Origin of the sequence: Paenibacillus thailandensis, assembly GCF_042685365.1 — a bacterium.
Classification (GTDB): Bacteria; Bacillota; Bacilli; order Paenibacillales; family Paenibacillaceae; genus Paenibacillus_AP; species Paenibacillus_AP thailandensis.
In genome coordinates, this window is sequence record NZ_JBHUMY010000009.1 from 1 (window position 1) to 91,698 (window position 91,698).

The following is a 91,698-nucleotide window of genomic DNA, read 5'->3' on the forward strand; positions in this document are numbered from 1 at the left end:
CGTTTTTCTCGCGACAACGAATGTTATCTTATCACATCCGTTTCGCTCGTGCAAGCTTTTTTTTTCAACCAATTTCGACCAACTTTCGTTTGCCGTTATTGATTATTTAAGCTTGTCCGTCGCGTTTCTCGCGACCGGAATTAGAATATAACACAGCTCTCCGACATAATGCAATACTTTTTTATAAAAAAATTAGTCTTACTTATAATAAACCGGTACGGACTAGGCCGCGCCGGTTTGTCTCTTCCTTATATGCTTGTCTCCAAGAAGCAATACGCCCGTTAGGAACTGCGGAACAGCTCCAACGATTCCAGCTTGTTGCCTTTGAAATCGAACATCGTCAGATTGGCCCAATTGTTCTCGTGCCCGACGGACCATTCTTTCTTGGCCGGAATCCAGCAGGGCTCCCAATAATAAAATCCCGCGCCAAGACCTCCGGGCGTTTCCTGTATGATCTTCACGAAGTCCGCCAAATATTGCGTCTGTCCGGACGGCGTGGCGGGATAACCGACATGGAGCTGCTCCTCCTGCTCAACGATAAACCGTCCTTCCGACGTATCCAGCGTCCATGGGTAAGCCGTCTCGACCACAATGATTTCTTTGCCGTATCTTTCGGCAAGGTCGTGCAAATTGTTCCTCAGATCGTCCAGCGTCCCGTGCCACCATGGATAAAAGGAAAGTCCGATCGTATCGAATTCGACGCCGTGCCGCTCGAACCGGTCATAGAACTTTCGGCTGGACGCGTTGTCCCCGCCCCGGTCGATGTGAATCATGACGTTGATCGAAGGATCCACATGCCGCACGGCGGCAATGCCTTGCTTCACCAACGCCGCAAAACGCTCCCATTGCGCGTCCGTATCGAGCTGTCCGTCCACTTTGCCGTCGTCCCACAGCATGCCCGGCGTAATTTCGTTGCCCACCTGCACCATGTCCGGCAGCGTTCCTTGGGCCTTCAGCTTCTCCAGCGATTCCTTCGTAAAATTGTACACCGCTTGGCTTAAACGGTCGAAAGTTAAACCTTCCCACGCTTTGGGCTTGGTCTGATGGGCGGGATCGGCCCATACGTCGGAATAATGGAAATCCAGCAAAAAATGAAGCCCTTTCTCCTTGATCCGTTTTGCCATGACCAGCGTACGCTCCAGATTGCACATCCCGCCCGGCGGCTCGTTCCATAACCGGAGCCGAATCGAATTGACGCCGTTATCTTTCATAATCTCAAGGCAGTCCTTCCGGACCCCCGCTTCGTAAAAAGCTCCTCCGGCCTGTTCGATCTCATCGAGAAACGATACGTCCATGCCGGCAATAAATGATTGTTTCACCGTGTAGTCCTCCTTGGATTAGCAGCCTTTCCAAACTGAAAGCCGCTTCGTTCAGTAGCGTCCGGAGCGCCGCAAGCCACTTCGTCACACGTTATTCCTTAACGGAGCCGACAACCAGACCTTTCACGAAATATTTTTGCAAGAAAGGGTAAATGAGCAGTACGGGCAAGGCGCCGATAAAGATTTGCGCCGCGTTGACCGTCTTTTGCGAGATGAGCTCCATCGTCTTCGGATCGAGGCTGATCGTGCTCATATCCCGTTGGATGATAACCGTCTGCAGAAAGGACGCAAGCGGATATTGGTCCGGCGAGGTCGTATAAAGCAACCCGTCGAACCACGAATTCCAATGGAAAACGATGCTGAACAAGCTAAGCGTCGCGATCGCCGGCTTCGATACCGGCAAGAAGATCGAAAACAACGTACGGAAATGCCCCGCCCCGTCAATCAGCGCCGCCTCCTCCAATTCCTTTGGAATGCCGCGGAAGAAGTTCATCATGAGAATGGTCAAATAAATGTTGACCGCCCCCGGGAGAACAAGCGCCCAGAAGGACCCCATCAGTCCAAGCTTCTGAATGACAATATAGAAAGGAACAAGTCCCCCGTTGAATACCATCGCGAACACGAAAATCCAGGAATACACGTTTCGGCCTTTAAACTGCGTATTTTCTCTGGAAAGCGGATAAGCCGCCAAAAAGGCAAGGAATAAAGTAATCGCCGTGCCGATAACGGTACGCATGACCGAAACGGCGATCGATTTGAGAAAAGCCGGATTGTCGATCGTTTTTTTGTAAGCCTCCGTCGTAAAATCAATCGGCCAAAACGCTACCAGATTGGCGTCAGCCGCCGATTTGGCGCTGAACGAAACCGCAAGCACATGGAGCAGCGGAAGAACGCAGAGCAGCGATATGACTAGCAGCCCCGCATGATTGAAGATGGAAAAAATCCGGTAGGGTATCGTTTTATGGTACATCTGCCGCCACTCCTTTGATTAGAAAATCCGATAGTTCGCCCATTTGTAGGCTAACCGGTACGAAATTACGATTAAAATCATGCTGATGACCGACTTGAACAGGCCGACCGCCGTTCCCAATCCCATATCCCCGCTCAAAATGCCCGTCCGATAAACGAAAGTATCGATAATATCGCCTTTGTCGTACACAAGCGGATTGTACAGGTTAAAAATTTGGTCAAAGCCGGCATTTAAAATGTTGCCGAGCGCCAGCGTGCCTACGACGATCGCCATCGGAACCATCGACGGAATCGTAATGTGCAGCGTCTGCTTCCAGCGGCTTGCTCCGTCCACCTCCGCCGCTTCATATAACGCTGGGTTGACATTGGCGAGAGCCGCAAGGAAAACGATTGTGCCATAGCCGAATTCCTTCCAAATATCCGTCACGACAACGGTAACCCTGAACCAGTCGCCGTCGCCCAAGAAAAAGACCGGCCCCAAGCCGAGAAGCGCCAGCCCGCGGTTCACAAGGCCTCCGTCCGCCGACAATATATCGATCAAAATGCCGCCCAATATAACCCATGAAAGAAAATGCGGCAAATAAACGAGCGTTTGCACGAAACGTTTGAACAGCTGCTTTCGGACTTCATTCAAAAATATCGCAAACGTAAATGGCGCCGCCAAATTGAAGATGATTTTAAGGACGGCAATGATTAGCGTATTCCATATAACCTGCAGGCTGTCTTCACGCTCGAACAACAACCGGAAGTTGTCCCACCCGACCCATTCCGAATCCAAAAAACCGAGGGCAGGCTTATAATCCTGAAACGCCATCACGATGCCGGCCATCGGCAGGTAGCTGAACAGCAGCAAAAAAACAAGAGACGGCAGCACCATTAAATGAAAGGGCCAATACCGTTTGAGATGACTCATAGCGTTACTCCTCCTGCATGCTTTATCATGAATATCCCAATTATAGCAACGGGCCGTTCGGGCTCGAAACATGACTAAACCAACATTGATGGCACTATTGCAACTACTTTTAAACCTCCCCCACCCCTCCAAAGGAGGGGCTCCAAGGGCATGCGCCCTCTGGACACCCCAATTAGCGTGCCTGCCGCGCGGCCGTCTTCGACAATCCATCGAGCGAGCCCCGCGTTGTCCTGACGGACAAAGCTCCCTTTCCCGCTGCTTAAGCGACGTTGTGCCTTAGGGAGCAAACTGCCACTCTCTCCGTGCTATTGTTACGTTCCGCAAACCCTCGCATTGTCCTAAAGGACAAAGCTTTACTTTTCCTTAAAGGACAAGCCCCGCTCTCCATGGAGGACAAAGCTTCACTTTCCGTCTCCTTGCTAGTCCTGCGGACAACGCCTAGCGTCTTAGCTCTAAACATAAAAAAGGCCCGCGCTAAGCGCGGACCTCTTGGCGTTATTGTTTGACCGAAGCGTACCATTCGTTGACTTCCTTGGTGATTTGATCGCCGCCGGATTTTTTCCACGTAGCGGCAAAGCTGTCGAACTCGTCAGGCGATTTTTGGCCGTAAATGATTTCGTTAAACGTTTGAAGCTCGATTTTGTTCAAGTAATCCATCTTCGTCTTCATCGTTTCGGTCGTCGGGCCCGTAAACATGTTCATGTAGGCGATATCCGCTTGCGCCATAACCACTTTCGCGGCCGCCGGCGTCTCCTTGCCCCAGTTGTTGACAAGGTCCTTCTCCATGCGGGTCTCCGGCGTCTTGCCGTCCGCCAGATCCATCAGCACCTTCATTTGCGCATCCGGAATGCGGGCCGCGTCGCGGACGAGGAAGTAACGCATGACGTTGACGTCGCCGCCCGGAATATCGTCGAGGTATACAGGGTTGCCGTTCGCGTCCAGGTCGTAGTCGTAGCCTTTGAATATGCCGATATCATATTGGCTGCCCGGCTGTGGATTCGCGATGTTGTCGAACATATAGTTCTGGTACGTAAACAACGCTTCCGGATGCTCCATGTCTTTGTTGATCAAAATATAACCGTTGCCGAAAGGCGTTCCGTGGCGTCCCGCTTTGCCGTCCGGACCCGTCGGCAGCGCGATCGGCTTCCAGACCGCGGACGGAACGTTCTTGACCGTATCTTGAAGCGGCCAGCCGCTCATCCAGTACGGGCCCGGGATAATGCCCGCCGTGCCCGCAACCGCCGGCTCGGCCGTTTTGTTCTCGTCCCAAAGCGCCGCTTCCTTCGGAATGTAGCCTTTGGTGTACCATTCGTTCAGCTTCGCCAGCCCTTGCTTCATGCCCGGATTAACCGAGCCGTATTCCAAAGTGCCGTCGGCGGCCACGTTCCACTGCTGCGGAATCGTGCCGTATGCGCCGAACACCCAGGAAGGATCGCCCATCCATGTGTTCATCGAGGATTTGAAGCCGATGCTGAGCGGAATGACTTTATCCGGCGACAGGCCGTCCGGATTGTTGTTTTTGAAGGCGTCCATCACTTGCTCCAGCTCTTCGATCGTCGTCGGGGCCTTCATGTTCAGCTTGTCGAGCCAGTCTTGGCGGATCCACAAAATATAATCGTTATTGTAGGCGTAATCCAGCACCGGGATGGCCATTTTTTCGCCGTCGTGGGTAACCGGATTCCACACCGTCGGATCGAGCTCCATCGCCTTCTTCCACGTCTCGTTGGCGTATTGGTCGAACAGCGTGCCTACTTCGCGGAAATAACCCGAGTCAAGCAAATCGGTTATCAGCTGCTTGTCGTTGTTGCCGACGACAAGCACGTCCGGCATTTTCTGGCCGGAGGACATCGCGAGGCGCAGCTTGGTCGCGAAGGCGTTATTCGTGTCGGTGACCGACCATAACGATTCGATCTTAATGCCGAACTGCTCCAGCGCCCATCTGGTCGCTACGTTGTTTTCGATCGTTTCGCCGTTTTTGAATGTGACTGCCGGGTCTACGCCCCAAGCCGTCGTAATCGTAACGGGCGGATCGTATTTGTCTTTAAGCACGTTTTGTTCCGGCGCGGCGCTTGCCTCGCTCCCGCCGTTCGTTTCGCCTGCGGATTTGTTATTGTTGCCGCTGCAAGCAGCGAGCACCGTTACGACAAGAATGAGACTAAGCGCCAGCAGCGTCTGTTTCTTGAAAGCGCTAAACATGGTGATGCTTCCCCCTTCATCCGGCTTATATAGGACTTGCAGATTCATTATAGGATGGATAGGGGAGCAGTCCTATGACAATAAGCGAATATTTCTGCACCTTTTACAACCTGTTCGGTCATTGATCCCGGAATTCCTGCGGCGTCATGCCGTAATGCTTCCGGAATATTTTGCTGAAATATTGCGGATTCTGATAACCGAGCTCCGCGGTAATTTCGTAAATTTTTTTGCCCGTAAACTTCAGCAGGTAATGGGCATGCTCCATCCGCATCCGGATGATGTAATCGCTCAAGCTTTCGCCGGTTTCCGCCTTGTATACCTTGGACAAATATACCGGATGCAAAAAAACTTTGTCCGCGATCGTCTTGACCGACATATCCTGACCGTGGTTCGCCGCAACCAGCTCCTGGACCCGGCCGACCAGATGGCTTCGCGAATACGTGTCGCTGGCCGACAGCTCGGCTCGCAGCCGGTTCAGCATGCTTAACGACCAATCCGCGAGCTTGTCGATGGATTGGATGGCGGAAGGATTCAGCAGCATATCGATGCCCGAATGATCGATTTCGTAGATGAATTGGCCTTGCTTGTGCGCGCTGTACATAAACGCGTTGGTGACGTACAGGAACACCTCGTACAGATGCTCCCTCGTATGCGGCGTCTGCCGCAAAGAGCGGAACAAGTCTTCGATTTTCCCTTCGGCCGCCTCCCACTGCTTGGACTCCAGCAGATGAATGAGCGTCGGCGGCTTGTACATCGCTTCCGTCATGTTCGGCTGCCTCTCCGCGCCCGTTCGCCGGTCCTCCAGGAAAACGATCGAGCCGTCGCCCGCGCCCGCTCCGGCGTACAAAGCGCTGACGCAGCGCCGGTAAGCGGAGCCGATCTCCTCCGGAAACGCGAACCAGCCCGACACGAACAAGGACAGCTTGGCCTTTAAATATTTGCCGGCCTGCTCGCGGAACTGTTCGGCCGCCTCCTCCAGCAGCCGCCGCAGATCCCGGTCGTAATGCGCGGAATGCTCAAGCTCCTTCCGCACGTCTTCCTTCAGCTCGGCCACGACGATCAGACAGTCGTGCGGCGCTTTGCCGTGCCATACTTGCATGGCCGGAGCGAAAACTTCTTCCGCGATGTTCAGCACGGCGTACTCCATAAGCGCCATGCTGCTCCGGTCGGACTGATCGTAAGGATTGCCGTATTGAATCAGCACCATGACGGCCGGCGTATCGAGCGACAGCGGAATTTCGTAATTCAACAGCTTCTCCCCGAGCGCACGATGCGACAGCTGCCGTCCGAGCAGCAGATCCTCCAGCAGGTTGTCCCGCAGGACGCCGATCTCCGATTTCAGGTTGTACTGCAGCCGGTGATGCCGCTCCGCCTGTTCCCATTCCAGCCTGAGCGACTCGATCGATCGGGCCAGGCTTTTGGTGAATTCATCGTCATCGACCGGCTTCAATATGTAATCCGCCGCCTGAAGCTGAATCGCTTTTCTCGCATATTCGAAATCCGAATATCCCGTCAGCAGCATGCAGCGGATATGAGGCCATCTCCCGGTCGTCTGCTCGATCAGCTCAAGTCCGGTCATCCCCGGCATACGGATATCGGTAACCATAATGTCGATATCGTGTTCTTCCAGCACCCGAAGCGCCCCGGCGCCGGAATCGGCGCGGTGAACGCCCGATACGCCGAGCTCCTCCCAAGGAATCGTAACCGCCAGGCTTTCCGTTACATAAGCTTCGTCGTCTACAAGCAATACGTTAATCACGCGGTCTCCCCTTCTCTTGCCCGTTCGTCCGCCGCAATGGACGGCCAGTTTCGTTTGTCCGCCGCGGCAGGCAGCCATTTGATCTGAATCTTCAAGCCCCCTAGCGGCGAATTCGCCAGCTCGATGCCGGAGCTTTCTCCGAAACGGAGCTGCATGCGCTGCTGCACGTTCCACAGCCCGTAGCCGAGCTCGTCCTCCTTCGGCCGCGACAGGCGGTATTGAAGCGCAAGCATTTTTTCCGACGTTAAGCCGATGCCGTCCTCCTCGACCGCAAGCACCGCCTCCGTGCCGTTATAGGTACCGGTAATGCGAATTCGCCCCGCTTCCGGATAAGGCTCGATACCGTGCAGCACCGCGTTTTCGACGAGCGGCTGCACGATGAGCGGCGGAATCGGGAGCGACTTCATCGGCTCCGGAATTTCGATGACATAAGACAGCCGGTTCATCCGCATCTGCTGGATATTCAAATAATTGCCGACGAAACCGAGCTCCTCCGCAAGCGGGACGAATTCCTTCTCCTGGCGGGTCGTATACCGGTAGTAATTCGACAAAGCCTGGCTCATCGCCACGACCGACTGATAATTTTTCAGCTTGGCCATGCTCGATATAAAGGAAAAGCAGTTGTAGAAAAAATGCGGGTTGATTTGCGACTGAAGCTGCTTTAGCTTTGCTTCCCGCACGTGGATTTGCTCCAAATAAACTTTTTCGAACAGCTCCTGGATTTGCTCGACCATTAGGTTGAAGCGCGTAAACAGGAAATGGAACTCGCTTTTCCGCGCGTTTTTCGGCGTCAGGCGGACGGAGTAATCGCCGTTCTTCAGCTTCTGGAAGCTGACGACAAGCTGCTTGATCGGCACCTGCACCTGGCCGTACAGCATATACGCCAGCAGGCAGCACATGAGCAGCAGAAGCCCGACGATCACATAAAACAAACGGTTGGTCTGGTACACGGGGCCCAATACGTCGGACAGCGGCATGTAATCGATCAAATACCAGCCCGTCGACTGGGATAACGCGATGTTGACCATGTACTTCTTGCCCCCGAGCTCGACAAGGCGGCTGTCCGCGTCTTGCGGCAAACCGTTGTCGCGCAAAATGGAAGCCAGCTCGAGCGCAAGCTCCCGGTCCGACGTTCCGTTGTAGATCGACCCCAGCTCCGGATGATAATAAAACGGATCGCGGCGTCCGTCCCGCTTGAAGCCGTCCAGCATTTCCGCAATATTGCTGCTGTCGAAGCCGACTTCGATAATAAGGCCCTTGTCGTATGCGTTGTACGGCAGCGAAGTCATGAGCGAGAAACGGTAGCTTCCGGACTCCCCGAGCGGCTCGACCTGCCAGCCCGGCTTCATCCTTCCTTCCAGCTCATCGAGATCGTAAGGCCTTGCATCGTTGCTCGTAATGACGCGGCTCAGCTGCGGCGAATAAATCGCCAGACTGCTTCGAAAGTCGGACGAGCTCTGCTGGATGCTTAGCTTCGTCTGAATTCTTTTAATGAGCGAAATCGTCTTCAGATCGAGTTGGGTTACCGGTTCGAAATAATCCCGCAGCTCCGAAATGTCGGGATCCTGAACGAGCAGGTTCGACCAAAGCCCCATCGTGTCGATCGTCGAATCGACCTGATCCTGAAAAAAGCTGAGCTGGTTCGTATTCGACCGGTTCAGCTCTTTGTCCAGCACCTGCGTGCTGATGTTGTTGGAATAATAATAAAGCCCGATAATCGGCAGCAGCATCATAAGCAGAAGACCGACGATTTTCGAAAATAGGGTTACTTTAGGCATAGGCTTCCCGCACCTTGTTTCTATAATTTAGCAGGCTCCGCGCAAGCGCAGCTGATTTCGCCCTATTATAACCCGCCCCCGTAAGCGTTCACAATTACTATTTTGATAGATTTATCCTTCCCCTTTAACGATAACGCCGTTTATTTGCGAAGAAATCCGTCCACCATTTCGTTCATGGATTTTACGGTCGTTTTTTTGTACTGCAAGCCGAGGCGTATAACTTTAAACTGCTGTCTGCGGGAAAGCTGCTTAAAGCGCGGCTGCTGATTGAGGAAAGCGCGGATAATCGACAAGCTTTTGGCCGGGGTCCGATCGCGGTTTAAGTGAGGAATATCCGGTTGCGACGAGTTTCCCCGAAGCCGGAAACGGTTCGCGAAGAAACCGAAGCTTGCCGCGGCCTTGCTCTCGTCCACTAGACATGGCACCGTTTTTTTCTTCGTATGCTGCTTGAAGTATTCATAGTGGTTTTGGCCGCCGACGACGACATAACCTCCGTGCTTCCTGCTTTTGCGGACGATAAGCAAATGCATGAAATCTTGCGCGGCAATGCGCAGCTCCTTGATGCGCCTGGTCGGTTGAGCGGAACCGCCCGCCTTGATTTTGCTCAGAGGGATATACTGGACCGTGTATCGCATATCCATCCTCTCCTCCGGATCTTGTCATGCTCAGCATATGACCGGGCGGCTTGGCCGGTGACAAGGGAGGGGGCGGTTTAATGCCGGATAAGCCTCCGGAGAGGCTAAGCATCGGCCGCGCGGTCCGCCCACTTCATCACTTCTTCGCTTTTCATCGGCTTTCCGTAGAAAAACCCTTGCATCACGTAGCAGCCGAGCTCCGTCAAAAAATCGATGTGCTCCTCGTTTTCAACGCCTTCGGCAATGACATCCAAATTTAACTGTTCGGCCATCAGAACGATCGCATGAATAATCGCCCGCTTGCTCGGCGTTTCCAAATCGTTCGTAAACAGCCGGTCCAATTTCAGGGCGTCGATCGGAATCCGGTCAAGCAATCCGATGGAAGAATACCCCGTACCGAAGTCGTCCATCGACACCCGCACTCCCAGTTTGCGAATATCCTCCAGCTGGCTGATAATATCGTTTAAATCGTATAACACCATCGACTCCGTAATTTCCAGTTCGAGCATTTGGGGATCCAGCTTCCATTTTTGAAGCACATGAGTGACCAGTTCAACCAAGCAGTTCGTTTGAAACAGCCTGACGGACAAATTGACCGATACCGGCTGGTGAATCCCTTGCGAATGCCATACGCTGCATTGACGGCAGGCTTCTTCCAAAGTCCATCTCGTCATGGGGATAATAAGGCCCGTCTCTTCCGCAATCGGAATAAATTCGCCCGGAGCGACCAGCCCCAGCCGGGGATGCTGCCAACGAAGCAGCGCTTCAAAGCCGTATAGCTGGTTCGTCTTTACGTTCCACTTGGGCTGATACTCGATAAAAAATTGCCGCTGCTCCAGCGCCAGCTGAAGATCCTTCTCCAATTCCATCTTCCGTACCTCTTGAACGCCCATCTCGTCCGTATACACGCAAAATTGGTTTTTGCCGAGCTTCTTCGCTTTGTACATGGCGGTATCCGCCGTTTTGAGAAGAATCGATGAATCCGATTTTAGAATCGTGCCGATACTGATCCCGATGCTCCCGGTAATATGCAAATCGTTTCCGTCGATGCGAAACACCTCTTTCAACGTTTGCAAAATATCTTTGGCAAGCTGCACGGCTCGTTCCTGATCGCATCTTTTTACAATAAAAAGAAATTCGTCGCCGCCAATGCGAAACGCTTGCTGATCGCTTCGGACAAATCGGCCCAGCCGTTTGCCGACTTCCTGTACGAGCAGATCGCCGACATTATGTCCGAGCGTGTCATTGATGGCCTTAAACTGGTCCAAATCCAGAAACAGGACCCCGACGCTTTCGTTTTCGGCGTAAGTATTGAAGAAACGATTCATCTCATTGCGGTTGGGCAATCCCGTAATCGTATCCTGGTAGGCCATTTTCTCCAGCACGTACCGGTCAAAAAACATGGCTCCCCACGAGATGAAAAGCATAATAAAGATCGTTACCGTAACCCCGTATAGAAGAAAAAGATCCACGGAATGGCCTGCCGTCGCCATGTCGGCATGCCCGTAAAATTTCGCCGCTTTCATTCCCGTGTAATGCATGCCGCATATCGCAAAGCCCATGACGACGGCGGACAGCCACTTCAACCCGCTTGTCGAAGCTTGATTGCGGAAACGTATAAACAAAAAAAGGGCGGCGTAAGAAGCCATTAACGCGATGATCGCCGATAAAGCCCATAACGATCTGTCATAAACCAATTCGAGAGGCATGACCATGGCCTCCATCCCGGTATAGTGCATAGCCACGATGCCGGTGCCCATAATAAACCCGCCGACCGCAATATGATACCGGTTAATTTGTTTCGGCATCGTAATATAAAAGGCGATGAAGGAGGCGATGACGCTGGCGGCCATCGAAAGAAGCGTAAGCCAAATATCGTATTTTACGGTCGAATGCAGGTGAAACGCAAGCATGCCGACAAAATGCATGGACCATACCCCGTTGCCCATCACCAGGGCGCCGGCCGCAAGCCAAAAATAACGAACCTTTCCGCTGGAATATGAAATCTTGGCCGTTATGCTTAACGCCGAATATGACGCCAATATTGCAATAACCATAGAAAGAGCAACAATATAGTAGTTATAGCTGCCTTCCATATACATGTTCGAATCACTCCATTCCATGTTCCTGTCGAATTCTATTATCTCATGAAGGTCTATATAATTTCTCGACAAACATCGACGAATGTTCGACATGTCCGCCGGAAGGACGTAAGCCGGCGGTTTCGGAGACCTATGTACGCAGGTAGGATCAAACAATGAAGAAAAAAATAACCAGTCGCCGGATCGTTTCCGGCGACTGGTACATGACTTTCAATTAGCTCGGCTGGCGGCTACGCCCGATTCAGATAAGCTTCCAGCTCGGCGCGAACTTCGCCCGGCGTCTCCAGATCGAGCAGCCGTTCGGTCAGCCGCAGGCAATCTTCCCGGTCAAGCGACGAGACCGTCTCCTTAACTCGGGCGATCTTTGGCGGCGACATGCTCCATTCCTGCAAGCCAAGACCGATCAGCAGCGGGGCGGCCAGCGGATCTCCGGCCATGCTGCCGCACATGCCGGTCCATTTGCCGTGACGGTTCGATGCGTCGATCACCAGCTTGATAAGCCGGATAACGGAAGGATGGAAATAATCGTACAAGTACGACACCTTTTCGTTCATGCGGTCGACCGCAACCGTATATTGCACAAGATCGTTTGTTCCGATGCTGAAGAAATCGACTTCCTTGGCGAAACGGTCCGCAAGCAGCGCCGCCGCCGGAATCTCGATCATGATGCCGACTTCGATGTCCTCGCCGATCTGCACCCCTTCCGCCGCAAGCCCGCCTTTCGCTTCCTCGAACAGAGCCTTGGCGGCGCGCCACTCCTCCAGCCCGGAAATCATCGGGAACATCACTTTGACCGGACCGTGCGCGCTTGCCCGGATAATCGCGCGAAGCTGCGTCAAGAACAGCTCCTTCCGGTCAAGGCAGAGCCGAATGGCGCGGTAACCGAGAAAAGGATTGAGCTCCGCCGGCAAATCCAGATACGGCAGCTCCTTGTCGCCGCCGATGTCCAGCGTCCGAATGACGACCGGCCGCCCTTCCATTGCCTCGATCGCTTTCCGGTACGCTTCGTATTGAACGTCCTCGGAAGGCAGCTTCGATTCGCCCATAAACAGAAATTCCGTCCGGTACAAGCCTACCGCTTCCGCGCCTTTGCCGGGAAGTCCCTCCGCTTCTTGCGGAGTGCCGATATTGGCGGCGATTTCGATCGCAAAGCCGTCCTTTGTCGCCGCCGGGCGGCTGCCGAACTCGGCAAGCCGCTCCTGCTCCGCCCGCTCCGCTTTCATCTTAGCTTCGTATTCAAGCCGGGTCGCCTCCCCGGGATCGACGATGCATTCGCCGGTCGTACCGTCAATGATCAGGTCGGCCCCATGCCGGATCGAATCGATGCCCGAACCTGCGCCGAGAACGGCGGCGATCCCGAGCGAGTTAGCCAAGATGGCGGTATGCGACGTGGTCCCGCCGACACGCGTAACGAAGCCAAGCACATAGCTTTTGTCCAATTGAACCGTATCGGACGGCGACAAGTCGTCGGCCACGACAATGACCTTCTCCCGGATGTCGGCGAGAGAAGCGCCTTGACGGCCAACCAGATGCGCCATGAGGCGTGTCCCGGCATCGCGGACGTCCGCCGCTCTTTCCTTCATGTAGTCGCTCGCCATGCTTTCGAACAAGGACGCCACCTGGTTCACCGTCCGAAGCACGGCGGTTTCGGCCGACAGGCCTTCCTCGCGGATGAGCTGCTGCATCGGCGGATAAAAAGCGGGATCGTTCAAAAAGCTGATCTGCCCTTTCAAAATCGCCGCCTTCTCTTCGCCGACCGTTTGTTTCGCGCGCTCGACCAATTCGGCAAGCTCGGCTTCGCAGCCGGCTTTGGCCCGTTCCAGCCGCCGCAGCTCCGATTCGGGGTTATCGGTGCGGGTCTCCCGAATCTGTTCAAGCTTGAGCGGCTGATAAACGAAGGCTTTGCCGATGCGGATCCCTTCGGATACGCCCAGCCCCCTTATGCGCCGCTCGGATGGATGTGCCGTCATAGAAGCCACTCCTTTCTCCCGCGGAAATCCGGCGTCATGCTTCGCCGAAGCCGCTTTGTACGAGCTCGGCGAGCTGATCGACCGCTTCCTTTTCGTCCGGCCCCTCCGCCTGGATCGTAATGACGGAGCCTTTCGCCAGCCCGAGGGTCATCAGGTTAAGAATGCTTTTGGCGTTCGCTTCCGTCGTCGTGCCTTCCGGCTTCACCAGTATCGTCGATTGAAATTGGACCGCCTTCTCGGTAAAAAGCTGGGCGGGACGGATATGAAACCCCGCTTCGTTCACAATCGTCGCTTGTCGCGTATGCATAATCGTCGGTTCCTCCTCCGGTTTAAATCGTTGCAAGCAAGCTTTCGAGCTGCTCCGGCCCTTCGACGGCCATCAGCTTCTCGCGGAAGCCGGAGTCGATCAGCTTCCGGGAGAGCGCGATCAAAATTTGCAAATGCTCGTTCCCCGCCGCAGCCTCCGGCACGGCGATCATAAAGACGGCCTTAACCGGCTCTCCGTCCAGCGACTGCCATTCCACCGGAGAAGCCAGCTTGGCGAAAGCCAGCCCCGGCCGGTCTACGCCGGCGGATTTGCCGTGCGGAATGGCCACGCCGAAGCCGATTCCGGTCGAACCGGTCGATTCTCGCGCCAGAACGGCTTCCATATATTGCTGTTTATCCGAGACGGACCCGGAAGCGACAAGCCCGTCGATCATGTCGGAGATGATTGCCTTTTTATCGGTTCCCGCGAGCGGAATGAGAATGGATTTCTCGTGAAGCAGGTCTTGAATATTCATCATAAGTTCCTCCCGATTCAAATTTAGGACTGCCGTTCAACCGGCTTCTTCAAAATGCTAAGCAGGATGGCGGTAACCGCCGTGCCGATCGCAATGGCCAGCGCGTAAAGCCCCAGGTGTCCGACGGCATTCGGAATCGGGAGCACGAAGATGCCTCCGTGCGGAGCGCGAAGCGTGGCGCCGAACGCCATCGACAACGCTCCGGTAACCGCCGAACCGGCTACGATCGAAGGGATGACGCGGAACGGATCGCCCGCCGCGAACGGTATGGCGCCTTCCGTTATGAAGGCGATGCCGAGAACGGATGCGGCTTTGCCGGCGTCCTTCTCCTCTTTGGTAAACTTGTTCCGGGCAATCAGCGTCGCAAGCCACAAGCCGAGCGGCGGCGTCATCCCGGCAGCCATAACGGCTGCCATCGGCGCATACACGTCGCTTCCCAGCAAGCCGACGGCAAACGTGTACGCCGCCTTGTTGAGCGGACCGCCCATGTCGACCGCCATCATGCCGCCGAGAAGCAAACCGAGCAGAACCGCATTCGTCGTGCCGAGACCCGTCAGCCAGTTCGTCAAAGCTTGCATGATGCTGCTTACAGGTTCGCCGATGACATAGATCATGAGCAAGCCCGTAATCCCCGACGCGAGCAGCGGAATGAGCAGAATCGGCTTTAAACCTTCGAGATTTCTCGGCAGCTTGATATATTTCTTTAACGCCAGAGCCGTATAGCCGGCCAGGAATCCGGAAAGAATACCGCCGAGGAAGCCGGCGCCGGTGCTCGATGCGAGCATCCCGCCGATCAGGCCGGGGGCAAGCCCGGGCTTCTCCGCTATCGAAAACGCGATAAATCCGGACAAGATCGGCACCATAAGAGCAAACGCCGAATTGCTGCCGATCTGCATAAGAGCGGCCGCCAGCGTTCCCTCTTCCTTGAACGCTTCGATGCCGAACACGAACGACAGGGCGATGAGCAGACCGCCGGCCACGACAAGCGGAAGCATATGGGAGACGCCCGTCATCAGATGCTTGTATGGGCCGGAGCGCGCCGCGCTGCGTTTTTCTTTCAGCTGTTCGACCTGCTTGCCATAATCTGCGGCTTGGGCCGGCTGTTTACTCAGCGCTTCCTCGAGCAGGCCGGCCGGGTTTTTGATCGCTTGCGCCACCGGCACCCGGACGACGGGCTTGCCGGCGAACCGGGATTCCATCACGTCCGTATCCGCCGCGACGATAATCGCGTGCGCTTCGGCGATTTCCTGTTCGGTCAATTCGTTTTCGACGCCGACGGCGCCGCGGGTTTCCACTTTAAGCGGGACGTCTTTTTCCTTGGCCGCTTTCGCCAGCGACTCCGCAGCCATGTAGGTGTGGGCGACACCCGTCGGACACGCGGTAACGGCGAGCAATTTTTTCATATCGATCACCCTCCTTGATATGCTTGCCCGGATTGTTCGCGGGCGAGATGAACCAAATGCAAGGATTGCCGAACCTCTTCCAGCGTACATACCTCGGTTCCCGGCTTCGATGCGGTTACGGTGCCCGCCGCGGAAGTCCATCTTGCAATCTCTTCCGCCGCTTGGCCTTGAAGAAAACCGTAGACCATCGCCGCGACCATCGAATCGCCGGCTCCCACCGTGCTGACCGGCGTAATCGGAAACGGCCGCGCCGCGACAACGTCTTCTTTCGTTACCAGCAGCGATCCTTCCGCCCCCATCGAAACAAGCACGTATTCGATGCCGCGGTCCGTAAGGGACCGGGCGCCGCGCACAATGCTCTCCCTGCTGTTCAGGCCGGTGCCGAGAAGCGCTTCCAATTCGTGAATATTAGGCTTGATGGCGTACGGCGCTGCCTCGATGCCGTATGCCAAAGCTTTGCCGTCCGCATCCAGTATCGTACGAACGCCCGATTGTCTCGCCGCCTCGATCAACGTCCGGTAGAACTGCGGCGGGGCGCCCGGGGGAAGACTGCCGGCCAGGACCACGAAGGAAGCGTTCGCCGCCTCCTCCCTGAATGCCGTCAGAAAATCGTCCAGAATACCGGCATCGACCTGAAAGCCCGGCTCGTTCAGCTCCGTCGTCCGCTTCGTCGACTCATCGACAATTTTCAAGTTGACGCGGGTTTCGCCTTCGGCCTGCTTGAACCGGGACGGGATGTCGAGCCTCTGCAGCCGGTCGCGGATCACCTGGCCCTGATAGCCTGCCGCAAGCCCCAAAGCGCGGGTGCTTACCGCAAATTGCCGGAGCACTTTCGCCACGTTGATGCCTTTGCCGCCCGGATCGGTTCTCATCTCCCGGATGCGGTTCAAGCCGCCGTATTCGAACGAGTCGAGCGTAACCGTTTTGTCGAGGGCCGGGTTTAACGTCACCGTAATGACCGGACCTTTCGCACTCATGCCGTATCCCCCCCGCTGTCCGCCAAAATGACCTCGACTCCTACTTTTTCGATCTCCTCCACGGCCGCCCGGGAGATGCGGGAATCGGTGATCAGCGTTGAAATATCCGAAAGCTCGCCGAAACGGGCGAACGTTACGTTGCCGTATTTGCTATGGTCCGCCAGCAAAATGACGCGGTGCGCCGAGCCGATCATGCGGCGCTTCGTCGCGGCTTCGATCAAATTCGGCGTCGTCAGCCCCGACTGGGCGTCGAAGCCGTTGGTCGCCAGGAACAGCTTATCGACCCGCACCGACTCGATCGACCGTTCCGCGAACGGCCCGACCATCGCCATCGTCTCCGGACGGAGCGTGCCGCCGGTCGTCAGCAGATCGATCTGCTTCTCTTCGGCGAGCTCCTGCACGACCTTAAGCGAATTCGTAACGACCGTTAGCCGTGCAAACCCTTTGAGCAGCTTGGCGAGCTGATACGTGGTCGTTCCCGCATCGAGAAAGACGGTATCTCCTTCGCCGATCATCGCCAGAGCTCTTCTCGCTATGTCGGCCTTCTGCTGCTGAAACCGGTCTTCCTTCTCGAGGAAGGTCGGCTCCGCATCGCTGCCCGGAAGCGGAGCGATGGCGCCGCCGTGCGTTCGCCGGAGCTGCTTCTGCGCTTCGAGCTCCCTCAGGTCCCGGCGCACCGTCGATTCCGAAACTTGAAACCGGCTTGCCAGCTCCTGCACGGAAGCCCGGCCCTGTCGGCCCACATAATCGGCGATCGCTTGCTTTCGTTCCTCTTCGTATAGCATGGGAATTCCTCCTTGCCGCTTCTGTTCCGCTTTCGTCACCACATGCTCAAATGAGCAAGGATTATCATACAACCGTTAATTATTTTGACCACTTGTGGATATTCATGATTATATGTGATTGTTTTTGATTTGTAAAGCGCTTTCTAATCATTTTCTTTCACATTCGGTCACAAGCGAGCGCAAATGAACACGCACGAGAGAAAGAACCGCCTTTACCCGAGATTGAGGCTGCGTTTATCCCGACGCAAAAAAAGGTTAAGCACCGGCGCGTTAAGCCGGGCTTAACCTTTCACCTAATTCCATCCTACGTCTTCGCCTCATATCGCGTTAACGCGGCAACCGCTGCGTTAGCGGGATTATCCCCGTTTTGAGCCCCGATCTATCGCTCCGGGCCATAGCGGCCCGCCGCTTCAAATCCTGCTCATGATTGAGGCGGCCATAACGATCTTCCAGCTGTCCCCACGATCATGGCAGCTTTGGCATTTGAACATAAAAAAACGGCCGTCCGGATTTGTCCCGGACGGCCGTCCTTATAGGTCTAGCGTATGGTTTTCGGTTAACCGCCGACAGTCTGCTTCCGGTACCGGTTCGGCGGCATGCCTACCGCTTTCCGGAAAGCCGTGCTGAAATAATGCTGCGACTCGTATCCGACCCGCTCCGCGATTTCGTGCATCGACAGGTCGGTCGAGCTAAGCAGGCGGATGGCTTCCGTCAGGCGGGTGTGCGTCAATAAGGCCACAAACGAAAAGGACGTTTCCTGCTTCAGAATACGGCTTAAATACACGGCCGACACGCACAGCTCCTGCGCGATTCCTTCCAGCGACAAGCCGGGGTCGGAGTAACGCTCCTCGATAATCCGCTTCGCTTGGCGGACATACGGCGACAGCCGCGATTCCTGGTTCACGTCCGCTTTCGCCTCGGCGTAAACGGCGGCGACGCTCTCCGGGTCCGGGAGACACGGCCGCACGCTCGTTAAGATATGGATGCGCAAATAATCGCGCGCCGCTTGCTCTACCGCTCCAAGCAGCGTCTGGTCGGCTTTTCCCCACACCAGCGCCACGATCAGCCCGGAACCGTCGCGGAACAGAACATGCTCGGCCTCCGCCAGCAGCTCGTGCGCGATATTTTCGACGGCGAACAGCAGCAATTGGCGGTCCCGCTCCGACAGCACGGACTTGCCCTGCGCTTTCTCCGGCCAGCGGATGACGGCCACGGCGGAAGGAGCTTCCTGCGGCAGCTTCAGAAAGGCTAGCTGCTCCCGAATTTCGCCGGCGCTGACATCCCCCTTCACCCAATCGATGCAAAACCGCTCCCGCAGCAATCCGATGTTCCGCTCGATCTGCTTGGAAGCGTTCCGCATCAGCTGCTCGCTTTCCGCGGCGGCATCCAGCTTGCGGACGACCTCGCCGAGCACTTCCGTCAATTGGGCCGGATTAACCGGCTTCAAAATATAATCGTCCACGCCGAGCTTGATCGCTTCCTGGGCGTACGCAAACTCGTCATGGCCGGTAATGATGACGATTTTGGTCTCCGGCTTCGCTTCCCGAATCCGGCCGATCAGCGTCAGTCCGTTCATGATCGGCATGCTGAGATCGACCAGCATAATATCGGCCGCCCGGCCGAGCGCGAGCTCCAGCGCCTCCTCGCCGTCTTCGGCTTCGGCCACGACTTCAAGCCTAAGCGATTCCCAATCGACCGCGGTCCGGATTCCTTCCCGGATAATCGGCTCGTCGTCGGCGATCAGCACGTTCCATACCCGTTTCATTCCGCATATGCCTCCTTACGAATAATCGGGTGCCTTATCGTCACTTTCGTTCCGCGCCCTATCTCGCTTTCCAGCGCGATGCCGTAATGCTCTCCGAAGCTGAGACGCAGCCGTTCCTGGACGTTCGCCAGCCCGTAGCTTCCGCCGGTGCTGCCCGGAGACGGGGCGTTCAAATCCGCGGCAAAGGCCGGCTCCTCCCGGTCTTGCCTTAAGGCGCCGTTGTCCAGCATGCGGCGCAGCGCGTCCAGCCGGTCCGCCGGCATTCCTTTGCCGTCGTCCTCCACGATGAGCAGAAGCGCCCTCCGCCCTTGCTCCAGCTCGGCCCGGATGCGGATGAAGCCGGGGCCTCTCCGTTCCTTGATCCCGTGATAAATCGCGTTTTCGACGATCGGCTGCAGCATGATTTTCAGCACCTGAAGCTCCGGCAGCTCCGCTTCGACGTCAATACTGTAGTTCAGCTTGTCTTTGTATCTCGTTTTCTGGATGCGCAAATAGCTTTCGATATGATCGATTTCGCTTTGCAGCGGGACGATCTCCTTCCCTTTGCTGAGGCCGATCCGGAACAAGCGCGACAGCGACTCCACCACCTCCGCCGCCTCGACGGCCCCGTCCTTGCGGGCGAGCCACTGAATCGTATCGAGCGTATTGTACAAAAAATGCGGCTGGATATGCGCCTGCAGGCTGCGAAGCTCCGCTTCCCGCTTCAGCCGCTGCTCTTCGCCGACCTGGCCGATCAGCCGGTTGATCTGCGCCAGCATCGTATTGAAGCTTCGCCCGAGCATGCCGACTTCGTCTTGCCGCTTGCTGATGTAGCGGATATTCATGTTCCCTTCCTCCACCTTCCGCATGAAGGAAGCAAGCTGCACGATCGGCCGCGAGATCGAATGGGACAAATAATAGGACGCGGCAATGCCGAGCAAGCAGAGCAGGAAGACAAAAGAAACAAGATATGCGTTAATGTGCCGGATTTCCCGGACCGACTCTTTCAACGGGAAGACGCCGACCGTCGTCCAGCCGGTAAAAGAAGATTTCTGGAAAATGAGCTGCATCCTCTTCCCTTGAACCTCTTCGGTAAACACGCCGGAATCCGCCCCCAGCAGAGGCTCCCGGCTGAAGCCGGCGGCATCGGCGTTGCCGCGCGGCGCATAAATCGTATCTCCGCTTGCATCGACGACGGTAAGGAAGCCGGATTTGCCGAGACGCACGTCCCGGACCGTCTCCGCGATTACCCGCAGCTTCAAATCGATCAGCACGACGCCGTCGGGCCGCTGCGTATCGGGATCCAATACGGCTCGAACCGCCGACACGACTTCGTCGTCTTTGTAATTGGCATGAGACGTGACATTCCGTCCGGCCGGGTGGCCCAGCATGCGGAATATCCCTTTGCCGTCCACCGCTTCCCGGTACCAGATCTCCTCCGTCAACGGGCGGTCCGTTCGGGCGTACATCTCGTTGCTGAGGTAATCGCCTTTTGCGCTGACGACGAGAATGCCCGCGATTTCGGGATAAAGCGTCGTAAAGCCTTGCAGGAACCGTTTCGTCTCGTACAGGCGCTGCTCGCTCTCGAATGCCGCCGAGCCTTCGTCCAGAAAACGCTGGATGTCCGGATTAAACGCGATGAAATACGTAATGTTCTGAACATTGCTGACATGGTTGTCGAGCGACTCGTTGACGTTGCCGATCAGCTGCGCCGTATGCTCGTTCACCTGCTTATCGACCGTCGCCCCGACCGCCCAGCCGATGAGAAGCCCCAAGCAAACGGCGGGCACGATGCCGATCATGGCGAACAGCAAAATATATTTGTACCGGATCGGCCAGTTGTTCAGCTCCAGCCATCGGATAAAAGCCGCCAGAACGCCGCCTGCCCGTTTCCCGAAACCGCCGCTATTTGGCATAAAAGCTGTCCACGTTCGTCGGCGTGACGAACGTAATTCCCGTATCGACGTAAGTGGGCAGCGGCGCTACCCGGGATTCGCGCCAGTCCGCCGTCGGCTGAAGCAAATCGTGATGAAGATGAAACAGATGCATGAGCGACCAATACCCCATGTTCCAAGTGCCTTGCGCAATCGTTGCCGCTATCGTGCCGTCCTTGACCATATCCAGCGTATCTTTGTCCGTATCGAAGCTGATTACCTTCACTTGCCCGGCCTTTCCGCTTTCTTTCACCGCGCGCCCGACGCCGACGCCGCCGTTCGCTTCCGTCACGAAGATGCCTCTTAAGTTCGGATAAGCTTCCATCATTTCGCGCGCTCTCCGTTCCGAAATCAGCTCGTCCCCTTTGCCGTCCGCGATGCTGACGATGCGCATGAGCGGATATTTGCTTTCCGCCGCTTCCTTGAAGCCGGTCATCCTTTCGTTGAGATTTAATTGCTTGGAGTGAACGATAATGCCCACTTCCCCGTCCGTGCCGATCAGCTCGGCCATCTTGGCCGCCGCCTGCGCTCCCGCTTTGTAGCTGTCCGTCCCGAGAAACGAATACGCCTTGCTGGCGGACGCTCCGGAATCGAACAAAACGACGGGAATGCCCGCTTCGACCGCCTTATTGATCGTCGGGACAAGCGATTCGGGATCGATCGCGGTCAAGGCGATTCCGGCAGGCTTCCGCGCGATCACCTGCTCGAGCACGGTCGCTTCCTCATGCGCGTCGTAATTGGGCGCACCCCGGTACTCGACGGATACGCCCAGCAGTCCGGCGGCGTCTTCGAAGCCTTTCAGTACGCTTTTCCAATAATCGATGCCGGAATCGAACGTCACCATGACATATTTCTCGTCCGTCTGCCCGTGAAGGCCGACGGTCTGCGCCAGCGCATCCTCCCGGTCGCGGATATAAACGCCGTACATATAGACTAGAAACGCTCCGATCAATACGACATAGACGAGCATCAATTTTTTCATACCGTTCGCCGCCCCCATAGCTCCGCATATCATGCCAAAGAGTTCATACTGTGTTTGATTGTAATTTGTATTATGGCAAAATAACAACGGCTTGAAAGCGCGCAAGGAATAATCCTCGCGCGCTTCAGTCGGACGGCGGCCTTATGCGGATTTGTTTTTGTTGTACAAGTCGAAGGCAACCGCCAGAAGCAGCACCAGCCCTTTAATGCCTTGCTGGTAATCGATGCCGAGGCCGATCAGCGACATGCCGTTGTTCATGACGCCCATGACGAGGCCTCCGATAATCGCGCCGATGACCGTGCCGACGCCGCCGGTCGCGGACGCTCCGCCGATGAAGCAGGCCGCGATCGCGTCGAGCTCGAAGTTGACGCCGGCCTTCGGCGTCGCCGCGTTCAGACGGGCGGCGAACACGAGGCCCGCAAGAGCCGACAGCACGCCCATGTTGACGAACACCCAGAACGTCATCTTTTTCGTCTTGACGCCCGACAGGCGAGCCGCCTTCTCGTTGCCGCCGAGGGCGTAAATATGGCGTCCCATGACCGTTTTGCGCATGACATACGTGTACAAGGCAATAAGCGCGAACAGGAGCACGAGAATATTCGGAATGCCGTTATACAGCGCCAGCACGTACGTCAGCAAATTGACAACGATGATTACGCCGACCAGCTTTGCGATAAAGATAGACGCAGGGGCCGTCTCGAAGCCGTACCGTTGCTGCGTCAGCCGTCCCCGCCACTCCATCATCATGTAAACGAGCGAAAGGACGAGCCCGACCGCTACGGTCAGCATATGAAGACTAACCGCCGATTGGAAGTCCGGCAGGAAGCCCGTGCTGATCTTGCGGAACGCATCCGGGAACGGCGCGATGGACTGGCCGTCCAGCACGAGCATCGTTAACCCGCGGAACAGCAGCATCCCCGCAAGAGTGACGATAAAGGACGGGATTCGCACGTACGCGACCCAGAACCCTTGCCATGCGCCGACCGCCGCGCCGATCAGAATGGAGATGAGCATGGCGAGCAGAAACGGCATGCCGTTCTCTACCATTAGAATAGCCGATATGGCGCCTACGAATGCGGCTATCGAGCCTACGGACAAGTCGATATGCCCCGTTATAATAACGAGCAGCATGCCGATGGCGAGAATGAGAATATAGCTGTTCTGCAAAATGAGATTCGTAATATTCAGCGGCTTGAGCAGAACGCCCCCGGACAGCAGCTGGAACAGCGCCATAATGAGGATGAGGGCGATAAACATGCCGTATTGCCGGATATTGCTTTTGAACGCCGTTGCGATAACGCCGGACCGCTTCGGTTCCCCGACCCGGTCGTCCGTCTTGGTTGTCACATTCATGCTCATGCGGCTTACCTCCTGCTTAACGTCATATATTTCATCAGTTTTTCTTGCGTCGCTTCTTCCTTCGGCACTTCGCCGGTTATACGCCCTTCGTTCATAACATAGATGCGGTCGCACATGCCGAGCAGCTCCGGAAGCTCGGACGAAATCATCAGAATGCCTTTGCCGTCGGAGGCAAGGCGGTTAATGATCGTATAAATCTCGTATTTCGCCCCTACGTCGATCCCCCGCGTCGGCTCGTCGAGAATAAGAAGATCCGGCTCGGCAAAAATCCACTTGCTCAGCACCACTTTCTGCTGGTTGCCGCCGCTCAGATTGCCCGTCTTCTGCAAAATGCTCGGCGTCTTAATATTCATTTGCTTCCGGAACCATTCGGCTTCCACGACTTCCCGATTCTCGTCCACGACGAACCACTTGGACAGCTTGCCCAGCGCGGCAAGCGTCGTATTCCGCTTGATGTCGTCCATGAGCACCAGCCCGTATTCCTTCCGGTCCTCCGTCACATACGCGATGCCGTTGTCGATCGCTTTGCGGACGTCGGTAAGCCGAAGCTCCTTGCCGTCCTTGATCATCGTCCCGCTGATCCGCTTGCCGTAAGAGCCGCCGAACATGCTCATCGCAAGCTCCGTTCTTCCCGCTCCCATAAGTCCCGCGATGCCGACGATTTCGCCGCGCCGCACATGCAGCTCCACGCCGTCGATCACTTTGCGGTCCTGCTGCGACGGATGATAAACGGTCCAGTTTTTCACTTCGAAGAAAGGCTCCCCGATCTTCGCTTCCCGGCCCGGATAACGGCTCGTCAAATCCCGGCCGACCATCCCTTTAATGATCCGGTCCTCCGTAATGTTGTCCTTCCTCGTATCCAGCGTTTCGATGGTTTGACCGTCGCGGATAATCGTAATCGAATCGGCCACCTTCGTAATTTCGTTCAGCTTGTGCGAAATGAGAATCGACGTAATGCCTTCGCGCTTGAACGTCAGCAGCAGATTCAGCAGATTGTTGCTGTCCTCTTCGTTCAAGGCGGCCGTCGGTTCGTCGAGAATTAAGAGCTTTACTTTTTTGGAGAGCGCTTTGGCGATTTCGACGAGCTGCTGCTTCCCGACGCCGATCGAAGAGATAAGCGTTTCCGGCGATTCGCGCAGGCCTACCGTTTGCAGCAGATCGCGCGTGCGGACGATCGTATCGTTCCAGTTAATAATGCCGCGCTTCGCCTGCTCGTTGCCGAGAAATATATTTTCCGCGATCGACAGCTGAGGGATGAGGGCTAGCTCCTGATGGATAATGACGATGCCGACCTCTTCGCTTTGCTTAATGTCTTTGAACTCGCACACTTTCCCTTTGAACAAAATATCTCCCTCATACGAGCCATGAGGATAGACGCCGCTAAGCACTTTCATGAGCGTCGATTTGCCCGCGCCGTTCTCGCCCATCAAGGCGTGAATTTCGCCTTCTTTCACTTTCAAGTTGACGTTCTGCAGCGCTTTGACGCCGGGAAACGTTTTCGTGATGTTCCGCATTTCCAATACCGTATCTGTCATCGATCGTCACCACGCCTTCGTTCGGGGTAATGGCGCCGCCGCGTTCCCGGCCCGGGAGCGCGGCGGCCGGACAAGCGTAAACGGCTTCGCCGTCTTTGAATGGCGGAATTCCGTTTCGCGGATGTAACATTAACTTAAGTCGAGGGCTGCGTTATTTCAACTGATCTTCCGTATAGTAGCCCGAATCGACCAGCACCTCTTTATAGTTCGTCGCATCGACGGATACCGGCTCCAGCAGGTAAGACGGCACGACCTTGACGCCGTTGTCGTACGTTTCCGTATCGTTGACTTCCGCTTCCTTGCCTTGCAGCACCGCTTCCGCCATCGCGACCGCCTTCTTCGCCAGCTCGCGCGTATCTTTGAAAATCGTGGACGTTTGCTCGCCGGCAATAATCGATTTGATCGAAGCCAGCTCCGCATCCTGACCGGTAATGACCGGCATCTTCTTGTCGCCGGAGCCGTAGCCTACGCCTTTCAGCGAAGAGATAATGCCGATGGAAATGCCGTCGTACGGGGACAGAACCGCGTCGACATTCGCGTCCGCGTAAAACGCGCTGAGCAGGTTATCCATCCGCGCCTGCGCCGTCGCGCCGTCCCAGCGAAGCGTAGCGACTTGCTCCATGGACGTCTGGCCGCTCTTCACGACCAGCTTGCCGCTGTCGATGTAAGGCTTCAGCACGGACATCGCGCCGTCGAAGAAGAAGTAGGCGTTGTTGTCGTCCGGCGAGCCGGCGAACAGCTCGATGTTGAACGGGCCTTTGCCTTCCTTCAGGCCAAGCTTCTGTTCGATATACGAAGCTTGGAGCACGCCGACCTTGAAGTTGTCGAAGGTAGCGTAGTAGCTGACATGCTCGGTTTTCTTAATGAGCCGGTCGTAAGCGATAACCGAAATGTTCTGCTGCGCCGCCTTGTCGAGAACGTCCGTCAGCGACTCGCCGTCGATCGAAGCGATCACGAGCACCTTGGCGCCTTTCGTAATCATGTTTTCGATCTGGGAAACCTGGTTTTCGACCACGTCTTCCGCATATTGCAGATCAACCGAATAGCCAAGCGCTTCGAATTCCTTCTTCATGTTGTCGCCGTCCGCGACCCAGCGCTCCGACGATTTCGTCGGCATCGCGATGCCGACCAGCCCTTTGTCCCCGCCGCCGCTTGCCGATTCGCCCGCGGCAGAGCTGTTGCCGCCGGTTTCGCCTGCGCCGCCGGCGCTGCCTCCTCCCGCGTTGCCGCCGCATGCGGCAAGGACGAAGACCAGCATGCCGATCATAAGTAGAGCCAATCCTTTTTTCATCGTTTGTACGCCCCTCTCTTAACGGTCATTTGAATTCGTTGTATCCGCTTACAATATTAAAGACCGGAGCGGCTCCGGTCTTTAGAATAATCCAACGGGTTTTTATAATAATTTAAACTAAACTTAATCCGTTATGCCTCCGACTGCTCCCATTCGCCTTTGCTTCGGAAAAACGGAAGCATAATTAGAATTCCCGCAATAAAACAACATCCGGCTAATACGTATACAACCGTAAGAGAAAGCGCAATTTTCAACGCGCCCGCAGCGCTCATTCCAAGGAGCATCGCTCCCGTCATCAGCGGAGTTCGGATTCCCATTACCCGACCGATATAATTTGGGCCGGTATGCTGCATGACCAAGGCGTTATTCCCGACAAAAATAGCCGGCTGCAGAAGGGCAATGACGAATTGCGCCGCCATCGTCAGCCAGACCGCGGTAGACAGCCCGGCGAGCATGATCCCGGCTCCGTTGACAAGCAAGCCGACCACGAGAAATCGCCGCGGGGCGATTCTAGCCGCGAGAGCGAAAGTTGCGATTCCTCCGGCAATCTCACCGATGCCATACGGTATGCTGATCCATTTCAAAGCCTCCGCAGGCAAGTCCAGCCGTTCCGTAACCAGGAAGATATGAAGCGGCGCAATGAGCCCGACTCCCAGTCCCGCCAACGCGAAGCATAGGCTGAGCTTCAAGAGTAACCGGTCGGCGAACATATAACGGATTCCCTCCGTCATCTCGCGAAATATCGAATGGCTCTCCCGACTTTTTGGCGGCTCTTGACCGGACGGGACGAAAACCAAGGCCAAAGCGGATAGAAGAAAGCAAGCGCCCGTCGCCAATAGGGAAGCTTCAATTCCAAATTGCTCATACACGAACGTCCCCAGCATCGGCCCCGCAACCATAAAGACGGAAGTTAACGTCTGCAGCAAGGACATACAGGACTGCGCATCTTCATCGCGTACATGGTTCTTAAAGAGCTTCATGCCGGAAGGCTGCGCAAACTGTGATAAAATGGACGAGCACAAGGTCGCGAAAAAAACGGCCTGCCATGTTCCGTTTTCCAACAGAGCAAAGACAATAAATACGGATAATGAACTTAAACACTCGCACCAAACCATCGTTTTTTTCGGCCGCCATCGATCAGCAAAGACGCCGCCGAGAAAAGAAAAAATAAAAATCGGCGCATATTCCGCAACCGAAATCATGGATACGGCAAACGAATCTCCGCCCGTAACCTCCATTACATACAAGAGGACAGAAAAATTACGAACCCAAATCCCCATTTGCGAAAACAATGTTGAAATCATAACGGCCCGAATAAAGCCGTTTCGAAGCAGTCGAACGGATTCTGACACTACGGATTCCTCCCTAAGTCGTTTAGTCGACTGCCATCATACGGCCTCCTGCAGGGGAAGGGTCAAGCGATTTCCCGAAAAAAGTTTCGTCTTGACTCTCCTCTTAGGGAAGACTTTAAGCTACGTAAGGAAAGGAGGCAGCGCAATGTTATACACGGTAAAAGAAGTGTCGGAGCTTTCCCATGTTACCGTCAAAACGCTTCATCATTATCACAGGATCGGTCTTCTCCTGCCGAGCAAGGTAAGCGAAGCCGGATACCGGCTGTACGGGGAGAAAGAGCTGGAACGTTTGCAGGAGATACTATTTTTCAAAGAATTGGATTTCCCCTTGGATCAAATCAAGGACATGATGGACCATCGATCGGACCGTCTGTCTATTCTTGCACGGCAGGAGGAGCTAATTCATAGTCGCCAACATAGACTGGATAGAATCGCTCAAACCTTGCGTAAATCCATTGCAAGCATGCAGGAGGGGAAAACTATGGATCCTAAAGAAATGTTCAGAGGCTTTGAGAACGCGGAGGAGTGGAACGAAGCGCTAGCCAGGCAAAACCAATATTTAAAGGAAACATATGGAGTAGAACCTGTTGTAGTTACCCCGGGGGATGTTCAGGAGTTAAACGAACAGGCGGTTGAAGCCATGACATTCATGAATGAGATGGCAAGAGCCTTAAGAGAAGGCCTAAAGCATATCGATGAGACGATAGTAGAGTTGATCCGATCCCATCTTGAATTTATGAATAAGCACGGGCATAAAGTATCGGCTGAGGATTTTGCGGCGCAGACCCGATTTTTTCTAACCGACGACTTTCATCTTAAGATGCTCGAAGATCAGCAAACCGGGCTGGCCTATTATCTAGCGGCGGCGGCGGAGGCGTTCGAGGCAACGAATCGGTAAAGCAAAAAGCTGGTGCCCTCACCAGCTTTTTTTCCGTAAAAGATGTATGCCGGCGGGTTCTGCAGTAACCCGGAAAACATCGATAGTACGGCGGACATCCGGACACTCGCTTAAAAGATCCCCCTTGCTTTCACGCTAAAAAATCTGCCCGCTTTTCCGCCGATCAATTCCAAGCCATTCAGCTGCCAGGCTACCATACTCCCATACTAAACAAATCTATAAAATTCTTTAGTTCCTCGCGGGTAAGACTCACACTCAGGTTCGGTTGTCCCTCTCCATTGCAGGCGGGGCGGGATATCCCCGAATAAACGGCCAAGCCCCATCTTCCCGTCAGAAGCTGCCGCCGCGCAGCTTATATGCGAGCAAAGCGAGCTCCAGGCTGCGCCGTTTGTGCGGCTCCAGGAAGTCGCCGAGCAGCTCGTTCAGCTTCTCCAGCCGTTTGTACAACGTCTGGCGGTGAATGTAGAGGCGGTCCGCCGTCTCCTGCTTGGAGCCCCGGCAGTCGAGGTAGACGTCCAGCGTATGAAGCAGCTGCAGCTGTCCGTCCGGATCGCTTGCCTGCAGCAGGCTGAGCTGCTCGTTCGCGTAGGAATCGAGCAACGAGCGGTCGGGCACGGCCATCAGCAGCTGGTATAACCCGAGCCGGTCATAGAACAGCTCGTCTTTCATCTGCGGAACCGCTCTAGTCACCTCCAGCGTCTGCTCCGCTTCCCGGAAGCTCCGGTACGTCTCGACCAGACGGCCTTGCGGTTTGCCGAAGCCGGCGTCGAGCGCGACGCCTTTCTCCCCTTCCTCCGGCGCTTTCTTCAGTTCTTCGACGATCCGGCGGAGCGACTGCTTCATGGCGGCCAAGGAATCGCTATGAATTTGTTCTTTTGCGCATAACAGATATATTCTGCCCTCGTTAACCGCAATAAGGCTGTACAGCCCGTGCTTCCGCAGAAGCGCCCGCAGCGACACGGCCATATCCTGGTAGTCCGCCTCCATCTGCTCCTGCCGCACTTCCTCGCTGCCGTAGCGGATCTCAAGCATCCCGCCGATGAAATAATAAGCGGACATGCGCGTCTTGCGCAGCCCCATGCGCGCGAGCGCCTGCTCTTCTTCGTCGATTCTCCGTTCGATCAGCTCGCGGATAAGCTGGCTTTGGCCGATCAGCCGCCTTTCCTCAATAAACATCGTTCGCATGAGCATCGTGGCGACCGCCTTGGCGGCGATATCGAGAATTAGCGCTTGCGTTTCCGTTTGGTCCTCGCGGCCGGTCTGCACGAGAGCAAGATGCCCCAGCGTTTGGTTGAAGCAGATAACCGGATGGATCTGCATGCCCGTCCCGCCGGAATCGGCATCGACGGCAAACGGCTCCTTGTCGTCCGCCATTCCCTCCAGCCGTTTGCGGAACAGCGACGTAAGCGAACCGGCTTGCTCCGCTTGCACGCGCGGGTAAAACTTGTGCGTTTCCGCCTGCGAGAAATACGCCGTTTGCTTGCCTGTAAATTCATGCAGCAGGCGCAGACACGCGTAAATGTCCGTCGTTTGCAGCGTCAGCTGCTGGAACTTGCGCGAGAATTGCTCCAAATATTGAAGCTGCCGGTGCTGCCGGTTAATGAGCAGCCCGTGGATGTCCTGCGTAATCTCGACGAAACGGACCGGCTGCTCGAACACGATCAGCGGAAAGCCGTGCCGTTCCGCTTCCGCGATGACGTCTTCGGGGATGGCGTCGATGCTGGTGCCGAGCTCCACGCACAACCCCGCCGCTTCCTGCCGGATCAGCTGCTCCAGATAGCCGAGCCGCTCACGGCGGTCCTGCTTCATCCACAGCCCCGTCGAAAGGATCAGGTCGTGTTTGCTGACAAACGGAGCGATGTTTGTAATTTCGAGAATGTGGACCCACTTGACGACGCGGTCGCCGCCGCTTATGCCCGCCGCCCATTTCGCCCGCCGGAAGACGGGACGCTGCAGCAGATCCTTAATATGCAAGTCCGTGTGACGGTTCATCCGTTACCACCTCTCTGCCCCTATCATATAGTCGGTCGGTACGCGTAGAATCCGCGTCTTCGTTCGGGCAAGGTATGAATCGTTGAATAAATCGACCGTTCGGAACAGTTAATTCTCGAGCTGATTTTATCATACCACCAATGCCGGTTATTGGTTTCTTGAAACTGTATGACCAAGTCAATTCTCCCTACAACGACACATAAAAAAGAGCCGCAGCGAAAGGCCGCAGCTCAAAAAAAGGGCTTTACTTGGCTTTTGAATTCCCCTCATGATAGTCGTCCCATAGAGGGCGGATATATTTTTCTAATGTTTGTACGACGTCAGCTCTTCGGCTCTCTTCGACATTTACAGTGTCATTGGAAATATCGTTTCTAATTCTTATGAGCACAAATAAAGGAGGTAATGCAGCCTCGCGAAGAGCCTTAATCATGCTTTCTTCTTGCGGAGTAATTTCCATAACGGTTCTTTCTCCTTTCCTGCTTGAAATAATCTCATTATAATCCCTGACATCAATGTAAGGGTCAAGAGATCCTCGGCTTGCATGATTTCTCCCCTTTATTAAATGAATATGTATGATAGATGCAATCTCCTTCAAATAATAAATAACAAAAAGCGGCGACAACACGGCTTGGATGCCTGCCTCTCCTTCACATTGGCCGCACTTTGCATCTGTAAAATACGCTTGAATCTCCGCTTGGATTGTATAGAAACGGCTCTTTTTTGCACTGCAAAACGGTTTGTCCCCGATCTTGAATAAAGAAGACGGAGGTGTCCGTTTCTTTGGAACAAAACGTCCTTTTTTTCGGAAAAAGGGTATACAAAACGTATGCTGTCACAAAACCTGACGCGAGCTACGATAGAGACAAGAGGTTTATGCCGATTTATTCGAACCGTTCGAAACGAGGTGGAAGGCATGATTATTGGAGTACCCGCCGAAGTGAAAAACAACGAAAACCGCGTCGCCCTTACGCCGGCCGGAGCCAAAACGCTGATTCTGCAAGGCCATACCGTCTATGTGGAGGCCGGAGCGGGAGGAGGCAGCGGCTTCTACGATACGGAGTATGCGGATGCCGGCGCGGTTATTGTTCCGAAAGCGGAGGAGGTATGGGCGCGCTCCGAGATGATTATGAAGGTCAAGGAGCCCGTCGCAGGCGAATACCGCTATTTCCGAAGCGATCTGACGCTTTTTGCGTATTTGCATCTGGCGGCGGAGCCGAAGCTCACGAAGGCGCTGATTGATTCGGGCATAACCGCCATCGCCTACGAAACTGTCGCGGAAGGCGGCGCGCTGCCGCTGCTGACGCCGATGAGCGAGGTTGCCGGACGGATGGCCGTGCAGGTCGGGGCGCAGCTGCTGGAGAAGCCGAACGGCGGCAAAGGCATATTGCTGTCCGGCATTCCGGGCGTGCCGCGTGCGCGGGTCACGATCATCGGCGGCGGCGTGGTCGGAACGAACGCCGCCAAAATCGCCGTCGGCATGGGCGCCGACGTGACGATTATCGATTCCAGCCTGCCCCGTCTGCGTCAGCTCGACGATCTGTTCGGCCGCCAGATCCATACGCTCGCTTCCTCTCCGGCAACGATCGCCGAAGCGGCGGCGGACACCGATTTGCTCATCGGAGCGGTCCTTATTCCGGGAGCCAAAGCGCCGAAGCTCGTGACGGAGGAGATGGTCCGCTCGATGCGGAAAGGCTCGGTCATCGTAGACGTCGCCGTCGACCAGGGCGGCATCGTGGAGACGATCGACCATACGACGACGCACGACGACCCGACGTACATGAAGCACGGCGTCGTCCATTACGCCGTCGCGAACATGCCCGGCGCCGTCCCCCGCACCTCGACGCTCGGGCTCACGAACGCGACGCTGCCTTACGCGCTGCAGCTCGCCAAGCTCGGCTCCCGCAAGGCGATCCTGGCAAGCCCCGCGCTTAAGAGCGGAGCCAACGCGATCGGCGGCCGTATTACGCACGAAGCCGTGGCGAAAGCGCTCGGGTATGACTATGTGCCGGCGGAGCAAGCGCTCGACGGGTTGAAAACCGTTTAAGCGTCGGCTGCAAAAACCGAAGCCTGAGGACGGTACCGCGAAGCGGTTCTGTTCCCGGGCTTTTTCTTTGGACAAAAACCGGCGTTTCCGATTGATCCGAATAATTGCGGACGCATTATCGGAAATTATATACAATACGAAGACTTGTCCGTAAACTTGTGATAAAATAAAGACTTTGGCAGTCCTATATTTCCGCTTAACGACAGCGGAAGATGAAATATGTTTAGCCTACCCTATAGACAAAACAAACGCTAAATTCTATAATACCAATTAACTTAGTTGGATTTGTTTGGCGGTCACGTTTTGAGTCGGGTAGGCTGGTGATGGTTCAGGAGGATGATAAAGGTTGATTGCATTGCAAAATATCACCAAAACCTATCGCAGCCGAGGCCAAACGGTGGACGCCGTGCGCGACATTACGCTCCATGTCGAGAAAGGCGAAATATTCGGCATTATCGGGCATTCCGGAGCGGGCAAAAGCACGCTGATCCGCTGCATCAATCTGCTTGAGAGGCCGACTTCCGGCAGCGTTACGGTCGGGGGCACCGAGCTGACCAAGCTCGGCGGGAAAGAGCTGCAGCGGCAAAGAAGAAAGATCGGGATGATCTTTCAGCATTTTAATCTGCTGTCCAGCGCCTCGGTCCGCGACAATATCGCATTCCCGCTTCGCTTGGCCGGGATGAAGAAAACCGCCATCAACGCCCGCGTCGACGAGCTGCTGTCGCTGGTCGGGCTGGAGGAGCACGGCAACAAATATCCGGCCCAGCTGTCGGGCGGGCAGAAGCAGCGCGTCGGCATCGCCCGGGCGCTGGCCGCCGATCCCGAGGTGCTGCTGTGCGACGAGGCGACGTCCGCGCTTGATCCGCAGACGACCAACGCCATCCTCAGCTTGCTGATGGATATTAACGAGAAGCTGGGGCTTACGATCGTGCTTATCACGCACGAGATGCAGGTCATCCGTTCGATCTGCGACCGGGTTGCGGTTATGGACGGCGGGCGCATCGTCGAGATGGACACGGTGCTGAACGTCTTTTTGCGGCCAAGCCATCCGGTTACGCGCCAATTCGTCAACGAGCTCGCCGATCCTTCCGGCGCCGTACCGGTCGCCCGCCGCGCGGGAGGCAAGCTGGTCCGGCTCCATTTTGTCGGGGAGCAAACGTACGAGCCCGTCCTTTTTGAAGCGCTGAAGGGCACCGGCGTTCAATGCGCCATTCTGGAAGGAACCGTCGCCCGGATGAAGCATACGCCTTACGGACAGCTTATCGTCGAGCTGAGCGGAAACGGTCCGGACATCGAATCCGTCATCGATTCGCTGCGCCGAAGCGGCTTGGATGCGGAGGTGATCGGCTAGATGGACTGGAATTTCGAAAACGTCGTATGGAGCGAAATTTGGCAGGCGACGCAGGACACGTTGTCCATGATGGTATTCTCGCTTATTTTTACCATTATCATCGGCCTTATTATCGGCGTGCTGCTGTTTCTTACGTCCAACCGCCAGCTGCTTTACATGCCGGCCGTTTATTCGGTCTTGTCGCTGATCGTCAACATCTTGCGGTCCGTGCCGTTCATCATTCTGATGATCGCCGTCATGCCGTTTACGAAAATCGTCGCGGGCACCACGATCGGCGTGGAAGGAACGATTCCGCCGCTCGTCATCGGCGCCGCTCCGTTCTTCGCCCGTCTGGTCGAGACGGCGCTGCGCGAAGTGGACCGCGGCATTATCGAAGCCGCTCAGGCGATGGGCGCGTCCAAGTGGGACATCGTGCGGCGCGTGCTGCTGCGGGAAGCCCGTCCGGGCCTCGTCGCGGCCATGACGGTTACCGCCGTCACGCTCGTCTCGTACACCGCCATGTCGGGCGTCATCGGAGGCGGCGGGCTTGGCGACCTCGCGATCCGTTACGGGTACAACCGTTTCCAGACCGACGTCATGATCGTCACGGTCATCCTGCTTATTATTTTGGTCCAGCTGCTGCAGCTGCTCGGCGATTGGATCGTCCGGCGAATCAGCCGGAAATAAATGCAAGTTTTGTTCTTGACGATGGAACAAGAAAGTCTTGCTGCATCAAACATTTAGCATTTTAGGAGGAATCACGCTCATGAAAAAATGGTTTTCGATCCTTACCCTTTCGCTGCTGGTCATTGCCCTTGCGGCATGCGGCAACAAAAACAACGCGGGCGCGGATGCGGGCAACGCCGGCGCAGGCGCTACCGCTGAAACCGTCACGCTGACGGTCGGCGCTTCGCCTACGCCGCACGCCGAAATTTTGAACCATATTAAAGACGCGCTTGCCGCCGAAGGCGTAAACCTGGTCGTAAAAGAGTTTACCGATTACGTGCAGCCGAACGTTCAATTGTACGAAAAGCAGCTTGACGCTAACTTTTTCCAGCATGAGCCTTATCTGAACGATTTCAACACGGAACGCAGCTACGATCTGGTGAAAGTGACGAACGTTCACGTCGAGCCGATGGGCGCTTATTCCAACAAAATCAAATCGGTTGACGAGCTGAAGGACGGAGCGACCGTCGCGATCCCGAACGACGTAACGAACGGCGGCCGCGCGCTTATTCTGCTCGCGAACAACGGACTGATCAAGCTGAAGGAAGGCGTCGGCGTCAGCGCCACCGTGCAAGACATCGTCGAAAATGCGAAAAACCTGAAATTCAAAGAGCTTGAAGCCGCTACGCTGCCGCGCGTGCTGGATGAAGTGGACCTTGCGGTCATCAACACCAACTATGCGCTGGAAGCGGACCTGAATCCGACGGAAGACGCTCTGTTCATCGAAAGCAAAGATTCCCCTTACGCGAACATTCTCGTCGCTCGTCCGGACAACAAAGATTCGGAAGCGATCCAGAAGCTGGCGAAGGCGCTCAACAGCGAGGAAGTCAAAACGTTTATCGAGGAACAATACAAAGGAGCCATCGTTCCGGCATTTTAATGGAGGGACGGGCTTAACGGAAGGGGCCGACCCGATCGCCGCTCATGCGGCGTGACGGGCCGGCCCCTTTTTTGCGGGCTTGCCTTGCAAAGCTTGCGTTATGGCTGATATAGCGCCGTAACGCTTTATTGCCACTGCTCCAGCAGCAGGCGTGCCATGGAGGACAAGTTTTTGTCCGCTTCCGGCGAGACGGAATCCTTGTCGGAGCGCTTCTCCAGCTGCGTCAGAAACTTCCCGATGAATTCGGCGGCCTTGTCCGCCGAGCCTTTCCCGATATGATGCCGCGCCTGCTCCAAAGCGTTGTCGAGCTGAGCCGCGACCGGCCCGCTTACGCTGCCGTCAGCCGTATATGCATCCAGCTTGCTTTGCAGCGCGCCCATGAGGCCCGGCAGCTCGGCCGCCGGAACCGGAACGTTCGCCCAATCCGTATCGGACGCGAAATAAAAGCTTGTATACGACGGCTGATTATAACCGGTATTTTGACGGGCGACCTCGGCCCGGTATTGCGGATCGTGCATGAGCGTATACAGCTTGCGGTCCGTCACTTCGGTGCTCAGGTAAATGCGGATTGCGCTGCTGTCCGCCGTCCGGACGAGCAGTTCCTCCCTCCAGTCGCCGAACACGTCGGCTACGAGCGAAGGATTGCCCTTCGTATAATTGTTGGTCCGGGTTCCTTCCGCGGTCAGCAGCGTCCCCCTCGTCCAATCCTCGATCGTCGGGGTAACGTCAATGGCGCCGTTCACAATCTGAGTCGTCATATCCGCCGCCCATTTAATACTCATATTCGTACCGGGGGCTGTCGTGCCGAGCTTTTCGCCTCCCGCCGTCCATAGGCCGACCGCCCATGTTTCGAGGCCGGGCTTCGTAGCGTCGACGTCGCCGATCATGCCGCGTCCCGTGTCTTTGCCGGTATAGCCGCCGTAGATGACTTCGCCGGTTTTCCCGTCGCGCAGCGAGTAGCCGTACGGCGCATACCGGCCGCCCTCATGCACCATAAAGATTTCGAGTCCCGGACGATTCGGGTCGATGTCCGTCACGTGCAGCGCGTCGCCGTGCCCGAGCCTTGCCGTTTCGCCCGGCGTCGCGGACTCCGGCGGCATCGTGTCCATCGAGCTGTACAGCAGGCTGCCGTCGTCGTCGATCGTTGCCGAGCCGTAGACGATTTCCTGCTTGCCGTCGCCGTCGACGTCCGCCGCGCTTAACGAATGCGCGCCTTGCGTCGTCAAGATGCCGAATTCCGGATCGGTGCCGTTGCGCCCATGCGGGCCGTCGTTGAACGGATTCGTCATCGGCGTCCAGCCGCTGTCGACGTACCAGTTCTCGCGCAGATGCTCTCCGTCCCATGCATAAGAAACAAGCGTCGAGCGCGTATAGTAACCTCGGGCGAATACGGCGTAAGGCTTGCTGCCATCCAAATAAGCGACACCGGCTAGGAAGCGGTCCACCCGGTTGCCCGGCTCGATGCGGGCCATCGCGTAGTCGCCCCACTTGAGGCCGTCGTCCTCGCGGCCCGGCTTGTAACGGATCGTTTCCAGCTCCTGGCCGGTCGCCCCTTCGAATACCGTCAAATATTCCGGTCCGTCCAATATAAAGCCTTCGAATTCGCGCAGCTTGTTATTGCCGCTCCGGCTTGGCGCATACACGTCCATAAAGTAGTCCGCCAAGCTTCTCGCGTCCTCCAGCGACAGCGGATATTCGTACTTCGGCTCGATGCCGAAGCATTCCTCCAGCGTTGCCGGCCAGATGCCGTCCTTCACTTCCTGGCGGTCATGCCAGCCCATAAACATGTCCACGACATGATCGTAGTAATCCGCGGCGCTTAACCGGTAATCGTCTTCGTTGCTGTAGCCCGCGGCAATGTCTTCCTTCGGCATCGTAATATAGCTTTCCGATTCGACTTTGCCGTCCATGCCGTACTTCAGCACCTTCGTTCCCGGCGCGGTCTTGAACATCAGCTCCGCCTTGCCGTCCCCGTCGAAGTCGTACACGAGAAACTGCGTGTAATGCGCGCCGGAGCGTATGTTGACGCCGAGGTCGATCCGGTACAGCAGCGTGCCGTCAAACGTGTAGCAATCGATGTAGGTGTTGCCGGTGTATCCTCGTTGCGAGACGTCCTTCGAGTTCGACGGATCCCATTTGACGAAAAACTCGTACCGCCCGTCGCCGTCTGCGTCGCCCACGCTCATGTCGTTGGCCGAATACGTATACGCTTCGCCTTTCGGCGTGACGCCGTCCGCCGGCTTGTTCAGCTTCAAATCGTAGTACGCATTCGCCCACGGCTTGACCGAAGCGCTATGGTCCGTCTCCGTTCCGCCCGTCACCGCGGCTACGTAGTAGCTGGAGCTTGAGAAGCCTTCCTTGTCCAAATAGTTCGTGCTGTCCGTCACGGTTGCGATTTTGGTCCCGTCGCGGTACACGTTAAAGGCCGGACCGGTCAACCCTTGACCGGAGCTGCCCGTAACCTCGTGGGACAGCAGCCGCCAGCTGAGAAACACGCCTTGGGACGTTGTCGCGGCGACCAGCCCCCGGTCCAAATATTCGAGCTGCACGCGCGCTCCGCTCTTTGCCGCTTGCTTGCTCCCCGTTCCGACAGCCGCCGCCTGCCCGCTTTGCTCCGCGCCGGCCGCCGCGGCCCCTGCGGCGCCTGACAACGTTACCGCGGCCGCCAGCGCTCCCGCCATCATCCTTTTCAAAGCTTTGCCTCCCGGCTTCCCGTTTTTCGTCATGTTATCGATTCCTCCTTGTGCGAATGAAATCCGATGCTGCTGCGATTGTTGCATGCCGTCCTTTGAATACGCTTACAAAAAAGCGTAAAAAACTTCTGCCGCCCCTCCCTTCGCCCCTTTTCGGAGCCAACTGGAATTTCACCCTTCTATTATAGAAAAGATCGTTACATTTGCTATTTGAAAATCAGTGGATTTTATTCAAAAAACCGACAATTTCCAGGCTGATCCCGACATCAAGACGCTTTAATAAAATGAAAAAATCATACGCTTCCCCCCTTTGCATCCAACGTCCGGGCCATGCCGGATACATGCCGCTTGCGCACCCCCGCCAGCTTAGTAAACCCCGCAAGGGAGCGGCGGCGCCAAGCGGAATGCCTGCCAGGCGGACCACAGAAAGGACGTGGAATTGATGAGGAAGCACAGAACAGGACTGATCAAGGCCGAGACCACGCCGCCTGCAATCGTGCTCAGCACGCTGACGAATCCGGACGTCGTCGAGCTGATGGCATTGGCATCCGCCAACTCCCCCTGCTTGACGATCAGCGGCAGGTAGGGCTGAGAGGTCTTTGCCAAGCAGCTCGACCGCGGACGACGAATTGCCGTCCTTGAGCAAAACTAAAACGGCCTCGGTCCGAAGGAAATTCAGGACCAAGGCCGCAGCCATGAAGGCGAAGACAGCCGGCATGTTACATCAAGTCTGTTCCGGTTGCGCTCCCTGTAAAAGTGCAGTTAAAAAATGCCGCTGAACCGTCCTGTCGATGGTTACATGCAAAAATACAGCTAAAACGGTTGCCTGACGCGATTTAGAACGGATCGGGAACGTTTTAACCGCATATTCGCAGTTAGCGGTTCTTTTCCGGCTTAAACCGGCCAATTTTAATGTAAAATTGCCGTTAGCGCGACGAACATCGCGATTGCTGTCTCAATAGAACGCGGCATCTAGCTACTTCCGCCGCAGCTGCAACAGAGAGCTAGGATCGCTCTGCCCCGGCCGAAGCGGCGTCGCAACCGCTATAACGTGACGATGTAACGCTCGCCCGCCGACGCGGCGAAACGATACAAGCCGTCCGCCGTAGTGTCCACGGCGACCGGCTGGCCCTCGCTGTCGGTAATGCGGGGCTTGCTCGCGATGCGGAGTACGCAAGGGCCGTCCAGCGAAGCGGCAATCTCCGCTTTCGACAAAGCGCCCTCCTGCCAGAAGAGGCTGACCTCGAAGCCGCCCCGCGCCCGAAGGCCGGTAATATGGCCGTCACGCCAAACGTCCGGCAGCGCCGGCAGCAGCTCCATGCAGCCTTGGTGCGACTGAAGCAGCGCTTCGTTAATGCCGGCCGTCGCCGCGAAATTGCCGTCGATCTGGAACGGCGGATGCGCGTCGAGCAAGTTCGCGTAAACGCCGCCGCCTTCTCCCCTCGCATCTTCCTTGACCAGGCGAAGCAGGTTGGAGAGCAGCCCGAAAACGCGATTGCCGTCCCGGAATCTGGCCCACAGCCCGACCTTCCAGCCGAGGCTCCAGCCCGTGCCCTCGTCGCCGCGCCGCTCAAGCGACCGCCGGGCCGCCGCGAACAGCTCCGGCGTCGTCTCCGCGGTCAGCTGCCTGCCCGGATAAACGCCGAACAAGTGCGAGACATGACGGTGGTGGACATCCTCGTCCTCGTAATCCTTCGCCCATTCCTGCAGCTGGCCGTATTTCCCGATTTGCGGCGGCAGCAGCCGCTCGAGCGCCGCCTGCAGCTCGGTCCGCAGATCCTCGTCAAGCTGCAGCGCCGAAGCCGCTTCGATGCAGTTCGTAAACAGCTCCCAGATCAGCGACAAATCCATCGTCGCCGCTTCCGTAACCGCCGCGAGACCGCCGTCCTCCGTCCGGAAGCGGTGCTCCGGCGAAGTGGAAGGCGACGTTATGAGCCGTCCGTCTTCGTTCTCCACAAGCCAGTCCAGGCAGAACAATGCCGCTTCCCGCATGATCGGATAGGCCCGCTCGCGCAAATACCGCTCGTCGCGCCCGAACGCGTAATGCTCCCATAGATGCTGGGACAGCCATACGCCGCCCATCGGCCAGAAGGCCCACGAGGCGTCGCCGTGGCCGAAGTCCCCGACCGGCGAGGACAATGCCCAAATGTCCGAGTTATGATGGGCCGTCCAGCCGCGCGTGCCGTAGTTGATTTCGGCCGTTGCCCGTCCCGTTATGGAAATATTCCCGATAAAATCGAGCAGCGGCTCGTGGCATTCGGCCAAATTCGCGGTTTCCGCCGGCCAATAGTTCATTTCCGCGTTAATGTTCAGCGTCCAGTTGCTGCTCCAGGGCGGTCTCGTTTCTTGATTCCATATGCCTTGCAGGTTGGCCGGCTGCGTCCCCGGCCGCGAGCTCGAGATGAGCAAATATCGGCCGTATTGGTACAGCAGCTCAACCAATCCAGGGTCGGACGCGCCATATTCGGATATCCGGGCGTCGGTGTCCATGTCCGCAGGGGCAGCCGATTCGCCAAGCCGGATGTTCACGCGGCCGTAAAGCGACCGGTAATCGGCGGCATGGGCTTCGCGCAGCTTGGCGTAACCGGCCGAGAGCGCCCCCGCTATGTATCCCGCAACTATTGGGCCGGGATCCTTCCCGTCGCGCCCCGGCACGCGGTCGAAGCCGTTGAAGCTGGTCGCCGCGCTGAAATAAAGGAACGCCTCCGTCGCGCCGACGACGCGGATGCCGTTATCGGTTAGGGTGATGCGTCCTCCTTCGGCGGTTACAGCGAGCCGACCTTCGAAGGACATCGCATCGGTATTGCCGAACTCGCCGTAAACGATCGGATTATCGGCTCCGTAATAGCTCGGGCGGACTTGCTCCGGCGCGATGCCCCGCATTACGAGCTGGCCGTCCTCGGCTGACGTTTCATACCGGAGCGGGCTGCTCAGCCTTGAATGAAAGCTTAGCGCCCCGGGCTTGCCCGCTTCTAGCCGCATAGCAATCACTTGATCCGGAAACGAAACGAACGTTTCCCGCGTATAAACCGTTTCCCCGACCGTATAGGTGACGGTCGAAACGGCTTCGTCCAGATGAAGCTCCCGGCGGTAATTCCAAGCCAAATCGCCGTGCTCGAAGTTTATTTCGAGATCGCCGAGCGGCATGTAGGATTGGGTGTACAATCCCATCATCTTTTTGGCCAGCAGGTCGGCTTCCTTGTTCCGGCCTTCCGCGACCAGCCGGCGTATCTCCGGAAGGTGCTTTTTCGCTTCGGGATTGTTCCAGTCTCTTGGGAAACCGGACCACAACGTATCCTCGTTCAGCTGTAAGCGCTCGCGCTCTACGCCGCCGAAAACCATCGCCCCAAGGCGCCCGTTGCCGACCGGAAGCGCTTCCGTCCAAACCTTTGCAGGCTTCGAATACTGCAGCTTCATCTTTATGAATAACCTCCCATGCGCTATTAAAATCGATAAGCGATTAACGTATGCGTCTATCGTACGACAGAGCGAAGCATACGGCAAGACAAAGATTTACCGGTAACTCTTAAGCATGGCTTTTGCCCCGTACAGGTAATCCGAGGCGTTATCCATCCCGCCGTATGACGGAATCCACCGGCCGCCTAGACAGCTAGCCGAATCGTTGATCTTCGCAGCTCATTCAGGGATCTTTCGTCCCGTACTTGGGCGTTGAACTCAAAAAAAGCCTCCGAAACTACCCTTAAGGTGAATTTCGGAGACTCCCTTCCGCTCGGTCAGCCACAAAATCAGCCCGACCCGGTTACAGCTTTTTCAAATAAGATACGATGGTCAGCAGACCTTTGTCGAAGTTTTCGAGATTGAAATGCTCGTTCGGCGCATGCAAATTTTCGTCCGGCAGGCCAAAGCCCATCATGACCGCAGGCGCCTGCAGCACGCGGGAGAACGTCTCGACGATCGGAATCGAGCCGCCGTCCTTCGTAAACAAAGCGCGCGTGCCGTACACCTCTTCGTAGGCGTCGGCCGCCAGCTGCAGCATCCGGTCCGAAGGGTCGATATTGAAGGCGCGGGCTTTCTCCCCGTCCTTAAGCGTAAGCTTCGCTCCCGGCTGAATATGCTTATGCAGATGGGCTTTTATTTTTTCGAGCACATCGGCCGGATCCTGGTCGCCGACGAGACGGCATGTAATTTTGGCATGCGCCTCCTTCGGAATGACCGTCTTTGTGCCTTCGCCCTGAAAACCGCCCCACACGCCGTTCAGCTCCAGCGTCGGACGCGCGCCCGTACGCTCGACGAACGAGAACCCTTCCTCGCCGTACAACGTCTCGAGACCCAAGCTGTTGCGCAGCTGCTCCTCGTTGAAGTTCAGCTTCGCGAACTCCTCCTTCATCAGCGGGGAAATGTCCGGAACGCCGTCGTAGAACCCTTCCACCGTCACGCGTCCCTGCTCGTCATGGAGCGAGGCAAGCAGCGAAACGATCGCGTGCAGCGCGTTCGGCACGCCGCCGCCGTAAGTGCCCGAATGAAGGTCCGTGTTAGCGGTAAATACCGAAACCTCAAGCGAGCAAAGCCCCCGCAGCCCCGTGCTGATGGCCGGCTTGCCCGGTTCCAGCAGCGAAGTATCCGATATAAGGACGGCGTCCGTCGCAAGCTTATCCTTGTTCGCCTCGAGGAAAGACGGCAGGCTAGGGCTCGAAATCTCCTCTTCCCCTTCGATGCACAGCTTGATGTTCACCGGCAGGCTGCCTTCCTGCTTTATAATCGCTTCAATCGCTTTAATATGTAGGAACAGCTGGCCTTTGTCGTCCGTCGCCCCCCGCGCGTAAAGCTTGCCGTCGCGGATGTCCGGCTCGAACGGCGGCGTCGTCCACAGGTTGAGCGGATCGACCGGCTGGACGTCGTAATGGCCGTACACCAGCACGGTCGGCTTGCCCGGCGCATGCAAGTAATCCGCCGTTACGATCGGATGCCCTTCCGTTTCGTGCAGCTCGACATGCTCGAGGCCGGCCGCTTTCAGCTTTTCGGCCAGCCACTCGGCGGCGCGGATCATATCGGGCTTATGCTCGGATAAAGCGGAAATGCTCGGAATGGCCAGCCATTCCTTCAATTCGGCGAGATGCCGCTCCCGGTTATTTTGAAAATACGTTTCGTAGTTCATGGATTCGCGAATCCTCCCTTGCTTTGGTATAGATATTGTACACCTTTTGCCGCGTTTGCGAAAATACGGCTCGCGATATGCGGCGCTGACGGCAAGCGTAAACACCCTTGCAATACGGCTCCGCCGTCTTTAACTGGAGGAGATTCCGTTTCGCGGAAGCTCGATCGCTTCTCCTTCTACCGTGATGATGCGGATCGCGTCCGGTCCTATGGACGTTCTCAGCTCGCCGAGCGGGGGTTCGCCCGCAGGCATGCGGCCTTCGGGGTCCCCGTAAACGGCCGATACCAGCCAATGAACTCCCGGCTCAAGCGATGCTCTCAGCGTCGGGATAACGGTGCGGGGATGGAGCAAATTCGTATTGGCGTTCGGATAAACGAGCTCGGCTCTCGCGTAGCCGAGCAGACCGACAATCGCCGACGTGCCGTTTGCGCCGCCCGACGCGGCCGCGCGCCGCTCTTCCGCTTCGGCGTTTGTCCCCGGCGCGAGCCCCAGCGCGAAGCCGCCTTCCGCGGCGTCCAGCGAACGGGCGGAAGCGACGCGGTGAATGCGGAGATGCCAAGGCAATCCGGCGACGAGCCACGTTTGCACTTCGACGTTCGGCCACGGCTTCCATATGGCGTACAGCACGTTGCCGCGAATCGCCGTTTCTTCGTTTTTCCTTCTGACGCGGAACAGGTTATCCCCTTCGCTGAGCGCCAGCATCGAATCGAACGCGCCTTGGGACAAGCCCCATTCGGCTCTCGACACGCTGAAGGCGAACGCGGTGGAATACACGAACTTCTCGTATTTGGCCGACGTATGCGTATGCTCGTTGGTGCTTCGGTGCCCGCTGTTAAAAGCCGCAGCATGCCCCGCTTGGTCCCGGCACAATACGAGATGGGCCGGACGCTGAACGGACAGCTCCGCAAGCTTCGGCATCGGCAGCTCCTCCGCCGTCCAGAACGGATGGTCGTCCGGCAGCGCCAGCGGCAGAAAAGCCTTGAACGCCCAATACGGCGAGCCGGGCGAGTTATAGTTTTCGGCCATGACCAGATTCGGATAAGCATATCCGATCGTCAACAGGCCGTTCGAATCCAGAATCGGCTGCTTCATCCACCAGCGCAAGTTGCGAAGGACGATTCCTTTGGCGACGCCCGGCGGGAACGGGTCGGCGCCGGCGTAGGAAAGCGCGCTCCAGAACGCCGACTGCGAGAACCGATAGGCGAGACTTCTGCCGTAAGGGAGGGCCGAGCCGTCGTCAGCGAACCAATGGATGAACCGCTTGGCGAACTCGGCCGCCCGCTCCTTATAGGTCGCGGCCCTTGCCGGGTCCTCCCGCTCCATCAGCTTGGCGTAGAGCAAGCCGTAATAATGCAGCGCAAACGGCACGTAATAGTCGCTGTGCCCGCCGACGCCGTCGGCATACCAGCCTTCCTCCAAATAATAATCGCCGATCCGCCTGAGGCTCGCCTCCGTCTGCTCCTCATCGTACGGCAGCCCGGCCTTTCGGAACCCTACGTTGACCAGCACGCGGAAAAAAAGCCAATTGCAGTCGTAAACCGGATGACGGTTGATCTGATCCAGCCAATCGAACAACCGGCGGCGTTCCTCTGCCGTGAGCGGCTCCCAGAGCCGTTCCGGCGCGGCCGCGAGCGCAAAGCCGATCGCCGCCATTTCCACCAGCCGCTGGTCGTAATCGCGGACCTCTCCCCAATACTCCTTATGCGCCGGATTCGTGCCGTTCGCTAGCCCTTTCGGATACAGAGCGGCCAGCTCCGAATCGCCGCCGCCGGCAAGCAGCGGCACAAGTCCCCACAACACGCGCGAGAACCCTTCCATCTCGGCTACGGAAGCTTCGTAGCTCGCTCCGGTCTCGCCAAGCCGAAGCCTCGCCCCGCCTTCGCTGTAGAACGGCTTTAAAGGCGCCGCGAGCCGCTCGAACAAAAGCCGCATATCCCGCTTGGTCGCAAGCGGATTGTCCGCAATCCCTTCGATCCCGATCATCTTCGCCATTTCGCCTCTCCTCCTACTCCCAGAACATCGTCCGTCCGCCGCGCAGCCGAGCAAGGCCCTCGACGAAATAATAATCACCGTAGATAAGCGGAACGTCGATGTTTTTGCCTTCCGGATAATGGCTTGTTCCGTGCTTGATAAGCCCCTCTTCGTTCAGGTCGTCCCATGCCCCATAGTTTCGATAGAGCGATTCCAGGATGCGCTCTCCGGCTTTGCGGTAAACGGCAGCCTCCAGCTCGCCCGCCATATCCGCCAGCAGCAGCAGGCCGCTCGCCGCGCATGCGCCCGCCGACGAATCCCGATATTTCGTTACTTCAGGCGGCGTCCGGAAATCCCAATGCGGCACCGCGTCCTCCGGCAGCTGCGACAGAAAAAAATGCGCGACCCGCTTGGCCGCGTCCAAATAGCGGCGATCCCCCGTATGACGATAGGAAAGCGTTAAGCCGTACAGCGCCCAGGCCGTCCCTCTCGACCAGGCCGATTCCGGGGCGTAGCCCTGCCCCCCAAGCGGCCTTATCTTCTCCCCTGTGAGCGCATCGAATTCCACGATATGGTACGCCGACCCGTCCGGCCGGATAAAATGCTCCAGCACCGTCTCCATATGCGCCTCCGCAACGTGGCGGTAACGCGGATCGCCGGTTGTCCGCGACGCCCAGTAAAGAAGCGGCATGTTCATGCAGCAGTCGATAATGGCGATTCCGGCGTTGTCCTCGCCTTCCCTCCAAGGATTCCAGGCGCGGATATACCGCCCTTTTAAATTGAAGCGCGCCGCCAAATAGTTGGCCGCCTGCAGCGCCCGGCGCTTCGATTCGGCCGACTGCGTCAGTTTGTACGAAGCGACGCTCGTCAGCGTCCACATGAAGCCGAGATCGTGATCGAGCCGGCTGTAATCGTGAAGCACGGGATCCAGCCGCTCTTCGCATTGCTCCGCCAAGCGGCGCAGCTCCATGTCCCCGCTTTCCTCGTAAACAAGCCACAGCAGCCCCGGCCAAAAGCCGGCCGTCCACCAATGGGGCGCTTCCAGCACATAGGTGCCTCCTACGCTGGCGTGCGGAAATCCGGCTCCGATCCTTCCGCTTATGCGCTTCGTTTTTTGTACGACATTCCCCCATGCCTCTTCCAGCCATTCCGGTTTCCGTGTCTCCGACATCTCAATCCGCTCCCCGTTCCGTTGATATCAATTCAAACTCAAGCTCCACGCGGCTTTTCCGCTCCGGCTTCGTCAGCTCGAAGTCGACCGTATACCAATCCGTTTCGCGGCCGTAATGGTTGCTGTACGTCCGCTTCGTTATATGCGGCTTCAGCCGTTCCGCATCGTAACGGATCAACGCTGCGTCCCCGCTTCCCTCGCCCCGCAGCAGCAAGCTTCCGGCGCGCCCTTTTTCGGTACCGAACCCGGTGGCGCTTCCTCCTCCCGCGGGGTCCGTGTTGTCTAGGGTAACCACGGTGCGGGCGTCGTCGATGCCGGGGTTGTCCGCGATACGGGCGTTGTCCATAGTGCCGGAGTTGTCCGCGATACGGGCGCTATCCTCGACGCAAGCGTTGTTCATAATGCGGGGGATGCCCGCGGTACGGGCGCTATCCTCGACGCGAGCGTTGTCCATGGTGCCGGGGCTGTCCGCGAAGCGGACGCCCGCCGTGCGGCCTGCGCCGCCTTCCGGCCCGCCCGGCCCTTCGAGCACGACCGGGGCGCATAGCGTCACGATCCGCTCGACGATGCTCCCCGGCTGCGCCGTAAACGCAAACTCGTCCGTCAGACGAAGCGACGGAAGCTCCCTTTTGCGCCATACCAGCTCGCGCACGAGCGAGGACAAATGCGGAAGCCGGTACGCGGACGCCATCTCCAGCTTGAGCCGCACCTCACCGTCGCGCGCCGAGGCTTCCAGCACTTCCCCTTTGCTGTCGGGGCCCGCAGCCTGATAAGCCCCGTCCACGATCGGCACCGAATGCCCTTGCGAGCCGTTGCAGTCGAAGCCGTAGCGGCCGTCCCCGAAGTAGGCCGCCGTATATTCGCCCGCTCCGAGCTCGGCAACCAGCTGGACTCCTTCGGCGCTTACAATAAAGCTGCCGATGTCGTTATGGTTGTGCGGCTCGTCGTTATGCCCGCCTTTGGCGGCGAATCCGAAGCTGCCGCACGATGACGTATGCCGCGACATGACCCACTTCGCGTCCGGCAGCACATAGTCGGCATCCCGCCAGGTGTCGGCCCGCTTGGCGGGATCGCACCAGACGATGTTGCGGAACGCCGGCGCCCAGCGGCTGCAATGGTCGTCCGTATAGGACGCGCGGATCGAGGAAGGCGGAAGATCGAATTCCTCGTACAATCCGGCCAAGTAATGGGACAACCCGAGCTGGGCGGGAACGCGAGCGGCCGAGTCGGAAAAATTGGCCACGGCCGCGCCGTGCAGATAGCATTTTTGCTGGAACAAGGCAATGGCGCGGACTTTCGGATGCGCGAAAAGGTCGATGCCGCCTTCCGTGCGCCGCTTCAGCAAATCCGCAAAATAAACGAAATACCCGAAGCCGTAATTCCAATAGCCGACCCCTTCCAAGCAAGCGCCGTCGTCCCCGTAGCCCTCCAGAAAGCATGCCATGCTGCCAAGCGCTTTCAGGACGATGGCGGTCAGCCGCTCCGACGGCTCGAGCAGCAGCAGAGCGGCGGCGCCGATTGATCCGGCGCATACGGCGGACCAGTTGTGCCGCGCCGTCTCCCAGCCGAACGGGCCGGCTTCCATATACGGCCGAAGCAGCCGCTCTTCAACCTCTTGCGCGATCCGGTCGCGGAGCAGCGCCGGAAGCCGATCGCCCAGCAGCCGCCGCATTTCGCAAAGCGTAAATCCCGTTTCCGCCGCGAACAGATCGATCGCGCCGCGCGCTTCCGCCGTGCGGATATGCGCCGGCAGGCACCAGGTGTACTCCCCGCAGACCGACCAGATCATGTCGTACAACCGTTTTAAGCGCTCCTCCTTCTCCGGCTCGAGCAAGGCAAGCAGCATATACGTATTCAAACGGCGCCTTCGCTCAAAGTATGCGTTTTCATATTCGAGCCTCGTTCCCCGCTTCTCGAACAGCGTAAACAAGCCGTACGTCAATTCGGGGACGGGCGTGCCGCCAAGCCGCTTTCCTTCGCGGCGGATTTCGCCGACAATGTCTGCGTAGTCTTCCGATTCGCGTACGGTCCGCCAGAACCGTTCCTGGCCGCCTTCCCGGTCATACATGCCGCGCCCGGCCGGAGCCAGCCGCTCGAGCTTCCGCTTCAACTCTTCTTCGCTTACCACGGTCGCGCCGCCTCTCTTTCCATCGTTATCCCCGGTATTCCACCGGCGTCGAGCCGGCGTGGGCTTTGAACGTCTTGATGAAATAGCTCTGATTGTCGTAGCCGAGCAGCTCGCATATTTCCCCTACGGTATGCGGGGTTTGGTCGAGCAGCTCCTTGGCCCGCTCCATTTTCATTCGGGTTACATATTCGATAAACGTGACCCCCAGCTCCTTCTTGAACAGGCGGCTGAAATAGCTGGCGTTCAAATGCAAATGCTCCGCCACTTCGTCAAGGCTGATCCGCCTTCCGATGTTAAGCGCGATATATTTGCACGCCTCCGCGACTTCCGTCCGTTTGCCGGCCGACGGGGCGCCCGCTCTCGCCGCGGCCATCGCGCATAGATGCTCGGTAAACCAGCCGCCCAGCTGAACCAGGGAATCGAGCTCGGCGATTTCTTTGTGCAGCGTATCCGCATTGTGTCCGGACGGGATATGCTGCAGCGTATGCAGCTTCAGCTTTAAATCGAGCAGCAGCTTCAATACCCAATCCTTCACCGTCTCCGACGGGTATTCCTGCTGACGGATGAAGGAAATCCAATGCTCCCCCGCCTTTCTCGCCTCCTCCTCCCGCCCCCCGAGCAGCGCCGCGCGCAGCTGCTGAACCGCCCGATCGTAATAATCGAACAGATCCCGTTTGACCGCAGGAACGGAACGGCGCAGCGTTTCGCAAGCCCCTTCGCCTAAATAGAAGCGCTGCTCTTCGCCGTTCAGCAGAGCCTTCAAGCTTTGCTTCAGCTCTTCCGGCGACGCCGACGCATTCCCGACAAGGAACGACATGCGGATTTTCAACACGCCGGCCAGCGTATCCTGAACCTGCCGCAGCGTCCTCCGGATTTCGTCCATCCGGTTCACTTTCAGGCTCGGCTTATAGGAGAACAGCAGCAAGGAACGCTTGGCGTCGTAGCCGACATGCTGCCCCCGCGGCGACGAAGCGGCGCCAAGCACCTCGTTCATCACGTTGCCGACCGCGAACTGCAGCGTTTGCTCGGACGCGAACCGGAGCTTCGCCGTCCGGTAATGATCGATGAAGCCGATCGCCGGCAAGCATTCCTCGCCGCTCAACATAAAGCCGTAGCTTTCGGCGTCTTTCCTCCATTGCTCGGGCGACAGCAGCGGCTGCTGGATGAAGCTTCGGATCGCTTTCTCCTTGCGCAGCTCCTTCGTCTCGTCCGCGAGCAGCCTAAGCCGCGACTGCTCCCGGCTCATCAGCCTTTCTTCGTCGAGGCTTTCCTTAAGCCTGCCGAGAAGTCTGGACAGGTCTCCCGGGTCGAGCGCGTCCTTCAGAAAATATTCCCGGACGTTCAGCCGCATCGCCTGCTGCGCCAGCTGGAACTCGCTATGGCAGGACAAAATGACGATCCGGACGCCCGCGTTCCGCTCCCGCACGCGCGCCGCAAGCTCAAGCCCGTCCATGCGGGGCATGCCGATATCGGTAATGAGGACATCCGGCATTTCCCTTTCGGCTTGCTCCCAAGCGCTTTCCCCGTTCTCGTGCGCTCCGATAAGCCGAAACCCAAGCTTCTCCCATTCGATCGCTTCCGAGAGCAATTCAATAACCGGATAGTCGTCGTCAGCCAGCATTACGCTGTACATCGTCATCCTCCTTCCGCGGTATGCGCATGGTCACTTTCGTCCCTTTGCCGGGCTCGCTTTGAACGTCCATGCGGAACCGGTCTCCGAATACCATCTTCATCCGCTCCGCGACGTTCGGCAAGCCGATGCCGGAGAAACGGCCGCGCTCCTCCTCCCGGTACAGCGCTTCGGCAGCATGGAAACGGATGCTCTTGTTCACCCGTGCGAGCTTCTCTCCGTCCATGCCGTTCCCGTCGTCCTCGACGGTCAGCTCGACGTCGCCGTCTGGCAGAACGACGGCCCGAACGGCGATCGTTCCTTTGCTTTGGCATAGCCCGTGAATAAGCGCGTTTTCGACGACGGGCTGAAGGAAAAAGCGCGGCACGCGGATGAGGAACGCTTCGGCTGCAATCTCGAGACGAAGCTGAGCCTCCTCTTTTTGCCGCAAATTCATCAGCTCCACGTAATTCGCCACAAGGCCGATCTCCTCGTGCAGGCTGATCTCGTCCTTTTCGCCCGTTATCGTCATCCGCAGCAGCTTCGAAAGCGAGCCGATCATTTGCGCGCTTTCCGGATCGCCTCCCCGCATCGCTTTCATCCGAATCGAGTTCAGCACGTTGAACAGAAAATGCGGGTTGATTTGCGCCTGAAGCATGCGAAGCTCGGCTTTGCGCTTTCGCGCCTGCGTTTCCCTCACCTCGGCCAGCATCCCGTTAATGCGGTCGAGCATCTGGTCGAACAGAAAACCGAGCCGGCCGATCTCGTCCCGGCCCCGAATGCCCGAGCGGACGGAAAGGCTGCCGCGCTGCACCGCCGCGGACACTTTGCCGAGCCTCACGAGCGGCTTCGTGAACGCCCGGAGAAGAGCGATCAACAGCAGCAGAAAGACGAAAAAGGAAGCCAGCTGGAACACAAACACGCGGCTGAAAATCGAGCTGATATTAACGGTCGCCTGCTTGTAGGGCTGCACCGAGACGAGACGCCAGCCGTTGAACGGAATCGGCTGCTCCGCCACGAGATAGCGCCCGTCTTTCGCTTTTACGATCGAGGTCGAAGCTGAAGCGCCCGTCCCGCGAATCGGATACTCGAGCGCCGTTCCGATTTGCGAGCTGTCCTTATGGGACAGGATGCGCCCGTCTTCGTCGATCAGCATCACTTCCTGCCCGGCCGTCAGACGGTCGAATATGCCGTTCACTTGGTTTTCCATAACCGTAACGACGATGTAGCCGTAAATGTCTGCGTTTTCAAGACGAAGCGTTCGAACGACCGAAATCTGGTACGGATTGTCGAGCTTCTCCATCGAGAAAACGGTCGGCTCCGTCTTCACCCAATACGATTGAAATCCTTTCAGCTTGCCAAGCTCGCCGAACCATTGCTCCTGCGTCAAACCGGCCGGATTATACTCGCCTCGGGAATAATTCGTAAACGTTTTGCCGTTCGTAAGCAGTACGGTGACATAACTTTTATCCCCGATCACCGTCAAGCTTTCCAGCTGCTCCAAAATATTGTTTTCCTGCATAAAAGCCTCGTAACGGTTCGACTCGGCCGCGGTCCCGGCGTTTACGATTTTGAAATAGGCGTTCATGTCCGAGTTTACTTGGATGTAATTGGCAATATTCAACATGCTCTTAAACAAACTCGCAACGGATCCGCTCGCAAGCTGCAGAGAATCCTGCGCGTTCGACATCGCCTGCCGTTTGACCGCCTCCTGCGTCAATGCGTTGTAGGCGAGCAGCGTAATCGCCGTCGGCAGCAAAACGCAGGCGATGGCGGCAACAAACAGCTTCGTTCGGATCGACTGCGTCAAGAAGCGTTCTTTCCATCGGCCCGGCATCTCGTCAAGTCCCCCCTTGCAAAGGAAAAAAAGGGGCGATTGTCACCGCCCCCGCTCAGGGTCATTATAGCACGTTATTTTTTGTTGGCATCTATGATTTTTTGGACGCGTTCCTGGCTGTTTTTCACCGTCGTATCGATATCCTGGTTACCGAGAATCAGCTTCTCGTATTCCTCGTTAACCGCTTTATAAACCTCGGCCTGATAGGAGGCCGGCGGCACCAGCTCGGACGCCTTCGAGGCGACCAGCGTGTTCACGAGCGATTCCTTGTCGACCAGCTCGGGGTTTTTCGTGCCGGCCAAAACCGTTTCGAGAATGTTGGCGATCTCCTCCGCTTTCACCTTATTCCAGGCGGGCACGTTTTTGCCTTGCACCAGCTGTCCTTCGGTCGTATACCAGCGGACGAAATCGTAAGCCTCCTGCTTATGCTTGGAGCTTGCCGCCACCGCCACATAGTCGGTCGTCACCGGCGTATAGCCGATCTCGTCGTCCGGGTCGTTTTTCGGGAACGGAGCCACCGCTACGTGAAAGGTTAGAGGCACTTTGTCGGTGCCGCCGATTTCGGTGTTCATCCAGCTGCCGATCGTAATCATGCTGGCCGACTCGTTGAAGAACTGCGTCCGGTAAGCCAGCTTCTGCGAAATCATGTCCGTGTAAGGAACGGAGGATTGGTCCTCCTTCTCCATCTTCACCCGCAGCTCAAGCGTCCGCTTGAAGTTCGGGTCGTCCATGTTCGAGGAGCCGTCCGCCTTCAAAAAGTCGGAGCCGTGCGGCTGGTTCAGCATCATCAGCTTGACGAACTCCATCCAGCCGCCGCCTTGCGGACCGTGGAAATACGTACCGTAACGTTTGGAAGCGCCTTCGCCTTTGGTCAGCTTTTTGGCGTATTCGGCGTATTCGTCCCAAGTCCAGTCCGTCGGAACCGGCAGGCCGGCTTCGTCGAGATGATCCTTGTTCAGCAGGACGTACCAAGGATTGAATTTGCCGGGAAGCGCATACACTTTGCCGTTTAAGCGCGTGTCGACCTTGTAGTCCTCTTCGACCTTGAAGCCGTCCTTGGCGATGTAATCGTCAAGCGGCTCCGCCATGCCGAGCGAGACGCGCTGCGCGTAACCGGCCGCGTCGCTGAACATGAGGATGTCCATCTGCTCCGAGGAGGCTGCCGCAAGGTCCAGCTTTTTGGACGCTTCGGCCGTGTCGCCCTTTTCGCTCAGATTGACCACTTCCACCGTGACGCCGGGTTTTGCCTTCTCGTATGCGGCGATCGTCGCTTTCCAGTTGTACGCCTCCTCCGTCCCGTACGTGTAGAGGCGCAGGTTTACGTTGCCGCTATCCGAACCCCCGTCCGAATTCGAGCTTCCGCAGCCGGCAAGCAGGCCGACCATCAGCGTTCCGGCCGCGAGGCCGCCGATCCATTTTCTTTTCATCTACTGACCCTCCTAATAAGTTCTTTGATTGTCATCGTAACTTGCATCGAAAGCAACGACCTGGCTTTTCGTGAGCAATCGCATCGATTGTAGTTCACATTATATCGGCGGGGGCGAAGCCGCTCATGAAACTTTATTTACTTCTTCCGAATTATTTTGACTTCTTTGACCGGTCTCCGTTATCCTTTAACGCCGCCTAAAGCGATGCCTTCGATGACGCTTTTTTGCCCGATGACGAACACGATAAGAAGCGGCACGATCGCCGAGACCGCCGCAGCCATGATCAGCGAGTAAAACTCTCCGCTTAAGGACGTAAACTTCTGCATGGCGAGCTGGATCGTAAACAGCTTGTCGGAACGAAGGAAAATAAGCGGGTTCTGGTAATCGTTCCAGGTCCAAATAAAGCGCAGGATCGCGTAAGTGGCGACCGCCGGCTTCACGAGAGGCAGCCCGATCGACCAGAAGATGCGGCCGTGGCCCGCCCCGTCGATTTTGGCCGATTCGATAAAGTCTTGATGCACGCCCATGAAGAACTGCCTCAGCATGAAGGTTCCGAGCACGCTGAAGCTTCCGAGCAAGACAAGCCCGAGATGGCTGTCGAACAAGCCGATGTTGCGGTACAAAATAAACTGCGGAATGAGCGTCGCTTGGCCCGGCACCATATAAGTGGCGAGCACGATCATGAACAGCCATTTGCCGGCTTTGAAATTCACTTTGGAGAAGCCGTACGCGGCCAAACTCGACACGAGGCAGGAAATGCATGTCGTCACGACGCTCACTTTGATGGAGTTCCAGTAATACAGATAAAACGGGTAAGCGCCGAACCACACCTCTTTATAATTTTCCGCCGCGTTCCATTCCCGGGGAATCCATTGAATCGGATAGACGAATACGTCTTTCTCGATTTTGAAAGAGGTAACGAGCATCCAAAAAAACGGCAGCAAAAACAATAAACTGATAACGAACATAATTAAGGTTAACGCCGCTTTCCGCCAGTCCATGCGGGTCAAGCCAGGCGCGGGTTTTGCCGTCGTCGCAGCCATTCGCATATCTCCTTTCGCATTAGTCCTTCAGTCATTTAGTAATTGACCCATTTTTTCTGGGCGGCCCATTGCGCTAACGTAATCAGCAGAACGAACAGCAGCAGCACGACGGACACCGAAGAAGCGTAGCCGATCTTCAGGTTCACGAAGGCTTGCTCGTACAAGTACCACACCATCATGCTCGTGGAGCCGATCGGCCCGCCCTGCGTCATGACGGCGATAATGTCGAACACTTTAAACGTGGATATAATGCCGGTGACGAGCAGAAAAAACGACGTAGGCGACAATAACGGAAACGTAATGCGCGCGAACTTCACCCAGACGCCGGCCCCGTCGATTTCCGCCGCCTCGTACAAGTCGTTCGGAATCGACTGCAAGCCGGCAATATAAATAATCATGTTAAAGCCGATGGACGTCCACACCGAGATCATCATGATCGAAACTAATGCGAAGTTCGGATCGGCGATCCATTTCGGAGGATTGGATATGCCTATCGCTTTCAAAAACTCGTTAATCGGCCCGTAAGACGGCTGGAACAACACCTGCCAGACGACGGCCACGGCCACGATGCTGGAGATGTACGGCATGAAATAAGCGACTTTAAAATAACTTTTCCAATAAACGTTTTTGTTGATCAGGATAGCCAGCACCATCGAGATCAGCATGTAAACCGGCACGGTCAGCAGGAAGACGACGTTGTTGCGTACGGACTTCAAAAACGCCGCCTCCTCCAGCAGCTTCTCGAAATTGCCGAAGCCGATCCATCGGATGCCGTTCCAGCCCGCGACGAAATTCCAGTCCGCGAAGCTTAAAACGACGGTAGCGATAATCGGGATCAGCACGAGAACGGATACGCCGAGGAGCATCGGCCCGACAAACAAAAAGCCGGCCAGCGTCTCGCTCCTTTGCAGCGAGCGGCGCCGTTTCGGAACGGGAACGGCGGTTCCGCTGGCGGGCGCATCGGATTGTTGATTCATTCGGAACACCTCGCTACTCTTTAATCGGGATGTTCCCATTATAAAAAAAATGCCGTCTGCGCTTTGACGGTATTTTGATCATATTCGCTCTCATTTTGACTATTTAAGGGTTGCTTACGTCCTCCGTCCTAGCCTTTTCATTTCCTTAGCTCCGGTATCCCATCTGCTCAGGGATCGCTATGCCTCTTTTTGCTTCTACTCCGTTACCTTGATATATCTGTTCAAGTTCATCACTCACACTGCATCTCTTTTCGCTTTACTCCGGTATCCCGTCTGTTCAGGATCATTTTTTCTCTTGCCCGATACCCTGTCACTCAGGGTGAACATTATTTACCTTCTATTTCCTTACTTTTTGCTTCGATTCCCTTTAAACAGGAGTAACATTTTACGAAACTCCTTGAAACAGGAACAGATGTTTGGTAAAATAAAAAAATAAGAACACATGTTCTTATAAAAAGAGTCAGGGGCGTCGTTCCATGGAGAAAATAATTCGGCAATTCGAACAAACTTTTCGCTCATCGGAAGACTGTCATCAATATCTTTATCAATTAAAATGGCCCCATGGATACGAATGTCCGCGCTGCATGCACAAGCATTGCTACACGATTGCCACTCGCATGCTGCCTTTGTACGAGTGCCGGTCCTGCCGCCATCAAACGACGCTAACCTCTGGCACTATTATGGATAAATCCCGAACCCCGATAAGGCGGTGGCTCCTTGCCCTTTTTCTGTTCGTTCATCCCGGTTCGAATGGCATAAATGCCGTATCGCTAGCCGAGCTGCTGCAAGTAACCTATAAGACGGCTTGGTCGATGTTGAGCAAAATTCGTTACGCCCTCTCCAAAATGGATGCGGACAAGCCTCTGAGCGGAACGGTGGAGGCCATCGTCGCTTCATATTGCAGGCCTTTAATCGGTTCTCTCCTCCCCCATCCCAAGGAGAGTCCGGTCGTTGTCGCCGCCAATCTCAATTGTTCCTATGCTCCAAGCAACATCAAGCTTAAAATAGCGGACCTGTCCTGCCTTCGCGAAACGAACCATAACGTCCTGAACGCGGAAGGGGAAGAATGGTTCAGCACCAGCCATGCATCGGTCGCCGAATCCGTCTCCTTTTTTCGGATGCCGATCAAGCATCGGGCGGAAAGCAGAGCGCTCCGCGCTATCGCCAAACAAGCCCAACAATGGGCGGCAAGAACTTACCGCGGCATAAGCAAACGTAATTTGCAGCTCTACTTGGACGAGTTTTGCTTTCGCTTCAATTGGATATTCCATCGCCAATCCGAATCTGCGCCTCTTCTGTCCTTATGTCATGCATGCTTAAAGACGAATGTCCGCCGACCATCCTAAACGGATGCCCCGTCGGTCCCTTTGTCCTCTTAGCCGGTCTAACCCGGCATATACAGATGTTCTCTTATCCAGGAACGATCACTTTTTGTAATCATTGAAGGCATGTTAAAAATCGTGTTTCATTTCTCGAATCAGGAAAGATCTGATCTTTGTGGCAATCTCTTAGCCAAAGATGATCCGCTCTTTTTTGGGGTTTCTTTAGGACAAGTAGATCCGTTCTTTGTCAGTTATTCCTTGTTCCAAGTGGATCCGCTCTCTTTGGGGGCTCTTTAGGCAAGCAGATCCGCTCTTTTGGGAGGTCTCTTGAGCCAAAGTGAGTGGGTTCTCTTAGGACAAAGAGAGCAGCTCTATGGCATGCTCTCTTGCGACAAGTTCAACATGCTTTTTCGAGGAAAGATGGCGGTAACTTTTTCCCTTCCTGAGCTGAGGGGATAGTAATGCAAAACAGATAAAAACCCCGATCCAATGCATGCTTGCCGGCCGCCTCCGGGATTCCGTTATCACGTGCTCAGCATAAGCTGAAGGTGGCACACTATTACCGTCCGTGCAACATCCATTCATGCTCGGGATCGTTAAAAAATTTCCACGTGCGGACCGGACCCGCCATGACGTTCAAGTAGTAAACCTCGTAACCGGCAGGAGCCGATACGGGATGATAGCCTTTCGGCACCAGCACCGCCTCCCCGTCTTTCACGGTGAGCGTTTCGTCCAAGGACCGGTCATCGGTGTATACCCGCTGCACGGCAAATCCTTGTCCGGGATTCACCTTGAAATAATACGTTTCTTCGAGCAGCGATTCGTCCGGGAGCGCATCGCGGTCGTGTTTATGGGGCGGGTAACTGGACCAGTGGCCTTCGGGCGTAAACACTTCGACGACGAGCAAGCTCCCCGCAGGCTCTCCTTCCGGCAAAATATTGTGCACGAACCGTTCCATGCTTCCGCTGCCCCGCACTTCCACGCCAACCTGCCCGGGCTCGATTAACCGCGCTTCGTAACCTTCCTTGCCGGGAGCCGAACAGACCGCAAGCTCGACGTCGGTCAAAGCCGTAAAGTCGTACCGGTCGCCGAACGGAACGTATACCGAATACGGCGGTATTTTCTCGAAAACGCTCATCCGCCCGCCAATTGCGGTCCACTCCTGCTTCGACGTCTTGACGTTACCCTTGCCGCTCAGCAATACGAGGCATACTTCGCGGTCTTCCGTTTCCCGGCTTAACCGCTGTCCAGCCTTTAGCTTAAGCGCTTCGAAGCCGACATATCGCCAGCCCGCCGATTCCGGCGTAATTTTCATTACGGTACCGTTCCCGTCCGGCCGGGCCGCGGCCGGCACGATCAATTTCGAGGTCATCCCTTCGCCTCCTTCGAGCTTCCTTCGAGCTTGTGTATGGAAGGCTCATTGCCTTCATCCGCAGCTTGCCGCGGACATTTCTACCGCCTCCGACAGCTTAACCGGCCTTCCGAGCCGGCTCGACCATTTCGCGGCAAGCGCCATCAGCTCTGCCTGCAGGCCGTCTCCGCCTCCTACCGTCACATCGCGGTTTTCTGCGATGCATTGGATGAACTGCCTTGTCTCGTCGATATAAGCTTCATTGTACCGCTCGAGGAAAAAATGCAGCGGCTTGTCGCGGCGAACGCCTTCGGCATTATGGACCTCGGCCGTATTCGGATAATCGTTGGCGGCCGAGACGCTGCCTCCCGAACCAAACACCTCGACCCGCTGGTCGTAGCCGTATACCGCCTGCCGGCTGTTGTCGATAACAGCAAGGGCGCCGTTCGTAAACCGGACGGTTACAACGGCCGTATCGACATCTCCGTACCGTTCGAACACCGGATTCACAAGCACGCTCCCGCAGGCAAACACCTCTTCCGCCTCGCAGTCCGACACATAACGGGCCATATCGAAATCGTGGATCATCATGTCCATGAAAATGCCGCCGGAAGAACGGATATATTGTTCGCTCGGAGGGTTCGGGTCGCGCGACGTAATTTTAACGATATGCGGCACGCCTATCCCTCCGTTTTGCACAATCTCCCGCACCCGCCGGAAATTATGGTCGAATCGGCGGTTGAAACCGATCTGCAGCTTGACTCCGGCAGCCTGCACCGCTTCCAACGCTTCTTTCGTCTGCATAATGTCCAGACTGATCGGCTTCTCGCAAAAAATATGTTTGCCGGCCGCCGCCGCGAGCTTAATGAGCGAAACATGCGTATCGGTCGGGGAGCATATCAATACGGCGTCGATATCGGGATCGCCCATCACTTCGCCGCCGTCTTGCGTAACGATGCCGATCCCTCTTGCCCGTGCCCACTCTTGCAAACGACCGTCTGCGAGCGGGTCGCTGATTGCGCGCACTTCCGCGTTCGGCAGCCGGAGCAAATTGTCGGCATGAATTTTTCCGATTCTGCCTGCGCCGATGATGGCGACTTTCACTTTATCGGACATGCTCACGTTCCTCCTAAAATTTTGTGGCATTGCTACCAGCGGGCAGTCACCATTTTTTTGCGCGTATAAAACTCGACGCCGTCCGCTCCGTTCGCATGCAGATCGCCGTAGAACGAGTTCTTCCAGCCGGAGAACGGGAAGAAGGCCATTGGTGCCGGAACCCCTATATTAATGCCGAGCATTCCCGCATCGATCGTCTCGCGGAATTGACGGACGTTGCCGCCGTCTCTTGTGAACAGGCAGGCGCCGTTGGCGAATTCCGAGCGGTTCGCCAGCTCAATCGCCTCCTCCAGCGTGTCGGCCCGGACGATCGACAGGACGGGAGCGAAAATTTCGTCCTCCCATATTTTCATCCCGCTATTCACCCCATCGAAAATCGTCGGCCCGACGAAATAGCCTTTTTCGTTCGCCGCTGCATCCTTTCTTCCGTCCCGGACCAGCAGCGCGCCTTCTTTCTCGCCAATCTCGATGTAACGGAGCGTCCGTTCCTTGTGCGGACCACGGATAACCGGTCCGAGGAAGACGCCCTCGTCAAGTCCGTTGCCGATCGTAATCGCATCGGCCGCTTCCTTGAGCTTGGCGACTAGCCGATCTCCGATATCGCCTACCGCGACCACGACCGCGCACGCCATGCACCGTTCGCCGGCCGAACCGAAGGCGGCGCCGACGATTTGCTGTACGGCGGCGTCCAGATCCGCATCGGGCATGACGATCGAATGGTTTTTGGCGCCGGCGAGCGCCTGCACTCTTTTCCCGAAAGCGGAACCCGTCCTGTACACATATTCCGCCACCGGCCGGGAACCGACGAACGATACCGCCTGGATATCCCGATGCTCCAGCAGCCCGTTCACGACGTCATGTCCGCCATGCACGATATTCAATACGCCGCCCGGCAGTCCGGCTTCGGCGAACAGCTGGGCGAGCCGGTTCGCCAGCAGCGGCGTCCGTTCGGACGGCTTCAGGACGAAGGCATTCCCGCAAGCGATCGCGAGCGGAAACATCCAGCACGGAACCATCATCGGGAAGTTAAACGGCGTAATGCCGCAGACGATGCCGACCGGATAGCGGTACATGCCCGATTCGAGATTCGTGGCGATATCGGGAAGCTGCCTGCCCATCATAAGCGTCGGAGCGCCTGCCGCGAATTCGACGCATTCGATCCCACGCTGGACTTCGCCGTATGCTTCGGCGTAGCTTTTGCCGTTCTCTTGCGTAATAAGCCGGGCGAGCTCCTCCCAATGCTCAACGAGCAGCTGCTGGTATTTGAAGAGAACGCGCGCGCGCCGCGGAACCGGCGTCCGGCTCCACGAGCGGAACGCTTCCTTCGCCGCCTGCACGGCCGCGTCCACATCTTCTTTCGAGGAAAGCGGCACATTAACCAAAATTTCCTCCGTCGCCGGATTGTAGACCGGCTCGGTTGACGACGCCGACGATTCCGTCCATCGGCCGCCGATCCAATTACTAATCGTCGCGGTTTTGCTCAAATTTGTCACGGTTTCCTGCTCTCCTTTCCCTTCGTCAGCTTCGGTTCGTTTCGTTGCATTCGTCGATATATCGGCTTACCTGTTCCGCCGTCGGCATCGCGTCGGAGCAGCTATGGCTCGAGACGACGATTGCCGCTGCGGCGCTGCCGAACTCCATGCTTCTGGCGATCGGCCACTGCCGCATCAAGCCGTACAGGAAACCGGCCGCATACGAATCGCCGGCTCCGAACGTCTTGACGACATTCGCCGGAAAGCTTCTGGCGCGATGGCTCGCGCCGTCCTTCGCGTAGGCGATAGACCCTTCTTTTCCGTGTTTAATCACGACAATCCGGGCTTTGTAATCGAACCATTTGGACGCCGTCGCCTCGTCGCTCCGATCCGGGTTCGACTCGAACCGCTCCATTAAGTCGAATTCTTCGCGAGTGCCGAAAATAATATCGCATTTCTCCGCCGCCAGATTGTAATAGACGGCCGTCTCTTCCTTCGATGTCCACGTATACGGCCGATAATCCAGATCGAAAGCGATAACGGCGCCGTGCCTGCGGGCATAATCGAGCGCCTGAAATACCGCTTCGCGGGAAGGACTTTGGGCCAGCGCCGTACCGGAGACAAGCAGCAGCTTGGCGCTTGCAATGACGTCCTCTCGGACCTCGGCCGCGTGAAGCTTCAGGTCGGCGACGTTATCCCGGTACATCAGGATGCTGCAATCGGCGGGGCTTTTAATTTCCGTGAAAGCGAGGCCCGTCACGGCGCCCGTCCTGTCCGTTACGACACCGGCCGTATCGATGCCGTTCCGCTCCAGATAGCGGACGATAAAACGTCCCATCTGGTCGTCCGCCACTTTGCCGATAAAGCCGGCCGCCAGCCCAAGCCTGGCCATGCCGATGCATATATTCGCCGGGGAACCGCCGACGTATTTCGTAAAGGTTACCGTATCCTCCATCGGACGGTTGATCTCGTTTGCGTTCAAATCGATGCACAGCCGCCCGATAGCGACAAAATCGAGCGGTTTTTTCTCATCGAAAACGATCGTGCTCATCGTCTGCTCCTTTCCGGCCCGGTCGGGCTCATAACGCCGATAAATAGCGCAGCGAGCGAAGCGCGTATTCGTATGGCGGATGCAGGGCGGGATCCTGCTCTCCCTCCAGCATCGCCCAGCCGTCGTAACCGCGCGAACGCAGCTCGGAAAGAATCGGCGCAAAGTCGATGCAGCCGTCCCCCGGAACCGTGAAGACGCCCTTTCGGATACATGCAATAAAATCGGCTCCTTCGGCGCGGGCTTCATCAAGCACCGCCCGGCGGACGTCCTTCAAATGGATGTACGCGATCCGCTCGTAATGCTGGCGAAGGACGGCAAGCGGATCGGCTCCGCCGTAATAAGCGTGGCCCGTGTCGTACAGCAAATAGACGAGCGAGGGATCGGTCAACTCCATCAGCCGATCGATCTCGTCCGGCCGCTCCACGACCGTTCCGCCGTGATGATGATATGCCAGCTTCATCCCGTATTCGCGGGCGATGCGGCCGGCGGCGTTCAGCCCTTCCGCAAGCGATCGCCAGCCCGCTTCGTCAAGCCGAAGCACTTCCTTCTCGTGCGGCGTCCGCCGCGGATCGAAATGGAGCGACCCGCCGATTTCGGCCGTACTGATCACCGTGCTGCCCATGCCGTGAAGAAACTCGGCATGCTTGCGGTATGCGTCAAGCTCCCGCTCGCGGTAAGCCGGTTCGGAGAACAACACCGACTTCCATTGCGAAACGAGCCGAATGCCGCGCGTTTCCAGCTCTTTGCGCAATACGGCCGGGTCTTGCGGGAATTTTCGGCCCATTTCCGTACCGGTCAAACCAAGCTTTTGAATATCGTCAAGAATCTTATCGTAAGGCGTATCGGCCCCGTGCTCCCGCACGTCCTCTCCGACCCAATTAATCGGATGAATGCCAAGCTTAAATCCCCATCCCCAATTTTCCGGCATACGTAAACCCACCTCTCCGCAGCGCAATAGGCGCTTAGTTGTGGCCCGCTTGTCTATCGTTCGACGGTTATTCTCGATCTGTCGGTATGAGCGTTACTATTGGTATAAGCGTTGCTGTTGGTGTGAGCGTTACTTGCGGTATAAGCGTTGCTGTTGGTATGAGCGTTACTGTCGGCTATCGGTATTGTCGCCTACATCTCTTTCGCTTTGCCGATGCGCGCCTCCATCTCCCGGTGCGCCTTCAGCACCTTATCGCTTTCGGACACTTCCGGCACGCCGACTCGCCACCATGACTCGTAACCGTCCGTATTCGTGCCCGGAACAACTTTGATCTCGATCAACGTCGACACCGTCTCTTCGCGCGCCTTGCGCAGCGCTTCGCGCAGCTCCTCCGCCGTCCGGGCCGTGTACGCTTTCGCTCCCATGCTTCGGGCATGCGCCGCGTAGTCGATCGGCATATACCCTCCCGTCAGCCCGCCGTCTGCGCCGGCCCGAAAGCGGAATTCGTTGCCGAAGCCGTCGCTGCCGTGATCCCGCTGCAAGTTATGGATGCACTGAAAGCCGTGGTTATCGAACAATAAAGCCGTTATTTTGATTCCTTCCTGCAAGCTCGTCACAAGCTCCGAATGAAGCATCAGGTAGCTGCCGTCGCCGAGCGCGGCGTATACCCCGCGGCCTGGCTCGGCCATAGCCGCTCCGAATGCGCCGCTAATCTCGTAACCCATGCAGGAGAAGCCGTATTCCGCATGATACGTCCCCGGCTCCGTCGCCCGCCAAAGCCGATGCATGTCGCCCGGGAGGCTGCCGGCAGCGAACACGACGACATCCGAAGGCTGCAGCGTTTCGTTAATGATACCGAGCGCCCGCGTCTGCGCCAGCCCTTCGTCCGATTCAACGCGGTACAGCCGGTCGACCTCCCGGTCCCATTCCGCTTTCAGCGCCGCAAGCTCTCCATCGTCATAGCCGCTGCAGTAATTTCGCGCGGCAAGCGCCTCGCGCAACGCGGCCAGCCCTTCCTTCGCGTCTGCCGTAACGGACAGCCCGCTAAGCTTCGCCGAATCGAAGCCGCTTACGTTTACGTTGACGAAATCGGCATCCTTGCTGGCGAAAGCCGATTTCGACGCGGTCGTAAAATCGGAATACCGCGTTCCGACGCCGATTACGACGTCGGCCGCTCCGGCAAGCCGGTTTGCCGCCAGCGTTCCCGTCACGCCGATGCCGCCCACGGCAAGCGGATGGTTCCACGGCATGGCGCTTTTTCCCGCTTGCGTCTCCGCTACGGGAATGCCGAAAGCGGACGCGAATGCGGCAAGCTCCCCGGCTGCGCCGCTGTAATGGACGCCCCCGCCCGCAACGATAAGCGGCCGGCGCTTCCCGGCGATCAGCTCCGCCGCGCGGCGAATCGAATCCGGCGACGGGGGCCGCCTGTCCAGAACATGGACCCGCTTGCGGAACAGCTCCTCCGGATAATCGTAAGCCTCCGCCTGAACGTCCTGAGGCAAAGCCAGCGTAACCGCCCCCGTTTCCGCCGGATCGGTCAGCACCCGCATCGCCTGCAGGACGGCGCTGATCAGCTGCTCCGGACGGGAGATCCGGTCCCAATAGCGGCTGACCGGCCGAAAAGCGTCGGCTGCCGAGACGGTATAATCTCCCGGCATTTCGAGCTGCTGCAGCACCGGATCGGGCTGCCGGCAGGCGAAGTTGTCGCCCGGAAGGAGCAGCACCGGAATCCGGTTGACCGTTGCCGTCGCCGCGGCCGTTACCATATTGAGCGCGCCCGGCCCGATCGAAGACGTGCAGGCGAAAATTTGCCTGCGGCCTTTCTGCTTGGCGTATGCCGCGGCGGCGTGCACCATCCCCTGCTCGTTTTTGCCTTGGATGAACGTCAAGCTTCCCGCGCTTCGTTCGAGCGCTTCCCCTAGCCCCGTAACGTTGCCGTGACCGAATATGCCCATAACGCCTTTCACGAACTTCGTTTCCGTCCCGTCGACCGACACGTATTGATTGTCTAGAAACTTAAGCAATGCCTGCGCCATCGTTAAACGAACCGTCTTCATCCGCTTCCTTATCCCCTTCCATGCAAAACTTTGCCGCTTGACTTGCTTGAACGGCCGCTGCCTCTCATCGGCCAAACGTTTTGCCTAAACGCCAATTCTCACAGCCGCCTCTTACCGCATGCCGTTTACGGGTATGCTCCGATTTTTGCGCAGTATTCGCCCGTCGCGCTTGGCCAGCTGTGCTTCCGCCTGTCCCTCACGCGGCGTATCGGCCGCTCGCCTCCCGGTTCGCCGTTCGGCTCCCCCGCTGCTTAAGGCCCTTGCGGCGATAGCCGGATTTCGAACGTTTTGTCGTATGGAGTCATCAGATTGACGAGCAGCGTCCGGCACGTCGCCGGATAACCCGTATTGCGCAAAACGGAGCCCCGATGCTCGTGCGCTCCGCCGTCGAGCTCCATCCAGTCGCCGCCGGCCTCGCACCGGACGACGCCTTCGCGCCAGAACCATACTCCCGGCGCCGCTTCCCCGCCGATCGCTTCCCCTTGCGCCGTCAGCTCCGCTTCGCCGCCGAACACAAAAGCAGCCTGCGCCATCATCCCTTCCGGCTCGTCGCAGCGTATCCGGATGCGCCAGCCTTCCCCGGTTTCCGCAACCGTCGCCTCGACCCGATGGCGCTGCTCGTGCGTCAGCGGCCGCAGCTGATGCGGCAGCAAGTACCACGGGCTGACGGGGCCACCGGCGGTATCCGGCAAGGCGCCGGCCGGAACGGGGCCGTAATAGCCTTTCCTCTCCTCGCCGGTTAACCGGTATTCCCGCTCCAGCGCCTCCATCCGCTCCAACCGCACGAAGCCCGGCTCGAACGAAGAAGAAAGCTGCACCGCATGAAGCCGGACCTTGCCGTGCCGCAAGGCAAAAAAGGAATTTCCCGCGGCCATGACGGTGGCGCTTGTCGCGCCGTTGCGGCATCTCGCAACCGGAGCGCCGAAATCCGGATGAAGGCGGCTGTGATAGATCCTCCCGCCGTGGCCGGCCGCCTCCATCCCGCTCAAGTAGCGCTCGCGCGGGAAGCTCCGGTTAATGACCACCCGGTAGCGGTCCGGCAGCCCGGCCGGCTTGACCGCCGTCTCGCGCAGCTCCGGGCGAAGCAGATAACCGATCATGGCGTTGTTGGGCAGCCAGCCCGGGTGGCGGAGCGATTCGCCCGCAAGCTTCGCAAGCGCCGCAAACAGCGGGTCACGATCGCGATGCTCCATCAGCTTGCTGACGAAGAAATAGCTCTCCATCGTATAGCTGCTGCCGAAATCCTGCCGTCCGGAATAATCGGTCACCACCTCCCCGTCCGGATGAACCAGGTACGCCATCATCCGCAAATTGCGGCGAACCGGCTCGAGCAAGTCCGGACGTTCCAGAAGCTCCGCCGCATGGAACAGCATCACGTCGCTGACGCCGTTATAGATGCCGTTGCTCCGCTCCGTCCACTCCCCGTCCTCCGTGCAGTCGATTCCTTCCGCCAGCCATGCAGCCGCCCGCTCCTTAAGCGCCGGCCGTCCGGTCAGCTTGTGCATAAAGCCAAGCGCGGCGGTCATCACCCAGCGATGATTCGGCGTATGGCAGCCGCCGGTCAGCAGCGCCGGAAGCGTCCGCTCCAGAAACAGCCGGATATCGTCCGCCGCTTTCCGCAGCGGCTCCCATTCATGCCCGGCTAGCAGCTCGTAAACCTGGGCCAGCCCGACTACGACAAAGGCGGTATCCGGCGGAGAATGCATATTCGTCCAGCCCGGCGATATCGTGCCGTCGCCGTGCTGGCTGCGCAGCATGAACGCGGCGGCAAGCTCCAGGCGGGCGAGCAGCGCTTCGTCATGGTAAAATTGCGAATCCCGATTGACGAGCGCGGCCGCCCACAGCGCCATCACCATGGGCGTTCCGCCGTGGCTCGGCCAGGCGATGCCGTTGTCGGGATCGGCGACGCCTCCGCAGTACCGGCTGCTCTCGTCAAGCACTTGGCGGCCGATGCCGTCTCTTGCCCAATAATCGTTAAGCTCGACCAGCTTCTCGTACATCCTTATTTCCCCTCTCCCATTCCCGCTTTTGCCGAATAAGTTCCCGCTTTTGCCGAATAAGCCGCCAGCTTCCCCGTCAACAAGTTGTGGCTTTCCTCGATTTCCTCCGGCTTGCAAGCGGATTTGAGCTCGTAAACCTTCACGGGCGCGGCCGCGATAATCGGCAGAAAACGGTCGAAGTAATCCATGTCGCCGCTGTGCACGTAAGGACACCAATGGTCGGACAGCCCGACCGTCTCGTGAATATGGACGCCGACGACGATGTCCTTAACGGCCTCGATATCCTCCGCGGTATCGTATAGCCCCATCCGTTCCATCATCATGCCGTGGCCGAAGTCGTACCACAGGCCGACCGGCGCCCCTTTCAAGCGGCCGACGATCTGTTGCGCTTCCATCGGCGTCGGGATCTGGTAGCAGCGCGAACGGGTTTCGATGCCGAGCGCGACATTCCAGCCTTTGGCCGCAATCCGGTCGCACGCTTCTTCGAGACTTTGCCCGATTCGCCGCACATAACGGCCGCTTAGCGACTCGCGCCGCTCCAGCATTTCGCGCCACAACGCACGGTACGCTTCGGAATCTTTACCCCGCTCCTCGTACAAGCGCTTCAATCTCTCGTCGATGTTGCCGTCGAACGGCACTTCGCCGGGATGAACGACCACCGCCTTGGCCCCGTACCGGTCCGCGTATTCCGCGGATCGCACGAGCAGCTCGACCGCCCGCTTCCGCTTCGCCTCGTCGTCGAATCCGAGCAGCGCCGAATCGGTGCCGTAATCGGGATCGCCGATACGCGGAAACGTGTTGTGCACGCTCGAGACGCCGACTTCGCCGCGTTCGATCATCGGCTCTATCGTCTCCAGCATCTCGTCCGTCACGTTATAGTTCAGCTCCGCCTGCCGGAAGCCGAGCGAGCGTATTTCCTCGAGCATTTCCCGCCCGGAAGCGTGCCGCTTCACATTCCAGCAGGTCGAGAACGAATATTCGCCTTTATCCGTCAACGCATCATCACCCTTTCACCGCGCCTAGCATAACCCCGCTTACAAAATAGCGCTGAAGCCAAGGATAAACGATCAAAATCGGCACCGTCGCAAAAATAACGCTGGCCGCCTTCAAGCTTTCCGGCATCAAAGCCGCCATATGCGTGCCTTCGACCTGCGTCAGATCGCTGACCATGTTGTTTTGGATCAGCTGATACAATTTGAGCTGCAGCGGATACAGCTCCGGACTTGAAATATACATCAGCGTATCCTGAAAGCCGTTCCAGCGTCCTACCGCGTAAAACAAGCTAAGCGTGGCGATTACCGGAAGCGACAAAGGAAGAATAATGCTCGCCAGCGTGCGGAAATGGCTGCTGCCGTCGATTTCCGCCGACTCCTCGAGACTGTCCGGAATATTCTGAAAAAAAGAGATGAGAATGATCAGGTAAAACGGGCTGATCAGTCCCGGCAAAATAAGCGCTCCCATCGAATCCAGCAGATGCAGGTTCCGAATCAGAATATATTCGGGAATAATCCCGCCGCTGAAAAACATGGTCACCATAATGATGAACATCAGCGTTTTGCGGCCCTTCAAATTCCGCTTGGAGAGCGGGTATCCGGCGAAAATCGTCATCGCCATGCACATGACGGTAAAAATAGCGGTAAGCAGTACCGTAAATCCAAGCGAGCGAATCATCGAAACGTCGCTGAAGACCTGTCTGTAAGCGCCCAAATTCCATTCGACCGGAAACAGGCTGACTTTGCCGGACATGATCGGACCGCTCGAGCTGAACGAAATGGCCAGTATATGAAGAAAAGGAGCCAGGCAGACCAGCACGCTCAACGCTATAACGATAACAATGAAGGTGTCGAATATCCGATTGGCCGTTTGTTCCTTCACGCCGCACTCTCCTTTCGCATCCCGGTTATAAAATGCTTTCGCCCGTCAATTTTTTGGACGTGAAATTCGCTCCAAGGACAAACACGAGCCCGACGACCGCCTGGAACAGGCCGACCACCGTAGCCAGCGTATATTGGCCGGACTCAAGCCCGATGCGGTAAACGAACGTGCTGAGCACGTCGGAATATTCGCGTACCGCCGTGTTCCCGATCACATACGGCCGTTCGAAGCCGATCGAGATCATATGGCCCAGATTGATAATGAGCAGCGTCACGACCGTCGGCTTCAGTCCGGGAAGCGTAATGTGCCAGATTCGTTTCAGACGGCCCGCCCCGTCGACCTCCGCCGCCTCGAACAGTTCCTTGTTAATGCCCGTCAGCGCAGCCAAATAAATGATCGTCCCCCAGCCCGCGCTTTGCCATACCCCGACAAGCAAATAAGTGAGAAGCCAATAGTTTTTGTCTGTGAGAAACGGGATCGCCTCGAAGCCGAGCGCGGTCACGAGGTTGTTGAGCATGCCGGATTGCGTGCCGAACACTTGATAGACGATTCCGCCGATAATGACCCATGAAATAAAATGCGGAATATATAAAATCGTCTGCGACAGCTTCTTGAACCAGACCGTTTTAAGTTCATACAGCATAATCGCCAAAACAAGCGGCGCCGGAAACGAAACGAGCAGATCGAGGAAATTCAGCATCAGCGTATTGCGCAGCGTCAAATAAAAGTCGCGCATCCCGAACACTTCCCGAAAGGCTTCCAGACCGATCCATTCGCTGCCGCCAATGCCCTGAAAAAAGTTGAACTCCTTAAACGCGATTTGAATGCCGTACATCGGCCCGTACTTGAAAATGATAAAATAGGCGAGCGGCAAAACAAGCAGCGCGTACAATTGCCAGTACCTCCGCAAATACGCGGCCTTGCTCATAACGGCAATCCCTCCTTCCGCAGACGGCGGGCGGGGCGAAAGGAACAGCCTTTCCCCCGCGCAAGCCGCGCTTCCTTGTGTCGCTTAATTCGACTGCATTTCTTTATAGACGGCGATCCGTTCGTCCAAAATCGCCTGGCCGCCGCTCGACATGTAATCCTTCATCATCGTTTCGAACGTGCTTTCGAATTTATCCGGCGTTACCATCGTCGTCTTGACGATGATTTCGTTGTATTTGTCTTGCAGCGTCGTACCGTATTTCGTTTGCGCCTCAATCGGCTTCTCCATCAGGACCGGCTGGAACGTGTCGGTGCTCGAGATGCGGATCGCCGCGCGGGCTTTGTCCTGGTATCTCGGATCCATTTGCAGCGCTCTCGCTTCCGTATTTTTCTCGTCGCTTCCAAGCTGCTTCCCGTTCGAAATGATGGCCATGTCCCCGGAGTTGTACAGCCGGTTCTTTGCTTCTTCCGACATGTTCTCGATCAGAACCGGAATGCCGTCCTCGTTAAGCGTATAGTTCTCCCCTTCGATGCCGTTCTGCATATGGAACAGATGGTCGCCGGAAGCCATCCAGTCCAAATATTTAATCGCTTCGACCGCGCGCTTGCTCGACTTCGGAATCATGATATACATGCCGTTCGGCGCATAGCTCGGCTTCGCGTATTTGCCTTCCGAATTGGAGTAAGCGTCAACCGGCGTCAAGGTGGCGCCCGGAACGTTGGCCTCCAATGTGGAGAGCATGCCGTCAACGTAGTACGGATTAATATCGTCTTCGCTCAGGAAGCCGACCAGTCCGCTCGAGACGTCCTGCGACAACTGCTTTTTGTCCTTGTCGAGGGCGAAATCCTTGCTCATCAGCCCTTCGTTGTACAGCTTGTTCATGAACTTCAGCGCCTCTTTGAAGCCCGGCAGCAGAATCGGATAATCGTTGGAGCCGAGCTGCTGGGTCAGCGTATATTTCTGTTCCTCCGTTAACGGCTCGATGAACGACCAGATCAGCGGATCGACCTGGGCGGCGGCGATCGTCATGCCAAGCGGAATGACTTTGCCGCCCGTTTCGCCCGGGTCCTTCTCTTTAAAAGCCTTCAACGTATTGTAAAGCTCCTCCGTCGTTGTCGGCAGCGGAAGGCCCAGCTTATCCAGCCAATCTTGCCGGATGGCGGAGGCGTATTTGCCCAAGTTCGCCCGTTTCGCCGGTATGGCGTATTGCTTTCCTTCGAATTTCCCGTAGGCGAGAACGTCTTCGCCCAAAAATTGCTTCAAATTCGTTCCGTACTGGTCGAGCAGCTCGGTGAGGTCGGTCAGGCCTCCCTGCGATGCATAACGGTTAAATACATTCGGATCGTACGAAAATACGATATCCGGCACATCGCCGCCGCTTGCCATGAGCACGTTAAGCTTCTCCACTTCTTCGGAACGCGGAACGGGAACGAATTCGACGTTAATGTTGTTCGGCTTTCCGAACTGCTCCTGCACATATTTCGTTAAGTAGTTGTCGGTAATGGTGCTGCCTGCCGGCGAGTTGCCCCGGTCGAACACTTCGACTTTAAACGTGACCGTCTCGGCGGAATCGGTTGACGAGCCGTCAGATGATTTCGGGCTGGATGAACAGGCGGATATGACGAGCGAACAGACAAGCATTAACAGCAGGATGGAGCTTGCGCCTTTTTTAAACCCTCTTTTGTTCACGTTGCGAATCATCCTTTCAACCCCTTTATTCATTTATGTTCCGTGACGGATCCGTGCATCGTGTGCGGCTTGGATCCCGGCTCGTCGATTCCGCTATTGACGAAATCGCTTTCATTTCCTGCGGCGAAGCCTGTCACCGGAATGCCCCCAGTATGTCACGACCCTGCCGCGCGCCGCAATAAACTAGTTTCCGATCGATAAACCGCCGCGGATTTTCCGATGCTGCAGGCAACCTAAACCGAAATCGTGGAGTATACCAAATTCGGAATTCCCTCCCCCGATCGGCTAATCCGCTAGGACAAAGCGGCTCGAGCCCTCACGTACCCATTAACAACGGCGAAGCGGCTGGCATACTGGCACTTAAAGAGAGCTTTGTCCGGCAGGAAGCGGCTTGTTTCCCGCAAGTACCGTCCAAACGGCAAAGCGGCAGTTGGCACCCTAAGGCACAACGTGGCTTAAAAGACGGGAATAAGAGCTTTTCCGTTAGGATAACGCGGTTCCAGCACAGTTGGATTGTCGAAGACGGCCGCGGAGAAGTTAAGCGCTTTTGGGGAGTCCAGAGGGGCAAGCCCCTTGGATCCCCCTCCTCTGGAGGGGGTGGGGGGGAGGCGGCCATTATGGCGCGGGTTTTATTTTGAGCTTGCGGTAATCGCCCGGCGTGACGCCGACGACCCGCTTGAACATGCGGCCGAACGAAATCGAATTCGCATAGCCGACTTGGAGGGCAATGTTTTGCACCGTCTCGTCCGTCTCGGCCAGCAGCCGTTCCGCCCGCTTCATTCGCAGCTGAACGAGAAAATCGACGAATTTCATATCGAATTCTTCCTTGAACAAATAACTGGCGTATTTGCCGGAAATATCGAACCGGTCGCTCAAATGCTTCAAAGATAAGTCCGGATCGGCGAAATGCTCTTCGATGTAAGCCCGCATTTCATTAATCATCGCACGATGGTTTTTCGTTTCGCAAACCGCGACGTACGTTCTGTAAATATCGGTCAAATGCTCGAAAAAAAGCGACTTCAGCTGCTCCAGCGAAGCGCTGTTTTCCGTCTTCTGCGCAAACTGCTCGGCTTGCTTGCCTTTAAAATATTCCGTCAGGCTTTCCGACACGTCGCCAAGCTCCCGCTCCAGCATGTCCAGCATCGTCTGAAGAAGCGTACGGATCTCCCCGTCCTTCAGACAACCTGCCTCAAGCGACGCGAATATTCCGTCCAGCCGAATGCGCCAATCGCCGGTGGAAAGCCGGAACTCCTTGACGAGTTCCGCCATCGCTTGCAAATGGCCGTACCAGCCGCGGCCGGATTCGCCCGGCAGCTCGTCGCTCATAATGACGGCGGCTTTCCCGCGCGAAAGCTTGTGCTGGAGCGCTTCGACGGCAGCCCGGCAAGAGTGCTGGATTCGGTCCAATCCCCGCTCAACCGGTCCAACGCCAAAAAGCAGCGTCATGCCGAGATGTCCGGAGACCCATTCCAAGCCTTTATCCGCAAACCGGCGAATGGTATCCTTCGCGGCCTTCTCCTCGCCGCCCATCGCGACCAGAATCCCCATCCGGCTTGAACCGATCCACTCCGCCCATCCGGCCAGCCCTTCGTTCCGGGCCAGCTCCTGCAATACGTTCTGAAGGGCGAATTTAAGCGCGCTTTGGTCTCCGGCCGAAAATCCGCGCTGAAAGTCGCCGAAATTGGCGATTTCCGCTACGACGACCGCCACCCGTTCGAACGAAACGCCCTCCGGCAAAGGCTTCAATTTCCGCAGCCGCTTGTCCGCAGCCGCGAGCCGTTCGCCTTGAACGATTTCAATAAAAAGCTGTCTGCGGGCGATGAGCAAATTTTCCCGATGCTCGTTTTCGTATTCCGACGTTTGCCGAATAAGGCGTTGAAGCGCCTGATCGATCATCGACAGCTCGTCTTTGTCCGGTCCGGAGCTGTCCTTGGTCAGCTGGACATGCTCGATCCGGTTCATCAAGAGACGGATCGGTTTATAATTTTTTCGCGTGATATAGACGATGTAAACAACGGCCAGAACGACGATCAGAATGCCGATGACAATCCACACGTAAGAAATGACCGACACCCAGCCGAACAGCTGCCCTTGCAGAATGCCGCTCTCATAAGTCCAGCGGGCCCGTTCGGAACGGACCGTATTGAATATTCGGGCGTCCGTCGCGTCCGGAGCTGAATTATATACGACGTTTCCTTCACTGTCCGTAATTTTCAGATAGGATACGCCGGAGTTGATCGTCTGCTCCACCTGCCGGAGCAGCGCATACATATTGACGTTAAGGACGGTCAAGCCTTGCTTGCCGAACGGAATCGGGGTCCGCTTATAAATCGAAATGACGCTCGCCGGCGTATCCGCCGTTCCGCTGGCTAAAGTCCGCACGCCGGACCAGCCGGACGGCCCGCTTCCGGCAAGCGCTTGCTCGATAAACGGGCGGTCGGCAAAAGATTGCAGATCGACAAGACCGTTGCTCGTCAGCACCTGTCCATCGATAGCCCGGTATATGTAGACGGAGTCGATTAATTCGTTCGATCCGGCGAACGCGTTTAACGCTTGGACGACATCGTAGAGCGCGATCGGATCCTCGTTGCCGTCAAACCGGTTCAAAAACGAACTGTAAATCCGCTCGCCCTGCAGCCGGTCCAACAGCTCGTATTCGATTTCGGTGAGCGATTCGTCCACCGTATGAGCGACCTGCGTCGTCGAAAACAAATCGGCCTTGGCCGTTACTTTGCGCGAAGTCTCGTTAATGACGATAAACGATAGAAACACAAGCAATGTAACCGTTAACAAAAAAATCGGAAAATAAGAGAGCAGCAGTCTTCTGTACCAATTGCCTCGGAACATGAAAGCACCTCTTCCCGGGAAGTACAAACTGTTGCTCTATAGTTTAACACGCTCGGATGCCCGCATCCACCGTTTTGGCCGAACCGTCCCGCCGGACGACCGCCAACGGCAAAGCTGCAAATGAATACAATTTGTCAATGAAAGGGATATTAATCCGGAGTATGAATCTGGTAACGCCAAAAACGATGCAATGAGGAGAGGTTCGGGTGAATGTAGTCGATTGGAGCCGCGGCTTGACGGAAATGACGCTTGCTTTTCACATTTTGTTCGCTACGGTAGGGGTTGGCATCCCGATCTTCATCTCCATCGCCGAATTGATCGGGATTCGTAAAAAAGACCCTCATTATTCGCTTATGGCGCGGCGCTGGACGCGCGGCTTCGTCATTACGGTAGCCGTAGGCGTCGTAACCGGGACGTGCATCGGCTTGCAGCTAAGCCTGTTATGGCCCGAATTTATGCGTTTCGCCGGCAATGTCATCAGCTTGCCGCTTTTTCTGGAAACGTTCGCGTTTTTTTTCGAAGCCATCTTTCTCGGCATTTATCTGTACACCTGGAACCGTTTCTCCAACCCGTACTATCACTGGCTGCTGACCCTTCCGATCGTCGTCGGCTCGTCGGCATCCGCCCTTTTTATTACGATGGTCAATGCGTTTATGAATACGCCGCAAGGGTTTAAGCTTGAGAACGGAAAGCTCGTCAATCTCGATCCGCTCGCCGCCATGTTCAACCCCGCGACGCCTTCCAAAGTGGCGCATGTCCTGTCGTCGGCGTACGTCACGGCAGCCTTTCTGCTCGCCATGATCGCGGCATTCTCCATGCTGCGGGGCCGGGATAACGACTATTACAAAAAATCGATCCGGCTTAATATGATCACCGGACTGATCCTGGCGGCGGCCACCATCTGGATGGGGGATGCTTCCGCCGTCTTTCTGGCCGAGGAACAACCCGAGAAGCTGGCCGCGGGCGAATGGCATTTCGAAACCGGCAGCGAGGTTCCGCTTATTATCGGCGGCCGGCTCAATCCGGATACGCTGGAAATTACGGGAGCGATCCATATCCCTTGGGCGCTTAGCATTCTGGCGACGCACTCCCCCGGCGGAACGGTCGTCGGCTTAAACGATTTTCCGCAGGATTTATGGCCTCCGCTCTACGTTCATTACTTGTTCGACGCCATGGTCGGCATCGGCTTCTACCTGTTTGCGGTTCCTGCGCTGTTCCTGCTGATGGCCGCAGCGAAACGATGGAATCCTTACAACCGTTGGATGCTCGGCGGCATTCTGGCGGGAGGGCCCCTTTCTTTGTTCGCCATCGAGCTCGGCTGGTTTTATGCGGAGGTCGGACGGCAGCCGTGGATTCTAAGAGGCTACATGCGGGTGTCCGACGCCGCTACGACGAACCCCAATGTCGGAGTGACCTTTTTTCTGTTCGCCGCTTTGTACCTGCTGCTCGGGATCGTCTGCCTGCTTATTCTCGGCCGGCTGTTCCGCAATAAACCCGCGGAGCTGGAGCTCGAGCAGCGCCGGATTATTTTGTAGGGGGCACGGAAATGTCGCTTGAACAAATAGGCATCACCGTTCTTTGGCTATTCCTTTACGGCTACTTGATTGTCGGGTCCATCGACTTCGGCGCCGGGTTCTACGCTTATTTCGGCAAAGTCATCGGGATCGAAACGGTGATTAAACCGGTCATCTCCAGGTATCTGTCGCCGGTTTGGGAAGTGACGAACGTATTTCTCGTTTTTTTTATCGTCGGCATCGTCGGCTTTTTTCCGGAGACTGCTTATTATTACGGAACCGCGCTGCTGATCCCGGGGAGCATCGCGCTTATCCTGCTCGCCGTCCGCGGCTCTTTCTATGCGTTCGCGAATTACGGGGCCGGCCGAAATCATCTTTATTTGCTCGCCTACGGAGCGACGGGACTTTTTATTCCGGCTGCCTTATCCACCGTGTTTACGATTTCGGAAGGCGGTTTTTTGGAGGTCCGCGGAAATACCGTAACGCTGTTAATGGAGGAGTTGTTCTTCAGCGCGTACTCTTGGGCGGTCGTGCTTCTGGCCGTCTCGAGCGTTCTGTTTATCAGCTCGACCTTCCTGACCTATTACGCCGCCAGCGCCGAAGACCGGAAGGCGCTTGAATGGCTTCGCGCCTTCGCCTTATGGGGAGGAATTCCGACGATCATCTCCAGTCTTTTTGTATTTATCGCGCTTCGGAACCATAATCGGGACCATTTTGAGAATACGCTTGAGCTTTGGTGGATGTTCGGCTTGTCCCTGGCATGCTTTATTACGGCCGTTTGGCTCATTTGGCGCCGCCAAAATTACGGAACGGCATTCGTCATGGTCATGCTTCAATTTGCCTTTGCTTTTTTCGGCTACGGGATTTCGCATCTCCCGTACTTGCTTTACCCTTATTTGACGCTTGCAAGCAGCGTGACGAATCCGGCTATGGGACGGGCGCTCGTCATCGCGTTTTTGGCCGGCCTCGTTCTGCTCGTCCCGACGATCGCCTTGCTGCTCCGGCTCTTTCTGTTTAACGCAAGATATGTGAAAGGAGAAACGCCATGAATATATTCGATCGTCAGGAAAAATGGCTGATTCGGCTTTGCTTCGGAATCGCCGGATTGATGTTGTTGTCCGCCATCCGCTACATGCTGTGAGAACGCGTGATTAGCGTTTCGAAGACGGGCTTAAAAGGCCTGATCCGGGATGCGGACCCGGAAGACGGTGCCGGACCCGACTTCGCTTTCCGCTTCTACGCTTCCCCCGTGCAAATGGACGATCCGCTGCACGATCGAAAGGCCAAGCCCCGTGCTGCCTTCTCCTCTTTTTCTGGCTTTGTCCGTCCTATAGAAACGGTCGAAAATAAAAGGCAGCTCGTCCGCGGCGATGCCCTCGCCGGTATCGGCAACCGATACGATCACGCTGCCTTGCTCCCGAAATGCTTTAATTTCGATCGTGCGGCCTTCCGGTATGTATTTTACGGCATTGGACAACAGATTCGACCATACTTGCATGAGGAGTACCTCGTCCCCGTTCATATACAGCTGAGACGGTACGCGCATGTAGACGGCGATCTCTTTTTCCGCCAGCTGCCATTCCAGCAGCTGCAGAGCTTGCCTGATCTGCGGCCGAAGCGGATAACTCCTTCTGCTGACGGCTTCGGTGCCGTTGTCGAGCGTCGACAAGAGCAGCAGCTGCCTGCTGAGCGCCGCGAGCTGCCGGGCCTCCTGCCCGATGACGGTGGCGTACCGGCGGATTTGCTCCTCGCCGATATCCTTTCGCAGAAGGGAATCCGCATAGCCCTGAATGGAAGCAAGCGGAGATTGGATTTCATGGGACACGTTGGCGACGAACTCCCGTTTGGCCTTGTCCGAGCTTTCGAGTTGAAACGCCATCTTGCGGAAATGGGAAGCCAGCTGCCCGATTTCGTCTCTTCTTTTGGTCGGCAGCTTCAAATTAAAGTCGCCTTGCGCAACCCGCTTGGTCGCCTCGGTCAAGCGGATGATCGGCTGCACAAGATAACGGGTGCTGACAAGCAGGTACGGAATGCCGAACAATACCGAGAAGCCGAACATGAGCGCAAAAAAAAGCTGCAGCTCGTCAAACTGCAGGCGGGAATCGTGCCGTAAAAACATGGCGTACCGCTCCGGCCCGGCGGTTACGGCCACGCCTACCGTGTTGCTCTGCCGGTTGTCGAAATAGCTTGGAATAAGCGCATGGTACGGATAATCGGCAATGCCGTGATAATCGCTCCCGGCGAGTACGGCTTCCTTCACCCCGGCGGGGAGGTCGCGAATGCCGAAGTCGTTGCCGTAGAACGTCTCGTTGCCTTCCTCGTCGTACATATAAATCTGATAGCCGAGCCCGGCTGTAATGCGGAGAAAGTCGTCGATCTTTTCCGGTACCTGGCTTATGTACGCCTGCATGTTTTGCGCAGCGCCAAACAGCTTGGCGTCCTGCCGGTGCTTCAGCTCCCAATGGTAGTAGGCATTGGCCATAAACAAGCCGAGCAGGCAGCTGATCGCGATCGTATAAACCGTAATCAGGAATACGCGGAAATAAAGCGAGCTCATGATACGTACACCTCAAGCTTGTACCCGATCCCCCTGATCGTCTGGATGGCAAAGCCTTGAGCGGGATTTTGAAACCTTTTGCGCAGCCGCTTAATATGCACGTCGACCGTCCGTTCGTCCCCGTTATAATCGTTCCCCCAGACGAGACGGATCAGCTCGTCGCGCGTAAACACCCGGCCCGGGTATTCCGCCAGCTGGGCAAGCAGCTCAAATTCCTTGAGCGGAGGAAAGAAGACGTCGTCGCCGTCCACGACCTCGTAGTTTTTCCGGTCGATCACGAGGCGGTTAAGCCTGATTTTGTCGCTTGACGCCAAGGAATACCGCCTGAACAGCGCCTTCAGCCGGAACAGCAGCTCCGGCAGCTCGAACGGCTTCGTGATGTAATCGTCCGTGCCGTGCAGATAGCCCTGTTCCTTGTCGCTGAGCTGGCCGCGGGCCGTAAGCAATATAATCGGGATATCGTAGTTTTCGCGGATATGCGCGCACAATTCAAGTCCGTTCATCTCCGGCATCATGACGTCGAGAATGGCCAGATCGACGGTAAGCTTTTGCAAAATTTCCACAGCCTCTTTCCCGTTTTGCGCCTCGTGCACGCGAAAGCCTTCTCTGGTCAAATAATGCGCGATTAACGTCCGGTTATGAGCATCGTCGTCGGCAACAAGCAGCTGTTTCATTTCGGATTAACCCTCCTTTGACGTGACTGCCGCGTCAGGCGATTAATGGCTAAGTTTGCCGCTTCTTTTCAGCATCATAATAAGAAAAGGCCCGCCGATGACCGCCATAATGACCGAGGCGGGAATTTCCGCCGGCGCAAGCGCCGTCCGGCCGATCGTATCGGCAGCCAGAATAAGCAGCGCCCCTCCTACGGCGGAAAAAGGAATAAGCAATTTGTAATTGGAGCCGATCAGCGCTCTTCCGATATGCGGGACGAGCAGCCCGACGAACATAATTAAGCCGCCGATCGCCGTTGCAACGGAAGCGAGCAGCACCGCCACGGCGGAAATGCCAAGTCTTGACCATTCCACGCGGAGCCCCAGGTTTCGCGCCGTTTCGTCCTGGAAGGCAAGCATGTTGCACAGCCCCCCGAGCGGCAAGGAGAGGAGCAGCCCGATGCCGCCAAACAGCCCCAATATGTAAACGTCATCCCATATTTTCATTGTAAAAATGGAAGAGACCGCTTGATTGACCGTCGTCACCGCATAGCTGCCGCGGTAGTTGAACGACTGGCCGAGCCCGGTAAAGGTCGCGTTAACGGCAATGCCGACGAGAATAAGCCGCAGCGGGTTTAAGTTCACGCGCCAGGACAGCGAGTACACGAGGAAGCAGGCAAGCGCGCCTCCGAGCACGGAAAACAGCGGCGACCAGAAATAAAGCATCGGGAACAAGGTGACGACCGTAATCGAGACAAGCCCCGCTCCCGAAGAGATGCCGATAATGCCCGGCTCGGCCAGCGGGTTTTTGATGACGGCCTGCAGCAGGACGCCCGAAACGGCCAGCGCCGCTCCCGTCAGCATCGACACGATAATGCGCGGAAACCGCAGGTCGCGGATAATGTCCACCTGTTCGTTTTGGCCGAAAATAAGGCCTTGCACAAGCCCGCCGAAGCTTACCCGAATGCTTCCGAGCATCGCCGATAACAAAGCGGTTGCGGCCAATAAAAGAACCGCGATTGCAAATACGATCGTTTTTTTGTTCATCTCGTTTTGTCCTTTGCCGGATTAAGGGTACAGCATCGGCAGCAGCGCCTCCAGCGCTTCGCCGGCCGCCATGTTTCCCGTCGTGCCGAATAACGCTTCCTCCAGGTCGTAAACGCGCCCCGTCTGCACGGCGGTGAAATGCTTCCATATATCGTTTTTCTCGAACTCGGCGTCGAACATTTGGACGACCTCTTCCGGCATGCCGTGCGCGGCGCGAAGAATGACGTCGGGATTGGCCTGCTGGAGATATTCCGTGTTGGACGCCAAATATTCGACCGTCTCGCCTTGCACGATATTTCGGCCTCCAAGCAGCTTGACCAGGTCGCCGATGTACGAATTTTCCGTCGCGACCAGATAGCTTCCCGGAACGCCAAGCAATATAAGAACCGTCGGCGGCTCCTTCCCTTCGATCCGGCTGCGGATATCCGCAAGCTTCGACTCGAGCTCGCCGACGATATCGGCGGCCCGCTCCTGCTTGCCGAATTGATTGCCGAGCTTCGTAATTTCGGCTTTCATGTCGTCCAAGCTGGTCAAGTCAAGAAACGTGGCATTTAAGCCTGCATTTTCGAAGACCGGCTCCAGCTCGTATTGCAAAGTCGTGACGGACAATACGTCGGTCGGTTTTAACGACTTGACGATTTCCATGTCCGGGCTCATCGGATTGCCGACCTCCGTTACGCCCTCGTAACGCTCCGGCATCGTTTTGACGCTGGTCGGAATGCCGACTAAATCGACCTCCAAGGCATCCAGCATTTGCGTGACGGCAACGGTCGTGGAAACGATCCGCCGCTCTTTCGCCTCTTGCGGGGCGGCTGCGGCGCTTGCCGGCGCAGGCGTCGCCGTAGAGCCGGCTTGCGGCTTGAGGCCCCCGTTCCCGCAGCCCGCAAGAACAATGGCGGAGGCGACAATGACGGCCGTCAGCTTCAAACGTTTTTTGATCATTCGCATATCCCCCTGCGCTTGCCCGCTATGACCGGCGCTTTCTTTTCCATAAATAAAAGGCTCCTCCGCCAATCAGCAAAGCGGCGGCAAGCACCGGCGCCCACCGGTTCGCCGTAGCCGCGGGGCTTCCGCCGCTTAATGGCTGCCCCGCTTCTTCCGCGGCAACGGACGCTGCGATCGCTTCGCCTTGTTCCGCAGCATCCGCTTCGGCAAGCGCCGCTCCCTCCCCTTGGGCTTCGCTCTCGAGCGGTTGCGCCGAAGACTCGGCGCCTTCGCCTCCGGCTGCCGGCGTTCCGGTCGCCTCCGGCTGTGCGGCCCCTGCCTCCTCCGGGCTTGCCGACGCCTCGGCCTTCGCTTCCGCCGGCTGCTTCGTCTCCGGCGGCGTTACCGCGGCGGTCGGGCTTGCCGCAGCGGCCGCTTCGGGCGTTTCGGGCGTTTCCGCCGCCGCCGGCTTATTCGCCGCGGCTTGCTTTTGCCCGGACGATGCCGCCCCCGGCGCCGGGCTTGCGGCGGGCTGAGCAGCCGCCGGTTTCGCCGCCGGCTGCGCGGTTGCCGTCGGCTCCACGGTTGCCGCCGGCTGCGCGGCGGCCGCGGGCTGCTGCGTGCTCGCCGGCTCCGCCGCCTTCACGGCCCGAAAGCTATCCAGATCGAACGAGATCCGAATCGTATAATCGTGATCGTAATCGATATCCGGCACCGTGACGTGAATTTTGGATACGATCGGGCTCGTAATGTCCGCCGTAAACTCCACCGTTCGTTTGTCGTCCCCTTCGCTGATCACTTTGGTATCGACATAACCGTCGCCGCTTGGCACCTTAAACTCGGTAACCCACGCGCTATGATTAATCGTCATTTGAATCGTCGCCTTGCCGTCCTTTATTGTGACGGAAGCCGGCTTTTCCCAATAATCGTTCGCCATGGAGACGGAATCGTTATCGGCTTGCAGCACGACATACTCTGCCGTATAGGTTCCGTCCGGCAACGCCGCCTCCGCAGAGCCCGCGCCCGGCGCAAGTATCGCTATCCATAAAGCTGCCAGCAAGCAGCAGACAAGTCCTTGAACTTTCAACGTATTCCCTTCCTTTCGCCCTTTAAATGATATTGATAATTATTATCAATTATGCATCCAATATTTTCTTATTGTCAATCCCTTTTTTCGCCTCCCCCATCGCCTCCAGAGGAAGGGACCCACAGGGGTTGCACCCTCTTGACACCCCAATTGGCGTTCCTGCCACGCGGCCCGTCTTCGACAATCCGACGATACTGGAACCGCGTTGTCCTGACGGACAAAGCTTTCATTCCCTATTCCTAAGCCACGTTGTGCCTCGGGGGCCTGCCTGCCAACTCTCGCTTTCGTCAAGTTCCGTTCGAACTTCTCGCGCATTGTCCTGACGGACAAAGCTTAAGAACCGACTTCTGCTGCGCTGAAAAAAGCCTTCAAGAGCGGGAACGTTCTCTTGAAGGCCCTCTTTCATACGATTAACTCAGCTCGTTTGTTCAAGCTGCTCCAGCGGCTTGCGGACGACCTTCACATCGTAGAACACGATCTTGTTGGATATAATATAGTCCGGCTTCTCGCGGTGGGAATGCGACTCCCGAAACGCTTCGCTCCGCGTCCATGCCTGAAAATCCTCTTTGCTTTCCCACTTCGTGCTGACGGTTACCTCATCGTACTCCTTCGTATTTTCCGTCATCATCACCTCAAGGCCGAGAAAGCCTTTCATTCCTTCCACCTTGCCCACTTTGTTGAAACGTTCGATCAGCTTCATCCCGCTGCCCTTCGTAATTTGCGATACGTTCGTGACAATTACCATTGTCGATTCCTCCTTTAATTGTTGTGGAACAGGAATAATGACCGGATAAGCGCCTTGCATATCGATTCGGGCGACTACCCCGAATACGTCCAGCATGAAGCGCCGGTCAATCACGGTTTTGGGCGGCCCGCTGGCCGCAATCCGGCCGCCGTCCATCGCGATCAGATAATCGCCGTAGGCCGCGGCCTGCTGCAGGTCGTGAAGCACCATTACGATGGTAAGACCCAGCTTCCGGTTGATGCTTCTCAACGTTTCCATCAAATCGAGCTGATGGGACAGATCCAGATAAGTCGTCGGTTCGTCCAGCAGCAGAATGCCCGCTTCCTGCGCCAGAGCCATCGCAATTCGCGCTTTTTGCTTTTCGCCGCCGGATAATGTATGGAACATGCGATCCTCGTTACGGGTAATGCCCATTGCCGATAAAGCCCAATCGACGGCTTTCTCGTCCTCCGGAGACAAGCGGCTGCGGAATGCGGATTGCCGCGGCGATCTGCCAAGCGCCACAAGCTCGCGGACCGTAATGTCCGGAATGTGGTCCTTCTCCTGGCCCAGCAGCGCCACGAGCCGGGCGAACGCCTTGCGCGAATAGGACGAGCCGGGTTCCCCGTTATACCGGATTTGCCCGCAGTCGGGTCTCAAGATTCGGGCAAGCATCCGAAGCAAGGTCGATTTGCCCGAGCCGTTCCGCCCGACGATGGCGGTAATTTGGCCTTCGGGAATTATCGCTTCAATATCCTGCAGCTCGAAGTGCTCCAGCTTGTAAGAAAGATTTTGAACCGTTAACGCCATTTAGCCGATCAGCCTCCTTCGTTTCAATAAAACTAGAAAAAACGGAGCGCCAAGGCATGCCAGCAATACGCCGGCGGGCAGCTCGATCGGGTCGAACCAGCTGCGCGCGATCGTGTCGGCGACAACCATAAGCGCCGCCCCTCCGGCCATGGATACCGGCAGCAGATAGCGGTAATCGTCGCCGATCATCAGGCGGACGGCATGCGGAACGATCAAGCCGACAAACCCGACCAGCCCCGCCACGCTGACCGCCGTCCCCGCCAGCAGAGAGGCCAAAGCGATTATGAGAAAGCGCTGGCGTTCCACATGCTGTCCAAGCGACTGGGCCGACTGGTCGCCAAGCATAAGCAGGTTTGACGTTTTGGCCGCAAACGGCGTAAGCGCCATCCCCACGACTGCATACGGAAGCATAAAGGCAAGATGATTCCAGCTTCTTCCGCTTAACCCTCCGGCGAGCCATGGAATAACGCTTTGGATGCGGTCGCTGTTCATCGACATAATGCCGTTCATGATTCCTCCGAGCAGCGCGTTTACGGCAATGCCGGCAAGCACGATTTTGACCGGGGAGCTGCCCCCGTCCCAAGCCAGAGCATATATGATGAGCGAGGTCAGCATCGCTCCGGCGAAGGCGATTCCCGGCAGCAAATAGCCGAATTCGGGAAACAGCACCAGCGCAATAACGGCGGCAAGCCCTCCGCCCGACGACACCCCTATAATGCCGGGATCGGCAAGCGGATTTCGCATGACGCCTTGCAGCAGAGCGCCGGATGCCGCCAGGCAGGCTCCCGTCAGCAGTCCGACGAGCACGCGCGGCAGCCTTAAATCCCATAGGATCGTTTGTTTTACCGCTTCCCCTCCATTCAGCAGTATGCTCCAGACTTCCGGTACCGATATAAAAACAGAACCGCTTCCGATTCCGAAAAGAACCGCCAACGCCATCACCGGCGCGGCACCTGCCCCCATCCATAACCGGCGTTTGTTTCTCGTCCGTACGTTCATGGCTCCAGAAGCCCCCTTAGCTCGTTCAGCGCCTCTATAACCCGGGTTCCCGGGTTCGTGCCGAACAAGTCCGGGGGAAGAACATGAATGCGCCCGTCCTTAACGGCATCTAAGCCGCTCCAGGCCGGATTGCTTTCCATTTCCCGGATAAAACCTTGCCGGACTTCCTCCGAATCGCCATGCGTCATGATAAAAATGACGTCCGGGTCGGATTCGACCACCCGCTCCGTATTTAGTTGCGCGTACTGCGGGTAGCTTTGAAGCCTCGGATAATCGGCCGCCACGTTCAAGCCGCCCGCAGTCTCCAGCAAGTTACCGGCCAAGGAGTTCGGCAGCGCCGCCAAGTACGTCCCGGGAGCGCCGTATACGACCAAAGCTCTTGTCTCTCCCGTCTCCGCTTTAAACGCCTCAAGCTCCCGGTCCATCTTGGCTGTAATTTCGGCTGCCGTCGTTTCTTTCCCGAGCAGCCTTCCGATCAGCTCGATTTGGCGCCGTATATCGGCAATGGAATTGGCTTGCGTTAACACAAGCTCCGCTCCGATTCCTTTCAGCTGGTCCTCGTCCTTCAAATTAATCGGATTATTGCCGAGAACCACCTGCGGCCGAAGAACAGCCAATTTTTCCAGATCGACGGTATGCACGGAGCCGACGACCGGCACGTCTTCCCAACGTTCATCCTCTATCCCGTCATTGTCTTCGGGACGCCCGACGACGGTACCGCCCAGCGCGTAGACAATGTCGACCTCCCCGTTCCCCAACGCGACGATCCGCTCAGGCGGGCCATCCAGCGTCACCTTCCGCCCCGCGAAATCTTCGTATACCAGGCTGCCTTCGCCGGCGCCCTCATCCGCTGCCCCCACGCTGCACCCCGCCGCAAGAAAGAGGAGCAGAAGAGGCGCAAGGAATGCTGCTTTCCGGCGTCTTCTTTTTCTATTCAATGCTTAAACCTCCGGTTTTAATTGAGATTGATTATCAATTCATTTGGATTTTATCCCCGCTTTGTGAACGGAGGATGAACTTCTGATTACAAAAAGAGCTCTCCTAAAACCGTGGAAAGTTCCTTGTAATCACTTGTAATTTAATGTTCATTTTCCGTTCATATACCGGTTTTAGAATGTCGGTGTAACTCACTATTTGGTTTCATGGCGTCTTGACTGCAGGCTTCATTCGATACAATCGCAATAGACCCTTTTTTTACATTGTCTATTGAGAATGATAATCATTACTTACAGGACCCATGGACCGCCAACAAGAAAGGAGCTGGTGCGTCAAGCCATTTTGTTTCCCCGCAACTGGTTATTGCCCGATGACGATAAGACAACATCATATCAATCGAAGGAGAGTGTTGATCCATGAAACAAAGGACAATGTTCAAAAAATCGGCGTTTACCATGACGCTCACGCTCGCTCTTGCTTTAGTTCTCGCGATTCCGGCTTTTGCGGCCTCATATCCCGTGCAATTTCTCGGCAGCGACGGCGTGACGCCTTCGACCCATGCGTCTTCTTATATCGAAGGCGGCGCGGCGGACGTAACCGGTTCGGCAGGAAACTATACGGTGACGCTTAAGCTGAAAAACTATGAGCCTTCCTTCCCGGCGCTGCCGATCAGCTATCCGTCCTTAAAGGTCGACCTGAACGGCGACGGAACGTACGAGACGACCGCAAACCGTTCCGTTTCCGGCTCGAATACGGTCTTTACGTTCAGCGGCGTTAACAATTTGTCCGACAACGTTCCCGTATTGCTTGCGGTTAACGTATCCGGCATCCATTCCACGGAATACGATTTGTACATCGACTGGCTTTAATTAATAAAGGCAATGCAAAATCCCCTTTAAGCGGCAATAAGCTTAAAGGGGATTTTTAACGCGCCGCGAGCAGATACGATCTTCTCAGTCGTTGTCTTAAAGTCGAAACGTTTCGGAGAGAAATAAAAGACAATTGATAACCCCGAACTTACGGATCTTCTATTCGAATAAAAACAGCCTTGAACCGGTTATGGCCGGTCCAAGGCTGTTTCCTTTATTGTTTAGGCTGCGGCCGCCGCTTCTTCCGTTGCTGCGGCTTCTGCCTCTTCCGCCGCGATCAGATCGACCAGACGGATAACCATTGCCAGCGCCTCCGCTCTCGTTGCAGGAGCATTAGGATCAAACCGGCCGCCGTCTTTGCCCGTAATGAGACCGGCCTCGACTGCCGCTGCAACCTCTTTGCTGGCCCAGGCCGGAATATCGGCTTCGTCGGCAAAAGCCGTTTGCGGCGCGTTCGCCGTATCCAGCTTGGCTGCACGCGTGACGATAACGGCAAGCTCCGCCCGCGTAATTGGATTGCCCGGACGGAACGCCCCGTCCTCGTAACCGCTAATGAGACCAGCGTCCACCGCCAGAACCGCATGCTGACTTGCCCATGCCGGAATGCGGTCCGCGTCCTTGAAGCTTGTTGCGTTAGAACCGGCTTGGCTGTCGCTAAGCTTGAGCGCCCGGCTGATCATCGTAATAAACTCGCCGCGGTTAATCGTCCCGTTCGGGAGGAAGCTTCCGTCCGCATAGCCGTTTACGATTCCTAACTGCACGCCCCTGCTAATATAATCGGCCGCCCAGTGGCCCTCGGTATCCGTAAACGAAACGCTTCCGCCGGCGGACGTGCCCCCTTGGGCCGTTTCGCCTCCCGTTGCCGTTCCGCCCTCTACTTCCGCATCCTCTTCCGGCAGCTCGAGATCCGGAGGGCCTACGTTCCCGTCTCCTCCGATCACTTCGGAATCGACGTCCGCCACCTCCAGCGAATCTTCGTCAAATAAAAATTGAATGTCGTACGTATGATGGTAATTGATTTCGTCCCAATCCACTTTTACTTTGGCGTCAATTTTTTTCGACAAGCTTGGAATCGAATAGGACATGACTCTCGTATTGTTGGCGTTGTCCCTGCTTACGACTTTGCCGCTGCTCCCGTCGATCGAAATACTGGTAACCTCTTTACTCCTTAGTACGGTAAAGGATGCATTATACTTTCCGTCCGTTACTTTCAGCAGCGCCGGGCTTACGACATAATCGTTGGCAATCGAGGTTTGGTTCGTTCCATCCTTCAAAATTTTAAAATCAATATAATAATACCCATCCGCTATTTCATCGTCCTCACCAGGGGTTCCCGTTCCGGGGTTTCCTCCCGTATCCGGATTTTCTCCGGTTCCCGGATTTTCGGTAATAACCGCTTTTTTGAATAGGTCTTCGGCTTGCCGCAAAGCCGCTAAAGCGGCGGCCGTTTCTTCTTCCGTGCCCGGGCCGTTGACGGCAGCTTTTCCGGCCTCGGCGACAGCCGATGCAAACGCGGCTTTGGCCGCCTCCGGATATTGGCCGACGCCCGTTCCCGTCACGGCCGACTTCAATAAAGCGGCGGCACTGAAATACGCCGCGCTTAATTCCGTATTGTCGACACCGTTAAAATTTAACCGGATATCGTAGGTGTTCTTATAGGTCGTTCCTTGATAAGGCGCGGAAACGCTAATTTTGGCGTTAATCATTTCGGATAAATCCGGAACGGTAAACGAAACGATCCGTTTATTGGCTGCGGTATCTTCGTTCACCACGTAAACGTCCTCGAAGACGCTGTTTTGTTCGACCTGCAGCCCCGTAATCGTAGCGCTATCGTTGATCGTCAGCGTTACTTTATGTTCTCCGCCGGAGACCGTCATCACTTTGGCAGGTTTGGCCAAATAGCTGTCGACCGACGAAAAGGCCGAATCGGTGGCATGGGCGGCCGAATAATAATACAGCTCTTGTCGCGGCAATATCTCCTCAAATTGCTCGACCGCCGTTTCCAATTGCTCTTGGGCGGCAAGAATGGTTGGACGAGCAGCGTTCAAGTTGCCCGTAACTTCGCGCGCCTCGTCGATGGCGTCCAGCAGGTCGGCTTTAAGCCGGTCATACGTTTCCTGCTCGATATTCTCGGGCTTTTCCGTTTCGCTAACAGCGACGGCTTCGGCTAAAGAGGATTTCAATCGTTCGTGAATAAAACGGTTAAAGCTGATATATAGCGTCCGCGCTTCCCCGTTTACTTCATAGCGGATCGAGCCCAATCCCGTCCATACCGTATCTTTATAGCTCTCGGAATTGATGCCGCTTGCGATCGGCCCTTGATATACGTTATCGCCCGCCGCTTTGTTCGGCGAACGTTTTATCGTATTCAATAACATTTCGCTTGATTTGTAGTCGTCGTAGTTATAATAAGTGTCTCCGTTGGAGTTAAACCAATACACGATATCATTGTCGGGCTTTACGTTTAGCTTTAGATTGGCCAATAGCCCTTCAAACGAATCGTAATATTCCTGCCGGGAAATCGTGTCAACGGTATCGCTCAATTCATGGGCGTACACCGATTCCGTTGCGGTCTCTCCCCGCGTATCCAACACATAAATGCCCAACGGCTCATTCGCAACGTATTTTTTGTTCTCGATCGCGCTGTAGTCGCCGTTAATCCGGTTGTAGAGCGTATTTACCTGCGTATCGGTAGTGGCCGGATCGGAGAAGTATTTGTTAGCCGTCACCAAATTGTTTTTGATCCGGTTAATGGTCGAAGCATCGTATTCCCCTGCCACAATCGCCACCGTTGTTCCGCCGGGATTGCCGTTGGCCGTCCCCGCTATATCGACGCTATCGACGAAAGACTGTACCTCGGCAACCAGCTCGCGCAGCCGCGATAGGTCGGCAAGTTTTTGCTTGCCTTTAAACTGTTCCAGCTGCTCGTACAATTCATTATAGATCGCTTCGTAAGCCGACTCGTCGCCTTCGGACGTTAGGCTTAACGCTTCGCGGGCGGCCTCGATTGCATCGTGCAGTATGATTTTGCTTCCTTCCTCATATTGGCCGTACCCGGTACCTTCAACGCTGCTGTCGTACACCGCTTGAGCCACCGAGATAAGCTCCTCGACCTGCTCTAAAGTAACGGAAGACCCGCCGCCTTCTCCCGGCTCTTCGCCTTCGTCAGGCACTTCAATGCCGCTCGTATCGATCGATAATTGCGCGTTGTACCAATGGTCATACACGAAGCCCGGAATATCTTTAATGTTAATATGCATCACGATATCTTGAAGACTAGTGATATCCGCAATGCCGTAACGCAATATTTTCCGGGATTCAACGGAAGAATCGCTGACCGTCACTTGCTCGTATTGATCGAGGCCTTGCACTTCTTCGCCTGAAATTACGGTTTTCGCCGCGCCTTCGGGCCTATAGCCCAAGTACTCGAAGTAGTTCCATTGGGACGCCTCGATTTCATGTTCAAACCAAATCTCGCCGTCCTGAACGATGAGCTTGCCTTTCGAACTCGGTATTTTCATATACTGCGTCGCCGTCGAATCCGTAAACGGATCGTTATCTTTCAGAATTCGAAAATCAACCGCATACTCCCCGTTAGGTATGGTTTCATTCGTTATTTCCGTCGCCGCGGCGGCGGTGCCGACTTGCAGCAAAGACACCAATAAAGCTACGATCAGTCCAAAAGCGACCGATTTCCTTAATCCGAATTGCAATGACATGCACTCCTTTTATGATGGCTTATTTTTGATTAACGAAACGTTTGGGCGATAACCAATTAAAAACAGCTCCCCCTTTCAGCGACACCTTCGATTCATAAGGACCATCCTGCATCATAACGACTGTCATCTAGGACGATCATTTTGAAACTAGACCAACAATGATAATCATTATCATTAATTGGGCAAAAAAAATAAGCTGCTGCTTCGCATGCCGCCGGTAGGCGCGCCTGCATTTAGCGTTAGCTTACAAACCGATTATGAACGGAGTGTGAACTTTAAATTACGATTTTAAAGTCGTTCTCCGCCGGATCAGATCAAAAACCAAAAAACAAAAAAACCTTTGCTGCGCAAAGGTTCCGGTTAACTGCGATTATGGAGCGGGTGATGGGAATCGAACCCACGCTATCAGCTTGGAAGGCTGAAGTTCTACCATTGAACTACACCCGCAAATAAAAACGCATAAGACATGGATTGCTTCAACTGCAATTCATCCATATCTTCTGCGGGATTTTACACGTATCGGGATGACACGATTCGAACATGCGACCCCCTGGTCCCAAACCAGGTGCTCTACCAAGCTGAGCTACATCCCGTAATCTTTGATGAAAATAAGTGGCGTGCCCTGAGAGATTCGAACTCCCGACCTTTTGATTCGTAGTCAAATGCTCTATCCAGCTGAGCTAAGGGCACATAGAATGGAGCGGACGACGAGATTCGAACTCGCGACCCTCGCCTTGGCAAGGCGATGCTCTACCACTGAGCCACGTCCGCATATGGTGCGGTCGAGAGGACTCGAACCTCCACGGTATTGCTACCACTAGAACCTGAATCTAGCGCGTCTGCCAATTCCGCCACGACCGCATGTATCGGTGTTTCGTTAATGGTGCGGTAGAGAGGACTCGAACCTCCACGGGCGTACGCCCACTACCCCCTCAAGATAGCGTGTCTGCCATTCCACCACTACCGCACATATAAAGTTTAAAAATGGCGGAGCTGACGGGATTCGAACCCGCGGTCTCCTGCGTGACAGGCAGGCATGTTAGGCCTCTACACCACAGCTCCACATAATAAGTAATTTGGTTGCGGGGGCAGGATTTGAACCTGCGACCTTCGGGTTATGAGCCCGACGAGCTACCGAGCTGCTCCACCCCGCGTCAGTTAAATGGTGGAGGGTGAGGGGATCGAACCCCCGACCCTCTGCTTGTAAGGCAGATGCTCTCCCAGCTGAGCTAACCCTCCATGAGATGGTGACCCGTAGGGGATTCGAACCCCTGTTACCTCCGTGAAAGGGAGGTGTCTTAACCCCTTGACCAACGGGCCATATAGATGGCGGAGAGAGAGGGATTCGAACCCTCGCACCGCTTGCGCAGTCTAACCCCTTAGCAGAGGGTCCCCTTGAGCCACTTGGGTATCTCTCCAATCACTTGCAACTTCAAAACCGAATAAGAATAATGTTTCTCGCTTTAGCTGCTTTTTGGGATCCCCGCAAAGTATTTGGATTATGCTCCGGAAGCCTTCGCTTCACTTTGTGGGGTATAATTAGGATAAGCCCTCGACCGATTAGTATTCGTCAGCTGCACGCATTGCTGCGCTTCCACC

General features: G+C 56.4%; 65 protein-coding genes, 11 tRNA genes and 1 pseudogene. 10 read left to right on the plus strand and 67 right to left on the minus strand.

What is annotated here, in order from left to right; all coding sequences use genetic code 11:
* Window positions 1-281 precede the first annotated feature (281 nt).
* The 21 genes from ACFSW5_RS09915 to ACFSW5_RS10015 form a co-directional block, all read right to left on the minus strand.
* Entirely contained in the window at window positions 282-1,319 is a 1,038-nt protein-coding gene (locus tag ACFSW5_RS09915) for a glycoside hydrolase family 53 protein (protein WP_379272134.1), read from the minus strand.
* A gap of 91 nt (window positions 1,320-1,410) precedes the next feature.
* Complete coding sequence (locus ACFSW5_RS09920) at window positions 1,411-2,289, minus strand: carbohydrate ABC transporter permease (RefSeq protein ID WP_379272137.1); 879 nt, start codon at window positions 2,287-2,289, stop codon at window positions 1,411-1,413.
* A gap of 18 nt (window positions 2,290-2,307) precedes the next feature.
* Window positions 2,308-3,201, minus strand: a complete 894-nt coding sequence (locus ACFSW5_RS09925; protein WP_379272139.1) for an ABC transporter permease — start codon at window positions 3,199-3,201, stop codon at window positions 2,308-2,310.
* Window positions 3,202-3,696: 495 nt separating this feature from the next.
* The gene (locus tag ACFSW5_RS09930) at window positions 3,697-5,403 is read right to left on the minus strand and encodes a sugar ABC transporter (RefSeq protein ID WP_379272294.1); all 1,707 of its coding nucleotides are present in this window, start codon (window positions 5,401-5,403) and stop codon (window positions 3,697-3,699) included.
* A gap of 112 nt (window positions 5,404-5,515) precedes the next feature.
* Entirely contained in the window at window positions 5,516-7,156 is a 1,641-nt protein-coding gene (locus ACFSW5_RS09935; RefSeq protein WP_379272142.1) for a response regulator transcription factor, read from the minus strand.
* Window positions 7,153-8,934, minus strand: a complete 1,782-nt coding sequence (locus tag ACFSW5_RS09940; RefSeq protein ID WP_379272144.1) for a sensor histidine kinase — start codon at window positions 8,932-8,934, stop codon at window positions 7,153-7,155. Before ACFSW5_RS09940 ends, ACFSW5_RS09935 begins: the two co-directional genes overlap by 4 nt.
* A gap of 140 nt (window positions 8,935-9,074) precedes the next feature.
* Window positions 9,075-9,569, minus strand: a complete 495-nt coding sequence (locus ACFSW5_RS09945; RefSeq protein ID WP_379272146.1) for a hypothetical protein — start codon at window positions 9,567-9,569, stop codon at window positions 9,075-9,077.
* A gap of 104 nt (window positions 9,570-9,673) precedes the next feature.
* Window positions 9,674-11,665, minus strand: coding sequence for a bifunctional diguanylate cyclase/phosphodiesterase (locus ACFSW5_RS09950; protein WP_379272296.1), 1,992 nt, complete (start codon window positions 11,663-11,665; stop codon window positions 9,674-9,676).
* A 236-nt stretch (window positions 11,666-11,901) separates the two neighbouring features.
* The gene (gene ptsP / locus ACFSW5_RS09955) at window positions 11,902-13,641 is read right to left on the minus strand and encodes a phosphoenolpyruvate--protein phosphotransferase (RefSeq protein WP_379272148.1); all 1,740 of its coding nucleotides are present in this window, start codon (window positions 13,639-13,641) and stop codon (window positions 11,902-11,904) included.
* 34 nt (window positions 13,642-13,675) lie between these two features.
* On the minus strand, window positions 13,676-13,948 hold the full coding sequence (locus ACFSW5_RS09960; protein ID WP_379272151.1) for an HPr family phosphocarrier protein: 273 nt from the start codon (window positions 13,946-13,948) through the stop codon (window positions 13,676-13,678).
* Window positions 13,949-13,970: 22 nt separating this feature from the next.
* Entirely contained in the window at window positions 13,971-14,423 is a 453-nt protein-coding gene (locus ACFSW5_RS09965; protein WP_379272153.1) for a PTS sugar transporter subunit IIA, read from the minus strand.
* 23 nt (window positions 14,424-14,446) lie between these two features.
* Window positions 14,447-15,826 carry a PTS fructose transporter subunit IIC gene (locus ACFSW5_RS09970; RefSeq protein ID WP_379272156.1) on the minus strand — a complete coding sequence of 460 codons (1,380 nt, stop codon included), beginning with the start codon at window positions 15,824-15,826 and terminating at the stop codon, window positions 14,447-14,449.
* 5 nt (window positions 15,827-15,831) lie between these two features.
* Complete coding sequence (pfkB, locus tag ACFSW5_RS09975) at window positions 15,832-16,803, minus strand: 1-phosphofructokinase (RefSeq protein WP_379272160.1); 972 nt, start codon at window positions 16,801-16,803, stop codon at window positions 15,832-15,834.
* Window positions 16,800-17,588 carry a DeoR/GlpR family DNA-binding transcription regulator gene (locus ACFSW5_RS09980; protein ID WP_379272162.1) on the minus strand — a complete coding sequence of 263 codons (789 nt, stop codon included), beginning with the start codon at window positions 17,586-17,588 and terminating at the stop codon, window positions 16,800-16,802. Before ACFSW5_RS09980 ends, pfkB begins: the two co-directional genes overlap by 4 nt.
* A gap of 556 nt (window positions 17,589-18,144) precedes the next feature.
* On the minus strand, window positions 18,145-19,353 hold the full coding sequence (locus ACFSW5_RS09985; protein ID WP_379272164.1) for a response regulator: 1,209 nt from the start codon (window positions 19,351-19,353) through the stop codon (window positions 18,145-18,147).
* Window positions 19,350-21,248, minus strand: coding sequence for a cache domain-containing sensor histidine kinase (locus tag ACFSW5_RS09990; protein WP_379272167.1), 1,899 nt, complete (start codon window positions 21,246-21,248; stop codon window positions 19,350-19,352). Before ACFSW5_RS09990 ends, ACFSW5_RS09985 begins: the two co-directional genes overlap by 4 nt.
* Window positions 21,238-22,248 carry a substrate-binding domain-containing protein gene (locus ACFSW5_RS09995; protein ID WP_379272169.1) on the minus strand — a complete coding sequence of 337 codons (1,011 nt, stop codon included), beginning with the start codon at window positions 22,246-22,248 and terminating at the stop codon, window positions 21,238-21,240. Before ACFSW5_RS09995 ends, ACFSW5_RS09990 begins: the two co-directional genes overlap by 11 nt.
* 141 nt (window positions 22,249-22,389) lie before the next feature.
* Window positions 22,390-23,505 carry a multiple monosaccharide ABC transporter permease gene (gene mmsB / locus ACFSW5_RS10000; RefSeq protein ID WP_379272298.1) on the minus strand — a complete coding sequence of 372 codons (1,116 nt, stop codon included), beginning with the start codon at window positions 23,503-23,505 and terminating at the stop codon, window positions 22,390-22,392.
* Window positions 23,506-23,612: 107 nt separating this feature from the next.
* On the minus strand, window positions 23,613-25,142 hold the full coding sequence (gene mmsA / locus ACFSW5_RS10005) for a multiple monosaccharide ABC transporter ATP-binding protein (protein ID WP_379272171.1): 1,530 nt from the start codon (window positions 25,140-25,142) through the stop codon (window positions 23,613-23,615).
* A 151-nt stretch (window positions 25,143-25,293) separates the two neighbouring features.
* The gene (gene chvE, locus ACFSW5_RS10010) at window positions 25,294-26,433 is read right to left on the minus strand and encodes a multiple monosaccharide ABC transporter substrate-binding protein (RefSeq protein WP_379272173.1); all 1,140 of its coding nucleotides are present in this window, start codon (window positions 26,431-26,433) and stop codon (window positions 25,294-25,296) included.
* 131 nt (window positions 26,434-26,564) lie between these two features.
* Window positions 26,565-27,785 carry an MFS transporter gene (locus tag ACFSW5_RS10015; RefSeq protein WP_379272176.1) on the minus strand — a complete coding sequence of 407 codons (1,221 nt, stop codon included), beginning with the start codon at window positions 27,783-27,785 and terminating at the stop codon, window positions 26,565-26,567.
* A 145-nt stretch (window positions 27,786-27,930) separates the two neighbouring features.
* Here ACFSW5_RS10015 and ACFSW5_RS10020 point away from each other — a divergent pair, with 145 nt between their 5' ends.
* A complete protein-coding gene (locus ACFSW5_RS10020) occupies window positions 27,931-28,683 on the plus strand; it encodes a MerR family transcriptional regulator (protein ID WP_379272178.1) in 753 nt (250 codons plus the stop codon).
* Window positions 28,684-29,013: 330 nt separating this feature from the next.
* Here the strand turns inward: ACFSW5_RS10020 and ACFSW5_RS10025 are convergent, their stop codons facing one another.
* Entirely contained in the window at window positions 29,014-30,675 is a 1,662-nt protein-coding gene (locus ACFSW5_RS10025) for a PucR family transcriptional regulator (RefSeq protein WP_379272180.1), read from the minus strand.
* A 244-nt stretch (window positions 30,676-30,919) separates the two neighbouring features.
* Window positions 30,920-31,132, minus strand: coding sequence for a hypothetical protein (locus ACFSW5_RS10030; protein WP_379272182.1), 213 nt, complete (start codon window positions 31,130-31,132; stop codon window positions 30,920-30,922).
* A 456-nt stretch (window positions 31,133-31,588) separates the two neighbouring features.
* Between ACFSW5_RS10030 and ald the strand changes: the two genes are divergently transcribed.
* The 4 genes from ald to ACFSW5_RS10050 all read left to right on the plus strand — a co-directional run bounded on the left by ald (window position 31,589) and on the right by ACFSW5_RS10050 (window position 35,655).
* A complete protein-coding gene (gene ald, locus ACFSW5_RS10035) occupies window positions 31,589-32,719 on the plus strand; it encodes an alanine dehydrogenase (protein WP_379272184.1) in 1,131 nt (376 codons plus the stop codon).
* A gap of 346 nt (window positions 32,720-33,065) precedes the next feature.
* Window positions 33,066-34,070: a methionine ABC transporter ATP-binding protein gene (locus ACFSW5_RS10040; protein ID WP_379272187.1), complete on the plus strand. Its 1,005-nt coding sequence runs from the start codon at window positions 33,066-33,068 to the stop codon at window positions 34,068-34,070.
* Window positions 34,071-34,736: a methionine ABC transporter permease gene (locus tag ACFSW5_RS10045; protein ID WP_379272189.1), complete on the plus strand. Its 666-nt coding sequence runs from the start codon at window positions 34,071-34,073 to the stop codon at window positions 34,734-34,736.
* A 79-nt stretch (window positions 34,737-34,815) separates the two neighbouring features.
* Complete coding sequence (locus ACFSW5_RS10050) at window positions 34,816-35,655, plus strand: MetQ/NlpA family ABC transporter substrate-binding protein (RefSeq protein WP_379272193.1); 840 nt, start codon at window positions 34,816-34,818, stop codon at window positions 35,653-35,655.
* Window positions 35,656-35,780: 125 nt separating this feature from the next.
* Here the strand turns inward: ACFSW5_RS10050 and ACFSW5_RS10055 are convergent, their stop codons facing one another.
* Window positions 35,781-38,381, minus strand: a complete 2,601-nt coding sequence (locus ACFSW5_RS10055; protein ID WP_379272195.1) for a rhamnogalacturonan lyase — start codon at window positions 38,379-38,381, stop codon at window positions 35,781-35,783.
* Window positions 38,382-38,790: 409 nt separating this feature from the next.
* Here ACFSW5_RS10055 and ACFSW5_RS10060 point away from each other — a divergent pair, with 409 nt between their 5' ends.
* Window positions 38,791-38,934, plus strand: a complete 144-nt coding sequence (locus tag ACFSW5_RS10060) for a hypothetical protein (RefSeq protein WP_379272197.1) — start codon at window positions 38,791-38,793, stop codon at window positions 38,932-38,934.
* A gap of 458 nt (window positions 38,935-39,392) precedes the next feature.
* Here the strand turns inward: ACFSW5_RS10060 and ACFSW5_RS10065 are convergent, their stop codons facing one another.
* The 10 genes from ACFSW5_RS10065 to ACFSW5_RS10110 form a co-directional block, all read right to left on the minus strand.
* Window positions 39,393-41,765, minus strand: coding sequence for a glycoside hydrolase family 95 protein (locus ACFSW5_RS10065; protein ID WP_379272200.1), 2,373 nt, complete (start codon window positions 41,763-41,765; stop codon window positions 39,393-39,395).
* Window positions 41,766-42,108: 343 nt separating this feature from the next.
* Complete coding sequence (locus ACFSW5_RS10070; protein WP_379272202.1) at window positions 42,109-43,464, minus strand: dipeptidase; 1,356 nt, start codon at window positions 43,462-43,464, stop codon at window positions 42,109-42,111.
* 129 nt (window positions 43,465-43,593) lie between these two features.
* Window positions 43,594-45,447, minus strand: a complete 1,854-nt coding sequence (locus tag ACFSW5_RS10075; protein ID WP_379272300.1) for a DUF2264 domain-containing protein — start codon at window positions 45,445-45,447, stop codon at window positions 43,594-43,596.
* A 22-nt stretch (window positions 45,448-45,469) separates the two neighbouring features.
* A complete protein-coding gene (locus ACFSW5_RS10080) occupies window positions 45,470-46,606 on the minus strand; it encodes a glycoside hydrolase family 88 protein (RefSeq protein ID WP_379272204.1) in 1,137 nt (378 codons plus the stop codon).
* A gap of 1 nt (window position 46,607) precedes the next feature.
* Complete coding sequence (locus ACFSW5_RS10085; RefSeq protein ID WP_379272206.1) at window positions 46,608-48,734, minus strand: heparinase II/III domain-containing protein; 2,127 nt, start codon at window positions 48,732-48,734, stop codon at window positions 46,608-46,610.
* 25 nt (window positions 48,735-48,759) lie between these two features.
* Window positions 48,760-50,367, minus strand: coding sequence for a response regulator transcription factor (locus ACFSW5_RS10090; protein WP_379272208.1), 1,608 nt, complete (start codon window positions 50,365-50,367; stop codon window positions 48,760-48,762).
* Window positions 50,345-52,180 carry a cache domain-containing sensor histidine kinase gene (locus ACFSW5_RS10095; protein ID WP_379272210.1) on the minus strand — a complete coding sequence of 612 codons (1,836 nt, stop codon included), beginning with the start codon at window positions 52,178-52,180 and terminating at the stop codon, window positions 50,345-50,347. The genes ACFSW5_RS10090 and ACFSW5_RS10095 overlap by 23 nt, the downstream gene beginning before the upstream one ends.
* A 74-nt stretch (window positions 52,181-52,254) precedes the next feature.
* Entirely contained in the window at window positions 52,255-53,607 is a 1,353-nt protein-coding gene (locus ACFSW5_RS10100) for an ABC transporter substrate-binding protein (RefSeq protein WP_379272213.1), read from the minus strand.
* A 179-nt stretch (window positions 53,608-53,786) separates the two neighbouring features.
* A complete protein-coding gene (locus ACFSW5_RS10105) occupies window positions 53,787-54,608 on the minus strand; it encodes a carbohydrate ABC transporter permease (protein ID WP_379272302.1) in 822 nt (273 codons plus the stop codon).
* A 77-nt stretch (window positions 54,609-54,685) separates the two neighbouring features.
* On the minus strand, window positions 54,686-55,627 hold the full coding sequence (locus ACFSW5_RS10110; protein ID WP_379272216.1) for a carbohydrate ABC transporter permease: 942 nt from the start codon (window positions 55,625-55,627) through the stop codon (window positions 54,686-54,688).
* 476 nt (window positions 55,628-56,103) lie between these two features.
* Between ACFSW5_RS10110 and ACFSW5_RS10115 the strand changes: the two are divergent.
* A pseudogene (locus ACFSW5_RS10115) lies at window positions 56,104-56,271 on the plus strand (transposase); the annotation flags it as partial.
* A 264-nt stretch (window positions 56,272-56,535) separates the two neighbouring features.
* Here ACFSW5_RS10115 and ACFSW5_RS10120 read toward each other — a convergent pair.
* The 13 genes from ACFSW5_RS10120 to ACFSW5_RS10180 form a co-directional block, all read right to left on the minus strand.
* On the minus strand, window positions 56,536-56,904 hold the full coding sequence (locus ACFSW5_RS10120) for a hypothetical protein (RefSeq protein WP_379272304.1): 369 nt from the start codon (window positions 56,902-56,904) through the stop codon (window positions 56,536-56,538).
* Between the two features lie 604 nt (window positions 56,905-57,508).
* Window positions 57,509-58,321 (minus strand): 5-deoxy-glucuronate isomerase, encoded by an 813-nt coding sequence (iolB, locus tag ACFSW5_RS10125; RefSeq protein WP_379272219.1) that lies wholly within the window; start codon window positions 58,319-58,321, stop codon window positions 57,509-57,511.
* A 54-nt stretch (window positions 58,322-58,375) separates the two neighbouring features.
* Complete coding sequence (gene iolG / locus ACFSW5_RS10130) at window positions 58,376-59,416, minus strand: inositol 2-dehydrogenase (protein WP_379272221.1); 1,041 nt, start codon at window positions 59,414-59,416, stop codon at window positions 58,376-58,378.
* Between the two features lie 32 nt (window positions 59,417-59,448).
* Window positions 59,449-60,909, minus strand: coding sequence for a CoA-acylating methylmalonate-semialdehyde dehydrogenase (locus ACFSW5_RS10135; RefSeq protein ID WP_379272224.1), 1,461 nt, complete (start codon window positions 60,907-60,909; stop codon window positions 59,449-59,451).
* Between the two features lie 25 nt (window positions 60,910-60,934).
* Window positions 60,935-61,939, minus strand: coding sequence for a 5-dehydro-2-deoxygluconokinase (gene iolC, locus ACFSW5_RS10140; RefSeq protein ID WP_379272227.1), 1,005 nt, complete (start codon window positions 61,937-61,939; stop codon window positions 60,935-60,937).
* A gap of 28 nt (window positions 61,940-61,967) precedes the next feature.
* Window positions 61,968-62,867: a myo-inosose-2 dehydratase gene (gene iolE / locus ACFSW5_RS10145; RefSeq protein ID WP_379272230.1), complete on the minus strand. Its 900-nt coding sequence runs from the start codon at window positions 62,865-62,867 to the stop codon at window positions 61,968-61,970.
* A 191-nt stretch (window positions 62,868-63,058) separates the two neighbouring features.
* Window positions 63,059-64,924, minus strand: coding sequence for a 3D-(3,5/4)-trihydroxycyclohexane-1,2-dione acylhydrolase (decyclizing) (gene iolD, locus ACFSW5_RS10150; RefSeq protein ID WP_379272232.1), 1,866 nt, complete (start codon window positions 64,922-64,924; stop codon window positions 63,059-63,061).
* Window positions 64,925-65,175: 251 nt separating this feature from the next.
* A complete protein-coding gene (locus ACFSW5_RS10155) occupies window positions 65,176-66,924 on the minus strand; it encodes a hypothetical protein (protein WP_379272234.1) in 1,749 nt (582 codons plus the stop codon).
* Between the two features lie 2 nt (window positions 66,925-66,926).
* Window positions 66,927-67,919, minus strand: coding sequence for a sugar phosphate isomerase/epimerase family protein (locus ACFSW5_RS10160; protein ID WP_379272238.1), 993 nt, complete (start codon window positions 67,917-67,919; stop codon window positions 66,927-66,929).
* Between the two features lie 7 nt (window positions 67,920-67,926).
* Entirely contained in the window at window positions 67,927-68,799 is an 873-nt protein-coding gene (locus ACFSW5_RS10165) for a carbohydrate ABC transporter permease (RefSeq protein ID WP_379272243.1), read from the minus strand.
* Between the two features lie 25 nt (window positions 68,800-68,824).
* Window positions 68,825-69,727 (minus strand): ABC transporter permease, encoded by a 903-nt coding sequence (locus ACFSW5_RS10170; protein ID WP_379272245.1) that lies wholly within the window; start codon window positions 69,725-69,727, stop codon window positions 68,825-68,827.
* A gap of 84 nt (window positions 69,728-69,811) precedes the next feature.
* Complete coding sequence (locus tag ACFSW5_RS10175; RefSeq protein ID WP_379272248.1) at window positions 69,812-71,428, minus strand: extracellular solute-binding protein; 1,617 nt, start codon at window positions 71,426-71,428, stop codon at window positions 69,812-69,814.
* A 603-nt stretch (window positions 71,429-72,031) separates the two neighbouring features.
* A complete protein-coding gene (locus tag ACFSW5_RS10180; protein ID WP_379272250.1) occupies window positions 72,032-74,263 on the minus strand; it encodes an AraC family transcriptional regulator in 2,232 nt (743 codons plus the stop codon).
* Between the two features lie 206 nt (window positions 74,264-74,469).
* On the opposite strand from ACFSW5_RS10180, the gene ACFSW5_RS10185 reads away from it, so the two are divergent.
* Together ACFSW5_RS10185 and ACFSW5_RS10190 are read left to right on the plus strand one after the other, a co-directional pair.
* Window positions 74,470-75,798 (plus strand): cytochrome ubiquinol oxidase subunit I, encoded by a 1,329-nt coding sequence (locus ACFSW5_RS10185; RefSeq protein ID WP_379272253.1) that lies wholly within the window; start codon window positions 74,470-74,472, stop codon window positions 75,796-75,798.
* Window positions 75,799-75,809: 11 nt separating this feature from the next.
* Entirely contained in the window at window positions 75,810-76,826 is a 1,017-nt protein-coding gene (locus ACFSW5_RS10190) for a cytochrome d ubiquinol oxidase subunit II (RefSeq protein WP_379272255.1), read from the plus strand.
* 122 nt (window positions 76,827-76,948) lie between these two features.
* Here the strand turns inward: ACFSW5_RS10190 and ACFSW5_RS10195 are convergent, their stop codons facing one another.
* The 8 genes from ACFSW5_RS10195 to ACFSW5_RS10230 all read right to left on the minus strand — a co-directional run bounded on the left by ACFSW5_RS10195 (window position 76,949) and on the right by ACFSW5_RS10230 (window position 85,513).
* Window positions 76,949-78,334 (minus strand): sensor histidine kinase, encoded by a 1,386-nt coding sequence (locus ACFSW5_RS10195; RefSeq protein WP_379272260.1) that lies wholly within the window; start codon window positions 78,332-78,334, stop codon window positions 76,949-76,951.
* Window positions 78,331-79,008 (minus strand): response regulator transcription factor, encoded by a 678-nt coding sequence (locus tag ACFSW5_RS10200; protein WP_379272263.1) that lies wholly within the window; start codon window positions 79,006-79,008, stop codon window positions 78,331-78,333. Before ACFSW5_RS10200 ends, ACFSW5_RS10195 begins: the two co-directional genes overlap by 4 nt.
* A gap of 42 nt (window positions 79,009-79,050) precedes the next feature.
* Window positions 79,051-80,031, minus strand: a complete 981-nt coding sequence (locus tag ACFSW5_RS10205) for a FecCD family ABC transporter permease (RefSeq protein WP_379272267.1) — start codon at window positions 80,029-80,031, stop codon at window positions 79,051-79,053.
* A 21-nt stretch (window positions 80,032-80,052) separates the two neighbouring features.
* A complete protein-coding gene (isdE, locus tag ACFSW5_RS10210; protein WP_379272273.1) occupies window positions 80,053-80,973 on the minus strand; it encodes a heme ABC transporter substrate-binding protein IsdE in 921 nt (306 codons plus the stop codon).
* A gap of 25 nt (window positions 80,974-80,998) precedes the next feature.
* Window positions 80,999-82,042 carry a heme uptake protein IsdC gene (gene isdC / locus ACFSW5_RS10215; protein ID WP_379272279.1) on the minus strand — a complete coding sequence of 348 codons (1,044 nt, stop codon included), beginning with the start codon at window positions 82,040-82,042 and terminating at the stop codon, window positions 80,999-81,001.
* 415 nt (window positions 82,043-82,457) lie between these two features.
* Window positions 82,458-83,576, minus strand: a complete 1,119-nt coding sequence (gene isdG, locus ACFSW5_RS10220; RefSeq protein WP_379272281.1) for a heme oxygenase — start codon at window positions 83,574-83,576, stop codon at window positions 82,458-82,460.
* A complete protein-coding gene (locus tag ACFSW5_RS10225; RefSeq protein ID WP_379272284.1) occupies window positions 83,577-84,575 on the minus strand; it encodes a FecCD family ABC transporter permease in 999 nt (332 codons plus the stop codon).
* On the minus strand, window positions 84,572-85,513 hold the full coding sequence (locus ACFSW5_RS10230; RefSeq protein WP_379272286.1) for an ABC transporter substrate-binding protein: 942 nt from the start codon (window positions 85,511-85,513) through the stop codon (window positions 84,572-84,574). The genes ACFSW5_RS10225 and ACFSW5_RS10230 overlap by 4 nt, the downstream gene beginning before the upstream one ends.
* A gap of 414 nt (window positions 85,514-85,927) precedes the next feature.
* On the opposite strand from ACFSW5_RS10230, the gene ACFSW5_RS10235 reads away from it, so the two are divergent.
* Window positions 85,928-86,380, plus strand: a complete 453-nt coding sequence (locus tag ACFSW5_RS10235) for a hypothetical protein (RefSeq protein ID WP_379272288.1) — start codon at window positions 85,928-85,930, stop codon at window positions 86,378-86,380.
* Window positions 86,381-86,601: 221 nt separating this feature from the next.
* Here the strand turns inward: ACFSW5_RS10235 and ACFSW5_RS10240 are convergent, their stop codons facing one another.
* The 12 genes from ACFSW5_RS10240 to ACFSW5_RS10295 all read right to left on the minus strand — a co-directional run bounded on the left by ACFSW5_RS10240 (window position 86,602) and on the right by ACFSW5_RS10295 (window position 91,517).
* Complete coding sequence (locus tag ACFSW5_RS10240) at window positions 86,602-90,093, minus strand: NEAT domain-containing protein (RefSeq protein WP_379272291.1); 3,492 nt, start codon at window positions 90,091-90,093, stop codon at window positions 86,602-86,604.
* A gap of 379 nt (window positions 90,094-90,472) precedes the next feature.
* Window positions 90,473-90,546, minus strand: a tRNA-Gly gene (locus ACFSW5_RS10245).
* 72 nt (window positions 90,547-90,618) lie between these two features.
* Window positions 90,619-90,692 (minus strand) — tRNA-Pro (locus ACFSW5_RS10250).
* Between the two features lie 20 nt (window positions 90,693-90,712).
* Window positions 90,713-90,789: transfer RNA gene (locus ACFSW5_RS10255), tRNA-Arg, on the minus strand.
* Window positions 90,790-90,795: 6 nt separating this feature from the next.
* Window positions 90,796-90,870, minus strand: a tRNA-Gly gene (locus ACFSW5_RS10260).
* A gap of 3 nt (window positions 90,871-90,873) precedes the next feature.
* Window positions 90,874-90,960, minus strand: a tRNA-Leu gene (locus tag ACFSW5_RS10265).
* A gap of 20 nt (window positions 90,961-90,980) precedes the next feature.
* Window positions 90,981-91,066, minus strand: a tRNA-Leu gene (locus tag ACFSW5_RS10270).
* An 18-nt stretch (window positions 91,067-91,084) separates the two neighbouring features.
* Window positions 91,085-91,161, minus strand: a tRNA-Asp gene (locus ACFSW5_RS10275).
* Between the two features lie 15 nt (window positions 91,162-91,176).
* A tRNA-Met gene (locus ACFSW5_RS10280) sits at window positions 91,177-91,253 on the minus strand.
* A gap of 9 nt (window positions 91,254-91,262) precedes the next feature.
* Window positions 91,263-91,338 (minus strand) — tRNA-Val (locus ACFSW5_RS10285).
* Between the two features lie 6 nt (window positions 91,339-91,344).
* Window positions 91,345-91,419, minus strand: a tRNA-Glu gene (locus ACFSW5_RS10290).
* Window positions 91,420-91,426: 7 nt separating this feature from the next.
* Window positions 91,427-91,517 (minus strand) — tRNA-Ser (locus ACFSW5_RS10295).
* Window positions 91,518-91,698: the final 181 nt, after the last annotated feature.

Coding starts and splice junctions, on each gene's coding strand:
- ACFSW5_RS09920 (WP_379272137.1), bottom strand. CDS start 2,289: ATGTACCATAAAACGATACCCTACCGGATTTTTTCCATCTTCAATCAT.
- ACFSW5_RS09925 (WP_379272139.1), bottom strand. CDS start 3,201: ATGAGTCATCTCAAACGGTATTGGCCCTTTCATTTAATGGTGCTGCCG.
- ACFSW5_RS09940 (WP_379272144.1), bottom strand. CDS start 8,934: ATGCCTAAAGTAACCCTATTTTCGAAAATCGTCGGTCTTCTGCTTATG.
- ACFSW5_RS09945 (WP_379272146.1), bottom strand. CDS start 9,569: ATGCGATACACGGTCCAGTATATCCCTCTGAGCAAAATCAAGGCGGGC.
- ACFSW5_RS09950 (WP_379272296.1), bottom strand. CDS start 11,665: ATGGAAGGCAGCTATAACTACTATATTGTTGCTCTTTCTATGGTTATT.
- ptsP (WP_379272148.1), bottom strand. CDS start 13,641: ATGACGGCACATCCATCCGAGCGGCGCATAAGGGGGCTGGGCGTATCC.
- ACFSW5_RS09960 (WP_379272151.1), bottom strand. CDS start 13,948: ATGCATACGCGACAAGCGACGATTGTGAACGAAGCGGGGTTTCATATC.
- ACFSW5_RS09965 (WP_379272153.1), bottom strand. CDS start 14,423: ATGAATATTCAAGACCTGCTTCACGAGAAATCCATTCTCATTCCGCTC.
- ACFSW5_RS09970 (WP_379272156.1), bottom strand. CDS start 15,826: ATGAAAAAATTGCTCGCCGTTACCGCGTGTCCGACGGGTGTCGCCCAC.
- pfkB (WP_379272160.1), bottom strand. CDS start 16,803: ATGAGTGCGAAAGGTCCGGTCATTACGGTGACGTTAAACCCGGCCCTC.
- ACFSW5_RS09980 (WP_379272162.1), bottom strand. CDS start 17,588: ATGCTATACGAAGAGGAACGAAAGCAAGCGATCGCCGATTATGTGGGC.
- ACFSW5_RS09985 (WP_379272164.1), bottom strand. CDS start 19,353: ATGAAACGGGTATGGAACGTGCTGATCGCCGACGACGAGCCGATTATC.
- ACFSW5_RS09990 (WP_379272167.1), bottom strand. CDS start 21,248: ATGCCAAATAGCGGCGGTTTCGGGAAACGGGCAGGCGGCGTTCTGGCG.
- ACFSW5_RS09995 (WP_379272169.1), bottom strand. CDS start 22,248: ATGAAAAAATTGATGCTCGTCTATGTCGTATTGATCGGAGCGTTTCTA.
- mmsB (WP_379272298.1), bottom strand. CDS start 23,505: ATGTTTATCGCCCTCATCCTCATTATGGCGCTGTTCCAGCTGCTGTCC.
- mmsA (WP_379272171.1), bottom strand. CDS start 25,142: ATGACAGATACGGTATTGGAAATGCGGAACATCACGAAAACGTTTCCC.
- chvE (WP_379272173.1), bottom strand. CDS start 26,433: ATGAAAAAAGGATTGGCTCTACTTATGATCGGCATGCTGGTCTTCGTC.
- ACFSW5_RS10020 (WP_379272178.1), top strand. CDS start 27,931: ATGTTATACACGGTAAAAGAAGTGTCGGAGCTTTCCCATGTTACCGTC.
- ACFSW5_RS10025 (WP_379272180.1), bottom strand. CDS start 30,675: ATGAACCGTCACACGGACTTGCATATTAAGGATCTGCTGCAGCGTCCC.
- ACFSW5_RS10030 (WP_379272182.1), bottom strand. CDS start 31,132: ATGGAAATTACTCCGCAAGAAGAAAGCATGATTAAGGCTCTTCGCGAG.
- ald (WP_379272184.1), top strand. CDS start 31,589: ATGATTATTGGAGTACCCGCCGAAGTGAAAAACAACGAAAACCGCGTC.
- ACFSW5_RS10045 (WP_379272189.1), top strand. CDS start 34,071: ATGGACTGGAATTTCGAAAACGTCGTATGGAGCGAAATTTGGCAGGCG.
- ACFSW5_RS10050 (WP_379272193.1), top strand. CDS start 34,816: ATGAAAAAATGGTTTTCGATCCTTACCCTTTCGCTGCTGGTCATTGCC.
- ACFSW5_RS10055 (WP_379272195.1), bottom strand. CDS start 38,381: ATGACGAAAAACGGGAAGCCGGGAGGCAAAGCTTTGAAAAGGATGATG.
- ACFSW5_RS10060 (WP_379272197.1), top strand. CDS start 38,791: ATGAGGAAGCACAGAACAGGACTGATCAAGGCCGAGACCACGCCGCCT.
- ACFSW5_RS10065 (WP_379272200.1), bottom strand. CDS start 41,765: ATGAAGCTGCAGTATTCGAAGCCTGCAAAGGTTTGGACGGAAGCGCTT.
- ACFSW5_RS10070 (WP_379272202.1), bottom strand. CDS start 43,464: ATGAACTACGAAACGTATTTTCAAAATAACCGGGAGCGGCATCTCGCC.
- ACFSW5_RS10075 (WP_379272300.1), bottom strand. CDS start 45,447: ATGATCGGGATCGAAGGGATTGCGGACAATCCGCTTGCGACCAAGCGG.
- ACFSW5_RS10080 (WP_379272204.1), bottom strand. CDS start 46,606: ATGTCGGAGACACGGAAACCGGAATGGCTGGAAGAGGCATGGGGGAAT.
- ACFSW5_RS10090 (WP_379272208.1), bottom strand. CDS start 50,367: ATGTACAGCGTAATGCTGGCTGACGACGACTATCCGGTTATTGAATTG.
- ACFSW5_RS10095 (WP_379272210.1), bottom strand. CDS start 52,180: ATGCCGGGCCGATGGAAAGAACGCTTCTTGACGCAGTCGATCCGAACG.
- ACFSW5_RS10100 (WP_379272213.1), bottom strand. CDS start 53,607: ATGAAAAGAAAATGGATCGGCGGCCTCGCGGCCGGAACGCTGATGGTC.
- ACFSW5_RS10105 (WP_379272302.1), bottom strand. CDS start 54,608: ATGGACTGGCGGAAAGCGGCGTTAACCTTAATTATGTTCGTTATCAGT.
- ACFSW5_RS10110 (WP_379272216.1), bottom strand. CDS start 55,627: ATGAATCAACAATCCGATGCGCCCGCCAGCGGAACCGCCGTTCCCGTT.
- iolB (WP_379272219.1), bottom strand. CDS start 58,321: ATGACCTCGAAATTGATCGTGCCGGCCGCGGCCCGGCCGGACGGGAAC.
- iolG (WP_379272221.1), bottom strand. CDS start 59,416: ATGTCCGATAAAGTGAAAGTCGCCATCATCGGCGCAGGCAGAATCGGA.
- iolC (WP_379272227.1), bottom strand. CDS start 61,939: ATGAGCACGATCGTTTTCGATGAGAAAAAACCGCTCGATTTTGTCGCT.
- iolE (WP_379272230.1), bottom strand. CDS start 62,867: ATGCCGGAAAATTGGGGATGGGGATTTAAGCTTGGCATTCATCCGATT.
- iolD (WP_379272232.1), bottom strand. CDS start 64,924: ATGAAGACGGTTCGTTTAACGATGGCGCAGGCATTGCTTAAGTTTCTA.
- ACFSW5_RS10155 (WP_379272234.1), bottom strand. CDS start 66,924: ATGTACGAGAAGCTGGTCGAGCTTAACGATTATTGGGCAAGAGACGGC.
- ACFSW5_RS10170 (WP_379272245.1), bottom strand. CDS start 69,727: ATGAGCAAGGCCGCGTATTTGCGGAGGTACTGGCAATTGTACGCGCTG.
- ACFSW5_RS10175 (WP_379272248.1), bottom strand. CDS start 71,428: ATGATTCGCAACGTGAACAAAAGAGGGTTTAAAAAAGGCGCAAGCTCC.
- ACFSW5_RS10180 (WP_379272250.1), bottom strand. CDS start 74,263: ATGTTCCGAGGCAATTGGTACAGAAGACTGCTGCTCTCTTATTTTCCG.
- ACFSW5_RS10190 (WP_379272255.1), top strand. CDS start 75,810: ATGTCGCTTGAACAAATAGGCATCACCGTTCTTTGGCTATTCCTTTAC.
- ACFSW5_RS10195 (WP_379272260.1), bottom strand. CDS start 78,334: ATGAGCTCGCTTTATTTCCGCGTATTCCTGATTACGGTTTATACGATC.
- ACFSW5_RS10200 (WP_379272263.1), bottom strand. CDS start 79,008: ATGAAACAGCTGCTTGTTGCCGACGACGATGCTCATAACCGGACGTTA.
- ACFSW5_RS10205 (WP_379272267.1), bottom strand. CDS start 80,031: ATGAACAAAAAAACGATCGTATTTGCAATCGCGGTTCTTTTATTGGCC.
- isdE (WP_379272273.1), bottom strand. CDS start 80,973: ATGATCAAAAAACGTTTGAAGCTGACGGCCGTCATTGTCGCCTCCGCC.
- isdG (WP_379272281.1), bottom strand. CDS start 83,576: ATGGCGTTAACGGTTCAAAATCTTTCTTACAAGCTGGAGCACTTCGAG.
- ACFSW5_RS10225 (WP_379272284.1), bottom strand. CDS start 84,575: ATGAACGTACGGACGAGAAACAAACGCCGGTTATGGATGGGGGCAGGT.
- ACFSW5_RS10235 (WP_379272288.1), top strand. CDS start 85,928: ATGAAACAAAGGACAATGTTCAAAAAATCGGCGTTTACCATGACGCTC.